102 protein-coding genes and 2 pseudogenes are annotated in these 115,343 nt (G+C 44.3%); 48 read left to right on the forward strand and 56 right to left on the reverse strand.

The annotated features are described in order from the left end of the window. Positions 1 to 97: 97 nt before the first annotated feature. Entirely contained in the window at positions 98 to 370 is a 273-nt protein-coding gene (locus QH73_RS05095) for a tetratricopeptide repeat protein (RefSeq protein ID WP_236146884.1), read from the forward strand. A gap of 44 nt (positions 371 to 414) precedes the next feature. On the opposite strand, the gene QH73_RS05100 is transcribed toward QH73_RS05095, so the two are convergent. Beyond that, a complete protein-coding gene (locus QH73_RS05100) occupies positions 415 to 1,239 on the reverse strand; it encodes a M90 family metallopeptidase (RefSeq protein WP_039715485.1) in 825 nt (274 codons plus the stop codon). Positions 1,240 to 1,455: 216 nt separating this feature from the next. Here QH73_RS05100 and QH73_RS05105 point away from each other — a divergent pair, with 216 nt between their 5' ends. From QH73_RS05105 to QH73_RS05115, 3 genes are all read left to right on the forward strand, one after another. Further along, on the forward strand, positions 1,456 to 4,350 hold the full coding sequence (locus QH73_RS05105; RefSeq protein WP_039715486.1) for a hybrid sensor histidine kinase/response regulator: 2,895 nt from the start codon (positions 1,456 to 1,458) through the stop codon (positions 4,348 to 4,350). Next, on the forward strand, positions 4,347 to 6,179 hold the full coding sequence (locus QH73_RS05110; protein WP_039715487.1) for a two-component system response regulator: 1,833 nt from the start codon (positions 4,347 to 4,349) through the stop codon (positions 6,177 to 6,179). Before QH73_RS05105 ends, QH73_RS05110 begins: the two co-directional genes overlap by 4 nt. A 157-nt stretch (positions 6,180 to 6,336) precedes the next feature. Then, positions 6,337 to 7,317, forward strand: a complete 981-nt coding sequence (locus QH73_RS05115) for an SLC5/6 family protein (RefSeq protein ID WP_052290026.1) — start codon at positions 6,337 to 6,339, stop codon at positions 7,315 to 7,317. Between the two features lie 26 nt (positions 7,318 to 7,343). Here the strand turns inward: QH73_RS05115 and QH73_RS28635 are convergent, their stop codons facing one another. Next, positions 7,344 to 7,478 carry a hypothetical protein gene (locus tag QH73_RS28635; RefSeq protein WP_286194070.1) on the reverse strand — a complete coding sequence of 45 codons (135 nt, stop codon included), beginning with the start codon at positions 7,476 to 7,478 and terminating at the stop codon, positions 7,344 to 7,346. On the opposite strand from QH73_RS28635, the gene ilvA reads away from it, so the two are divergent. Then, positions 7,436 to 8,908: a threonine ammonia-lyase, biosynthetic gene (ilvA, locus tag QH73_RS05120; protein WP_309476456.1), complete on the forward strand. Its 1,473-nt coding sequence runs from the start codon at positions 7,436 to 7,438 to the stop codon at positions 8,906 to 8,908. The two genes, QH73_RS28635 and ilvA, sit on opposite strands and share 43 nt — an antisense overlap. Before the next feature lie 5 nt (positions 8,909 to 8,913). Here the strand turns inward: ilvA and QH73_RS05125 are convergent, their stop codons facing one another. Both QH73_RS05125 and QH73_RS05130 read right to left on the reverse strand, forming a co-directional pair. After that, complete coding sequence (locus QH73_RS05125) at positions 8,914 to 14,685, reverse strand: alpha-2-macroglobulin family protein (protein WP_052290027.1); 5,772 nt, start codon at positions 14,683 to 14,685, stop codon at positions 8,914 to 8,916. A gap of 217 nt (positions 14,686 to 14,902) precedes the next feature. Continuing rightward, positions 14,903 to 15,451: a T4SS efffector SepA family protein gene (locus QH73_RS05130; protein ID WP_236146885.1), complete on the reverse strand. Its 549-nt coding sequence runs from the start codon at positions 15,449 to 15,451 to the stop codon at positions 14,903 to 14,905. A gap of 157 nt (positions 15,452 to 15,608) precedes the next feature. Between QH73_RS05130 and QH73_RS29380 the strand changes: the two genes are divergently transcribed. The 3 genes from QH73_RS29380 (at position 15,609) to QH73_RS05150 (ending at position 16,513) form a co-directional block, all read left to right on the forward strand. Continuing rightward, positions 15,609 to 16,043, forward strand: coding sequence for a DUF433 domain-containing protein (locus QH73_RS29380; protein ID WP_445263843.1), 435 nt, complete (start codon positions 15,609 to 15,611; stop codon positions 16,041 to 16,043). Between the two features lie 85 nt (positions 16,044 to 16,128). Further along, positions 16,129 to 16,329, forward strand: a complete 201-nt coding sequence (locus QH73_RS05145) for a hypothetical protein (protein ID WP_039715490.1) — start codon at positions 16,129 to 16,131, stop codon at positions 16,327 to 16,329. Next, on the forward strand, positions 16,301 to 16,513 hold the full coding sequence (locus tag QH73_RS05150) for a hypothetical protein (RefSeq protein ID WP_039715491.1): 213 nt from the start codon (positions 16,301 to 16,303) through the stop codon (positions 16,511 to 16,513). The genes QH73_RS05145 and QH73_RS05150 overlap by 29 nt, the downstream gene beginning before the upstream one ends. Positions 16,514 to 16,996: 483 nt before the next feature. Here QH73_RS05150 and QH73_RS05155 read toward each other — a convergent pair whose 3' ends face one another. Then, a complete protein-coding gene (locus QH73_RS05155; RefSeq protein ID WP_039715492.1) occupies positions 16,997 to 18,640 on the reverse strand; it encodes an acetolactate synthase large subunit in 1,644 nt (547 codons plus the stop codon). 115 nt (positions 18,641 to 18,755) lie between these two features. Next, complete coding sequence (locus QH73_RS05160; protein ID WP_039715493.1) at positions 18,756 to 20,123, reverse strand: NAD-dependent succinate-semialdehyde dehydrogenase; 1,368 nt, start codon at positions 20,121 to 20,123, stop codon at positions 18,756 to 18,758. A 57-nt stretch (positions 20,124 to 20,180) separates the two neighbouring features. Here QH73_RS05160 and QH73_RS05165 point away from each other — a divergent pair, with 57 nt between their 5' ends. Together QH73_RS05165 and QH73_RS05170 are read left to right on the forward strand one after the other, a co-directional pair. Next, positions 20,181 to 20,363 carry a hypothetical protein gene (locus QH73_RS05165; protein WP_132866657.1) on the forward strand — a complete coding sequence of 61 codons (183 nt, stop codon included), beginning with the start codon at positions 20,181 to 20,183 and terminating at the stop codon, positions 20,361 to 20,363. A 531-nt stretch (positions 20,364 to 20,894) separates the two neighbouring features. Then, entirely contained in the window at positions 20,895 to 21,287 is a 393-nt protein-coding gene (locus tag QH73_RS05170) for a response regulator (protein WP_236146886.1), read from the forward strand. Here the strand turns inward: QH73_RS05170 and QH73_RS05175 are convergent. Beyond that, positions 21,241 to 21,675 (reverse strand): Na-translocating system protein MpsC family protein, encoded by a 435-nt coding sequence (locus QH73_RS05175; RefSeq protein ID WP_132866659.1) that lies wholly within the window; start codon positions 21,673 to 21,675, stop codon positions 21,241 to 21,243. The genes QH73_RS05170 and QH73_RS05175 overlap by 47 nt on opposite strands. Before the next feature lie 79 nt (positions 21,676 to 21,754). On the opposite strand from QH73_RS05175, the gene QH73_RS05180 reads away from it, so the two are divergent. Then, positions 21,755 to 21,961 carry a hypothetical protein gene (locus tag QH73_RS05180; RefSeq protein ID WP_039715495.1) on the forward strand — a complete coding sequence of 69 codons (207 nt, stop codon included), beginning with the start codon at positions 21,755 to 21,757 and terminating at the stop codon, positions 21,959 to 21,961. A 452-nt stretch (positions 21,962 to 22,413) separates the two neighbouring features. Then, on the forward strand, positions 22,414 to 22,842 hold the full coding sequence (locus QH73_RS05185) for a response regulator (RefSeq protein ID WP_039715496.1): 429 nt from the start codon (positions 22,414 to 22,416) through the stop codon (positions 22,840 to 22,842). 88 nt (positions 22,843 to 22,930) lie between these two features. Here QH73_RS05185 and QH73_RS05190 read toward each other — a convergent pair whose 3' ends face one another. From QH73_RS05190 to QH73_RS05200, 3 genes are all read right to left on the reverse strand, one after another. After that, positions 22,931 to 23,302 (reverse strand): Na-translocating system protein MpsC family protein, encoded by a 372-nt coding sequence (locus QH73_RS05190; protein WP_039715497.1) that lies wholly within the window; start codon positions 23,300 to 23,302, stop codon positions 22,931 to 22,933. 155 nt (positions 23,303 to 23,457) lie between these two features. Further along, positions 23,458 to 24,507: a zinc-dependent dehydrogenase gene (locus QH73_RS05195; RefSeq protein ID WP_039715498.1), complete on the reverse strand. Its 1,050-nt coding sequence runs from the start codon at positions 24,505 to 24,507 to the stop codon at positions 23,458 to 23,460. A gap of 39 nt (positions 24,508 to 24,546) precedes the next feature. After that, the gene (locus tag QH73_RS05200; RefSeq protein ID WP_132866661.1) at positions 24,547 to 24,810 is read right to left on the reverse strand and encodes a hypothetical protein; all 264 of its coding nucleotides are present in this window, start codon (positions 24,808 to 24,810) and stop codon (positions 24,547 to 24,549) included. A gap of 80 nt (positions 24,811 to 24,890) precedes the next feature. Between QH73_RS05200 and QH73_RS05205 the strand changes: the two genes are divergently transcribed. Together QH73_RS05205 and QH73_RS05210 are read left to right on the forward strand one after the other, a co-directional pair. Further along, complete coding sequence (locus tag QH73_RS05205; protein ID WP_039715499.1) at positions 24,891 to 26,924, forward strand: serine/threonine-protein kinase; 2,034 nt, start codon at positions 24,891 to 24,893, stop codon at positions 26,922 to 26,924. Between the two features lie 78 nt (positions 26,925 to 27,002). Further along, entirely contained in the window at positions 27,003 to 28,835 is a 1,833-nt protein-coding gene (locus tag QH73_RS05210) for an FAD-dependent oxidoreductase (protein ID WP_039715500.1), read from the forward strand. 49 nt (positions 28,836 to 28,884) lie between these two features. On the opposite strand, the gene QH73_RS05215 is transcribed toward QH73_RS05210, so the two are convergent. Then, the gene (locus QH73_RS05215; protein WP_039717427.1) at positions 28,885 to 29,664 is read right to left on the reverse strand and encodes a TIGR00297 family protein; all 780 of its coding nucleotides are present in this window, start codon (positions 29,662 to 29,664) and stop codon (positions 28,885 to 28,887) included. 64 nt (positions 29,665 to 29,728) lie between these two features. Between QH73_RS05215 and QH73_RS05220 the strand changes: the two genes are divergently transcribed. Then, positions 29,729 to 30,160 (forward strand): VOC family protein, encoded by a 432-nt coding sequence (locus tag QH73_RS05220; protein ID WP_039715501.1) that lies wholly within the window; start codon positions 29,729 to 29,731, stop codon positions 30,158 to 30,160. 317 nt (positions 30,161 to 30,477) lie between these two features. On the opposite strand, the gene QH73_RS05225 is transcribed toward QH73_RS05220, so the two are convergent. Genes QH73_RS05225 through QH73_RS05235 form a run of 3 tightly spaced genes read right to left on the reverse strand, consistent with a single transcriptional unit; the run spans position 30,478 to position 31,170 of the window. Next, positions 30,478 to 30,771: a hypothetical protein gene (locus tag QH73_RS05225; RefSeq protein ID WP_039715502.1), complete on the reverse strand. Its 294-nt coding sequence runs from the start codon at positions 30,769 to 30,771 to the stop codon at positions 30,478 to 30,480. Continuing rightward, entirely contained in the window at positions 30,762 to 30,986 is a 225-nt protein-coding gene (locus tag QH73_RS05230; protein WP_132866662.1) for a hypothetical protein, read from the reverse strand. Before QH73_RS05230 ends, QH73_RS05225 begins: the two co-directional genes overlap by 10 nt. Next, a complete protein-coding gene (locus tag QH73_RS05235; RefSeq protein ID WP_132866664.1) occupies positions 30,979 to 31,170 on the reverse strand; it encodes an FAD-dependent oxidoreductase in 192 nt (63 codons plus the stop codon). Before QH73_RS05235 ends, QH73_RS05230 begins: the two co-directional genes overlap by 8 nt. Before the next feature lie 164 nt (positions 31,171 to 31,334). On the opposite strand from QH73_RS05235, the gene QH73_RS05240 reads away from it, so the two are divergent. Then, a complete protein-coding gene (locus QH73_RS05240) occupies positions 31,335 to 31,760 on the forward strand; it encodes a universal stress protein (protein WP_039717428.1) in 426 nt (141 codons plus the stop codon). A 6-nt stretch (positions 31,761 to 31,766) separates the two neighbouring features. Here the strand turns inward: QH73_RS05240 and QH73_RS05245 are convergent, their stop codons facing one another. The 3 genes from QH73_RS05245 to queA form a co-directional block, all read right to left on the reverse strand. Beyond that, on the reverse strand, positions 31,767 to 31,985 hold the full coding sequence (locus tag QH73_RS05245) for a hypothetical protein (RefSeq protein ID WP_132866665.1): 219 nt from the start codon (positions 31,983 to 31,985) through the stop codon (positions 31,767 to 31,769). Positions 31,986 to 32,031: 46 nt separating this feature from the next. Further along, a complete protein-coding gene (locus QH73_RS05250; RefSeq protein ID WP_052290028.1) occupies positions 32,032 to 35,115 on the reverse strand; it encodes a zinc-dependent metalloprotease in 3,084 nt (1,027 codons plus the stop codon). 269 nt (positions 35,116 to 35,384) lie between these two features. Then, positions 35,385 to 36,596: a tRNA preQ1(34) S-adenosylmethionine ribosyltransferase-isomerase QueA gene (gene queA / locus QH73_RS05255; RefSeq protein WP_201277948.1), complete on the reverse strand. Its 1,212-nt coding sequence runs from the start codon at positions 36,594 to 36,596 to the stop codon at positions 35,385 to 35,387. Positions 36,597 to 36,773: 177 nt separating this feature from the next. Between queA and QH73_RS05260 the strand changes: the two genes are divergently transcribed. Next, positions 36,774 to 37,163 carry a hypothetical protein gene (locus QH73_RS05260; RefSeq protein WP_015152735.1) on the forward strand — a complete coding sequence of 130 codons (390 nt, stop codon included), beginning with the start codon at positions 36,774 to 36,776 and terminating at the stop codon, positions 37,161 to 37,163. 61 nt (positions 37,164 to 37,224) lie between these two features. On the opposite strand, the gene QH73_RS05265 is transcribed toward QH73_RS05260, so the two are convergent. Next, positions 37,225 to 37,824 (reverse strand): YraN family protein, encoded by a 600-nt coding sequence (locus QH73_RS05265; RefSeq protein WP_039715504.1) that lies wholly within the window; start codon positions 37,822 to 37,824, stop codon positions 37,225 to 37,227. 13 nt (positions 37,825 to 37,837) lie between these two features. Between QH73_RS05265 and QH73_RS05270 the strand changes: the two genes are divergently transcribed. Continuing rightward, the gene (locus QH73_RS05270) at positions 37,838 to 38,347 is read left to right on the forward strand and encodes a pentapeptide repeat-containing protein (protein WP_039715505.1); all 510 of its coding nucleotides are present in this window, start codon (positions 37,838 to 37,840) and stop codon (positions 38,345 to 38,347) included. 67 nt (positions 38,348 to 38,414) lie between these two features. Beyond that, a complete protein-coding gene (gene ahr / locus QH73_RS05275) occupies positions 38,415 to 39,416 on the forward strand; it encodes an NADPH-dependent aldehyde reductase Ahr (protein WP_039715506.1) in 1,002 nt (333 codons plus the stop codon). Positions 39,417 to 39,488: 72 nt separating this feature from the next. On the opposite strand, the gene dnaG is transcribed toward ahr, so the two are convergent. The 5 genes from dnaG to sds all read right to left on the reverse strand — a co-directional run bounded on the left by dnaG (position 39,489) and on the right by sds (position 47,599). Further along, the gene (dnaG, locus tag QH73_RS05280; protein WP_039715507.1) at positions 39,489 to 41,414 is read right to left on the reverse strand and encodes a DNA primase; all 1,926 of its coding nucleotides are present in this window, start codon (positions 41,412 to 41,414) and stop codon (positions 39,489 to 39,491) included. Between the two features lie 51 nt (positions 41,415 to 41,465). Then, positions 41,466 to 42,083 (reverse strand): class I SAM-dependent methyltransferase, encoded by a 618-nt coding sequence (locus tag QH73_RS05285; protein ID WP_039715508.1) that lies wholly within the window; start codon positions 42,081 to 42,083, stop codon positions 41,466 to 41,468. 70 nt (positions 42,084 to 42,153) lie between these two features. After that, positions 42,154 to 43,506 carry an ATP-binding protein gene (locus tag QH73_RS05290; RefSeq protein ID WP_039715509.1) on the reverse strand — a complete coding sequence of 451 codons (1,353 nt, stop codon included), beginning with the start codon at positions 43,504 to 43,506 and terminating at the stop codon, positions 42,154 to 42,156. A gap of 9 nt (positions 43,507 to 43,515) precedes the next feature. Then, positions 43,516 to 46,101, reverse strand: a complete 2,586-nt coding sequence (locus QH73_RS05295; RefSeq protein WP_039715510.1) for a sigma 54-interacting transcriptional regulator — start codon at positions 46,099 to 46,101, stop codon at positions 43,516 to 43,518. A 526-nt stretch (positions 46,102 to 46,627) separates the two neighbouring features. Then, positions 46,628 to 47,599, reverse strand: coding sequence for a solanesyl diphosphate synthase (sds, locus tag QH73_RS05300; protein ID WP_039715512.1), 972 nt, complete (start codon positions 47,597 to 47,599; stop codon positions 46,628 to 46,630). A 123-nt stretch (positions 47,600 to 47,722) separates the two neighbouring features. On the opposite strand from sds, the gene QH73_RS05305 reads away from it, so the two are divergent. Together QH73_RS05305 and QH73_RS05310 are read left to right on the forward strand one after the other, a co-directional pair. After that, entirely contained in the window at positions 47,723 to 47,986 is a 264-nt protein-coding gene (locus QH73_RS05305; RefSeq protein WP_039715513.1) for a hypothetical protein, read from the forward strand. Between the two features lie 314 nt (positions 47,987 to 48,300). Beyond that, entirely contained in the window at positions 48,301 to 48,474 is a 174-nt protein-coding gene (locus tag QH73_RS05310; protein ID WP_165587586.1) for a hypothetical protein, read from the forward strand. A gap of 41 nt (positions 48,475 to 48,515) precedes the next feature. Here the strand turns inward: QH73_RS05310 and murI are convergent, their stop codons facing one another. The 5 genes from murI to QH73_RS05335 form a co-directional block, all read right to left on the reverse strand. Continuing rightward, positions 48,516 to 49,397, reverse strand: coding sequence for a glutamate racemase (murI, locus tag QH73_RS05315; protein WP_052290029.1), 882 nt, complete (start codon positions 49,395 to 49,397; stop codon positions 48,516 to 48,518). 136 nt (positions 49,398 to 49,533) lie between these two features. Further along, positions 49,534 to 51,606 (reverse strand): N-acetylmuramoyl-L-alanine amidase, encoded by a 2,073-nt coding sequence (locus QH73_RS05320; protein WP_039715514.1) that lies wholly within the window; start codon positions 51,604 to 51,606, stop codon positions 49,534 to 49,536. Positions 51,607 to 52,156: 550 nt separating this feature from the next. Beyond that, entirely contained in the window at positions 52,157 to 53,551 is a 1,395-nt protein-coding gene (locus tag QH73_RS05325; RefSeq protein WP_052290258.1) for a cation:proton antiporter, read from the reverse strand. A 240-nt stretch (positions 53,552 to 53,791) separates the two neighbouring features. Then, positions 53,792 to 54,352 (reverse strand): response regulator, encoded by a 561-nt coding sequence (locus tag QH73_RS05330; protein WP_039715515.1) that lies wholly within the window; start codon positions 54,350 to 54,352, stop codon positions 53,792 to 53,794. Between the two features lie 284 nt (positions 54,353 to 54,636). Then, positions 54,637 to 54,792: a hypothetical protein gene (locus tag QH73_RS05335; RefSeq protein ID WP_165587619.1), complete on the reverse strand. Its 156-nt coding sequence runs from the start codon at positions 54,790 to 54,792 to the stop codon at positions 54,637 to 54,639. A gap of 14 nt (positions 54,793 to 54,806) precedes the next feature. Here QH73_RS05335 and lipA point away from each other — a divergent pair, with 14 nt between their 5' ends. Beyond that, positions 54,807 to 55,706 carry a lipoyl synthase gene (gene lipA / locus QH73_RS05340; protein ID WP_039717432.1) on the forward strand — a complete coding sequence of 300 codons (900 nt, stop codon included), beginning with the start codon at positions 54,807 to 54,809 and terminating at the stop codon, positions 55,704 to 55,706. A gap of 211 nt (positions 55,707 to 55,917) precedes the next feature. Beyond that, positions 55,918 to 56,070 carry a photosystem I protein PsaX gene (locus QH73_RS05345; protein WP_015152751.1) on the forward strand — a complete coding sequence of 51 codons (153 nt, stop codon included), beginning with the start codon at positions 55,918 to 55,920 and terminating at the stop codon, positions 56,068 to 56,070. Positions 56,071 to 56,144: 74 nt separating this feature from the next. Here QH73_RS05345 and QH73_RS05350 read toward each other — a convergent pair whose 3' ends face one another. Next, a complete protein-coding gene (locus QH73_RS05350; protein ID WP_015152752.1) occupies positions 56,145 to 57,011 on the reverse strand; it encodes a branched-chain amino acid ABC transporter permease in 867 nt (288 codons plus the stop codon). Between the two features lie 192 nt (positions 57,012 to 57,203). Here QH73_RS05350 and QH73_RS05355 point away from each other — a divergent pair, with 192 nt between their 5' ends. From QH73_RS05355 to larE, 4 genes are all read left to right on the forward strand, one after another. Then, positions 57,204 to 59,108 (forward strand): HAMP domain-containing histidine kinase, encoded by a 1,905-nt coding sequence (locus QH73_RS05355; RefSeq protein ID WP_052290030.1) that lies wholly within the window; start codon positions 57,204 to 57,206, stop codon positions 59,106 to 59,108. A 199-nt stretch (positions 59,109 to 59,307) separates the two neighbouring features. Further along, positions 59,308 to 61,548, forward strand: coding sequence for a hybrid sensor histidine kinase/response regulator (locus tag QH73_RS05360; protein WP_039715516.1), 2,241 nt, complete (start codon positions 59,308 to 59,310; stop codon positions 61,546 to 61,548). 6 nt (positions 61,549 to 61,554) lie between these two features. Then, positions 61,555 to 61,728 (forward strand): glycosyl transferase, encoded by a 174-nt coding sequence (locus tag QH73_RS05365; RefSeq protein WP_132866668.1) that lies wholly within the window; start codon positions 61,555 to 61,557, stop codon positions 61,726 to 61,728. A 59-nt stretch (positions 61,729 to 61,787) separates the two neighbouring features. Next, positions 61,788 to 62,606: an ATP-dependent sacrificial sulfur transferase LarE gene (gene larE / locus QH73_RS05370; protein ID WP_201277949.1), complete on the forward strand. Its 819-nt coding sequence runs from the start codon at positions 61,788 to 61,790 to the stop codon at positions 62,604 to 62,606. On the opposite strand, the gene QH73_RS05375 is transcribed toward larE, so the two are convergent. The 6 genes from QH73_RS05375 to rsmI form a co-directional block, all read right to left on the reverse strand. Then, on the reverse strand, positions 62,573 to 63,808 hold the full coding sequence (locus tag QH73_RS05375) for a glycosyltransferase family 4 protein (RefSeq protein WP_201277950.1): 1,236 nt from the start codon (positions 63,806 to 63,808) through the stop codon (positions 62,573 to 62,575). The two genes, larE and QH73_RS05375, sit on opposite strands and share 34 nt — an antisense overlap. A gap of 180 nt (positions 63,809 to 63,988) precedes the next feature. Continuing rightward, on the reverse strand, positions 63,989 to 64,930 hold the full coding sequence (locus QH73_RS05380; RefSeq protein ID WP_052290031.1) for a calcium-binding protein: 942 nt from the start codon (positions 64,928 to 64,930) through the stop codon (positions 63,989 to 63,991). A 200-nt stretch (positions 64,931 to 65,130) separates the two neighbouring features. Then, on the reverse strand, positions 65,131 to 66,165 hold the full coding sequence (locus QH73_RS05385) for a cysteine hydrolase family protein (protein ID WP_039715519.1): 1,035 nt from the start codon (positions 66,163 to 66,165) through the stop codon (positions 65,131 to 65,133). 322 nt (positions 66,166 to 66,487) lie between these two features. After that, positions 66,488 to 67,096 carry a YqhA family protein gene (locus QH73_RS05390; protein ID WP_039715520.1) on the reverse strand — a complete coding sequence of 203 codons (609 nt, stop codon included), beginning with the start codon at positions 67,094 to 67,096 and terminating at the stop codon, positions 66,488 to 66,490. Positions 67,097 to 67,646: 550 nt separating this feature from the next. Then, the gene (locus tag QH73_RS05395; protein WP_039717435.1) at positions 67,647 to 68,936 is read right to left on the reverse strand and encodes a bifunctional sterol desaturase/short chain dehydrogenase; all 1,290 of its coding nucleotides are present in this window, start codon (positions 68,934 to 68,936) and stop codon (positions 67,647 to 67,649) included. Positions 68,937 to 69,049: 113 nt separating this feature from the next. Further along, positions 69,050 to 69,940 (reverse strand): 16S rRNA (cytidine(1402)-2'-O)-methyltransferase, encoded by an 891-nt coding sequence (gene rsmI, locus QH73_RS05400; protein WP_039715521.1) that lies wholly within the window; start codon positions 69,938 to 69,940, stop codon positions 69,050 to 69,052. 282 nt (positions 69,941 to 70,222) lie between these two features. On the opposite strand from rsmI, the gene psbA reads away from it, so the two are divergent. Continuing rightward, positions 70,223 to 71,308: a photosynthetic reaction center family protein gene (gene psbA, locus QH73_RS05405; RefSeq protein ID WP_039715522.1), complete on the forward strand. Its 1,086-nt coding sequence runs from the start codon at positions 70,223 to 70,225 to the stop codon at positions 71,306 to 71,308. Next, complete coding sequence (locus QH73_RS05410) at positions 71,305 to 71,598, forward strand: DUF3288 family protein (protein WP_039715523.1); 294 nt, start codon at positions 71,305 to 71,307, stop codon at positions 71,596 to 71,598. Before psbA ends, QH73_RS05410 begins: the two co-directional genes overlap by 4 nt. Before the next feature lie 12 nt (positions 71,599 to 71,610). Here the strand turns inward: QH73_RS05410 and QH73_RS05415 are convergent, their stop codons facing one another. From QH73_RS05415 to QH73_RS05430, 4 genes are all read right to left on the reverse strand, one after another. Continuing rightward, positions 71,611 to 73,008 (reverse strand): MlaD family protein, encoded by a 1,398-nt coding sequence (locus tag QH73_RS05415; RefSeq protein WP_132866669.1) that lies wholly within the window; start codon positions 73,006 to 73,008, stop codon positions 71,611 to 71,613. A 48-nt stretch (positions 73,009 to 73,056) separates the two neighbouring features. After that, a complete protein-coding gene (locus QH73_RS05420) occupies positions 73,057 to 73,839 on the reverse strand; it encodes an ABC transporter ATP-binding protein (RefSeq protein WP_039715525.1) in 783 nt (260 codons plus the stop codon). A 284-nt stretch (positions 73,840 to 74,123) separates the two neighbouring features. After that, on the reverse strand, positions 74,124 to 74,327 hold the full coding sequence (locus QH73_RS05425; protein WP_039715526.1) for a hypothetical protein: 204 nt from the start codon (positions 74,325 to 74,327) through the stop codon (positions 74,124 to 74,126). Beyond that, positions 74,317 to 74,589, reverse strand: coding sequence for a hypothetical protein (locus QH73_RS05430; RefSeq protein WP_132866670.1), 273 nt, complete (start codon positions 74,587 to 74,589; stop codon positions 74,317 to 74,319). Before QH73_RS05430 ends, QH73_RS05425 begins: the two co-directional genes overlap by 11 nt. A 772-nt stretch (positions 74,590 to 75,361) precedes the next feature. Between QH73_RS05430 and QH73_RS05435 the strand changes: the two genes are divergently transcribed. The 5 genes from QH73_RS05435 to QH73_RS05455 all read left to right on the forward strand — a co-directional run bounded on the left by QH73_RS05435 (position 75,362) and on the right by QH73_RS05455 (position 80,322). Beyond that, a complete protein-coding gene (locus tag QH73_RS05435; RefSeq protein WP_039715528.1) occupies positions 75,362 to 76,876 on the forward strand; it encodes a phytoene desaturase family protein in 1,515 nt (504 codons plus the stop codon). Positions 76,877 to 77,134: 258 nt separating this feature from the next. Further along, complete coding sequence (locus QH73_RS05440; protein WP_039715529.1) at positions 77,135 to 78,673, forward strand: flavin monoamine oxidase family protein; 1,539 nt, start codon at positions 77,135 to 77,137, stop codon at positions 78,671 to 78,673. Between the two features lie 7 nt (positions 78,674 to 78,680). Next, on the forward strand, positions 78,681 to 78,881 hold the full coding sequence (locus QH73_RS05445; RefSeq protein ID WP_132866672.1) for a hypothetical protein: 201 nt from the start codon (positions 78,681 to 78,683) through the stop codon (positions 78,879 to 78,881). 38 nt (positions 78,882 to 78,919) lie between these two features. Beyond that, positions 78,920 to 79,477, forward strand: coding sequence for a RidA family protein (locus tag QH73_RS05450; RefSeq protein WP_039715530.1), 558 nt, complete (start codon positions 78,920 to 78,922; stop codon positions 79,475 to 79,477). Between the two features lie 209 nt (positions 79,478 to 79,686). Next, on the forward strand, positions 79,687 to 80,322 hold the full coding sequence (locus QH73_RS05455) for a hypothetical protein (protein ID WP_039715531.1): 636 nt from the start codon (positions 79,687 to 79,689) through the stop codon (positions 80,320 to 80,322). Between the two features lie 58 nt (positions 80,323 to 80,380). Here the strand turns inward: QH73_RS05455 and QH73_RS05460 are convergent, their stop codons facing one another. Next, the gene (locus QH73_RS05460) at positions 80,381 to 82,306 is read right to left on the reverse strand and encodes a WD40 domain-containing protein (protein ID WP_052290032.1); all 1,926 of its coding nucleotides are present in this window, start codon (positions 82,304 to 82,306) and stop codon (positions 80,381 to 80,383) included. Positions 82,307 to 82,648: 342 nt separating this feature from the next. Then, positions 82,649 to 82,780 (reverse strand): hypothetical protein, encoded by a 132-nt coding sequence (locus QH73_RS28640; RefSeq protein ID WP_286194039.1) that lies wholly within the window; start codon positions 82,778 to 82,780, stop codon positions 82,649 to 82,651. A gap of 382 nt (positions 82,781 to 83,162) precedes the next feature. Between QH73_RS28640 and QH73_RS05465 the strand changes: the two genes are divergently transcribed. Further along, a complete protein-coding gene (locus QH73_RS05465; RefSeq protein WP_039715532.1) occupies positions 83,163 to 86,378 on the forward strand; it encodes a glycoside hydrolase family 15 protein in 3,216 nt (1,071 codons plus the stop codon). 25 nt (positions 86,379 to 86,403) lie between these two features. Here the strand turns inward: QH73_RS05465 and QH73_RS05470 are convergent, their stop codons facing one another. Next, positions 86,404 to 87,240 (reverse strand): DUF4351 domain-containing protein, encoded by an 837-nt coding sequence (locus tag QH73_RS05470; protein WP_039717437.1) that lies wholly within the window; start codon positions 87,238 to 87,240, stop codon positions 86,404 to 86,406. A 124-nt stretch (positions 87,241 to 87,364) separates the two neighbouring features. On the opposite strand from QH73_RS05470, the gene QH73_RS05475 reads away from it, so the two are divergent. The 10 genes from QH73_RS05475 to QH73_RS29110 all read left to right on the forward strand — a co-directional run bounded on the left by QH73_RS05475 (position 87,365) and on the right by QH73_RS29110 (position 95,898). Next, on the forward strand, positions 87,365 to 88,111 hold the full coding sequence (locus tag QH73_RS05475) for a sucrose-phosphate phosphatase (RefSeq protein ID WP_039715533.1): 747 nt from the start codon (positions 87,365 to 87,367) through the stop codon (positions 88,109 to 88,111). After that, positions 88,108 to 88,737 (forward strand): Holliday junction branch migration protein RuvA, encoded by a 630-nt coding sequence (gene ruvA, locus QH73_RS05480; protein WP_039715534.1) that lies wholly within the window; start codon positions 88,108 to 88,110, stop codon positions 88,735 to 88,737. Before QH73_RS05475 ends, ruvA begins: the two co-directional genes overlap by 4 nt. Positions 88,738 to 89,010: 273 nt before the next feature. After that, on the forward strand, positions 89,011 to 89,913 hold the full coding sequence (locus tag QH73_RS05485) for an ABC transporter permease (RefSeq protein ID WP_039715535.1): 903 nt from the start codon (positions 89,011 to 89,013) through the stop codon (positions 89,911 to 89,913). Positions 89,914 to 90,086: 173 nt separating this feature from the next. Further along, a complete protein-coding gene (locus QH73_RS05490) occupies positions 90,087 to 90,293 on the forward strand; it encodes a hypothetical protein (protein ID WP_039715536.1) in 207 nt (68 codons plus the stop codon). Between the two features lie 129 nt (positions 90,294 to 90,422). After that, positions 90,423 to 91,328: an ROK family protein gene (locus tag QH73_RS05495; RefSeq protein ID WP_039715537.1), complete on the forward strand. Its 906-nt coding sequence runs from the start codon at positions 90,423 to 90,425 to the stop codon at positions 91,326 to 91,328. An 82-nt stretch (positions 91,329 to 91,410) separates the two neighbouring features. Further along, complete coding sequence (locus QH73_RS05500) at positions 91,411 to 92,631, forward strand: mannosyltransferase family protein (protein ID WP_236146887.1); 1,221 nt, start codon at positions 91,411 to 91,413, stop codon at positions 92,629 to 92,631. 573 nt (positions 92,632 to 93,204) lie between these two features. Continuing rightward, positions 93,205 to 93,756 (forward strand): pentapeptide repeat-containing protein, encoded by a 552-nt coding sequence (locus tag QH73_RS05505; protein ID WP_052290033.1) that lies wholly within the window; start codon positions 93,205 to 93,207, stop codon positions 93,754 to 93,756. A 75-nt stretch (positions 93,757 to 93,831) separates the two neighbouring features. Then, positions 93,832 to 94,086 (forward strand): hypothetical protein, encoded by a 255-nt coding sequence (locus QH73_RS05510; RefSeq protein WP_052290034.1) that lies wholly within the window; start codon positions 93,832 to 93,834, stop codon positions 94,084 to 94,086. A gap of 44 nt (positions 94,087 to 94,130) precedes the next feature. After that, positions 94,131 to 95,324 carry an urease accessory protein UreH domain-containing protein gene (locus QH73_RS05515; protein WP_039715538.1) on the forward strand — a complete coding sequence of 398 codons (1,194 nt, stop codon included), beginning with the start codon at positions 94,131 to 94,133 and terminating at the stop codon, positions 95,322 to 95,324. 7 nt (positions 95,325 to 95,331) lie between these two features. Beyond that, positions 95,332 to 95,898 carry a hypothetical protein gene (locus QH73_RS29110; RefSeq protein WP_309476453.1) on the forward strand — a complete coding sequence of 189 codons (567 nt, stop codon included), beginning with the start codon at positions 95,332 to 95,334 and terminating at the stop codon, positions 95,896 to 95,898. A gap of 9 nt (positions 95,899 to 95,907) precedes the next feature. Here the strand turns inward: QH73_RS29110 and QH73_RS05525 are convergent, their stop codons facing one another. The 4 genes and pseudogenes from QH73_RS05525 to QH73_RS05540 all read right to left on the reverse strand — a co-directional run. Then, the gene (locus QH73_RS05525) at positions 95,908 to 97,419 is read right to left on the reverse strand and encodes a tyrosinase family protein (protein WP_039715539.1); all 1,512 of its coding nucleotides are present in this window, start codon (positions 97,417 to 97,419) and stop codon (positions 95,908 to 95,910) included. A gap of 244 nt (positions 97,420 to 97,663) precedes the next feature. Then, positions 97,664 to 98,707 carry an aldo/keto reductase gene (locus QH73_RS05530; protein ID WP_039715540.1) on the reverse strand — a complete coding sequence of 348 codons (1,044 nt, stop codon included), beginning with the start codon at positions 98,705 to 98,707 and terminating at the stop codon, positions 97,664 to 97,666. 309 nt (positions 98,708 to 99,016) lie between these two features. Beyond that, entirely contained in the window at positions 99,017 to 100,210 is a 1,194-nt protein-coding gene (locus QH73_RS05535; protein WP_309476458.1) for an RNA-guided endonuclease InsQ/TnpB family protein, read from the reverse strand. Beyond that, a pseudogene (locus tag QH73_RS05540) lies at positions 100,092 to 100,406 on the reverse strand (IS607 family transposase); the annotation flags it as partial. The pseudogene QH73_RS05540 and the gene QH73_RS05535, both read right to left, overlap by 119 nt. A gap of 57 nt (positions 100,407 to 100,463) precedes the next feature. Here QH73_RS05540 and QH73_RS05545 point away from each other — a divergent pair. Beyond that, positions 100,464 to 101,075, forward strand: coding sequence for a hypothetical protein (locus QH73_RS05545; RefSeq protein ID WP_052290036.1), 612 nt, complete (start codon positions 100,464 to 100,466; stop codon positions 101,073 to 101,075). Positions 101,076 to 101,088: 13 nt separating this feature from the next. Here QH73_RS05545 and QH73_RS05550 read toward each other — a convergent pair. The 3 genes and pseudogenes from QH73_RS05550 to acsF form a co-directional block, all read right to left on the reverse strand. Further along, positions 101,089 to 101,364, reverse strand: a pseudogene (locus QH73_RS05550) (IS607 family transposase); the annotation flags it as partial. Between the two features lie 283 nt (positions 101,365 to 101,647). Beyond that, positions 101,648 to 102,313: a hypothetical protein gene (locus QH73_RS05555; RefSeq protein WP_374189016.1), complete on the reverse strand. Its 666-nt coding sequence runs from the start codon at positions 102,311 to 102,313 to the stop codon at positions 101,648 to 101,650. A 312-nt stretch (positions 102,314 to 102,625) separates the two neighbouring features. After that, on the reverse strand, positions 102,626 to 103,702 hold the full coding sequence (acsF, locus tag QH73_RS05560) for a magnesium-protoporphyrin IX monomethyl ester (oxidative) cyclase (protein ID WP_039715542.1): 1,077 nt from the start codon (positions 103,700 to 103,702) through the stop codon (positions 102,626 to 102,628). Positions 103,703 to 104,171: 469 nt separating this feature from the next. On the opposite strand from acsF, the gene QH73_RS05565 reads away from it, so the two are divergent. Then, positions 104,172 to 104,651 carry an NINE protein gene (locus QH73_RS05565; protein WP_039715543.1) on the forward strand — a complete coding sequence of 160 codons (480 nt, stop codon included), beginning with the start codon at positions 104,172 to 104,174 and terminating at the stop codon, positions 104,649 to 104,651. 80 nt (positions 104,652 to 104,731) lie between these two features. On the opposite strand, the gene QH73_RS05570 is transcribed toward QH73_RS05565, so the two are convergent. From QH73_RS05570 to QH73_RS05585, 4 genes are all read right to left on the reverse strand, one after another. Further along, positions 104,732 to 105,478: a DUF2996 domain-containing protein gene (locus tag QH73_RS05570; RefSeq protein WP_039715544.1), complete on the reverse strand. Its 747-nt coding sequence runs from the start codon at positions 105,476 to 105,478 to the stop codon at positions 104,732 to 104,734. A 142-nt stretch (positions 105,479 to 105,620) separates the two neighbouring features. Then, positions 105,621 to 105,896, reverse strand: a complete 276-nt coding sequence (locus QH73_RS05575) for a MoaD/ThiS family protein (RefSeq protein ID WP_039715545.1) — start codon at positions 105,894 to 105,896, stop codon at positions 105,621 to 105,623. Positions 105,897 to 106,011: 115 nt separating this feature from the next. Beyond that, positions 106,012 to 107,313, reverse strand: coding sequence for a threonine synthase (gene thrC / locus QH73_RS05580; RefSeq protein WP_039715546.1), 1,302 nt, complete (start codon positions 107,311 to 107,313; stop codon positions 106,012 to 106,014). Positions 107,314 to 107,574: 261 nt separating this feature from the next. Further along, positions 107,575 to 109,182 carry an NAD(P)H-quinone oxidoreductase subunit 4 gene (locus QH73_RS05585; protein WP_039715547.1) on the reverse strand — a complete coding sequence of 536 codons (1,608 nt, stop codon included), beginning with the start codon at positions 109,180 to 109,182 and terminating at the stop codon, positions 107,575 to 107,577. Between the two features lie 675 nt (positions 109,183 to 109,857). Here QH73_RS05585 and QH73_RS05590 point away from each other — a divergent pair. After that, positions 109,858 to 110,550 (forward strand): methyltransferase domain-containing protein, encoded by a 693-nt coding sequence (locus QH73_RS05590; protein ID WP_052290038.1) that lies wholly within the window; start codon positions 109,858 to 109,860, stop codon positions 110,548 to 110,550. 134 nt (positions 110,551 to 110,684) lie between these two features. Here QH73_RS05590 and QH73_RS05595 read toward each other — a convergent pair whose 3' ends face one another. The 3 genes from QH73_RS05595 to QH73_RS05605 form a co-directional block, all read right to left on the reverse strand. Next, positions 110,685 to 111,143 carry a hypothetical protein gene (locus QH73_RS05595; RefSeq protein WP_039715548.1) on the reverse strand — a complete coding sequence of 153 codons (459 nt, stop codon included), beginning with the start codon at positions 111,141 to 111,143 and terminating at the stop codon, positions 110,685 to 110,687. Positions 111,144 to 111,194: 51 nt separating this feature from the next. Further along, a complete protein-coding gene (locus QH73_RS05600; protein WP_039715549.1) occupies positions 111,195 to 112,154 on the reverse strand; it encodes a diguanylate cyclase domain-containing protein in 960 nt (319 codons plus the stop codon). Between the two features lie 280 nt (positions 112,155 to 112,434). Beyond that, on the reverse strand, positions 112,435 to 115,173 hold the full coding sequence (locus QH73_RS05605; RefSeq protein ID WP_309476454.1) for a hybrid sensor histidine kinase/response regulator: 2,739 nt from the start codon (positions 115,171 to 115,173) through the stop codon (positions 112,435 to 112,437). Between the last annotated feature and the right edge of the window lie 170 nt (positions 115,174 to 115,343).

Below are 115,343 nucleotides of genomic sequence, written 5' to 3' on the forward strand. Positions count from 1 at the left end.
TCATGTCGCTCTCTCGGTGCTGTGTACTAGTTATTCGCAGCTTACACCGAGTGAGCTTTTTTACTACCCAACCCACTTTTCAAACACCCTCTTAGTGATGCGAGCAGTTGTATTGATTCATTTAGAACAACATGAAGCAGCGCTGACAGATTGCGATCGCGCTTTGACAATCAACCCTAAAGACAAACAGGCTTGGTTATTTAAAGGCGTAGCTTTAAATTATTTAGGGCGTTACGAGCAGTGTTATGCTAGCTACGATCGCGCCTTGGGAATCGAACGGCGATCGTTTGTTTACAGATTAGTACAAGTATGGAAGGGCATTTTTGGTGTTGGTCGTTCTGACACCGCAGCTATAACTTCTTCGACTTGAAAGTAGGGTGCGTTAAATAACGCACCCTACAAATTGTCATAGCCTTAAACCCACTGCACGGGATCGAGTTGATAATAACTTTGTAATAATTCGTAAAGTGCTGAATGCTGTTTCTGTAATTGGTGCGGTTTTTCAAAAAAAGTTTCTGTTGCGACGGCAAAAAACTCGGCTGGATTTGTCGTTCCATAGCTATCCATAACAGTTTTTTTACCTCGTTGTACGTCATGACAAAGTTGCTGATACGCTGCTGTCATCACCTGCATCCAAATCGGATAATCTAATTTTCGTAACAAAATGGGTACGCCTTCAGCTTCTCCATCTTCCTGGTCTAACTGATGGGCAAACTCATGCAGTACGATATTGCGACCATCTTGCCAGTTACGAGTATCGTATTGTACCTGTTCCCAAGATAAGACCAATTGGTCATTCGTCCAAGACTCTCCCAATCTTGCCACGCGCTTTTCTTCTACAATATAGCTTCCAGTTTTTGCGATTTCATTGACAAAATATGTCCTGGGATAGATGAAAATAGAGCGCAACTTTAAGAAATATTCGCCTCTTTCATTGAGTAAAAGTAAACAAGCAACAGCAGCGATCGTTATTTTCATTTCTTCTGTCACTAGCAAACCATTACAACCAATAAATTGCTTTTCTGCTAAGAATACTTGAATGTGTCCTTGCAAGCGCTGGCGATCGCCCTTGGAAAGACAATAATAAATTGGTAAATTATTTTCAATTACTGCATTCCACAGTATAGGAAAAGGACGCTGCTTATAGTGACGGCGACGTTTTTTTATTAGAATAGGATGAATGAAAATCCCAGCAATAATGAAGGCGATCGCGATTATAATAGTTAGTGTTTCTATCATAAAGTTACAACAGTAGCCTCAATTCTTGCATTTTCAATTCTCTCAAATAACCTAAGCAGACGTTAATTATTTTTAAAAGGAATAGTATTTAATTACACAAATAGATGTATATCGCATCTTACTTCGATTAATGTGATTTCAATAACATTTTTGGGTAATTTAAAGCTAGAAAGTTCATTTCAGCAATTTTGATGCTCGTACTCTCAGTGGATAACTATGAAATTGTTTAGCCCAATCGCATCACCACAAGAGCAAGATATTTCGAGAGCTAAAAGCTTTAGAGGACTGCCCCTACAATTAGTCTTAGTATTACCTTTTGTGCTACAAATTATTGGTGCGGTAGGGTTAGTAGGTTATCTTTCATTTAAAAACGGTCAGCAAGCGGTGAACGTTCTTGTGGATCGCTTAATGGATAAAAGTAGCAACCTCGTGTCCGAACATCTCGATAATTATTTAAAAACGCCTCAAAGACTCAATCAAATTAATTTTCATACGATTGAGTTAGGGTTATTGAATTTAAAAGACTTTAAAACGGCAGGACATTATTTTTGGAAGCAGCTACAAACTTATCCAAAAGTAACTTATAGTGGCTATGCGCTGACTACGGGAGAATTTGCTGCTGCTGGAAGATTTTTAGCAGGACAGGGAGTTACCATAGATGAACTTTCAGCTGCTACCAATTGGAAAAGCTACACTTACGCTACAGATAGTCAAGGTAATCGTAACAAATTAGCAGCAGTATACGATGACTACAAACCTCTGACAGAACCTTGGTATAAGGATGCAGTCAAAGCAGGAAAACCAACATGGAGTTCAGTAGCTAACTGGGACGGCGAAGATTTAGGTGGATACATATCCATTAACGCCACTAGACCCATTTATAACAAGCAAAAGCAACTTGTCGGTGTGATTGGAGTCGAGCTACTTTTAGCTAGTATTAATGATTTTTTACAGGAATTAAAAATTAGTCCATCAGCCAAAACTTTTATTATTGAGCGCGATGGCTTGCTGATTGCTTCCTCTAGTACGGAAAAACCTTTTACTTTAGTTAATGGTGTAGCCAAAAGACTTAGCGCTCTTGATATCAATGACGCTCAAATCCAAGCAACAGCAAAGTATTTAAAACAGAATTTTGGAAACTTTCAAAGAATTAAAGGCGAACAAAAGCTGAATTTTGAATTACAAAACGAACTTCAGTTCGTTCGCGTAGTCCCTTGGCAAGATGAATTTGGTTTGAATTGGTTAGTCGTAACTACCATACCCGAATCAGATTTCATGGCGCAAATTCATGTCAACAACCAAACAACATTTTTTCTCTGTCTTGTAGCATTATTAGTAGCGTTTTGGTTGGGGTTAGTTACGTCGCGTTGGATTACCCAACCAATTCTACGTTTAAGTAAAGCTTCTGCGGCGATCGCTCAAGGAGATTTGAACCAACACGTAGAAGTCAAAAGAATAGCTGAACTAGGAGTATTGTCGCGTTCTTTTAATGAGATGGCGCAACAATTACAAGCATCTTTTGCTAATTTAGGTCGCATCAATCAAGAACTCGATCGCAAAAATCAGGAATTTGTCCGAGTCAACGAACAATTGGATAACGCAAATCAAGAATTAGCCACAGCTAACGATGAACTTGAACTACGGGTTGAGAAAAGAACTTTAGAACTACAACATGCTAAAAACGCGGCAGAATTAGCTAATCGCGCTAAAAGTGAATTTTTAGCAAACATGAGTCACGAACTACGGACTCCTCTCAACGCCATCCTCGGTTTTTCTCAATTGATGAATCGCGAGGCTTCTTTAAGCAATCGGCAACAGGAAAGTCTCAGAATTATCAATCGGAGTGGCGAACATTTACTTTCACTGATCAATGATGTATTAGATTTAGCAAAAATTGAGTCAGGAAAAATGACTCTTTGTCCCACTGACTTCGATTTATACGCTTTATTAAGCTCGATCAAAGAGATGTTGACGCTACGAGCAGAATCTAAAGGGTTACATCTGACAATCGAGCGCAGTCACAATCTACCTCAATATATCAAAACTGATGACAAAAAACTGCGGCAAGTTTTAATTAATTTGTTGAGTAATGCAATTAAATTTACTTCGGTTGGCAGCGTCACTCTCCGAGTAGAATTAGCAGGCGATCGACAACCAACAACTAACAACCAACAACCGATAACTATTTATTTTGAAGTTGCCGATACTGGTGTAGGTATTGCTCAGACAGAAATTGATAAAATATTTGAAGCTTTTGTGCAAGCAGAAACAGGTAAACAATCTCAACAAGGAACTGGTTTAGGCTTATCTATTACTAAAAAGTTTGTCGAACTGATGGGAGGAAAGATTAGTGTTAGTTCCGCACTAGGGAAAGGTACAGTTTTTCAATTTGGTATCCAAGCTTTAGCAAGCGAAGTTAGTAAAACTATCGAGCAAAATAGAACTCAAAGGGTTATTGGGCTTCAACCCAATCGACAGGAATATCGCATCTTAGTAGTAGACGATCGTTGGGAGAATCGCCAGCTTTTACGAAGATTATTACAACCAGTTGGTTTTCAAGTTAAAGAAGCAGCAAACGGACGAGAAGCAATTGAAATGTGGCAACAATGGCAACCGCATTTGATTTGGATGGATATGCGAATGCCAGTCATGAATGGTTATGAGGCAACTCAAAAGATTAAATCTCATCTTCGAGGACAAGCTACTGCAATTATTGCTCTTACTGCCAGCACTCTTGAAGAAGAAAAAGCAATTGTTCTTTCGGCTGGTTGCGATGATTTTGTCCGCAAACCTTTTCATGAAGAAGACATTTTTGATAAGATGGCTCAATTTTTAGGTGTGCGATATATCTATGAAGAGATCGTCCCTAAAAATGTTTCCGAAGCTTCAAATGTGAAAAAATTAACACCGGAAGCTTTGACAGTTATGTCAAATGAATGGTTAATGAACCTCTCAGATGCTGCGGCTTTGATTGACGAAGAACAAATTGCTCAACTAGTGTCTCAAATTCCAGAAGCATATCAAGCATTAGCTCAATCTATTCAACAAGAAGTTAAAGAATTTAATTTTGACCGGATTATGAATTTTGCTCAAGCCGCAGCTAGTTTATGAAAAACGCTCAGTTAAATTATACTTATGCCAATATTTTAGTTGTTGACGATACTCCTGATAATTTAAGAGTTTTATCTACAGCTTTAACAGAACGAGGATATAAGGTTCGTTGTGCTAAAAATGGCACTATGGCACTAATTACAGCCAAAAAAGATCCGCCTCATCTCATCTTGTTAGATATTAAAATGCCAGAAATGGATGGCTATGAAGTTTGTAAAAAGCTGAAGTCAGACGGTTCAACTGATAATATTCCCGTAATTTTTTTAAGCGCATTAGATGATGTTTTTGATAAAGTTAAAGGCTTTGCAGTTGGTGGGGTAGACTATATCACCAAGCCATTTCAAATTGAAGAAGTCGTAGTTCGCATCCAACACCAATTAGCCTTGCAAGCAGCCAAAGCAGAAATTTATCAATTAAATCTTGAGTTAGAACAAAAAGTTCGACAAAGAACTATTCAATTAGAAGAAGTTATTAACCAACGAGATCGAGAAATTGCCGAGCATAAACGAACTCAAGAAAGACTATTTTATCAAGCTTTACATGATGCTCTGACAGGTTTACCCAATCGGACTTTATTTCTGGAGCATCTGCAAAAAGCTCTACATCGTATTATCAGGAATAAAGATTATTTGTGTGCCGTTTTATTTATCGATCTCGATCGCTTCAAAATTATTAATGATAGTTGGGGACATGCTGTCGGCGATCGCCTATTAATTGCGATCTCTCATATCCTGAAAGAATGCTCGCGCGAGGTTGATACTGTGGCGCGTTTAAGTGGAGATGAGTTTACTATTTTATTAGAAGATCTACAAGATATTCAAGACGCGATTGTAATTGCCGAACGATTGCTAGAGAAACTCACTGCTCCAATTTATTTAGGTGAATGTAAAGTCTATATTGGTGCTAGTATTGGTATTGTTTTTGGTTCGGTAGCTTATCAAACTGTCAATGAGTTGCTGCGGGATGCCGATATTGCGATGTATCGCGCCAAAGCTTTAGGAAAAGGGCGTTATGCAGTCTTCGATCGCGAAATGTACGATCGCACGTTGCATCTTTCACAGCTAGAAATAGATTTGCGTACAGCATTGGAACGGCAAGAATTTATATTACATTATCAACCAATTATCTCTGTCACAACTGGGGAATTGACAGGTTTTGAAGCCTTGCTACGCTGGCAACATCCACAAATGGGATCGATCGATCCAGCAGATTTTATTGAGATTGCCGAAGAAACTGGATTAATTATCCCGATCGGTGAATGGATTTTACAGGAAGCCTGCCAACAGTTATATGCTTGGCAACAAAAATTTTCTACTGCTACATCTTTATATATCAGCGTCAATCTTTCCAGCAAGCAAATTCAGCAATTCGATCTTGTCGAAAAATTAGCTAAAATTTTAGATTTTACTAGTTTAAATGGAAAAAATCTTAAGTTAGAGCTGACTGAAACTATGCTGATGGATCGAGGAGAAAAGACGATCGAACTTCTCTTCCAAATTAAAGAGCAAAACATTCAACTCAGTATTGATGATTTTGGCACGGGATATTCCTCTTTAAGTTATTTACACCGTTTTCCAATAGATGCACTGAAAATCGATCGCTCTTTTGTCAGTCTGATTGACGCGGAAGGAAAGAATTGTGAAATAGTGAGGACAATTATTACTCTAGCTCACACTTTAGGAATTAAAGCGATCGCCGAAGGAGTAGAAACATCTCATCAACTTGCTGTATTAAAAAAATTGGGATGTGATGAAGCGCAAGGATATTTCTTTGGCACACCTGTTAACTGTCAGTTGGTAGAAGCGATTTTAGCCAAAAACGATCGATAGTAATTTCTGCTAGCGAGCCAGCTACGAGCAATCCTTAGCTAGAAGTTAATAATTTAAAGGGAAATGCTATTAGCAATATCACCACCTTTCTATCTTTAGCACGTTATTAGTATAGAGGGGCGATCGCTACTCTACTATAACAATCGTTTTACTGCGATTGTACAACGAAGTTTGGTCTAATACTGCTGTAGTTGGCTTTTACTTCGGTCAACCAGAATCTTACAGCTTTATCCTCTCCGCGATCGCCTTTACACTATTAGTGTTGATTTACTCGCTTAAGGGTGGTTTGCGGGCAAGTTTGGTAACAGATTTAATTCAATTCGGGTTGCTGGTTTTCGCCGTACTCTTAACGCTTCTCTGGGTAGTTCCGCAAGCACCAGCTTTATCTATTGCTCCCCAGGAATCGGGTTTTTGGAATTCTGGCATTGACTTACTATTAGTAGCGTTAATTCAGTCTATTCCCTACACCTTTCACGATCCAGTACTTACCGATAGAGCATTTCTAGCTGGAGCCAAAACAACTTATCGCGCCTATCTGCTAGCGGGAATTATTGCCTCAAGTCTGATTATTCTCTTTAGCTTTGTCGGCATGGCAGCGCGGGTAATTGGCGGCGATGCGGCAGTTGATGCCCCCGTACAAGCAGCAGCGGCAGGAGGTACGGGTATATTAGCCTTGATGCTTTCGGTAATGATGCTCTCAGGTGGCTCGACTTTGGATTCAACTTTTAGCAGCACGAGCAAAGCTGTAGCAATCGATTTAAAAGTCGGTTCTCAGCCGATACTTCTAGGGAAAATCTCGATGGTTGCAATAGCAATTGTGGGAAACTTACCCATGCTGTTTGGTACGAATATTCTGAAAGCAACCACAGTTAGCGGCACTATGGTTTTGGGACTAGCGCCAATTTTCTTATTAATCTCGCGTCAAAAACTTCCTCCAGCAGCTTTTTTCGCCCCTGTAGGAATCTCAGTCATACTAGGTATAGTTTCAGCACTCAATCCCGCTCTTTTGCCTTGGCAGATTGGTTCTGGTGAAAATGCTTCTCTGCTAGCTTGGAATTTAGCCACGTTTATTTTAGTGTGGATTGTATTTGGTTATTTCTTTTGGCAGGGTAAGTTCAAAGTAGAATCATCTAAGTAACAGTGACCTCTGAGAATAGAACATGGTTACGCTAGTGCCGTAAAATTATTCTTCATAGGTATTTGTTCGCCTTCCCCCCATGTATTGCGATTATCTCGTCCAAATTCTGACTGCCCGCGTGTATGATGTCGCCCAGGAATCACCACTAGAATACGCTGCAAATCTCTCAACTCGAATAAACAACAAACTCTTGCTGAAACGAGAGGATATGCAGTCAGTCTTTTCCTTTAAGCTGCGGGGGGCTTATAACAAGATGGCGCAACTGCCACCGGAGTTGTTAGCGCAGGGTGTCATTGCTGCATCTGCTGGAAACCACGCCCAAGGAGTAGCACTTGCAGCCCGCCAATTGGAAACTCGCGCTATTATCGTCATGCCCGTGACGACTCCCCAGGTCAAGATAAATGCAGTCAGATCTCATGGAGGAGAGGTTATATTGCATGGGAATACATACGATGATGCCTATACTCATGCCCGTCAATTAGAAGCCGAAAAAGGCATGACGTTTATTCATCCCTTTGACGATCCGTATGTGATTGCCGGACAAGGTACGATTGGGATGGAAATTTTACGGCAGTGCCAACAACCAATTCACGCGATTTTTGTGGCAATTGGGGGTGGTGGTTTAATTTCGGGAATTGCAGCATACGTAAAAAGATTGCGCCCTGAAATTAAAATTATCGGCGTAGAACCCGTAGATGCCGATGCGATGTATCAGTCTCTCAAAGCTGGAAAGAGGGTGAGATTACCACAAGTCGGCTTATTTGCTGATGGGGTAGCAGTGCGGGAAGTGGGGGAAGAAACCTTTCGCTTGTGCCAGCAGTATGTCGATGACATCATTCTGGTAGATACAGATGATACTTGCGCGGCAATTAAAGACGTATTTGAAGATACGCGATCCATTTTAGAACCAGCTGGAGCATTAGCGATCGCAGCTGCTAAAACTTATGCAGAGCGAGAACAAATTCAGGGACAAACATTAGTTGCCGTCGCCTGCGGTGCTAATATGAATTTCGATCGCCTGCGGTTTGTAGCCGAACGTGCAGAATTAGGCGAACGTCGGGAAGCTATCTTTGCCGTGACAATTCCCGAACAACGGGGCAGTCTAAGGAAGTTTTGCGAATGTATTGGCAAGCGCAATTTAACTGAGTTTAACTATCGGATTGCCGACGAAAAAGAAGCGCATATTTTTGTCGGCGTACAAATTGAAAATCGCGCCGATGCAGCCAAGATGGTAGCTAACTTTGAAGCGGCGGGGTTGAAAACCATCGACTTAACCGATGACGAACTGACGAAACTACACTTACGGCACATGGTAGGCGGAAGATCTTCCCTAGCTAGCAACGAGTTACTCTATCGGTTTGAGTTTCCCGAACGTCCTGGGGCATTAATGCAATTTGTTGGTTCCATGAGTCCCAATTGGAATATTAGCTTGTTTCACTACCGCAATAATGGCGCAGACTACGGACGCGCCGTCGTGGGAATGCAAGTTCCACCCCAAAAGATGGAACAGTGGCAGGCGTTTCTCGATACGCTGGGATTGAATTATTGGGATGAAAGTCAAAATCCGGCGTATAAGTTGTTTTTGGGGTAGAAATTTCACGGCGAATTTTGAATCACCAGCCGCGAGGAACTACAACGCCCAAATTCTTCTGGGGCATATTGTAAATGTGCTTCTGCACCAGACCAAAGGAACGTACCAGGAGTGACCGATCGCACGAGATAATGGAGTTGATAGACTCCAGGTTCGAGCCTGTCACTATAAGCTACCACGCGATCGCGGTATATTGTTTGATAGCCAATTTCCCAGCTATCTTGTTGCGGTTGAAAGTAAGGCGTAGCAGTTTGGAAACTCGTATCGACAGCCTCAAATCCAGCAGGAAGAGGATCTGTAATGACAACTCGATCCACAGGGCGATCGCTAATTATTTCTAAACCTATATCAAACACTTGTCCGACGGTCACTGTCAAGGGTTCGGCAGGCGCATACAACCCAATTCGCTGCAATGCTGTTGTTTCATTAGCCGGACGAATTTCTCGCGTCACCCTGAGTCCGTTTAAGCGCCCTGGTTGTTCTCCCTGGAGGCGATAGCGATAGGCAAGTAGGTAGTGTAACATGCCGCGACCGGATTTTTTCAAAGTTAGATTTAAATTTTTTTGCCCCCGGGGTAGCTGAGTCATCGGTACGGAAATATCTACACTGGGTTTGCGATAGCCTTCAAATTGAGTCGGAGTTAAATTTTTATTTCCTAGTTGCACGTTGGCAGTAAAGTTAGGTGGTGTCGGTTGAAGGCGGCTATATTGCACCAAAGCAGTGAGTGCTTCAGCATTATCATAGGTTGTCTGCCAAGTTCCTTCTCTTCGCAACGCCAAGAGTCCTTGCAACAATCGCGCTAAAACTTCCGGCTTAGCCTTAAGATCGATAAATAATCGTAAGGCTTGGGCTTGACTTGTGGTAGGAGAATTCAACCACTGCCAACCGGAAGGCAAATTTACGACTGCACTACGTCCGGTTTCATATATAGTTTCCTGCAATTGATTCGTTAGAATTTTCGCCTCTTGCTGCCACTCTGGAAATAGATGCAGGTATCGTGCTAATTTAATTTTGGTAACGAGATCGAAGCGATCGCGTCCGTTATAAATATCGGCAAGAAAATCATTCTGCTTATTTCCTAATTCTGATAATGCGATCGCTGCTTCTAAGCGTAAGCGTTCTTTACAAGGCGACTCTTGACAAAAATCGTATTGACTGGGATTTGCTAAGAGTTTTTGCAGGTATATTTTCAGCTGACGCACCATTTTAGCATCAAGATCGAATCCTGCGGTTTGAGCTGTAGCAATTGCTTCTGCTGCGTAAGGAGAAACAAGAGGATCGGATGTCTTCTCTCCTGGTAAGCTAGCAAAGCCGCCATCTGGTAATTGGAGTTTTTGCAAGCGTTCTAAAGCTTTTGCTTGTTGGCTGGGGTTGAAATTAGTTACCGTTTGCCCGTACGCTTGGGAAAGAATTTGTAAATTTGCCGCGATCGCAAGTTGACTGGCGGCTGGTTCTAAAAATGGTAGTTGTTCTTCGTCTAGAACTTGTTTAACTGGAGCGGTAATATTAGCAATTGGCGTACTCGCTAGGAAAATCCCTAATCCGCCGACATCGGGGACAACATTGTTATCGATATTTAAAGGAATGGTAGCGCGATCGCTCGTTACTCCCGACTCTACCACTTGTTCTGTCACTTCTAACGGTTTGACTTCTAACGGTACGGCGAAAGCATCGGTTGTACCGTTTAATTGCGTGGTAAACTTAACTATTGCTTTACCCGAACGATTAGCCACAAAGGGGAAACGGTAAGCACTCGTACCCGATTTCGCTTGTAGGGGCAGGTTTTGTAAAATTTCTCTGGTTCTACTACCAATATTTTCGCTAAAACTGCCCTTACCAGAAGTATTATCTGCAAATTGTACGGAACCATCTACAGCGCCTTGGATTGCTAGCGTTCCCGATTGTCCGGTAGTATTGGTGACTGATAAACCTGCATCAAAGCGATCGCCTACACGGGCAAACTGCGGCAGAATCGGATTAGATAATAGGGGTTTGGTAGCAATAAACGTTTCTTCCCCATTTCCAAAACGTAAATCGCCATCGGTAGCAACCGCCATTACCCGCCAAGTTGTCAAATCATCGGGTAATGTAAACGTGACTTTTGCCCTGCCGCTGGCATCTGTCTGTACCGCACCATTGTAGTAAGCTAGAGGTTGAAAGTTTGTCCGCACGCGGGTACTTGCTAATCCCGCCGAATTTCCGCCACCGTAACCCCAACCTTTATCGAGGGGAGATGACAGGGCTGATAATACAACATTGGGGCGATTATCGGCAAAACGGGTAGAAATTGGTTGTTCGGCGTATACTGTTTGGACTAAATCTGGTAGTCTATAGCCGCTTAATTGCAACACGGCTTCATTTACCACCATCACAGCAAACTGTCCTTGAAGCAGATTTCCTGCCGCATCTTGCAATTGTAATTCAACTGTTTGCGCTTCACCAGGAGCAAGCGATCGCTTTTCGGGATTCAGTTGCACTTTTAAATACTTATCCGCCAAATTAATCTTGAAGGGTACAAACCCAATCCGTACCAAATTTTCCAAACTTCCTGGTTCGACTTGAGATATGGGCGTACCTTGACGCACGAGTACCGCTTCAACTGCGGCGTTTGGTAACATATCTGCGGTAACTTGAAATTGAACTTGCGGCGCACCACCTTTAACGGGAATAATTGTGCGATAGAGAGTATCGTGACGTACCACTGCCAAATACAACTCTGCTTCAGGATAGGGAGACTGAATTAATACTGTGGCTGTCTCCCCAGGCTGATAGCTATCCTTATCCAGTTTCAGTTCTAAGCGATTGTTAGTGTAGCGATCGCCCCAGTTTACCCCATTATCGCCCGTCGCCCAAATTTGCGTATCGGTAGCAGTGCTTTCATCCTTAGCATTGATAAAATTAGCGCGGATGCGGTAAGAACCAGATGTTGGCGGAGTCAGGTAAACAGTTTGAGGCGTATCGCTAGAGAATGTGTGCGTTTGCGCTACCGTTTTGTATTCCACTTGATTGTGAGGGGTTTGGCTACCTTCAACCACTTGGGTAACACTGCTGTATTTCATTTCCTGCAATTCAACGCTGACTCGTTGCCCCGTCACGGCTTTGCCTGTAGGATCGGTAACGATGACTTGAATCGGGAAAGATCTACCAGCATCGGCGACAAAATCACTTTGCAAACCGATAAGGCGATCGCTCGGTAGTGCCGTAAACGTGCGAGAATCAGCTACAGATAGATTGGAAACATCCGATATCTGCACATCTACGCGATAAGTCATAGGATACGGTAAATCCTTAGCTACAGGGACAACTTGACTGCTTTTCCCTGATATATCTAAAACTTGACGCGATCGCAATACATCACTAGTAATATTAGGACTTTCTTCGGGCCAAAACCACTGTCGCCCAAACGAAAATTGTTCCCAGCCTTGAGGATTAAAATTAGTTTGACTGCGGGTGACGTAATATTGTGCTTTTCCTCCTTCTACAGGCGCACCAAATAAATAGTTACTTTGGGCTGTAGCTGCAATCTTATCGTCAGATAGGACGAATTCTTTATCTAAATGCAGTTCTACTTTAAAATTCGGTGGTTTAAATTCAGCTACGCGAAATTCACCTGAAATTTCTGCACCACTTTCACCTATGGCACGAATTGAATAGTATCCTAAAGGTTGACTGGAACTGAGAGGTAATTCTAGAGAAAATGTCCCGAATTCATTTGTAGTTTGAGTTCCTAAATCTGTCTTTTCTCCGTTCGGATTTTCTAGCGTGACTTGATAAGAGACATTTTTATCTTGTTTAATCACCCCATTTTGCAAATAATAAGCTGTGCCAGTCAACTCAGCCTTTTCCCCTGGCTGATATAATTGACGATCTGAGAAAATCGTACCTCGCGATTCAATTTTATTACTGTTCCATCCCGCATCAATACCGTAGCCATAAGAACCGCTATACTCTTCATTACGAGCAAAAGCCCAATCTTGATTTTCACGGGCAATTACAAGTAACTTAGGTGGTGTATTAAACTCTGCACCCCTCATACAATTCTGCAAATTTTGACGATTTAGCAGTAAAGTTCCAGTTGAATCTGTTTTCCCAATTGCACAAGCTACGGTTTCAATTCTAGATTTTGCCTCTAATTTAGATTCGTAAATCTCAATATTTGCATTCGCTACAGCCGCACCATCCGCAAGGTGATGAACTCGAATCAAACCTGAATCGGGAAACCACTGACTAAATATGCCTAAATTAGTTAACTGCACTAATCCGTAAAATGTCGGTTCGCGCCACTGCTGCTTACCATTTTCCTTATAACTATTAGTCCGTGCCTGCACGCCATAAGCTAACATTCCTGTAGACTTGCCCAGTTTTTCTCGAATAGGAACAGTAGTATCAATGGATTGATTTTTGCGTCCTTTGACAGGAAATTTTTGCCAAGAACTCGGCGAGGGAAGTAAATTGTTACCATCCCCTTGAGGATAGGCGGAATCAATATAAACTAAATCTTCTGGCTGTACGACTTTATAGGCTGCTTTATACCTCGATTCAGGCAAATTAACCGTACTAATATTTAATTGTAAATCTTTGCCGTCGGGAAAGATATTCAAATCTGAAGGAACCCAAATATCGGGGGAAACATCTCCAGTAGTAAATTTTTGATTAATAGATTTACCGAGAGTTTGCCCGAACTTATCTTTGAGATTTGCACCTAAAGTTACAGTATAAGTCGTTGCTGGTTCTAAAGCATAAGGATTGAGGTTGACAATATTATTACCTTCATCAGCTTGCACCAAACGCGGCAATTTTTTAGGTGCTGGCTGAATTGTAATATTTGCGATCGCCGATTCTGCAACCAAACCATTATTAAATTGTAATTGAGGACTACCTTGAACAAATCTACCGTAAGCTCCACCAGCATCAGCTTGTCCGATATACTGAATTTTATCGAACGCTAAAGGTGCGTAAGTTTGTACCTGAGTTGCAAAAGTAGATGTACTTGGTAAATTTCCATGCAAAGGTAGCAAACCACGGGCAAATTCTAAGCGGTAACGAGTTGCTTTGTCTAGATTTTGTTGCGGCGTTATGATATAATTCCAATCGCGATTAGCAGGATCGAATTTCTCCTGAGATGAGTTATCTTCCTCAGTCGCTTCCTGTTTCTCCAACTGAATTTTCAGCGGTACGCTTTGTTTCTCCTCTGCTACAAGTTGGGCTTGTTTTGATAATGAATCTAAATTCAATTCGACATTGGAAGCAAATTTCAGCGTTGGTTGTAAACCTAAAGGTTCAGATGAAGATTCTGAATTAGGCTCGATTCCTGGTAAGTTGAATAACTTAATTGCTTCAGTGCTGAAAGTCCAAGCAAGATCCTTATCTAAACGATGATTTTTTAAGTCTGCCAATCCAGCTTTAAGGGTAATTCTAACCCGCGTAGCTTTCGGTAAAGCGCGATCGCCTTGAAACCCTACCATGCGAGGCGTAAGAAAGCGAAATTGTCCTGTTATAGGTGGATATAGTTCAAATTTCTTTAAAATATCTTGACTGCTATCAAGACTCTCAACTGGAATTAGCGCCTCTTTAAACCGAATCCGAATTTGGGCTTTTGTTTCAGCTTCCCCAATCGGACTAATTTGTTCAATCCAACTCGGTAATGGTGGCGGTGGAATTGGTGCAACAATTGGTAATGTTTCATCCGATAACCGTGCCGTACCGCACCCTGCTAAGCCTAGTATAAGTGTTAGCACCAGCAGGAAATGCCACCCAATTCTCACGCCCCTAGCCACAGTTCTTCTCGCTTTACTCGCACAGTATTTCTGTGATAGCTCACGCGGCTACATGGTTCCGAAATCCCTACAATTCTTTAGAAGTTGTTTGTGGGAAACCAGCGTTGCTTTATCTATGCGTCGTATCCCACCACAATTACATCTGAAGAATTTATATATATGTTACATTTACATGTGGCGAACTCTGGCGAGCTTATGCAGTTTGACTGCTCAATCTTTAATTTGGTAGCCAGGTGAGCTTAGCCTTCTCTCCGCGATACGCTGCACCTTCCTTATCTCTCCACTCAAAGTATATTTCGATTGGTACTTCCAAATTCTTGGCAAGGTGTAAAGTATTGCGCCATGCTAGATTAGCATCTACACCTTGTACTGAAATATTTGTTTCTGGTAGATAGTTAAATCCAGAAGTGTTATTTTCACCTTTGACGACATTGGATAATGTCAAATCAATGAGGCGATCTACAGACATCCCCTGACGCACAGCAAACTCATGTATTGTGTGAACAATCTTGTTCCAGTTTGGTTGACGAATTTCTCGTCCATCAATGGTGGCTCTGATAACTCTTGTATGACGTAGATCGTTGCGTGTAAAAGAGCCTAAATCCATATAATCATTTTCGATTTCGGAAACCTGTCGAGTTTGGTTATGTGCTTCGTATTCATTCAATAACCGCTCGATAACAGTGATAGGCGTGTCTTCAAAGGGAATGGCGATGGCTTGTAGCCTCTTGTAGAGAGGCTCTGGGATTCTAACGACTGGCATCATACAGTTTATATAAAGGTGTTTTCTATAAAAATGTAACATATATATTTATAAATAATGAAGAACTCTCTGACTCTTGGAAAGACATAACTACAGTCATGGGACAAACATGAGCTAGACAAACGTTTGCTACGATCGCAGCAGAGATTCTCACGTTTTTATGACACTAGCAATTGAGGCAGAACTTGCACCGCTAGAAACCAATGCTGATAGTGTAGTTTTGGTAGGCAAAACTCGTGTAACGCTCGATACTGTAGTTGCCGTTTTCAAGCAAGGAGCGACAGCAGAGGAAATTGTCTATCGCTATCCATCGCTGAAGCGAGCTGATGTAAATGCCACAATTGCTTTTTATCTCAATCATCAACAAGAAGTTGAAGTTATGAGTCTCAAGTGCGCCCCCAAGTTGAAGAAAGCGATCGTGGCAAGATTGTGGCGATCGATATCGAAATCGGAGATTTTGAAGTCGATAAGAGCGAAATCGCTGCTTGCGATCGCCTTGAAGCGCGTCATCCAGATGCTCAAATTTGGATTGTTCGCATTGGCTCTCGATACGTTCGTCGATTCGGCGGACGTACTCAGAGAACTGCATGATTAGAGGCGTGGTCAAGGGTTCCTACTCAGATCCAGAGTCGAACTCGATCGCGATACTATAGAGTCAATCTGAAGTGCGGGTTTTTCCTATGACTACCTTGCCAGAAATCGAAGCAGCTATTAAACAATTGCCTGAAGGCGATGTTCGCCAACTCTCAGCTTGGTTACAAGAGTATTTGGAACAGATGTGGGATCGGCAAATTGAAGCCGATTTAGGATCGGGCAAACTGGACAAGTTAATTGCTAAAGCAGAGGCGGATATTGCAGCTAACCGAGTCAGAAGTCTTTGATGCGATTAAAAGTTTATCTACTGACGAAAAGCAAGCAATTCAACTGCTACTGAAACAGGATCTCCGTGAAGAACGACGACAACAGATATATGAAAACTTTCAATCGGCGCAGGTTGAACAGCAAAAAAGCAAGCTAAACTTTTCTGCCAATATTAATAAATTGAGACAACTGATGGAGGAGTAATAATCGACGTATGAATGGTATATCCTAGCAATTATTAGCTTCTTTTGACCGATTACCAGAAGATGAAAAGCAACAAGTTGCCATTGAGATTCTACGTCGTATCAGCTTACAAGTTCCTCCGCTTTCTGACCTCAAGCAACGGTTTCATGGTTGGCTGCATCGAACTTTTGATGCTCAAAGTCTTGGACATCCCCTTAATCCCCCTTGGAAAGGGGGAAAAAAGCTATTCTTAGCCCACGCCACTTTACTCAACGGGGGCGACGAAGTCCGCGATAGCGCCACCCCCGCACGTAAGTGGCTCCCCTTTTTAAGGGGGTTGGGGGGATCGAACCAAAATCTACGAAGTATTGCGGACAAATGCCCGTCCCACAAAAACAGCTAATTCATTCACCAGTTATCAATTGCTAGTTATCAGTGAACAAAGGGAGCGCGCGAGTAGGAAAAATGACTTTTAACTTCTGACTTACGACTTACGACTTAAAATTACTCCCACAGCTTGCAGCTAAGATCCCCAGATTTTTGTGTCAAGCGCAGGTTTTCGCGGTAGTCAACAGGGCAATCGATGACGGATGGGACATCATCAGCTAAAGCAGCCTTAAGCATGGGAATCAAATCGGTTGCCGATTCTACACGGTAGCCTTTTAGTCCCATACTTTCAGCTAATTTGACAAAATCTGGATTGCCGAATCGAACGTAGGTTGATTCGCCGAATTGATTGTGCTGCTTCCATTCAATTAAGCCATAGCCGCCATCATTAAAAATTAGGGTGACAAATGGGTGTCCGACGCGCAAGGCTGTTTCCAACTCCTGACAATTCATCATGAAACCGCCATCACCAGTAGCGGCAATCACTTTGCGATCGGGATAGACTAGCTTAGCCGCGATCGCCCCTGGAATCGCAATTCCCATCGCCGCGAAACCATTAGAGATTAAACAAGTATTGGGGCGATCGCAGTGATAATTGCGGGCAATCCACATCTTATGCGCCCCGACATCTGAAATTAAAATATCTTCTGGTCCCAAAACCTGCCGCAGGTCGTAAATTAATTTTTGCGGCTTGATCGGATAGCCGGGATCGTTAGCATAGTGTTCGTAATCAGCGCGAATATCTGCTTGCAGTTCCAAAGCGTAAGGATTCGGCTTGCCACTGCGATCGGCGCGTTGCAAAATTTCATTCAAGGAATCAGAAATATCTCCTACGACTTCCGCCAATGGAATGTAGCTACTATCAATTTCGGCTGGATTTGCTCCGACATGGACGATGGGAATTTCACCTGCTGGATTCCAGCGTTTGGGCGAATACTCAATCAAGTCATAGCCAATAGAAATAACTAAATCTGTATTGTCAAAGGCGCAATTAATAAAATCTCGCAGTTGCAATCCTACTGCCCATAAAGCTAAAGGATGGGTGTAGGGAATGACACCTTTACCCATAAAAGTGTTGATAACAGGGATATTCAAGCGCGTCGCAAATTCCGTCACCGCTTCGCTAGCATTTGCCCGAATTGCCCCATTACCAACTAAAAGCAAGGGATTGTGAGCTTTAGAAATTGCCGTCGCTGCCTCAGTAATACTGTGAAACGAAGCATAAGTTTTTTCTAAGCCTGTTTTACTTAGAGGCATACCTGCCGCTGGCATCGCCGCGATGTTCTCTGGTACGTCAATATGCACCGCACCAGGTTTTTCACTTTGCGATCGCTTGAATGCCCTGCGAACTAGCTCTGGTGTAATGCTGGGGCGCACGATCTGAGCGCTCCACTTCGTTACGGGGGCAAACATTGCCACCAAATCTAAGTATTGGTGAGACTCGATATGCATCCGATCCGTCCCCACCTGTCCGGTAATCGCCACTAAGGGCGCACCATCTAGATTCGCATCCGCTACCCCTGTCATCAAATTCGTTGCCCCTGGACCCAAGGTAGAGAGGCATACGCCAGCTTTTCCTGTCAAGCGTCCGTAAACATCCGCCATGAACGCCGCACCCTGTTCGTGACGAGTCGTAATGAACTGAATGGAAGATTTCTTCAACGCCTCCAAAACGTGCAGGTTCTCTTCCCCTGGTAAACCAAACACGTATTCCACGCCTTCATTTTCCAAACATTGCACTAACAGTTCTGCCGTATTCATCTACCTTTCTCCTTGATTGGGTAATGGGTAATAGCTGACGGTTGACAGTTGACGGTTGACGGTTAACAGTTAACTGTCAACCACTGCCTACCAACTACCAATTACCAATTACCTCTTACTTTATCCACACAGTTTTAACATTCACGAACTCATGTATACCCTGAATGCTCAGTTCCCTGCCATATCCAGAGTGCTTAATGCCACCAAAAGGTAGCCTGGGGTCTGATTTGACCATACCGTTAACAAACACCGATCCTGCTTCAATTTCCGCGATCGCTCTGTCTCTTTCTGTTGCGTCTTGCGTCCAAATACTCGCTCCCAAGCCGAACGGGGTAGCATTGGCGAGTTGGATCGCTGCGCCTAGATCTGCCACTCGAAATAGAAGAGCTACCGGACCAAAAAATTCTTCTTGGGCGATCGCTGCATCCAGCGGAATTTGACTCACAATCGTTGGTAGGTAGAAGTTTCCCGCTCGTTCTGCTGGCGGCTGACCTCCAATTAAAACTTTTGCCCCCACCTTGACGCACTCCTGCACTTGGCGGTCTATATCTTCTAGCATACTTGGCGTAGCTAGGGGACCGACATCTGTATCGGGTAACATTGGATCGCCGACTTTGAGCGCCGCAAATTTTGCTACCAAAAGTTTTTCAAATCGCTCGGCGATCGCCTCGGTAATGATAAATCTTTTTGCGGCAATACACGATTGACCGTTACACAACATTCTGGCAGTGACAGCCGTGCTAGCAGCTGCTTCGATGTCGGCACTCGGCATGACAATAAATGGATCGCTTCCCCCCAATTCCAGCACTGTTTTCTTAATTTGTTTGCCCGCCGCTGCTGCTAAACTCGCTCCTGCTGGTTCGCTACCTGTTAGCGTGGCAGCTTTGACTCGTGGGTCGGCGATTATTGCCGCTACCTGTTGCGACCCTACTAGTAAAGTTTGGAAGACTCCTGTAGGAAATCCTGCCTCTTTAAAGATTTCTTCAATTGCTAGAGCGCATTGCGGTACGTTAGAAGCGTGTTTGAGCAGACCGACATTACCTGCCATCAAAGCTGGTGCGGCGAAGCGAAAGACTTGCCAAAAGGGAAAATTCCACGGCATCACCGCGAGGATAATTCCTAATGGTTGATAGCGGACGAAACTGTGGCTGGCATCTGTTCCTACCGATACGTCAGCTAAAAATTCAGCTGCGCGTTCGGCATAGTAACGACACACCAAAGCGCACTTTTCGACTTCGGCGATCGCGCTTTTTACAGTTTTACCCATTTCCAGGGTCATCAATTTGCCAAATTTTTCTTTGTCGCGTTCCAAAATCTGGGCTGCGGCATTCATCCACTGAGATTTTTGCTGCATCGGCACTCGTCGATATTGCTCGAAAGCCTGTTGTGCCAACTCTAATTTCGTGGCTATTTCTGCCTCGCTTAACGCTGTAAAAGTTTCAATTGTTTCCCCAGTTGCCGGATTAATCGTTGCGATCGCCATAACTCAAACCTCCAAAATGAGGGGTAAGGGTAAATAGTTATCAGTTATCAGTGACCAGTGACCAGTGAAGAATGGCGTGTAGGGTGTGGGGTGACAGTGACTCCTGACCAGTTAGTTATTTTATCTCTCCCATCCTCCTCAGCTCCCGATCGCTCTCTTCACCCCTTGTCCCCCTTATCCTCCTTGTCTCCCTCAGCTCTCTTATCTCCCTTGTCCCCTCCACATTCCTATTTTTGCTAGAAAATTACCTCTTCACCGCCGCGATCGCTCAAATAAATGTATAAATAACTACAATTTTTAAAAGATAAAATAGTATGTATGGGTTATTAGTGGCTGCAAACCTTGCCATATCTTGAATAATTGTCTATTCTAAAAAAAAGCTTAAATTTGAGTATTTTTGTGTGGAGGATCGTACTAATTTAGCTTAGATACTGTATTTCGATAAAGATTTACTGTTGTGGCAAATGCTACAACATTGTTCACCTAAGTTCATGAAAAATTCATCTTTCAGATTGAAGTGAGCTAGAATTGCATCAGTCATACTAACTTCAGTTGACTCAATTCTGCCCTTTTTGCTTAAAAGATTTAAGCCTTAAATTCAAAACAACATCTAGCAAAAATGTAGTTGAGAGCCAGTCCATTGCAAGCGCCGGATCGCCGCTTGGGGAGTGCCTTTTATCCTCTAAAGATAAATTTTGTTTGTAACTTGGCAACTTTCCACACCGGAGGATGGTTTTGGAACTCCTAGCTCAGAATAATTACCTGTCAAAAATGCATCAACCCCTGATTTTGGCTGTAGATGATGATGAAGATAATTTAGAGCTGCTGACTGAAGTTCTTTACCCTCTAAATTGTCATATCATCACGGCAAAAGATGGGCGCTCCACTATTAGCATTGCCCAACAGCAACGCCCCGACCTCATCTTGCTGGACATCTTATTACCGGACATCTGCGGTACGGAAATTGCCCAGATGCTCAAGCAAAACCCGCAGACGCAAAATATTACCGTCATTGCAGTAACAGCATTAGCGCGAGCCGAAGACCGAGAAAGTTTACTCGCAGCAGGCTGTAGTGCTTATATTAGTAAGCCTTATATGCTAGACGATCTAGAAGCTGTTATCTGTCGCTATCTGGGTTTGAATCCGACTTTAGCCGTTGTTTGACTCGCCTTTCAGTGTCTAAACCTGAGACGTTAGGAGCGCTATCCAAAAGAGCAACAATGCTAGTACGACCAGTTTCAAATGTACTGTTACAAATTACGTCCACTACAGGTACGCCAATCGCCCGTTCGATTAAAGATTGCAAGTGCGGTTCTAAGAATTTGAGCAAGTTAGATCTAACTTGTAAAGCAAGATCTGTCTGTTGATTTTCCCCTAAAAACTGTTCTAATCGGGTGATAGAGTCTTCCGCCAATATTGTGACTGTTTTATCAACAATATGACAAGAAATCTGTTGCAGCTGGTATCCGAGATAAGTACGGTAAAGTTCTATAACTTGCTGTACTAACTCTTGTTGTAGCTGCTCTAACGTGGGAGATAACGATCTTTCCATATCGTGCTAGCAGCAAAAATGAATAAGTAAATTTTCCTAAAATTTATCAGTATAAGCGATCGCATTAATCAGCCCTGAGATGTATATCTTTTATAAGGAAGCAGGGAGCAGGGAGCAGGGAGCAGGGAGCAGGGAGCAGGGAGCTGAGAGAGCAACTCAAAATTCAAAATTCAAAATTCTCTACACCCCACAACGCCAGTTGCTCATGGGGGGCGACGAAGTCCGCGATAGCGCCACCCCCAAGACCGCACTGGCTCCCCTACACCCTTTCTTCACTGATAACTGACAACTGTTAACTGTTAAAAGACAGCCAAAACGCGAAATTTGAGGCGGTATATGGCTACACTTTAACCTTAGTTAGCTATGATACGCGATTGCCGTCCAAATCTTGCTATTTCTTGCCAAAATCGAGAAAATTAATGATATATTTTCCTTTGTGACAATCCTTAGCTTTAATTAAGATCGGTATTGTCATCTGGCGTAATTTTTGCTACGCATAGCAAAAATTACAAATACCAGTAAAATTTAATGTTGTTGCTTGCTGTTGCTAGCTTGCTACTCGCATTTGTAATTAGCTAAGAAGACGAGCAACCTACAGCAGCTAGTACGAGCCAATTCATCACCAGCGCCGATTGTCATCGCCGCTTGGGGGAATGCCTCGTCGTAGAAGCAACCATCTTTGTTGTCATGTCGTGCAACAAAAATTTTCTTACTTCTACGACTAGCCCCAAACGTATTATGGACATGCAAACTCGTTTTAGTTTCTCTCTAGAGACAGATTCTTTTCAGCCGCTTGTTTTAGCTGTGGATGATGACGATGATAACTTGCAGTTACTCGCCCAAATTTTAGCGATCGCCGATTGCGACTATATTACTGCGGTTGATGGAAAGAGTGCAATTCTTAAGGCAAAAAGCTATCGTCCCAGCTTAATTTTGTTAGACATGATGTTGCCAGATATTAGCGGTATAGATGTGACGCGAACTCTCAAACAAGACCCGCAAACTCAAGCAATTCCAATTATTGCGGTAACGGCAATGGCAAGAACTGAAGATAAAGAAAGTTTCATTACCGCAGGCTGCGTAGAATGCGCGATCAAACCTTATGATATTGTCCAATTAGAAACAGTAATTCGAAAGTATGCTTTTGGTGAAATTGGAAAGAGTTGATAGTTAATGGTTGATAGTTGATAGTTGATAGTTAATGGTTGACGATCGCAGCCAAGAACGCGCGACCATCAATCTATCAACAACTAAACTAAGAATTGCGTACAGACGGCGGGCTAGCTAGGATAGCAACTGTTGCAGTCCGACCCGTCTCTATTTTGGTATTACTGAGAATATCTAATACTTCTACACCCACAATTTCCTCAATTAGGTCTTTTAGTTGGGGTTGAAGTGCTTGATCTAACTCCGCTCTAACTTTTTCGCCTAATTCTTCTTTACCACTTTCTACTAGCAGTTGTTCCGGCTGAGTTACTGCATCTTCCAGAATAATCGCAATTTTTTCATCAAACATTTGACAAAAAACTTGGCTTGGTCGATGCTCTAACTGAGCGCGATACAGCGCCTGAATGCGTTGCGATAGAGTGCGTTCTAATTGTCCCCGGGTCGGAAAAGATGAGTCCATGTTAAAAATTTAGCTGAATCAAACTTAGCGCCAAACATCTGCTAATAGATAGATGATAAGGATAAAAGGCGCAAAATAGAAGTCGTAAGTCGTAAGTCGTAAGTCGTAAGTCGTAAGTATTATTTACTTATGACTGCTTCGTCCCCCAAGTCCTTCTACTGGGGATAGATGAGAATCTTATAGGTATCAGGCGTAGGGTTGACAGCTTGTTCTACGGCTGCTGAAAGTTGTTGTAGGGGATAGCGATCGCTGATTAAGGCATCAACGTCAATGCAGCGATTGAAAACAAGATCGACAGCAAGACTTTGCAGACGATAAGAAGAACTATAACTGCCAATTAAATCGATTTCGCGGCGATAGATAATATTGGGATTGAGGGAAATTTCAACCTCATCGGGAAATTCGGCAAAAAACAGAATCTTACCCCCCTTGCGCGTGCAATCGAGGGCTTGAGCAAACGCCTTTTCGCTAGGGACAGCAAGTAGAGTTGTATCGACTCCCAAACCGTCTGTTAAAGCTTGAATTTTAGTGCTTAAGTCGCGATCGCGCGCATCCAAAGCAGCATCGGCTCCTAATTGTAAAGCTTTTTCGATCCGCGATGGTAATAAATCGGTAGCGATCGCCCTTGCACCGAAGTATTTAACTAACATCACGAACATCAGTCCGATGGGACCCGCACCAGTCACTAATACCGTTTGTCCTGGGGCAATTTGTGCCTTTTTGACTGCTTTAAGACAGCAATTCGTTGGCTCGACAAAACTCGCTTGCTCAAAGCTAACGCGATCGGGAATCGGAATCAAGCCACCGTTGCGAACAATGTGACCGGGTACTCTCACATATTCAGCAAATCCACCCCCACTAGGTACAAAACCAGCCGTTGTAGAGATATTTTTATAAATCTCACACATGGAGAAATTATCATTCAGGCAATAGCGACAACGCATACAGGGAATGTGGTGCATCACCACCACTCGCTGTCCTACTTGCCAATCGCTAACTTGGCTTCCGATTGCGGCGACAACTCCAGCCGTTTCATGCCCAAAAATGCGCGGTGGTTCGTAGAGGGGATAGCGAATTTTTTTGATATCTGACTGACATAAGCCAACAACCCGCACTTGCACCAAGACTTCATCCGCTTCAATAGCTGGTACGGGTAATTCCTCATAACTCAATCGATCCACGCCGCGAAATACCTGGGCTTTCATAGCTTGTAGTCATTAATCCAGTACTTTAGAATGTAGCAGTTAATAGGGAGCAGGGAGCAGTGAAGAAAGGGTGTGGGGTGTGGGGTGTAGAGAATTTTGAATTTTGAATTTTGAATTTTGAGTTGCTCCCTCAGCTCCCCCAGCTCTCTTCTCTCCCTCAGCTCCCGAGCGCCTCCTCAGCTCTCTTCTCCTTGTCCCCCAACGACTCCCGACTCCCGACTCCCGGTTTCTTTTGCAAGCTAGAATCATTTTGGAACTGTGATGAGAGTTGGTTATGTTACGGCGATCGACAGAGAGATTCATCGCCAGAACCGCCAGCTATCGCTATGATTAACTAACACTAAAAACGCCCAATCATTGCCACTGCTTTTGCAACTGCCACAATGCTAGGTGAAATTATCAAAGGGCAATACCAGATCGTCCAAATCCTTAGTAGTAGCGATTACTGTCAGACCTATCTGGCACAAGATCTCGTTACCCCCTCACCGCAAGCATGTATTGTCAAACATCTCTTGCCTGGACCATCCGGTCGCACTAGCTCACTGTCTTCTCTACGGCGTGTATTTACTCGTGAAGTCGCAGCGCTAGAAAAATTGAGTACTTATTCCCAAGTACCGCAATTGTTAAACTATTTCGAGTTAGATCAACAATTTTATCTGGTATTAGAATACATTCACGGACAACCACTGAATCGAGTTTTGGCTCCAGGAGTACGCTGGAGTGAAACCCAAGTCATCGATTTTTTACAGGAAGTCCTTACTATTCTCGAAGTGATTCACGCCCACGGGCTAATTCACCGCGATATTAAACCCAGTAACTTAATTCAGCGCGATAGCGACGGCAAGTTGGTACTGATCGATTTTGGGTCGGTCAAGCAGGCATGGACGCAAGTTGTCACTGCCGCAGGACAAACCAATGCCAACTTTGCTATGGGAATTCCAGCAACAATGGCGATCGGCACACCGGGCTATATGCCCAGCGAACAAAGCCGAGGTCGTCCTCGTCCGAATAGCGACATTTATGCCTTGGGGATGATTGCAATCCAAGCGTTGACTGGAATGCAACCAACAATGCTCCTAGAAGATGCCGACAGTGGGGAAGTCATTTGGCAACATCTCACAAATGTCACTCTAGCTTTGGGATCGATTTTGAATCAAATGGTACGCTACCATTTCACCGAGCGCTACCAATCAGCAACTGAAGTCCTAGCCGATCTCCAACCACTCCTACCAACAGCAGCACTGTCACAGCCAACACCTACCCCAAGAAGTTCTGCCCCCAATTCCGCCTCAACTGCTCCAAATTCTAGTAGTCACCATGCATCGGCGGTGAATGGATCGGGAACGAAGTCGAGAAGAACATCAACTGGAGGACAGCAACAGATAGCTTTATGGTTGGGGATGGCAATTGGCATTACTTCAGCACTGGGATTAATTCTAGGCTTATATTATGCTCTCCGACCAAACTCGAAGGCTGTGTCGCCGATCGCCCCGCCTAAAGCAGAATTTGCCGCGATCGCCTCGAATCGGCTTTCCGATCGCTATACGTTGACTCAAACTTTAACCGGACACACAGATTCAGTATGGGCGATCGCTGTCAGCCAAGATGGACGTACGTTGGTCAGTGGTAGTGCAGATAAAACGATTAAGGTATGGGATTTACAAACTAGAGAGTTACAGCGCACGCTTACCGGACATACAGATACAGTACGGGCGATCGCTCTGAGTCAAGATGGACAAATTTTGGTGAGCGGTGGCGGCGAAAAAACGGTACGGCTGTGGAATATCACGACAGGCAGACCCTTGGGAAGGCTACTCGGACATGGGGGACCTGTATGGACTGTTGCCATCAGTCAAGACGGACAGACGCTTTTTAGTGCGGGAGAAGATGGAACCGTTAAGCTGTGGAACGCCCAGAACGGACAACTGCATCGCACGCTCCCAGCACACGATCGCCGGGTGTTTTCCTTGGCTGTAAGTCCTAACGGGCAAACTTTTGCTACTGGCAGCATCGATCGCACGATTAAGTTATGGGATTTAGCTACAGGAAGACTACTACGCACGCTGATAGGGCATACTGATGCAGTCAGGGCAATTACCTTTAGCCCCGACGGACAACATCTGGCTAGCACGAGTTGGGATAAAACCGTGAAGATTTGGAACTGGCAAACTGGAGAGCAACTACAAACGCTGGCAGAACACGAGCATAGAACTGTTGCGATTGCTTACGGTAATGATGGTAATACTCTAATGAGTGCAAGCCTCGATCGCACGATCAAAATTTGGCAGCCGCAATCGGGACAACTCCTACACGATCTCCTAGCTCACACCGACTGGGTATTAGCGATCGCGCCTAGCCCCAGAGGTCAAACCTTAGTTAGCAGCAGCAAAGATCGGACAATCAAAATTTGGGAATAGCGAGTTGTCATTGGTCATTGGCAAATTATAAGTTCTTCCCTACTCCCTACTCCCTGCTCCCTACTCCCTAATGACTGAATGAATTCTCAATTCTCTACCGATGTCCTAGTCGTTGGCGGTGGTACTGGTGGTACGGCTGCGGCAATCCAAGCAGCGCGATCTGGTGCAAAAACAATGCTGGTCAGCGAATTTCCTTGGTTAGGAGGTATGCTGACATCAGCTGGGGTGTCGGTTCCTGATGGTAACGAATTGGTAGCATGGCAAACAGGCTTGTGGGGAGCATTTTTGCGGGAATTGCAGCAATGCCAGCCAGAAGGATTAGATCATAGCTGGGTGAGCTTTTTTAGCTTCGACCCGCGTATAGGAGCGCAGATTTTTGCTCGATGGGTACAAGAATTGCCTAACTTGACTTGGCTGGTGGGACAAGTACCGCAAGCCGTTTTACGCCAAGGCGATCGCATTTTTGGGGTAGAATTTGCTGAATATACGGTTACTGCCCAAATTACCATTGATGCTACAGAATTGGGTGATTTATTGGCTTTAGCCGAGATTCCGTACCGTTGGGGTTGGGAATGGCGATCGCAATGGGGAGAACCCAGCGCCCCAATTGCTCCAAACGAGCTAACGACAAAATACCCAGTCCAAGCGCCCACTTGGGTAGGACTCATGCAAGATTTTGGGGACGCGATCGCACCAGTTATTCCCGCACCACCGTCATACAATCCAGACAAATTTGCTGGAGCCTGGGAAAGCTACGGAGCCGAACAATTTCTTAACTACGGGCGTTTACCAGGCAATTTATTCATGCTCAACTGGCCCATTTGCGGTAACGACTACGGTGAAGGTTTAGACCGACTAGTGACCTCCACCACGGCTAGATCTGAGTTTCTGCAAGAAAGTTTGTGGCATACGCAAGGCTTCTTACACTACATTCAAACTCAACTCGGACGGCGTTATGGATTGGCTGAAGGGGTTTTTTCTGCTGATTCCAATCGTGTAGGGGCGCACGGCTGTGCGCCTCTACACGACGTTGGCGGCGCATACGCGCTTCACCCCTACTACCGCGAGAGTCGGCGCGTTGTGGGCATGACTACGGTGCGAGAACAGGATATTTTGCCCTTAGCTGAAGGTCGAGTCACTGCCTTACCAGTCGATCGTACAGGTATCAACGCGATCGCGATCGGTAACTATGCCAACGACCACCACTATCCAGGTTTCGATTTTCCCCTACAAGCGAAATCCATTCGCTGGGGAGGGCGCTGGACGGGAACGCCCTTTACCATACCCTATCATTGTCTAATTCCGGCGGCGATCGATGGCTTCTTAGCGTGTGAAAAGAATATTTCGGTATCTCACATTGCCAACGGTGCGACGCGCTTGCAGCCAGTGGTAATGAATCTCGGACAGGCTACTGGAATGGCAGCAGCAATGTGTATTTCTAGAGGTTGTCAGCCGCGAGAATTACCTGTCAGGGATTTACAAGAAGCTCTATTACAAGAGCGGCACTGTCCGGCGGCGATCGTGCCTTTATTCAACTCATCACCCGCATCTCCCGATTGGTTAGAGTGGCAACGCTATTACCTCGATCGCCCAGAGGAGTATCCGGCTAGTGGAGATTATCCTCTTAATTTGAGGAGCAGGGGAGCAGAGGGGCAGGGGATGATTCAAGACCCGCGCACTACTTCCTGCTCAGGCATTTTCCATCGTCGGGACGTGCAAGATTATACGTTGACTATATCTCTGCCTGAAGAATTGCAGGGACAAGATTGGACGCTGGTAACTTTGCGATCGCCCATTGACGAAAAACTACAAATCTATCCAGATAACCAACCGATCTCGGTTTACGGGCGGTTAAACCATGCAGGGAGATGGTTGTTAGTCGAAGAACTTGAGTCAACCGTCAACCGTTAACTGTCAACCGTTAACTGTCAACACGTGCGTGTAGCGAGCGCGTTTACCGTCAACCGTTAAAAATTGCCCAAATTAAAGCGAGCAATATAGCAGCGATCGCCCCAATTAACGTATTCAAAAAATTGACAACATCATGAGTCAGCCAACGGCTTTTACCTTCTACTGTTGCGCCAATTAAGCTTTCAATATTAGTAGCAATAAAGGCAGCGATGACACACCAGACTACGCCCAGTAAATCGATTAAACCGAGTCCCCAAGCCAGCAGCGCGATCGCTACCGAACCCGCTACACCAGCCAGCGTTCCCTCTAAGCTTACAGCCCCTTCCGTTCCTCTTGCCACGGGTTGTAAAGTCGTAATTAAAAATGTCCGCTGACCGTAAGCTTTGCCAACTTCGCTAGCACAGGTATCGGAAAGTTTGGTACTGAAACTCGCGACAAAACCCAGTAAAAGTAGAGATACGATCGTCATAGGCTCAGCTACAAAGGTCGTTGCAATCGCGATTCCCACTGCACACAGCGCCCCCGTCAGTGCCGAACTCCAGACATTTTCTGGTCCCCTTGCACCAGACCGTTTTTCTGCAATTCCTTCTGCTTCCTTTTGTGCCATACCAATGTATGTCACGGCAGAACCGACGAGAAAGTAGAAGACGACAACTAATTCTCCCTGCCAGCCTACACTCAAGTACAAGAGAACACCCAAGAACAAAGCGTGCAATAGCCCAGCTGGAGTTAGCAACTTTTTGGGAGCAATCCAGGCTACACCCAACAAAATTGTATGCACTCCAACAGCAACTAGTACGGAATTGAGGAACGATGGGTTTGAAAACATCAAGGATAAATTAGTAGTCATCTGAATTTTGCCAAATTTTGACGAATCCTACGTGGGTTACTATATGAATCAAACTATTTTTCACCTTGCCTTTCCCATTACCGACATTGCCCAGACAAAAGCCTTCTATATCGATAGTTTGGGCTGCATTCCCGGTCGTGAAACTCACCATGCTTTGATTTTAAATCTTTACGGGCATCAGCTAGTAGCTCATATGACTAAAGAGCCTCTGGCTCCACAGCGTGGTGTCTATCCCAGACACTTTGGTTTAATTTTTTCTTCTAAATTGGAATGGGACAATTTATTAGAGCGATCGCAACGACAGCACCTCAAATTTAGAGAAACACCCAAACAGCGCTTTGTTGATTCTCCCCTAGAACACTATACGTTCTTCTTAGAAGATCCATTTTATAACCTAATGGAATTTAAATACTACCGGAATTTAGAAGCAGTCTTTGGTAGTTACAACAGCGCTCCTATCGGAGATTTAATGTAGAGATTCTACTCGTTTAAGAAATAAGTTATTTCAATTTGAACTTAACTGAATTTTGCAGTATCAATTGCTGTTTCACACAACTTTAACTTGAGTTCGGCGGGTTTGGAAAGCGCACAAAAAAAGACTGATTTCAAAACCAGCACCTCTTGATATATCACGAACGCTAGCTTTAGTAAGTCCTGATTGCGATCGGTTTCAAGAAAATTACATAGAACCAGACACTGCTAACTTCAATAAATTACAACAGAAATTGAACGATTTTTTAGATGCAACAAATTTAGGATTACAAGGAGATGATTTTGCCAACGAATGTTAAATTACACGCGATCGCCTAAATGCTCGGCGATTTTTAACGTCAGACTGTGGGAACCACCGACGAGACGATAATCTTCGGCTGTTTCGCGTAAGTCAAAAAATCCCGCATTCGCCATGAAATAGAGAACGAACAGCATTGAGACTTGATGCGAATCGCCTGCGATACCTTGGCGAATACTAGCAGCCATCCAAGCTCTTGCTTCTATTGTCTCCGTATTGCGATCGATCCACTCTCCCGCAGAGATAGAATCTAAAGTCGCAGCATTAGGTGTGTTCCAAGGTGCGTCTAGCAGCACAGTCTGGCTGAGTTGCTCGAATTTTGCTCGGGTGGGGCAAAATCTTTTTGAGCTGGCGTGGCGCTTTCGCTAGGGTTCTCTGCGTGCGTCATCCTGCTCCCCTGGTAGCCGTAAATCGTGACTCCATCAACTTTACCTTTTTTGGTGGCAACTCCTAACTGTCGTGCCAAATCGAGGACAGCCGTTTGGGTGCGTCCTACCCAAGTCTCACCCATTTCTAGATAGACAATCTTTAGGATGGAATTGGTTAAACGTGCGTCCGCCAACGCGATTGTTTGCTTCCAAAACAACGAGTGAATCAATCCCTGCTTGGTAAAGTTCCCAAGCTGCACTCATACCGGAGAGTCCGCCACCGACGATAGCAATAGATACTTGAATGCCTTGGCGATCGCCTATCATATTTCTACATCTTTCGATTGAAATTTTGCCTCAGACTGTACCACTCTCGGTAGATTTTTGCGGGATCGAACCTGTTTTATTCGTCGATCTGTGTGATTCTTGCATAGGATCGAGACTGAATCTACTGTATCGTCATTAACAGGATAGTTAATGTGGGGGCGATCGTGAGTTTCAAGAAAGTTTTTGTTGCCGTTGATGGTTCAGCTCAAGGAGCTGTGGTATTCGAGCAGGCTGTAGAATTAGCTACTAAGGATTTAGCAAATTTGATGGTATTTCATGCTGTTGAGTTGGGAGCAAGAATGACTTATCCATCTCAGATTGAAGCTAAAACTGAGGAAGGACAAGATGTTTTGCAAGGTTATCGCGAGAAAACGAAGGATTTAGGTATTTCCGTTGAGTTTGATTGTCGGGTGGGAAATCCAGGTTCGGCAATTTGCGATGCAGCAAAAGAGTGGGGAGCTGATTTAATTGTGTTGGGACGTAGGGGATACAAAGGGATTACTGAAGTTTTATTAGGTAGTGTCAGCAATCACGTTGTCCGTAATGCTCATTGTTCGGTGTTGATAATTCAAGGAGATCTTGGTAGTTAAGGATATCTAAATTTTGCTAGAAAGCAAGAGAGCTGATTTAATGTCGCGCAAAGACAAGCCAGTGCGTTGCGGAGCCAGCGCCGTGCGCGGGTTTCCCCCGTTGAGGCGACTGGCGTGAGGTTCCCTCCGTTGTAGCAACTGGCGTGCAAAGACGCGAAGCAGCTTCTCGTAAGAGTAGGCGCAAAGTTTAAGAGCGCCAAGATTATAATTAACTTGCCATCTCATCAGCAACCAATTCCGACTTACAACTTACGACTTACGACTTACGACTTCACCTCGATTCCACCCTCGCATCTAAAGTTTTGGCAATGCGATCGCGGGTTTCTGCTAAATGTGCTTTAGTATATTCATCCAGCTTGCCAGAACGAGCAACTGCTTTATTTAACTGCTCTCGCAATTGTCGCAGATTGTACCATGCTAGCGTCCGTGCATCTTCAGGAACGTTAGATTTGCGTAACATCATATCTGTCATAATTTTCAAATGTTCCCGTTGGACGGCTCGCCGCAGACTGGAAATATTGGTTGGTGTTTTGTCTGGATTTAATACCTCTATCCAGATATCATTTTGTAAGGTGGTAAATAATTCTGGTAATGTGAGGGCTTGTTTTGGCTGGCTCTTGAGTTCGATGTCGCGTAAACGAGAAAGGCGATCGCCTGATAGTAAATCTCGTAATACTAAACTTTGTAGAGCGTAAATACTGTCGTGGATTGGGTAATCGAGGCGACTCATCACCGCTTGTTCTCCCCAATGCACCCAACGGGAAGGTGCGAGTTTATTCAAGAGTTCCGGCGGGAAATTAAATGCATCTGGGGCAAATACGTATTTCTCCAGTACTGCTAAAGCCTGTCGCTGTTTTGCCACAGGGACGGGGACGAATGGCAATCTGCCGTTATCGGCGCTAGCATGGTCGCGGTAGAATGACTGTCCGCCAATATATTTGGTGGCGTAGTAGGTATGACGCAGGTAGTGTAAGAAAATGCGATCGAATAGTTCGCTTAAATTGCTGTAACTCTCGCCTGAAGTTGGATAGCGCCGATTCAACTTTTTCCACATTGCCCGCGCTATATCTAATTGTCCTTGGGAATAACCTAAAACATCGCTACTGTAGTCCCAAGCATTTACATCTGGGTCGAGATCGAACCGATCTTCATCTGTAGCATAAGCTAAATCTGGACGCGAGGAGCGATCGCCAATTTGGTCTAAAAATCGTCTTTCTGCTAAGGGATGGGGTGCTGTTGTAGGTGTATAGCCGTATTCAATCGCCCACTCATCGTAAGAACCAATACTATCGGGAAAAAAGTCACCCTGTTCGCGATCGGGTGGAGCCAAATTCGGGGGAAGATAGTCCATAACCGAAGTTGTCAAATTGCGATCGCGAGTTATTTTGGTAGCATTTAACTCATTGGGTGGAAGTTGGGTACTACCGCGAAAATTGTGCCGCAAACCGAGTGTATGCCCGACTTCGTGAGCGATAATCAGCCGCAAATATTGATGAATATATTGCTGCATTTTGTCGCTGTTAGGCGTAATGTTTTGAAACAGCGTGAGTGCCAAAGAACCAAAATCAAATTGGCTAGCAGCTTCCATACCGTAACAGAGGTCGTATTCTGTTGCGAGTTTTGATAATGGGTAGTTGGTAGTTGGTAGTTGGTAGTTGGTAGTTGGTAGTTGTCCCCCTTGTCTTCCTTGTCCCCCTTGTCCTCCTTGTCCTCCTTGTCCTCCTTGTCCGCCGAAGCCTCGTCCGAAACCGGAGTTACACACGCTGCGATCGTTTATCATTTGGGATAATACCGATGTCGGTTGCGCTCGGCTATCTTGAACCATGCGCCGATATTCTTGCTTGAGGACGCGCACGAAACTAGCATCTACTAAGATATCTGCATCCAAGATTTCCCCAGTTAAGGGGTTAACCCGTGAAGGACCAAGGGCAAAAAAGCCATCAACTGTGTTAATCCAGCGAATGACATTGTAACGCACGTCCGCAGGGTCCCATTTAGCATCATCGGGCATTTGTCGCACTTCGATCGCATTGATAAATCCTGCTTTTTCAAAGGCTTTGTTCCACATTAATACCCCTTCTTTGACTGCATCCCGATATTCCAGTGGAACGGCATTTTCAATCCAAAATACAATTGGTTTTTTGGGTGGTGATAGTTTGGCGTTAGGATTTTGCTTTTCTAAATGCCAGCGGTTAATGTAGCGAACAAACGGTTCTTTACGGTCTTCAATCGCAAAATCTTGATAGGCAGTGATAAAATAACCGATGCGATCGTCAGCTAGACGAGGCTTGTAGGTAGAATTAGCCGATAATTCAGATAGACTGTAGCGAATGCGTAAAGTGAGGGCGCGGCTATCTGGTAGCGTCATTAGATTTGGCGTAGCAGTATTCTTAGCACCCCCATAGGAAAAGCCGTAGACTGACTCAATTTCCATGTTGAGGGGAAAAGCTTTAGTCGAGCCAAAATAAGATTTATTTTCATCTAATTGATAGGTAGTACCTAGCTGAGTAGAGAGCGATGCTGCTAGTCCTGGTAAATCTTTTAATAGTAGATCGCCAAGGTCAATTAAAATAGATTTACGTTGAGGATGAATACTTTTAATGGGAATTGAATAGAGAACGGAATCGCTAAACGATCGCGTCAGAGAGCGCGTTTGCGGTGAACCAGGAGTCACGCGAAAATTAACGTTACGTACGACAAAATGAATATTATTGTTGACTCGCTGAAAATAAAATAAGAAATCCTGTAAAGGCATTCCACTATAAATACCTCGCTCTCCAATTCCTGCTTCCATCGTCATCGTACTGAGGAAGTTTTTATTGAATTGCTGCGGTTGAATTTCTAAATAAATTTTGCCTGTATCCTTTTGGCGATAAAGAGTAAATAATCCTTTAATGGCACTACTATTTTTAATAACTTCGTTAAATGCTTTTAGCTCTGACGGTTTGGGATTTTTTGCTATTACCTGCTGATTAGACTCTTGAGCTAGCAACAGCGTTGATTGTCGAGAATCTTGCCGCTGATTATTAACCAGCCACAGATAAGATTGTAATTCCGGCTGTTGGCTGTTATTTTTAATCACCCATACTTTAGATTCTGGTAGCGATATTGGGGGAGTCGGGAGTCGGGAAGCGGGTGGAGGCGGAGGTGTCCTCCGCATCGGAACCGCGTAGTCGGGAGTAGTGTGTGGTAACTGCTCCCAGCTCGTCCCTGCTCCCTGCTCCCTTTCTTCTGACAACTGATAACTGTTAACTGATAACTGATTAGACGCTGACGCAGGAAGCCGCGCACCAACAAAAAAGATTGTAAATAATGCGCTGTGCAAGAGAAAAACACGAGCAGACAGACTTTTCATTTCTCATATCCCTAGCAACGATGCCTAGTTATTGCTCATTCAAGCAGCTGAATGAGTTAAAGCTGATTACCAAGCACTCAGTTACGTCATGCATCCGATTGCTTGCTAAAACGATTTACAGCCACCCACTGTTAATAGAGTTCCCAGAAATACCCTTCAATGCGCGACTCTATCTATTTTTGTAGCGAAACTAGGAAGAAAACTAGGCAGTTATTTATACAATTCAACACATTAGAAGAATTATCGTAAGGGCGCACGGCTGTGCGCCCCTACGATTCCTTACCTTGAGGCAAAATCAGCATCGCATCACCAAAGGAATAGAAACGATACTGTTGAGCGATCGCTTCTTGGTACAATGCTAGCAATCGTTCTCTGCCAATTGCCGCACTGACAAGCATCATTAGACTAGAACGGGGCAGGTGGAAATTAGTAATTAACCCGTCTACTACCCGCCATTGATAACCAGGGTAGATAAACAAATTTGTCTTGCCGCAAAATGGCTGTAGTTCTCCCGATGCAGCAGCACCTTCTAAAGCCCTTACCGTCGTCGTTCCGACAGCAATAATTTTGCCTCCCCGCGATCGCGTAGCGCGAATTTGTTCTACAGTAGCAGCTGGAACTTCAATCCACTCTCCATGCATTTGATGCGTCTTTACGTCTGCCACTTCTACCGGACGAAACGTTCCTACGCCAACGTGTAGAGTCACAAATGCTTGCTCTATACCATTTTCTTGCAAGCGTTTGAGTAATTCCGGCGTAAAGTGCAGCCCTGCTGTCGGTGCTGCTGCCGAGCCTGGTTTTTCAGCGTAAACAGTTTGATACTGCTCTGATTCCGCCTGAGAATCGGTAATATAGGGCGGCAAAGGGACGTGACCGAATCTATCTAATAATTGAATCACAGATAAACCTTCTGGAAGGTCAAACTGTATCACCCGTCCGCCTGTCTCTTCGTCTGTTTCTAGGACTGTAGCGGTGAGGGAGCAGGGAGCAGGGAGCAGGGAGCGGGGAATAGAGGAGTTTTGACTTTTGACTTTTGACTTTTGACTTTTGACTTCCCGCTCAAAAAATACAATCTTCGCCCCAGGTGCTAAGCGTCTCCCTGGTTTGACTAAAGCTAACCAGACATTCGGCTGGCGTTCCTCTAACAGTAAAACTTCCACTGCCGCACCGCTGGGTTTTTGTCCGTAGAGACGGGCGGGAATTACCTGCGTATCGTTCATCACCAGCAAATCGCCTTTTTGAAGAAATTCTGGTAAATCGCGAAAAATTTGATGGGCGTGACTATCAAGATTTACTACTAACAGGCGAGAACTATCTCTGGGAGAAACTGGATTTTGAGCGATCCGTTCTGCTGGTAATTCGTAATCATAACTCGATAAAGAGTCATCTAATTCAGATCTAGCAGAAGATGTCAAGTCAAAATTAGGTGTTTTTACGGAATTCAATGCAGACACTGCATCTTTAAATTGATTGATATGCATTTTTTGTGAGAGTGACGTTCGGTATTCTAACGGATTTTAAGTAAGATTTTGAGTTGATGCGATCGCATGGGTATTTGGGTGAATCTACCCAGGTGGAGTGGGTGTTTGACGCTAGTATCATCGCGGTCAATTCGCAAAAATATAAATGTAGGAATAGCTTGTTTCCCCAGCAAGGATATGGAATACCTTTACTATCTTGCCAACGCCAGCCTCACATTGAGGATCGTTGAACATTTGCACGGCAGACCCCAGATGCCCTTGAGTTTCATTACCGTAATTCATCAAATTGATGGCTGGGTTGTGAAGGTGAAAATGAAATCTCCTCTCAACTCTCAACAAGATGGTGATTTCCGCGCTTTTTTAAATGAACTGGGAATTCCCTACGAAGCACCGATCCGCGTCAGAATGGCGTTATGGAGTTTGGAAGCCGGACAATCTCCGGTAGATGTGATGCGTCGCTATCAAGTCGCAATTGTCTCTCACGGTAACCCAGAACGGGAAGAAATCGAAACATTTCGGCAACAATTTGTCAAGGGATTGGGTTATTGTCCCGAAACTTTGGCTTAAATCGGCAGCCACAAAATTGCAGGCTGAAATTGAAGACTGAAATTGAGATAGAGCGATCGCATCAATCAAAAGCAAAAGCAGCGGATAAGTATTCTTTTAGCACGAGTTGATAACCACCGACTATGACTGCTTGTCCCAACTGCACTGACAAAGACGATAAGTCAGGGGAAATGTCAAGTGTAGGTGATGCCTGTCTCAATTGAGCCAACGATAATTTACGATGTTGGACTAGCGCCACATCAAAACGGCATTGGTAAGTAGCTAAATTTGGAGAGACACTCAAAAAGTACTCCGCAGCTTGCCAAAGCCGTGTTTGTTTTTGTGGTGTAATTGCCAATAAACCACCAGCATCCCAGTTGTTTTGCTTGCGGGTTTTGACTTCAACGAATGCGAGGAGCGAGGGGCGAGGAGTGAGGGGCGAGGGAGGAGTGGCTGGTGGCTGGTGGCTAGTGGTTAGAATTTCTCCCTTGTCTCCCTTGTCCCCCTTGTCCCCCTTGTCTCCCTCACGTACATCCAACTTCGCTACCAGATCTAATTCTCCCCAAGGACAGCGCCAACGACGGTGTAGAATTGTCCAGCCAGAAGATTGCAGCCACCGAGCGACTAGATCTTCTCCAAGTACGCCAATGTCGGGATAATGAAAGGCAGGATGGTTTGCCATGAGCTGAAAGATTATGAATTCTGGGCTAGGAAATCGAATTTGGAAATCTATATTCGCTGTTGTACTGTGGGGTGCGATCGCATTTTCAGTACTTTTTGCTATTGTTCCCCCTGCTGTAGCGCTGGACTACAACAAAGAAAGTTTGATTGAGACAGATTTCTCTGGGCGCGACTTGACGGACTCTAGCTTCAGCCACGCCAATTTGCGTAGTAGCAACTTCAGTCACTCTAATTTGGAAGGAGTTAGCTTGTTTGCTGCTAATTTAGATTCGGCAAATTTTGAGGGGGCGAATTTGGCAAGTGCCACTCTAGACTCGGCACGCTTGACCAGAGCCAATTTAAAGGATGCTATTTTAGAAGGCGCATTTGCGGCAAATACCAAATTTGATGGTGCTGTAATTGATGGAGCCGATTTCACGGATGTTTTAATGCGCCGCGACGTGCAAGATAAATTGTGTCAAGTTGCTAAAGGTGTTAACCCAACTACAGGACGTGCCACCCGCGATACTTTATTCTGTCCATAAGCGATCGCAATCTTTATCGCAATCTTTTACGATGAAGTTTGCCGTGTCATTTCACGAGGACTGATAGATGATTCGTGCCTTCGCAGCTTTAGAAAAAGGTGGAGAACTCAAGCCTTTCGAGTACGATCCAAAACCGCTCGGTAGCGAAGATGTAGAGATCGATGTAGAATACTGCGGAATTTGCCATAGCGACTTGAGTATGCTCCATAATGACTGGGGCATAACGCAATATCCATTTGTCCCAGGACACGAAGTTGTAGGCAAGATTGCGGATGTTGGTAGTGCCGTCAAAAAACTCCAAGTCGGGCAGCGTGTCGGATTGGGATGGTATTCGCGATCGTGCATGACTTGCGAATGGTGTATGTCTGGCAATCACAACCTTTGTGCCACCGCAGAAGGTACAATTGTCGGTCGCTATGGTGGCTTTGCCGACAAGGTACGCGCCCATGAAGCTTGGGTTGCTCCCTTACCCGATGCCATGCAGCCAGTGTCAGCGGGACCCTTATTTTGTGGCGGGATTACGGTTTTTAACCCGATCGTCCAATTTGATGTTAAGCCTACCGATCGCGTTGGAGTCATTGGTATTGGCGGCTTGGGACACATGGCATTGAGATTTCTTCATGCTTGGGGCTGCGATGTCAGCGCCTTTTCCAGCAGCGCTGATAAGGAACCAGAAGCAAGGGAAATGGGTGCGAACCACTTCATCAACTCCCGCGATTCAAATGCACTTAAATCGGTGGAAGGCTCTTTTGACTTAATTCTTTCTACTGTCAATGTCGATCTAGACTGGAGTACCTACATTGCCTGTTTGCGTCCTAAAGGACGATTGCATTTTGTGGGTGTGGTTCCTAACCCTATTTCTACGGAAATTTTTCCCTTAATTATGGCTCAGCGATCGATCTCTGGCAGTCCCTTGGGTAGTCCGGCTACTGTCACCCAAATGCTCGACTTTGCCACCCGCCATCAGATCGAACCCATAATTGAAACCTTCAGTTTTGACCAAGTAAATGAGGCATTAGAACACCTACGTAGTGGCAAAGCACGGTATCGGATCGTGTTGAAACACTAATTGTCATTTGTCATCGGTCATTTGCTACCAACTACCAACTACCAACTACCAACTACCAACTACCAACTACCATCAAATCAAATCTGCAAGCGCAAACTGCCGTTGCTTGTCCAATTCCAACAGCCGTTGCTGGGCTTGCCGTAACGACTCAAAATATGACTGAGATTGTTCTGGTGCAGTTACTTCGTCGGTTTGTTCCCACAATTGGAGAAATTGACGGTAGCGTTTTTCGCACTGCACCCGTTCCATGCAAGCTGTCGCCGCTTGAATCACCTGGGCAAATCGCGAGAGTTCGATTTGCGTCTTTTCATCTAGGTGAAATAAACGGGCGATCGCTTTTGTCTCACCTTCATACTCCATACACTGCACTTGGAGCCGCGAAATTAAATCTGACGATTGGGGAGACGATACACTTAACGTCTCTAGATTTTCCAAAATCTGCTGCCAGAGAAAACTGTGGTGAGGTAGATCGAATTGTAAATCTCGTTCCTGTAGGGCTTCCGTGACGATCTGACGGTATTCTGGATGGTGTAGGTAAATTCGTAACAAAATTGCCTCTGCTTGTTCCAGTAAGGCGCGATCGCCCGCTACAGGTAAGTGAGAATTGCTAGCTTGTTGTTTTCTCGGTGGTGCTGGCTTGCGATAACTATTCGGTGCAACTCGATCTAATAAATTTTCAATCCACAAAGGTACGAGTCTGGCATCGCCTAAACTTAAAATTTCAGCACAGCGATGAATGTAGTGCTGGCGTTGATTGCTGTCGCTTATTTGTTGTAGCAATTTCACCATACTTGCCATGACTTGTTGTGCTTCTGGCGCTTGCTTCAAATCTCGATTAGCTACTAGCTGTAGGATCTGCCAATCTAACCATAGCGGGGCATTATGTAAAAGTTCGCGGTAATGTTCTGGACTATGAGTGTGGAGATATTCGTCTGCATCTTTGCCATCTGGTAAGTTGAGAATGCGTAAATTGACTTCGCCTTGATAGGCAAGATTAGCGATCGCTCCTATGGCTCTCTCTGTAGCTTGCGTTCCTGCCGCATCTGCATCAAAATTAAGAATAAGTTGTTTTGATTCGCTATAACGCAAACAAGCTCGGACTTGTTCGATACTCAAAGCCGTTCCCAACGAGGCGACAGAATGAGTAATTCCGGCAGCGTGAAGGGCGATCGCATCGAAATATCCTTCTACTACTACTACCCGATCTTGTTTGGCAATCTCGTTTTTAGCCTTATCTAAACAAAATAAAGTTCTACCCTTATTAAAAATATCCGTCTCAGGAGAATTAAGATATTTCGGTTGTTCGTCACCTAAACTTCTACCCCCAAACCCGATAAATCGCCCTTGCGGATCGCAAATTGGGATGATGATGCGATCGCGAAAATAATCGTAATATCCATCTTTTGACTGTCGTTGTCGAATTAATCCTGCTTGTTCTACGATTTGTACGGGATATCGTTTTTGTTCCACCAAATAACGATAAAGAGTTTCCCACCCCGCAGGCGCGTATCCTAACTTAAATTGCTGAATTGTTTCTGAGTTAAATTGCCGTTTTTGTTGCAAATAATCTAAAGCTAGCTGCCCTTGATGTTGCTGCAAAGCATGATGATAAAATTGCGTCGCAACAGCCATCACCTCATATAATTGCTCTCGCAGCGATATCTGACGCTGTAATTCTTGTCTCTGTTCTGGTTCTAAAGTTTGTACGGGTACGGAATAGCGCCGTGCTAAATCTAGTACTACCTCGCTGAAAGAAGTCTTGCCCAATTCCATCAAAAATGTAATTGCATTCCCTCCAGCCCCACAACCGAAGCAATAATACATTTGCTTGCCAGGGCTGACACTAAAACTAGGGGTTTTCTCATCATGAAACGGGCATAAACCGACAAAATCTTTCCCACGCTTGCGCAGAACAACGTGTTCCGAGACGATATCAACAACATCAGCTCTTTGTTTGACTTGTTCGACTGTATCGGGGTGCAGGCGAGGAATTTGCATATCGGTCAGTTATCAGTTATCAGTTATCAGTTATCAGTTATCAGTACTTCTTTAACCAGCTTTAGTAGCAACACCTTGATATAAATAACCAACAAATTTGGGTGTTTTCTCTGCGTAAAACTCTTCGACAGTTACCAGGTCGAATTGTTTTTCTACTAGTTGTTTAATATTACGATTAAAGTGACAGCCATCGGCAATAACTTTTTGGAGTGGAGTCAAGCGGTTTTGCCAAACTTGAACTTGAGGTTCATGACTCAGTCCGTGTTCTACAAAAAAGAATTTTCCTCCTGGTTTTAATACCCGATAGATTTCTTGCAGTGCTTGTTCGACTTTGGCAATACTACACAACGTCCAAGTACTGACAACGCTATCAAACGTATTATCTGCCATTGGCAAGTTTTCGCCATTCAACACGCGATTGTCTACAGTAATATGAGATTTTTGGATGCGCTTTTGAGCCAAAGCATGAACGCCAGGGTTAGCATCAATTGCTACCAATTTATCAATGTTTTCTGGATAGTAAGAGAGATTTAAACCCGTACCAAAACCAATTTCTAAAACTTCTCCCGTCACATTTGCCAAAACTTCTTTTCGATATTGAGCCATAGTCGGATCGGACAACGACCAGTCAAGCAAGTAAGGTAGGATTCTTTGTGAATAAAATCCCATTGATTCCTCCTAGACAGACTTATAACAGCTTTAGTTCTTGTATTTTAGCGAAAATAAACTTATTAAAAATTTATTCCCGAGACTGACTGCCCAAATTCAAATCAGCTTGTAAAAAGTCTACAAATTGCCTCGCCGTACGTCCAGAACGTCCGTTATGTCTAGTTGCCCATTGTAAAGCGCGGTAATCTAAGTCTGTGTCGGAAATACTAATACCAGCTAGACTTGCCAAATGTCGCACAATATGTAAGTAAGTATCTTGATTTGCTGGTTCAAAAGTTAAAGTTAACCCAAAGCGATCGCTAAATGAAAGCTTCTCTTGTACAGTATCCCACACGCCTACCTCTTCATTTTGACTCGGACGGGGGCGATCGCCAAACATTTCTCTGACCAAATGGCGACGGTTAGAAGTCGCATAAACAACCACATTCTGAGGACGGGCGGTTAAATTTCCTTCTAAAACAACTTTCAAGGCTTTAAAAGCATCGTCATCTTCTTCAAATGAGAGGTCGTCAACAAATATAATAAACTTTTGCGGCACGCCCCGCAGTTGCTCGACAATTGCAGGTAAAGCAGCTAAATCAGATTTAGCAACTTCAATTAAACGTAAGTTTTTGTCGCCATATTCATGTAATAATCCCTTTACCAAAGACGACTTTCCCGAACCCCGACTACCGTATAGTAAAACGTGGAGGGCAGGATAACCTGCAAGTAAGAATTCTGTATTTTTTTTCAATGTATCTCGTTGATACTCGTATCCTACCAACTGTTGTAACTGCACTGGATCGGCATGGGGAATACCAATAAGTTGTCCCGACTGCCAGCGTAATGCCCGATATTTAGCAAAGATACCCGTACCATGTTGGCAATAGTATGCGGCTAAATCCGATAGGATATCCGCCCAGTTTTCGAGTTGTGATAATTTGTGGTAAATGGTGCGATCGCTGATTATTTCCGTAGTTTTTTTTGTATGTATTTCAGTCCAAGCTACTGGAGGAACATTGAGTTTAGCTGCGGCTTGTACCCATTGGCTTAATTGAATTCCACTACATTGATAGAGGCTTTGTAAAGCTTGTAAATCTTGCTGAACGGCGGCGATGAGAGATGGTGGTAAATCTACTAAATCAGTATTTTGAATTTGTCTTGAAAACGGATTATTATCTACCAGAATTTGGCTAATTAAATAATCTTGCCAGGATTGGTTACAAGATGCGATCGCCTTAAAATAATTTCCATAAGCGCGAACGCATCCTAATTCATCTACCTCGTTGTGTCGCAACGACTGTAACAAATCGATTTGGCGTAAAGAACGTAGTAAATTAAGAAAAGCCTGTCCTACCTCATCTGTTAAGACAGATTGGTATATTAGTAAAGAAGCTGCTTGCAGTTGTAAAAATTCAAAAGATGAATTCGTTTGAGTATCCATGTTTCGGCGCTATCTCCCCACAACAATCGCCCAAATACTAGCAGCAATAATTACAGCCCCTAGATGCTGTGTTAACATCATTCGCAACGGTTGACGCGCAATTTTCTGAGTCAATACCACTGTCAATAATACAGAAAAAATCAGCGTCGTTCCTTGTAAAAATGCAATCACAGCCGGATGCGCCACCACCACAGGTAATCCCGTTCCACTCAAACCAAAAGTTGCAAAAGTCACGGGTAAAATGCGTCCTGCTTCTCCCAATCCTAATCGCAGATAGTGCGCCAAACTTCCACCCAAAACCAACGGTAAATACCCATATACCAACTCCCCAAAAGGCTTTACCATAAAACGTGAAATATCTTTTGTATCCTTTGCGCCTCTGCGCCTTTGCGTGACATAATTCTTCACCCAAAAAAGCGATCGCATCAACCCATAAACCACAAAAACAAACCCAGCCGGAACCAACAAAACAAACAAAGACAAACCCAAATGAGGCAAAAACTGCGTCAGATCGATCTCCAAACCCAAACTAGTTTGAATTTCCGGTAAACGGTGTAGAAAAATTCCGCCTAACAACAACAACAATAGCGCCACCTCATAAGTATGAGGGACGTGAGTTGTCCACAACTCAATTCCTGGCGGACGTAAATTCAACTCAACCGAACGATGCGGACAAGCTTTTAAACAAGTCATGCACAACACGCAATCGCGGTTATCCTCCAACTGCGCCGGATGGGAATATAACGGACAACCATTAGTCTCCATTCCCTCACCTTTTTGAGGACCACCCTTGTAACACTGGTAAGTCGTACATTCTGCCGAACAAGTTCCTTGCTGCGCCCTTAACTCTGTCATCGACAACTTAGCAAATAGCCCGTTCATTCCGCCAATCGGACACAAATAGCGACACCAAAATCGCCGTTCAAAAATTGCCGAAAAAATCATGGCTCCCGCTGTAATTAATAGTAATAAACAGCTAGAAAGATAAGCCGTATTTTCTAAATTCCAAAGTTCTTCCCAGAGAAAAATTAGCGTAAATAAACCGAATAAAAACCAGCCACCCCACTTTTCTGCTTGTTCTCGATGCCACTGTTTCAATTTACGTTGGGGAAACAACCATTGAGATAGCTTTTGCGTGACTTCGCCGTAAATCATAAACGGACACACCGCACACCATAATCTACCCACAAACGGAAAACCCAATAATACGAGGGGCCACCACCAAGCCCAAAACATATTTAAGGCGAAATTTCGATCTCGCTGTTGGGGACCAACAAATAAGATAATGACAATGAAGGCAAAAAACCACAAGGTAAAGCCATAGTTAATCCGGTCTGGATACCAAGAACTGCGGAGAAATCGGCGTAAACCAGGATAGATATTTAATAAGTTGACGCGAAATTGTTTTTTCTTCGTTTGTGCCGACCAAAAAATTTCTTCCGTTAACTCAGTTTCTTCTCCCGACTGCACGATCGCCCGATCGACTAAACTTTGTAACTCTTTTAAGTTGCCGGGAAAATCATAAGACTGTAAGCGACGTAAAGCTTCGGGGGCAATTTTCGATTTGGCTAATCCCTCGCTGCGAGTGTACAAACTGATGTAATATTCTACTAGAGCTTTAAGGTCGGTTTTTCGTACCCGTAATGGGGGTACTTTGATTGTTTGTCCGATGCAACGTGCGATCGCAGGTTGAGTTCGTTCGGCGATCGCTAAAATCCGTGCTTGAGTCGTGCGAGTAACATCTGGCGTATCTTCAGAACGGCTGACAGGATTATAAGTCCCAGTTTGCAGCAATTGCGCGATTTTCGGCACTAACTCTTCGGGCAGTTCTTGAGTATTATTCAAAACTAGCGTTCCTTCACCTAGCCATTCCAGCAACCCTGGCTTCCCGCCGACACGACCAAAAAGATCTGCGCCACTGGTTTGTAGTAAATTGCAGTTAACTTTAATAATCGGCTGGCGGCGTTGAGGAGAACCAAAATGAATTAAGGTGGCAATATTGTCTTTTTCTAATCCTGGTTCGCCAAAAATGAGAACTGATTTTTTGTTACTAGCTGCTTCTCTAATTTCTTGACGCAGCCGCACCGCATAACGACTCGTACCGATGATACCGCGCTTGACTTTAGTGACTAAATATGGGCGCAGGGCGATCGCTCGTTCTTGTTCGTATGATAGTGCTGAAGTTAATTGGCTTAATTCTTGCGCTAGCTGGCGCGAAATCGTTTGAAAGATTTCGGGGTATTGTCCGACAATCTGCTGAAATTCTGCCGTTGGCACTGCCCATAAGTGACATTCTGTCAAGGCAGTCACCGTTCTTTGCACTGGCTGTTCTAAGATTAACTCTTGGAGATTAATGACTGACCCAGGAAGCAAACTAGTCGCCCATACGGAACTAGTCGAATTAGTGTATTTACTCTCCAAGCGACCTTGTTGCAGAATATAAAGCGCTTCTGGGTCAGTCTCTTCTACAACTAAACGCTCGTTAGCAGGGATGACTCGTTCTACAGCAACTTGGGCGATCGCATTTAATACCTCTGACGATAGCACCGATAGCGCCGTTCGCTCTTGCAGCCAGATGAGTAAATCTGGAGACATCGTATCCCCCTTGCCAATACTTCTATTTATTGTGACTCTCAATTATGAATTCGAGGCGCATGTAGCGCGTTTCGACAAAAACTATTACATTGTGGGGTATTTTGATGCCAAGTTATATTCAGAGGTAAGATTTTGGTTCGCGCAAAGACGAGGGCACTTCTGTGCGGGGGTTCCCCCCGTTAAAGAAAGTGTCCGTAGCAAAGGCGCAAAAAAGAACGCCAATAGTTTGACTTTTAACTTTTGACTTTTGACTTACTTATGAGCAGCTCAGATCTCCCTAATCTCTGGGTTCCTTTGACACTTTTAGGCTTCATCATTATGGCTGCCATTTTCTTCAGCCGTTGCGATCGCTCGTAAAGGGACTGGAAACTAGGAAAGGAGAAGGGAGACAAGGAGAGAAGAGAGCTGCTCTCGAGCTGAGGAGGCTCTCGGTGGCTGAGGGAGAAATTTCAATCCACAATCCAAAATTTTCCGACTCCCGACTCCCGTACGGGCGCTTTCTCTGTGCGCCCCTACGACTCCCCATTTAATACAGCCGATTCAACACATAATCACTCATAGCAATCAAGGCTTGTCGAGATTCCGAAACTGGAAGATAACCGATGCATTCTACGGCTTGGTTAGCGTGGTAAGAGGCTAACTCTCTAGCTTTTTGAATGCCTTGACTATCCTTAATCAACGCCAGCGCTTCTTCCAGATCCCCTTCCTGCTCGAAGCGTCGTTCGACTAAGACTTCAAGATAGGGCTTTTCTGCCAAAGCATATAAAGCTGGTGCGGTTAAATTACCGCTTTTGAGATCCGATCCGGCTGGTTTACCCAAAACCTCTGTCGAACCCGTAAAGTCCAAAATATCGTCCACGACTTGGAATGCTAAACCTAAGTGGCGACCGTAGCCGTACATGCGATCGACAATTTCTTTTGAGCCGCCACTGAGTAAACCCGCAGCCTTAGAGCTATTGGCAATCAAAGAAGCTGTTTTGTAATAGCTTTTATCTAAGTAAGCCTCAATCGTCATTGCGGTATCGAACCGAGTCATCCCCTGCTGAATCTCGCCTGTGGCGAAGTTCATAATCACTTCTGAAAGGAGTTTGACCACTTCCAGATTGTCTAAATTGGCTAAATGCCACGAAGCCTGAGCGAATAAAAAGTCACCTGCTAAGATAGCAATTCGGTTGTCAAACAAGCTATGGACGGTAGGAACGCCGCGCCGCATCGGAGCTTCATCCACTACATCGTCGTGTACCAAACTTGCTGTATGGATCATCTCCGTAATTTCCGCTAGTCGGCGGTGACGGAGAGTGATTTCCTCATCTAGCATCGTCGCCCGCGACATCAGCAAAACAATTGCTGGTCGCACCCGTTTTCCTCCAGCTCCAAACAAGTACTCTGCTGCGGCGGAGAGGATGGGATGACGAGTTCCTACTAGTTCTATTAGGTTCTCTGACAGTATACGCAGGTCTGCTTCAACTGGAGAAAATAGGGAAGTCGCTGATGTCATGAAGGAGCTGACTCTAATAGTTTTTTACGAAATTTTACATATTCTGTACTCATTTTAAGCTAAGCCTCGGCAAGGGGGAAGTTTTGGTAAACGTAATTTTTCGCAATCGTCGCGATCGCCCTAATGCATTTCCTGAGAAAAATTGTCGTAGCCTTAGCTACAATTAAGCAAAAGCACTTAGAAAAACTTCGCTTTGTCAAAGTCATCCTTCTCAAGTTCAGTAAATTTACCCAAGATTTATCTATCCGACCGTTGATTTTAAATTTAAAGGCAACATTAGTGACTAAAAGTCTAGATTCATGTGTTAGCCTAGATACTGAAGCATTTAAACCAATTCACAAATTCAACACAGTCGAGCAAGTTGCCAAGAGTAACGATATCGGCTGAGTTGATTAGGTGCGCATACCCAAACGCAATCCAGAACCTCGGCATCGTTCCGAAATCTTTAAGTGCCAGTCAGTTAATTTTGTTTGGTAGACCTGCTAGCGCTTAAAGGTTTTGAATAGAGAGATAATCTCGGAAATTAAGTTAGTGGTGTGCGGAAAACAGTGAGGGAACCAGCAGCTGGCGAGGCATTCGTTTGACTGACTGGTAGGAACTTATTGCGACGTGGAAACTGCCAAAAGCTGCTTTTGGTCGATGCTTTGCGCTGTCTTATTTTTCTAAACATTATTTCTCTTTCTTGACTCGCTGGCGGCACAATGACTTACGGCAACGTACCCATGATTATTCCTTGTTTGGCAACTGGTTATTTATTGACTGTTTACCTTTTACTACTGTTAGCGCAAAGGCACGTAAAAAATCCCGAGACTCGGGACATCTCGACTCCTCAAGAGGAAGGGTTGGGTCAACTATCAGCGACTAGCGATCGGTGATTGGTGTAGAGACGTTACATATAACGTCTCTACAAACGGCTCTAGTCCAAAAGTTCTAGGGGATAACTGGGAGTAAGGACTGTTTCTAAATTAACTTTTTCCACCACAGGAGCATAACCCAGCCATCGGACGGAGGACTGGATAAACTGCTGGGGGCAACCACTGACACAAAAGCGAGTTGGCATCGGTGGTAAATTATTTCGCAGTCCTAGTAAATCGAGTTCGCAAGCTACGGCTTTGACAACGTGAATTGCCGGATCGACCAGCTTGATGCTAGTAGGTAAAAGCGATCGCAGCACGGGTGATAAATGAGGATAGTGGGTACAGCCGTAGATCAGAGTATCGATTTGCTGCTGAATTAAGGGAGCCAGATAGCGCCGTGCTACCTCTTTAGTGTATGGCTCGTTGATCCGATTATCTTCGATCAGAGGCACGAATTCGGGACAACCGACTTGCCAGACTTTAGCAGTACTATCAATCTCTTGAATTGCCTGTGGAAAAGCGTTGCTAGCAGCAGTTGCTGGGGTTGCAATTACACCGATGCGTTTACCTTGTTTTACCGCCGCCTTTGCTCCAGGTAAAATCACACCCAAAATGGGAAACGGAAATTCCCACCGCACCGTCTCTAAAGCTAGAGCGGAACCTGTGTGACAAGCCATCACGACCATTTTTACCTGCTGCTGTTGCATCCAGCAGAGAATTTCGCGAGTAAATTGTACGATCTCGGCTGGCGATCGCGTGCCGTAAGGTAGGCGAGCCGTATCGCCAAAGTATAAAATAGATTCGTTTGGTAGCTGCCGATACAGCTGAGTTAAAACAGTAAGACCACCCACACCACTATCAAATACGCCAATTGGCGATTGTTGGGGTTCTCGACTGGGAAAATCGGAAGGATTATTGATAGAAAGATAGGAATAAAACACAGTTCGAGCTTAACCCGTTAATTATGCTTAGCACAGAACCTATGGGCAAGTTTGTTAACTGGTATTAGCAAAAGCGGCAACCAGTAACGCAAACCCATCCGTCAAGTTGATAATTAACACTGACATTACCGTAGTGTCAACGTTGTTGTTTAATGTACTGAAGAACACCCTGAGCGATCGCTTCTGCCAGTTGATTTTGATAAGCAGCCGTTTTCAAACGCGGGGCATCATGTTGCCCGGTCATGAACCCAGTTTCTACTAAAACAGCTGGCATAGAACTCTTGCGTAGGACGTAAAATCTAGCCTTTCTCACGCGGCGATCGCGAAGATTTGGAACATTTCGCAACATAGCATTGTGAATTGTTACGGCTAGATTGTAGCCGCTATCAAAATAATAAGTCTCCAAACCACTGATATCTGGGCGCGTCGGTAGGGAATTGGCGTGGATGCTGACGAATAGATCCGCATTCACTCGCTCGGCGATATCTACCCGTCCTTGTAGCCCTACAAAATAGTCGCTATCCCGCGTCAGCACGACATGAACGCCGTTTTGTTCCAATATCTGAGCAACTCGATTGCTTATTGGCAGAATAATATCTTTTTCATGCACTCCTCCTGCAACAGCTCCTGGGTCTTTGCCACCGTGTCCTGGGTCGATGACCACAATTGTTTTCCCATTGCGATCGCGGGCTCGAGGTGGTGCTGCGGGTACTGGCGGCGGAACGGAAATTGAAGGATTAGTCGTTGGAGACGATGGCGGGACTAGAACCATCGACGAGCGCTTCAAATCTAGCGAGAGAAACTCCGGGCTAGGTTGCTCGACCTCTCCAACTCGTATTCCTGCCGCTGGCTGGACTAAAATTGTGACCGTGCGCGGATCGGTCTGCCGCAAGCGCACCCTCAGCACTGGGCTACTAGTATCTAAAGTCGGTCCCTGTACCGTTCTAGCTAATTGAGCGTTAGTAATAGTAATGCTGTAGGCAGCAGACGACCGATCCCAACCACTAGCGTAGACTAAAGTTCGATCGCCTTTGATGTAGAGGCGATCGCCACGCAAGTCCACCGATTCAATTGTGGCTAATTCTGTCGTTCTGTTGCGCCGCTCTCTAACAGCGCGATCCGTATACCGATTTCGACTCGGAAGTAAAACGACTCCACCGAATTGATTGCCCAACTGACCTCCAAATCGACTGACCATCGCCCGCCAGTTAGGGCTATCGCGATCGACTTCCATCGTGAGGCGGACGATTGGTCGCTCGGACTGAGCTTGACTGAGGAAAATCTTTTTGACCCCAAAACGGCTAAATGCCTTTGGGGGCAAGAAATTAGGTGCTAAACTCGCGCCCTTAAGATCGACAATAATTTTGTCTTCGTCCCCGTCAGAGTTGCGATCGATACTAACATCGAGCTTGCCAGTGCCAACAGTACGGATAAAAAAGCCATCACCCGTAGCACGAACGCCTTGCACTTGCAGGCTATTGGCAGCTGGGATAGGCGTGACTGGTGTAGTAGTGCGGTTGGTGCGCCGTAAATACTGCCTGGGTGGAGAGACAGCAGGACTAGGATTGGATAAAGGTGCTGCTTCTAATTGTCTTGGCGCTGCGATCGTCAAAGGTGCAGTAGTCGCTGCTGGTAGCTCCGTTGGTGGTGATGAAGGGGCAGCCGTCAAAGGTGCAGTAGTCGCTGCTGGCGGCTCCATAGATGGCTGCGGAGATTCTGGAGGCGTAGTCGCAGCTGGTGGCTCTACAGATGGCTGCGGAGATTCTGAGGACGCAGGCTCGTCTGACGACTGCGGTGCAGGAGCGGGAGACGAGCTAGCAATCTTTTCTGGCTGCGGCAATTGCACCAACCAATGACTGGGAGAAGCACCGCGAACCTTTACCTGGTTAGGGTCGAGACTGTACTCTGGACTGAGTTCGAGCGCAATCCGCGTCGTTTTCTTGTCAACCTGTCCAATTCGGAGAGCGCGAAACGCTCCACCTGCTTTCTGTTTGACTGTCGTTCGCTTCAGAGCTGTCCCCGGCAAGTCAATCACTAGGCGCGTGGGGTTAAATACCAGCTTTGCTCTGGGTTGAACTTTGCCTTCTGTTTTGATTTCCAGTCGATTTTGTTTGGCATTAAAATGCCACGATTTCAGACTCGCCGCCTCAGTAGGAGACGAGATTAGAAAAATGCCTAAAGTACTGGGTAAAAGCCAGTATAATTTCACGGTGCTTTCTCCTTATGCGCATGCATCCCAGCTGTCAACGTCTCCTCTGTTGGCGCTGTTTCACTCCATCCGATCCCGCAGTGTCGAGCCAATGCCGACCATGAGTATACCTGAGTCCTCCAATAATGGTTGAAACTAGATTTAAACATAATGTGAAATGCTTCTCATCAATTTTGACGATTCGCGCTTCATCTAAGTATTCCCATTGCAGTCCGCTCACACCAACAAGCGATCGATTAATTTATTTCAATTGAGCCATTCATTTTAAGAAATATTGAACTGAGTAGCAGAAGATTTCAGTAGTGTAATGCATAATTTTTCAAATGCTAATAGTTTTTTGACCCTCCTTAGTAGTGACGCGATCGCGTTTTTTAATTTAGTACCGTATCTTGCGGCAGCGATCGCAGTCTGCCCGTAACAGAACGATAAAAGTACATCAAAATTTACAATTTTGCGGGGTGAGGAGTGAGGAGCGAGGAGTGAGGGAAATTTAGGGTTTTGGCTTGTGGAATTGAATTTCTTCCTTGTCCTCCTTGTCCTCCTTGTCTCTCTACACGGGAGTTTCTGGTTCACCTCCTACAGCAGTGGTGGGTGGAAAGACGAAACGCAAGAGGGGGGGTGCTAAAAACGTGGTAAGAATCACCATCATGATAATCGCAGCTTCTAGCGGTTTAGAAAGAACGCCGCTTGCAGAACCAACGCCAGCAAATACTAGTCCTACCTCGCCTCTAGGAATCATGCCTACCCCGATCGCTAAACGATTGATGCCAGGTTGTCCGAAGACGGCAGCACCCGTGACGACTTTACCGACGATCGCCACAGCAATCAGGAAGATAGCAATAATCAACCCCTCACGGTTACTGGGAACGGCGGGATTGAGGACTCCCAAGTCAGTTTTTGCCCCTACTGTGACAAAAAAGATGGGAACGAGCATATCCGCGATCGGTACGACTTGTTTCTGAAGTTCTTTGCGCTTATCAGTTTCGTCTAGCACTAAACCAGCGGCAAATGCTCCCAAAATCGCCTCTAGATGGATTGCCGCAGCTAAGTATGACATGACAAAAGCAAAGATAAAAGCTGGGATGACTAATTCACCTCGCGTCTTGATGCGATCGACGATGGTAACGAAGGTTTTATTGAAAACATTGCCAAGTAGAATTGCCCCTAATAAAAAACCGCTGGCACTAATAATCAGATAAACAACATTACCCACGTCCACTTCGCCAGTTTTTGCCAAGCTTGCCACCACTGCCAGTACGATGATGCCCAGGACATCATCAATTACGGCGGCTCCTAAGATAATTTGACCTTCTCTTGAGTTGAGAGTTCCCAGTTCCGACAAGACTTTGGAAGTAATACCAATACTCGTTGCAGTCAAGGCAGCACCAGCAAAAATCGCAGGCACGGCAGGTACACCAAACCAAATCATCAACCCTGCCGTGCCTGCACCAAACGGCACGGCTACCCCTACACAAGCCACCACAGCCGCTTGGATACCGACTGCCATTAATTCTTTTAAATTTGATTCCAGCCCAATTTCAAATAGCAGGATCACCACACCTAGCTCAGCTAAAACTGAAATAACTTCACTTTGAGCGGCAAAAGTGGGAGCGACTTCCTCCGGTGCTAGTCCTGCGGTGGTTTGAAGGAAATTCATAATCAGAGAACTCGTGGCATCAGCCCCACCTTCTGGAAATACCAATAGATGTAAGGCAGAAACTCCAACAATGACACCACCCACCAGTTCACCTAAAACTGGAGGTAAGCCAAAGCGGTTAGAGATTTCTCCACCCACTTTGCTAGCAAAGTAAATGACGACCAAACTTAGCAGCACTCCTGCTAGCACCAAAGCACTATTTGCCTCTGCTTCTGGTACGGTTAGCAGTAAAGGCGTAGATCCCCACAGGGTAAAATTACTTACCCAGCTAAAACCATCTAACTCCATTAGCTGTCCAAAAATCATCCTTTTCAATTTACTAGTTTTGGGGAGTCAGTTATCAGTTGTCAGTTGATAGTTATCAGTGACTAGTGACTAGTAGCTGGTGACAAGAGTTGAGTCTAACCACTAAATACTGGTTCCACCAGCCACTTACCAATGACCAAAAAATATACCTGGCAGCGATCGCTACCAGGTATGTTGTCTTCAGCAGCCGTCAAGGCTAAATCCTCAAAGCTAACTTCTAGGTTATTTTCTAGCCAGCACAGCCATCACTTGTGCCATCTGCTGTTTCAATCGTTCTATATCTGCCTGCATAGCAGCAATTTTTCCATTCAAAGCTTGCAGATCGGATGATGTTGTGCTAGCTCCGGTTGCCATTGCAGCCGCCTGTGGTGTTACTGGTGCTGTTGTTGCTCCTCCTTGGCGCGGCAGTTTTGACTTAACCATTGCCGCTTTAATTGCACCAATTAAATCTTTTTGCTCGAATGGTTTGGGGATAAATTCAAAATACTCGAATGGCTCTGGAATTTTCTCGACAACTTCTTCTTTGCGTCCCGACATCACAACTAAAGGAATTTTTTGCAGTTCAGCATTTTGTTGTATTTGCTGATATACCTCCCAGCCGCTGAGCTTAGGTAACAAAAAATCAAGCATAATCAGATTCGGTCGTTCTTGACGAATTAAGTTTAGTCCTTCCAAACCATCTTTTGCTTCTAAAACATCAAAGTTGCCAGGTGGCAACATTTCTTTGACGCGCATCCGAATTACGCGACTGTCATCGATAACTACGATTTTGTTACTTGCCACAACTGACTCCTCGGCAATGAATTTTAAGGGAAATAAGATGGAAAAATACGATTTAAAGGCGAGAATATCTGGTTGTGCAGTCTAGACAGTGAGTGCGGCAGATATTAGTTAACTGTAAATTTAAATTCTCGATCGCCAATATCTCGAACTCGCTCAATTGATATACGTAAGTAAGAGTAACAGTCATCTGGAATACACCAGTAACTTGCTTTTCTAGCTAACCTTGCACAACATAACTACGAACTAAACCTAACGCTGTTCGCGTTTTGTCTCCAAGGGAATTTTTACTGATTGCGCGATCGCCAAATTTTTCTTAAATAGATATAGTTCGGTAAATTTTCGGTCGGCAAATTGTCAATCGAAAGGGTAATTGGTAATTGGTAGTTGGTAATGGGTAAATGGTGGTTGGTGGTTAATAATGGAAGTTGGTCACTGGTCACTTGTCACTGAATATATGACTTTATCTTCTCGTTCTGAGTTCAAGTCGGAAATTGAGGCTTTACCGTCATGGCTGCGCCGACCGATTGGTAAGGCAAGCGAATTATCTACAGTTCAAAAAATTGTGAAGCAGCGACAGATTCACACAATTTGCGAAGAGGGACGCTGCCCGAACCGAGGCGAATGCTACGCCCAAAAAACAGCCACTTTTTTACTGATGGGTCCAACTTGTACTAGGTCTTGTGCTTTTTGTCAAGTGGATAAAGGTCACGCACCCATGCCACTCGACCCAGAAGAACCGCAGAAAGTCGCAGAGGCTGTGCAGTCACTAGGATTGCACTATGTCGTCTTGACTTCTGTAGCGCGGGACGATTTAGCTGACCAAGGAGCGAGTTGGTTTGTTGCTACCATGACAGCAATTCGCGATCGCAATCCTCAAACGCAAATTGAAGTATTGACTGCTGATTTTTGGGGTGGTGCGGGCGCGGGAGACGTAGGACAAAGGGAAAGAATTGCTACAGTTGTAGGGGCAAAACCAGCTTGTTACAACCACAACATTGAGACTGTCAAAAGGCTACAAGGACGAGTCAGAAGAGGAGCTAAGTACGATCGCTCGTTGCAAGTCCTGCAAACAGTCAAAGAAATCGATCCGATTATTCCGACAAAATCCGGGTTAATGTTGGGGCATGGAGAGACAGCAGAAGAAGTTATTGAAACAATGGCAGACCTTAGAGCAATAGGCTGCGATCGTTTGACAGTTGGGCAGTACATGCGCCCCTCCTTAGAACACCTACCCGTCCAAAAATACTGGACTCCCGAAGAATTCGAGCAACTAGGCGCGATCGCTCGCGATTTAGGGTTTAGCCACGTCCGTTCCGCGCCCTTGGTGCGTAGCTCCTATCATGCCGGACAGTGAACAGTTATCAGTTATCAGTTGTCAGTTATCAGTTGTCAGTTGTCAGTCAAAAGTACTTAGTGGCTAATGGCTAGTGGGTTAATGCTTTTGTCTAGTCACGAGTCACTAGCCACGAGTCACTCTTTTCACAAAAATATTTTTAACGGAAGTAGGCAAGGGGTACCGCTGTTTGGTATTTCTGTAGATGCCCTTATTTTGAGGAGAAAAGCTTATGGCTGCTCAAGCAACTAAACCAACTGTCGGTCAAGATGTTGCTAAATCTAATGCTAACGCTCCGTTTCCCTTTCGGACGATAGTTAGCTTGATCCTGCTAGCAGGTAACATTCTGGTAGCTGCTATTTACTTCCACATTATCAATCCATAGTTGTCTGGCGGCTAGTAAGTTGGTGGCTAGTGACTAGCGATCGCCAGTCGCTGGTCACTGACTTCCTAGCCGAATCAAATCGTACCTTTGAATAATCCTTTCGGGCGTACTAACAACACCAGAATCATAATGAACAGACCTACACCTTGTTTGTATTGAGAACCGAGGAAAGGTGTACTGAGTTCTTGGGTAACGCCAATGACTAAAGCAGCAGCGATCGCGCCGTAGGGGTTGCCGATTCCACCTAAAATTGTGGCAGCAAACATCGGCAAAATTAAAAACCAGCCCATATTCGGTCTGACGGCTGTAATTAAGCCGTACATGCTTCCACCCAAAGCCGTGAGGCTTCCAGCGATCGCCCACGTCCAAAGTACGACGCGATCGACATCAATCCCAGATACGCGCGCTAAGTCGAGGTTGTCAGCAACAGCACGCATCGCCTTGCCAATCTTCGTATTTTGTAACAAGTAGTGCAGCGCCAAAATAACGATAACTGCTAAAAGCATTACTACGATTTGATTCTGGGGAATTCTGATTCCTAAAATTTCTCTCGCTGGACTGGTAGGAATATCGTAACTTTTGTTACTACCACCCCAGATAAAAATAATTCCATTACGGAGAAACAAAGCGAGTCCAATCGAAATAATAATGAGCGTGGTGGAAGTGGCACGCCGCGATCGCATATTTGACCAGATCAGCTTTTCGGATATCAGCATTGCTGCTACAGTGCCAATTGCTCCGAGTAACATGGAGAGCCAAATATTAATGCCGCTCGTATTGGCTAGCAAAGTTAAATAAGCGCCCAAAGTCATAAAATCGCCGTGGGCAAAGTTAGCTAACCGTAGAATGCCATAAGTCAGCGTCAGCCCAACCGCAGCTAAAGCAATAATGCTACCTACAGCTACCCCATTAACAAATAATTGAGCCAGTTGTGCGTCCATACAGGTATCACTTATCAGTTATCAGTTATCAGTGTAGAGATGTTATGCGTAAAATCTGTACAAAAGCAACGAAGTGGCTAGTAGCTAGTAGGGTGTGGGGTGTGGGGTGTGGGGTTGACTTGTGACTTGCGAGTTGCGTCTTGCGTCTTGTAAAGTGCATTCATTTCATGTTTTTAAATTCAACTTTTGTGAATGCTCGGATCTAAATCTTTCAATACTCTCCATGCACACCTAGTATTTCTGGTTGCCCTTGCTGTTTTACCCCTGTACCTGTTCTTTTTCATTCACAATACCGATCGCGTTCCTCAGTTTGAGTGTACGGTACTGATGCTAGCCGCAACGGGTGCAATGGCGCTCGTCTGGGTGGGAATTGAAGTTTTGCTGGGGCGTTGGTTGCGCCTCCTGAATCAAGCAAGCCGTCAATTGGCTGAGCAAGGTAATTTTCGAGTTTGCATTTCAAAATTACGTTATGCTCCATTAGAAATCAAACAATTAGCACAATCTTTTAACGAACTAGCAGATTCTCTAGAACGACAATTTACCCAATTACGCCATGTAGAAGCAGAGTTGCGCAGGGCAAACGATCGCTTCCAAATGGGAGCGGCAGCAATTAATGCCACGATTTATGAGTGGGATTTGCAAACTCAAGCAGTCGAAAGAACTCCAGGATTGCTCAAGGTCTTAGGTTACAAACCGGAGGAAGCTCCAACTGATGCCGCATGGTGGCACGAGCGCATTCATCCCGATGATTTTCCGCCAGCCTATGCTGTTTTGTCCTCGGCGTTGGCTGGCAATAGTAATGATTTTGAGGTAGAATATCGCCTGCGCGATCGCTACGGTCAGTATATTCATGTTTGGGAACGGGGTTTGATCGTCAGGGACGAGCGAGGGCATCCGGTGCGCATTTTTGGTGGTAGCCTGGATCTCACCGAACGCCAACGGGTAGAAGAACAACTGCGACAGAGCGAAGCACAGTTTCGTCAAATTGCGGAAAATTTACGCGAAGTTTTATGGATGTCTACCCCTGGACTCACGCAGATTCTTTATGTCAATCCTGCTTACGAACAAATGTGGGGGCGGACTTGTGAAAGTTTGTACGCTCAGCCATCGTCTTTCCTGGCGGGAATCCATCCTGAAGATAGTGCCGAGTTAATTGCCGTTTTAGAGCAAAAACCCCTGGGGACGAAGCTGTTAGAGGAGTTTAATCATGAATTTCGGCTCGTCCGCCCTGATGGTTCGGTGCGTTGGGTACTCTCTCGCGCCTTTCCAATTCACGATCGCGCCGGGGAAGTTTATCGAATTGTGGGACTAGTAGAAGATATTACTCAGCGCAAGCAAGCCGAAGTCAAAATCAAGCAGTGGAATGAAACTCTCGAAAAACGAGTGCGCGATCGCACGGCTCAATTGGAATTAGCAAATGCGGAATTGGATGCTTTTGCATATTCCGTGTCTCATGACTTACGCGCGCCACTCCGCCACATTCACGGATTTGCCAATGCTTTGGCGCAGCGCTTGGAGTCTACTGAGGCGATCGCCGATCCCAAAATTGCTAGTTACATCCAAACTATTCAAGATAGCAGCATCAGGATGACACAGTTGATTGATGGTTTATTGGCTTTGTCTAGAGCCGGACGGCAACCTTTAACGCAGATTTCTGTAAGCGTGCGAGAATTAGTTGAGGCGGCGATCGCCTTAATTAAAAGTCAAACTCCCACAGACCGTCAGATCGAATTTATCGTTGGGGATTTGCCTACAATCGACGGCGATCCAGTCTTATTACGACAAGTGTTTGCCAACTTAATTGACAATGCCGTGAAATTTAGTAGCGATCGCCAACCAGCCAGAATAGAAATTGGCACGCTGCCAGGAGATAACACCACAATTTTTGTTAGAGACAATGGGGTAGGCTTCCAGATGGAATATGCCGAGCAAATGTTTGGAGCCTTTCAGCGGCTGCACTCCCAAAAAGAATTTAAAGGTACGGGTATTGGATTAGCGATCGTCCAGCGCATCGTTCACCGTCACGGTGGCAAAATTTGGGCTGAGAGCATACCCCAACAAGGCGCTACTTTTTTAATCCAATTTAGACTTTCTTGAGAGTCGCTCCCGTATCTTGAGTAATCTTGACTACCGCAACAGCAGACAATAACTAAAATGCATGTTACGCTCTGGAAATCAGCAGCCACGTAGTGAAATCATTAGATTTTGAAACCTGAATCGGTATTATGTGCCGTCTTGGTTCGTACTTGGATGCTATTGCCATGTAAACCCGTCCTCGCCCTCTGCTCAACCAACTATGCAGACTCTAGAGCATTCTCAGGTTATGCAGCGGCAAGAATTGTCAATTGCCGCGCAACTTCACCTGTTAATCGTAGAAGACGTAAAGGCAGATGTCGATTTGATGATACTTGCCCTTGAATCCGCCCAGATCGCATTTACCTTCGATATTGCCAAAAGTCACGGTGAGTGCCAGCACCTGCTGCAAACTCAAACTTACGATGCCATCTTGGCAGATTATCGGCTACCTCAGTTTACGGCATATCAGGTGTTGCAACTTTTACAGGCATCTGGGCATGAGATTCCACTGATTCTAGTGACTGGCAGTCTGGGAGAAGAGGCAGCAGTTGATTGCATTAAAGCAGGCATGACAGATTATGTCATGAAAGAGCGGTTGTTTCGCCTACCCGTAGTGTTGAAGCGATCGCTGCAAGAATTTGAACTGCGTCGCCAACAGCAGCAAGCCGCAGCCCGCACTCAACTCCAAGCGCAGCAACAGGCAATTATCAATCACATCGTCCATGCCATGCGCGAAACTTTGGTACTGGATGAGGTGCTGCAAATTACAGCAGATATGCTACACCAAGCTTTGGGTTTGAGTCGTTGCCTCATTTCTCAGCCCAATTCTCAAGCCCAAATGGGAGTTTATCACATTAGCGCTGCGACCAGAGAACGGGAACATTTACTAGGACATGAATGCTCTCTTTACCCCTTCTATAAAGATAAACTGTTGCGGGGAGAGATGCTTATCGTTCGCGATATGGATGAGAATGTCCCTATAGCAGTCCGAGATATTGCCGGAGAATGTAACATTCGCGCTGTGATTATTGCCCCTTTGTTGTATCGTCAGTCGTTTCTAGGTGGAATTATCCTGCACCAGTGCGATCGCGAACGAGATTGGACGGAGCAAGAGATTTCTCTAGTCAGAGCAATTAGCGATCAGTGCGCGATCGCCATTCATCAAGTCCAATTATTTTCTCAAGTACAGCAGCAATTACACCGTCAGCAAACTCTCAATCAGATCAGTCAGGCACTCAATTCTATCCTCGATCCAGATGTGATTTTACAAGAAATTGTCAGACTGACTGGCGAATGTTTTGATGTCGATCGACTGTTAATTTTTTCTGTCGATACAGACACAGTGCAAATTTTGAAAGAGTGGCGAGCTAGCGATCGCATTTACTCAATGCTCAACCTCCAATTTCCCAAATCAGAATGGTCCGATCTAATCGAACCTGACTCTGATTTTTACTGTCGGCGCTATTTTCACGCTCCCAACTACTCTCAATTGCCTCCTACGAGAATTAGACAGTTGCAAATCGAACAAGCAAGTACTCGTTCTGTTTTGTGCGTCCCAATTTTTATTCGCGATCGCCTCTTCGGTGGTCTATCTTTGCATACCACTAATGCTTATCGTACCTTTACTCACGAAGAAATTTACTTACTGCAACAAATTGCCGATCAAGCTGCGATCGCCCTCTATAACGCACAAAGTTACGAGCGTTTAGAAGAATTAGTCCAACAACGTACCCAAGAATTAGAAGCAGAAAAATTAGTTTCAGAAACAGCCAATCGAGCTAAGAGCGAATTTTTAAGTAATATCAGTCACGAACTGCGGACACCCCTAACGGGAATTTTAGGCTTTTCTGGCGTATTAATGGAACAAATTTTTGGTTCGTTAAATGCCAAACAAAAACAATATGTTGAATGCATTCATACCTCTGGCAAGCATTTATTAGACCTGATCAATGACTTACTCGATCTCACTAAAATTGAAGCAGGAAAAGAAGAATTAACCCCAGAAACCTTATCCATCGAAGATATAGCACAAGCTTGTCTATCTCTTTTTCAAGAACGTTGTCGGCAGCGGGGATTAGAATTTCATTTGGCGATCGCTGCTGAGACAATAACCTGTACTGCCGATCGACGGCGTTTGAACCAAATTCTAGTCAATCTATTATCTAACGCGCTCAAATTTACAGACACGGGTTCGATTACACTGCGCATCGAACAAACATCTCAAGAAATTTTATTCTCAGTCATAGATACTGGAATTGGTATTGCGCTAGAAGATTGTGAAGCAATTTTTCACCCATTTCACCAAGTTGATAGTGGTTTGAACCGGAAATATGAAGGTACGGGACTGGGTTTAGCCTTATCGCGTCGCCTCGCTCAACTACACGGCGGTGATATCACCGTTCGCTCAGAATTAGGGCATGGTAGTTCTTTTACTTTGTATTTACCAGGGAGCAGGGAGTAGTGGTTGGTGACTAGTGGCTGGTGGCTAGCGATCGGGGAGCAGGGAGTAGGGGAGCAGAGGGGCAACAACTGTCAACCGTCAACTGTCAACCGTCAACCGTCAACTGTCAACCGTCAACCGTCAACTGTCAACCGTCAACCGTCAACTGTCAACCATCAACCAATGACAAATGACCAATGACAAACAACCAACAACCAGACTTCTTACAATAGAAACAGAACGATCGCAGATTCAGACTGATGTTACAAAAACTAGAGCAGTTAAAGGCTTTGTTTGCTCAGATGGAACGGGCGTTGATTGCCTATTCTGGGGGTGTGGATAGCACTTTAGTCGCTAAGATTGCTACTGATGTTTTGGGCGATCGCGCGATCGCGGTTACGGCTGTTTCTCCTTCCTTGTTGCCAGAAGAATTGGAAGATGCCCAAGTTCAAGCAGCACAAATCGGAATTGTCCATAAAATTATTCAAACGCATGAAATGGACAATCCAAATTACACTTCCAATCCCGTAAATCGCTGCTATTTCTGTAAAAGCGAGTTACACGATACGCTCAAACCCTTGGCAAAGGAATGGGGATACCCTTATATCGTCGATGGGGTGAACGCTGACGATTTGCGCGATTATCGCCCAGGTATTCAGGCGGCGAAAGAACGCGGCGTGCGATCGCCTCTGGCAGAAATGGGAGTGACAAAAGCTGAAGTCCGGCAATTATCGCAACAATTGGGTTTGTCTTGGTGGGATAAACCAGCCCAACCCTGTCTCAGTTCCCGCTTTCCCTATGGCGAAGAAATTACTGTATCTAAGCTACAGCGGGTAGGCAGGGCAGAAATTTATTTACGCAAGTTGGGATGGCAAAATTTAAGGGTGCGATCGGAGGGAGATACGGCAAGAATTGAGTTAATGCCAGATCTAATTAAAGATTTTGTCGCTCAGACAGATTTAGTGGCGCTAACTGCGGCATTTCAAAGTTATGGTTTTGTCTATGTCACGCTCGATCTAGAAGGTTATCGGAGTGGCAAGCTCAATCAAGTTTTGTCTGCTCCAATGGCTTCAAGGTAAATATTTCTCAGCTTTGCCGCGTAGCGATCGATGGAATGATGTTCGATAATTCTAGAGATTGAATTTTGAGATTTCTCTAGGATTATCGCGCGATTGGCAAATATCTCATGTACTACTTGTTCGATTCTCTCACAAATTAATTTGCTAATGACGTATCTATCTTCTTTTGTCGTGTAAATTGCTTCTCCTAAACTATTTTTAGGAACCGCGATCGTCCACCCTACACGATCGTTATTAATTTCTGGTAAAGCTCTGACGTTAGTTGTAATAACAGGACACCCTGCTGCTTGAAATTCCAAAACAGAGTAGCCATACGTATCAGCATAGGTTGGTAATAAACCAATATGCGACTTTTTCATCAACTCAATAACTTCGTGATTGGGTAATTGGGGAAAATAGTTAATCCAGTCAGAGTGTTCAATTAAATGCTTGACTTTTTCAAGATCAGATGGTGTTTCTTTAGTAGCATAATTGTCAATATTAAGAGAGCTAACAACTGTTAACTCAAGATTGTAATTATACTTATCCTTCAAATTTTTTAATGTCTGAATAATTTCTTGTCCTCCTTTACGAAAGAAAGATGAACCGACAAACATAAAGGTTATCTTGTCATCCAGGCTCAAATCTTTATCTGCATATTTAGAGACAAATACTCTTTGCGGCGGATGCATAACTATCAATTTGCTTTCTATGTTTTCTTGATATTCAGAAAATTCTTTTAGCAGCTTTTTTTGCATGTTAGCATTGCAATCAGACATGGCAATAATCCGCCGACAAGCATCGCGAGAAAGTGCTTGAAACGCCTTGTGCATTTTGGTTTCACTTTTCAGAGCCGAAAAATCGAGTTCTAAGTTGCGATCGCTCGGACATGAAAGCAAGCAAGACAATCTTGGTAGAAACGTTTCAAATGTCGTAATCCAGGGAGTAGAACCATAACTGATAGTATTGAAAAAATGTAAAAGACTAACTCGATTCAGATCGAAATCATAGAACTGATTATAGGAGTCAATTAGAGAAAATATCTGGCGGTTGGCAAGCCGATTGAATAGACTGGCAAGCCTCTGTTTCAAGATAAAAATATCGCGAACTTTCTTATATTCAACATCGGGAACTATGTTAATAATATTTCTTTTCTCTGGATAGGCATCGAATTTATAGCCGATCGGCACAATCGTCTGCTCCTCTTGACTGGGGTGACGCAATTACGACAATATAATATAGTCTTACAGCAAGACTCGGCGATTAAAATCGCAGCTACACAAACTAAGTTCGCCTGCGCGGACTAGTCAAGATCTTGGTTTTTGACTCGCACAGGCGGGTTGTGTCTGTATGGTTGCAATTTGTAGTTGTCAGATGTCGATCTGCTTTAGCGGCTTTAGATGCTAGGCAATAAATTGAAAGTAGGAATCAGAAAGACTGAGAGAGTCTGGAGAAACATTTTGCACGATCGCAATTAGCTCTGGCTTTGCACCGATATTGTTGGCAAATATTGCCGTTCCAGAGGGCAAACCGCTAGGAGATGCAGCCAAACTATATTCAACTGTGACTTCTTCTATACCAAAACCCCGCTGCTCTCTGACGAGCGAGATTTTATCTTGGCTTTTGTCGAAGTCAGCGATCGCACCATAATCGCCATTACCAGCCACCGTATAGAAAGAGCCGAATGCGCGTCCTGCCAGCGTGCCACCAAAAACGAAGTTATCTGCACCGTCGCCACCTCTAAGTATATCGATTGACGATGTGAAGCGATCGGAACCAGCCGAACCAGAGGACGGTACATCATTCAATCCAATCCCAAGCAGGGTATCGTTGCCATCTTCGCCGAATAATCGATCGTTGCCAGATCCTCCATTCAAGTTATCATTGCCATCCGCGCCATATAAAATGTCGTCTTGCGTGCCTCCATATAAGCTGTCGTTACCATCTTCCCCGTACAATTGGTCGTTGCCTTCTCCGCTCCACAAACTATCGTTATCGTCTCCGCCGAAAAGCTTGGTTCCGCCAAATAAAGCATCGTTACCATCTCCACCGTAACTTTCAAAGCTGCCAAATATTCTGTCAGCACCTTCTCCACCAAATATCCTGTCTTGCCCAGTGCCGCTAAATATGATGTCATCACCTTCTCCGCCGTAGATCTCGTCATCACCACCATTACCTTGAATGAAGTCAATTCCACCTAAACCATAGATGATGTCGTTTTCATCTGTACCGTTTAAGCCGTCGTCAGCGTTTGTACCTGTAATGACTGCCATGTCTCGCTCCTTGAAAGAATATGTTTTGTGGTAGACGATCGCCCCGTACAGCACTTGAGCAGCCAGACGCACGCTAATGTTGCAGATGTTCAGCTACAACATCAGCAAAAACTTACCAGCAGTCAAGTGGATTGCTGGTGGATATACATTGAACTACTAAGTACTTGCGCGTTTCGATATGTGAGTGTATCGTTTCAATAATATGAACTTATACATCCCTGAAAGAAGTTTATTAAATCTGATGTAATTGCGGCTTTAAATTATACATAAGTTTAAATTGACCAATTAGCGATCGCCAAAGGTTGTGTTGATTTCACGATCTGCATTCCAGCATCAGCAAACCTTTGAAAAGCCGCGTTTGCTGGTTCGGTATAGTCAACTACACCAGGCACGACAACAGCAGAAGTACAATCTTCTAATAAATAAACTTTCTTAGCCAGACTCGGATCGACTTGCTGAATTTCAGTTAATAAATCATCTACTGTCCAAGCAACACAATGGCTTTTAGCCTGTCCTGCAATAATGACAGCATCAAATTCTAATAGTTGTTGAATTAATCGAGAATTCTTTTGAGCAATTGGTTTGCCGTCTGCGCCGTCAAGAACTTCAGGACGCAAAACGGAATAGTTTTCTGTTAATGGATTATTACCTTTAATTTCAAATTGAGTTTGACTATCGCGGGCAATACAATGGAAAAATACTGCTTCTTCTACCGCAGAAACTAAAGCATGACCGATGCCACCTAACATAGAATGATAAGACCAAACTGTGAGGGGATATTTGCCATGCTGACTCAGTTGTTTGACGTAGTGGAAGGCATGTCTTTGGAGCGTATTATAGTCTAATTTCAAACTATAAGCCACAGCAGGATTAACTTGCCAAACCCCTTGTTCGATATCTGTAGGCGTAATATTTGTTGCAGATGGCGTTGGATGTTCTCCATCTTGGTTAACCCAAAAGATTGGATGAAAAATCTGCATTGCTGTGTGAGTATCTAGTGTTGGTGCGATCGCGCTAATCGTCCCTAAATTACGATAAATAAATTCACAAAGTCTCCGATTATCTTCGACTGCCCCAGTACCGGATTGTCCGCCCACAAATAATTCAAAATCGGGAATGCAAAAAGTATTCTGTACGTCAATTAGTAGCAAACAAACTTGAGTTTTGTCTACTGAAGCTGGTTTGATTTGATATTTTTTTGCCCACTCTCGCGCCGCTGCTGCCTGTTGTTGGTAAGGGACGCGCCAGACTTCGCCAACTTTCTCTGGTGCAAAATGAGGGGGAATTGGTAATTGGGTGGTAATCATGGGATTTTGTTCTTTGGGCGAATAGAAGCTAGATCTGCGGGCGAATAGAATTCGCGCCTACACAGGCAAAACCCGCCTGCGCAGGTTCAAACCGTTAGCCTCATGCGCTGTTTCTATTATGGTATTATTTACCATTATTATCATAAATTACATCTTTGAGTACCACAAAATTATCATCCGCGTACCCCACGAAGAGATTGAACCCAGATCCAAATTTATTTGCGGATCTGGGTTCAAAGTTTTTTCACTTGTAAATTATCCTCTACAAGTTTGCAATTGTAGGAGCTATACGGTTACTAAGAGCGATCGTTGGAACACAACACTAACTAGCACGGCGATCGGATTGTGGATTAATTGATGTAATATTTTGTAGATGCTCTGCTGAATCTTGATGTCTATGTAAAACATGTTTGATAACTTTTTCGGTTTTATAAACCTCATCTTCAGCTTGAAGCTTTTTCTTCGCACTATGCGATAAATTAGTAAAAACTGCCAAGGCAACAGTTACCATAGATATTGCTGCACCATAGGATAGCAAATTGCTATCATTATGCACCACCGCCACAAGAAACTGAACGGCTATCACAGCTATGACTGACTTAATGAGTTTTTCTTTGAGGTCATCCAGATTGCGAATTGACAACCAACTTGGAAGTTTTAAACCACCAATAAATAGCTCGTACAAACCCAGACCACAAATCAAAATTACAGTAGCTAAGAGCATGATATCAACTATCTCAATAAAGCTAATAGCAGTTTTGAAAAGGGTGGCTTTGGGGACTTTTCCAAGCGTGAGGGTTTTACTCAAAAGCTCAAGAATAACAAACAAAGTTTGTTTCGCACTATAGATCATCAATACCAATGCTGCTAAGACATTAGATAATGCAGGCAGAAACATGATATATCTTGCAGAAGCTAGTAGCTGACGCATGAAGAAATCTCCTCGATCGTTTTATGAAAAATACAAAATTCTTGATTTTTCTCAGTCAAATGCAATTTGAAGTTCTACAGGTGTAATCAGTCCTAACTTTTCAAAGGGAGTAGGGAGTAGGGAGCAGGGAACCTATGCTTAAAAGCATAGGATTGAAGTAAGGAATAATTATGTTGAGATACGTAGTACGAAACATAATTATTTGTTTTTTAGTGAGTTTTAAACACACACAGGAAGTTTGTCCACGTACACCCTGCTCCCTACTCCCTTATCTCTGCTCCCTGTTTGGTAAACAATCAAAGGTTCTTTGCACTAATTCAAGATTAAATCTAAGTAGGTGACAAACTTGGGGTAAAAAAGTATTGGATGAGATACAAGATCTGTAGGGGCGCTTTCTCTGTGCGCCCCTACGAATGTATTCCATCATAATGAGAATCGCTACAAACAGAGTCATCTACCTGTAGAGGCGAGAACCAGCATTAGAAAGATTACAGGTTCCCTACTCCAGCTACAGGATTGACAAAGAATTCACGGATTAAAATTTTTCGATCTATCGTTCGATCCCTGCTTTAATTTTTGCTGACTCAGAGCGATCGCCCGACTGTAATAAACTACTAGAACGGCTAAACAACCGGAAATAGAGCGAAACAAAAAATTCTTTTAACGGAAATAGGATGTAAGTCAAAGGATTGATTGTCACGATAATATTGCGAACATCGCGCTGAGCTAGGGCAATAATTTGTTTCGCAACGCGATCGCCATTCATAATTCCAATTGGATTTAAGTTACTTTTGAATGGACCTAAAATCAACTTGCGGATGACACAAGGAGCATCTAACCGCCGTAAAGTCATTAAATCGCCTAAAGTTCGTTTGGAAAGCTCGTATAAGGGACTAACAGCAGGGCTAACTTCAGCTTCCGATGTATTGATCCAGACTTCCTTTGTGGCAATATCTTCGTTAGTACGAACTGTGGCGAGAAACATTTCCATCAGTCGCCAAGCGGAGAAAGTGTTAACCTCATAAGATTTAGCGATCGCATCTGGCGTTCTTTCCCCATGTACGTTGATGCCATGATTGAGGATTAAAATATCAACTTTTTCTAACAACTGGGATAATTCGGCTTCTTGCCCTACCTGCCACGATACAGTTTTAACTGCTAGGGTTTTACCGTCAAAGCTTAGCGTCACGGGTTCGGGTTTAGAACTCAGGGCAATAACTTTTGCCCCTGCTTGGTGGAGGTGTAATAATAGCGATCGCCCCAGCGTTCCCGATGCCCCTGTCACCGCGATCGTTTTTCCTTTCAGTGCTAATGCTGTACCCATAAGCTTATCTACCAAAGTAAAAGTACCGCAGAAGTAGGCATCGTCATCATCAAAGTGATGTCGCCAGTGATAGGTGCGATTCACAAACCAGCGTGCCGGAGGGGAAGTAAACGCACCAGGCATATGAGTTAAATCTGTCGCTTCCCTTGCCCATTCGCTACCGCTACCACGGGCGATACAACTGACTAAAAACATCATTGTATAGGCAGTTCCCGCCAAGGCTGCCCACTGATATGCGGGTGTTTGCCAGTAGCAGAGATACCACGCACCGAAGGAAAGTAGCAGCATCACCAAGCATTCCGGCAAGTCATTATGCCACTGGGCTTTGCAATAAATGTCGGCACTCGCAAAAGTCAAGTCTCGGCGAAAGACGCGATGATGCCAGACGTGCTGCCGATATAAAAATGGCACTCGATGCGATAAGACGTGATACGCATCCCGCACGAGTTCTACCCAGAGGATAGATCCGACTATCCATGCCGTGCATGTCACGGTGGCAGCGAAAACGGACATCATAAATCTTTCAAACCCCTCACACTTGAGACTACAGCGCTTGAAGGCGCTCATAGGATTAGTTTAGACCAATAGCTCCAGCTAGCTACAGGTAGGTGCGATATTTAGATGCGGCTTTATTCGTTCTGGATGTCTGGTGTCGGTGATGCAGACAGGGGTAAATTCGGAATAGCTAAAGCCAACTGATAAATTTCCTGGCGCGATAAAGACGTAGCTTTTGCTAACTGACGGCTAGCCTGCGATCGCGATACTCCTGCTAAAAGCAATTTTTGCAATTCTGCCTGAATTTCTGTTTCCGATAGCTGGGGTTTCACCAATTCCATTCCCGCTACGACTAAAGTGTATTCTCCTTGGGGTTCTTTTTGTTGATAATGGACGATCGCCCCTTCAATTTGCCCCCGCCAGAATTCTTCGTGTAACTTCGTCAGTTCTCGCGCCAAAACGATTTGTCTTTCTGCCCCAAATACCGTAGCTAAATCTTGTAAAGTTTGACGCAAGCGATGCGGAGCTTCGTATAAAATTATCGTGCGGGATTCTGTTTGTAAAAACTCTAGGCGATCGCGTCTGGGTTTGCCCTTAGCTGGCAAAAACCCCTCAAACACAAACCGATCTGTAGGTAAACCCGCCGCACTCAAAGCTGTAACTACAGCACTCGCACCAGGAATTGGGACAACGGTGATCTCTGCCTCGACGCAAGCTTGGACTAACTCATACCCAGGATCGGAGATCCCCGGCATTCCGGCATCTGTCACTAAAGCGATCGCTTTACCTGTTTGTAACTGAGCGATAATTTCGGGAATGCGGCTGTTACGGTTGTGTTCGTGATAACTCAGTTGTGGTGTTTTAATTTGAAAATGATGCAATAACTTCCCCGTGTGGCGAGTATCCTCCGCCGCGATCGCATCTACCGACTGCAAGATCCGCACTGCCCGAAAGCTAATATCTTCTAAATTACCAATTGGCGTTCCAACTACGTATAGCGTCCCTGGTTTTGGTTCAGTCACGATCTGCGTCTATTTACAGCTCTATTTATTTTTTGCCTTTCTGACAGCCGTTTTAAAGATATTTAACTAAAATTCTAACAGCCAGCAAATTTTTTCTAAAATTGACTCAGAAAGTTGTACGGTCTTAAAAATCAATTTGCTCGGATGCTAAAACAGCGATCGCGTGTAGAAGGTCGTTTGCCCTACAGCATCAGTTTTTTTTCAACGCGCAAGGAATCTAAATCAGTCAACAGTGGCAGAGGATAGCATCTATCTCTTCAGATAGATTTTCGCCAGGAGGACGTTATGAACACTATTGTTCAACGGCGACCGGAATTAGAAATTGCCAAAGTATGGAATCGATTTTGCGAGTGGGTAACAAGTACTGACAATCGAATTTATATTGGTTGGTTTGGCGTACTGATGATTCCCACCCTATTAGCAGCCAGCATTTGTTTTATGCTTGCCTTTGCGATCGCCCCATCTGTCGATTTAGATGGCATTAGAGAGCCTGTCGTCGGTTCGCTGATGGGTGGAAATAACTTAATTACAGCCGCAGTCATACCAACTTCAGCGGCGATCGCGTTGCACTTTTACCCGATTTGGGAAGCCGCATCTGTGGATGAATGGCTTTACAACGGCGGTCCCTACCAACTGATCGTGCTTCACTTTCTCATCGGCGTGTGGTGTTACTTGGGACGACTGTGGGAAGTGAGCTATCGCTTGGGTATGCGTCCTTGGACTGCTGTAGCTTTCTCTGCGCCAGCCGCCGCAGCCACAGCAGTATTGCTGGTCTATCCCATCGGTCAGGGTAGCTTTGCCGATGGACTTCCTTTGGGAATTGCTGGCACGTTCAATTTTATGTTGGCAGTCCAAGCAGACCACAACATTCTCATGCATCCTTTCCACATGTTAGGGGTAGCGGGAGTTTTTGGTGGCGCGCTTTTGAGTTCTTTGCACGGTTCTCTGGTAGCTTCTACCCTCATCCGCCAAACTCAGGAGCATGAATCTGTCAATGCGGGATATAAATTAGGTCAGTCGCAGATGACATATCACTACTTGGCAGGACACTATGGTTTTCTAGGACGGCTTTTAGTTCCTTGGTTTGCTAGTAGAAATCATCGCGCTTTTCACTTTCTCCTAGCTGCCTTGCCTACAGTAGGAATCTGGTTTGCTACTGCGGGAATTTGTAGTGTAGCGTTCAATTTAAATGGCTTTAACTTCAACCACTCGATTCTCGACAGTAGCGGTCGAGTTGTCAGAACAGAAGCAGATCTGTTGAACCGTGCCAACTTGGGAATTCAAGCGATGCACGCAGTTAATACCCACCATTTCCCGAATATCATAGCTGGAGGTGGAATACAGCCCATAAACATTGCGTCTATTCTATGAGTGCCAATTCAGAAACCAAAGACCAACAACATCCTTTGTACAGACGCGATCGCGCGATCGTCGATCGCCTGCAAACCGATCCCGTCAGCGATTACAATTTGGCAGAACTAGCACGACTGCGAATTCGTTATCGCGGCTTCCCTGGAGCTAGAGACATCCAATCGGACTTAGACGCAATAATGCAGAGATGGAATTTAACGGAAGATAGTTTATACGAAAAAACCCGCCAAATTCACGCCACTAGCTCCATCTACCAAAATGCAGTCAGAGACGCAGAAGATTGGAGCTGATTAGCCTTGACTTTACTTGTCCTGTTTTACACTTTCCTTGAGTTTCAGCAACCATTGGGGAGTCTCTGAACGAGGGGTGAGGAGTGAGTGGCTAGTGGCTAGTGGCTGGTGACTAGAATTGCTGCCTTGTCTCTCTTGTCCCCAACTCCCGACTCCTGACTCCCGTACGGGCGGGTTGACAAACCCGCCCCTACCGACTCCCGCAATTCCCCCTTGTCCCCCAAAGACTGCTGACTCCCTCACGCTATCGAGCGTATTAGCGACTTGCACTTGCTGTTCTACCTGCTGTGTAGAAGAGACTAAACCACTCAAGCCTTCGATCAGTTCACGAATGCTGTCCCGAAATGAAGGATCTCCCGTGAGTTCGTCCAAGTCGGAGGTAATTTTCTGGGCGTTTTGAAATGTCACCCGCGCCGAATCTAAAGTTTGTTGTAGTGCCAAAACGTTACTAGGACTATTTAGCGCTTTTGAAGCATCGCGTAAATTAGTTGAAGCTTCAGCAGCATTGGCTGTGAGAGTTTCTAAATTTTCTATCAGTTGTCCTTGGGTAACGCGGTTAACTGTGGGTGTGAGAGTTTCGACGCTAGAACGGAGTTGTTTGCTTGTTTGGGTGAGATTGTCTAAAGTAGCGACGAGGGAAGTACGATTTTCAGTGACGAGACGATTGAGATTAGCAATTAAATTGTTTGCTTGTTCTGCTGTCAATCGCACTTGGTTGGCTGTGGCTCCAAATTGACTGGCGGTTTTATTTGTCGTGGCTGTAATTCGATCGGCTGTAACTGCAAGGTTGTCTAGCTGCTGTCGTGTCGATTTGGTTAATGTCGTAAGTTCGCGAGTCAGTCGAGACACATCGGCGGCGACAATTGAAGTGTTTTCGATCGCCGCATTAATATTTTCATAGAGTTCTTGATTGCTGTAGACGCTAGCAAAGCGGGTAGTAAAGCGAATTAATTCGTCGGTGCTAACGCCAATTTCACCAGTGAGACGGGAACCATTGCAGACAATTAAAGCGCGATCGCATTTCGGATCGAGCGCTCTAGCAGTCACTTGTTCTGCTGGGACTTCTCTTTGAGGTGTAATATCGACGCTCACTTCACCCAAAAACCCCGATTGGTTAGCTTCGATGATTGCATCGCGGGCAATTACAACGTTGGCTGGAGAAACTTCAACAGTCACTTCTACGCCGTTGACTCGCGGACGAATACTGGCAATTCTACCGACTGTTACCCCCCGATATCTTACCGCTGCTCCTTCTAGTAAACCGTTGACTCTAGGAAACTCAACTGTAAAACTGTAGCTTCTCTCACCCACAGTTAAGCCTCTAATCCATAGGAAGACGGCAATAAATATTCCCATTCCTAGCAATAACAATAAACCCACCGAACCTTCTCTTACTGCACGCGATCGCATCGTTTTCTCCTCGATTCACTGACTCAGATGCACTGTATTGCACCCCTGCTAACCAATTACCTGAATTGGTCCTTCTACTTTGCCACTGAAAAACTGCCGCACCATTGGATGATCTGTCTTGTTGATATCATCCACCGTTCCCTCCCACTGTAATTTACCTTGATAGAGAAAAATAATGCGATCGGCTGTACGGCGGATGGTACTGTCTTGATGGGTGACGATCGCGTAGGTGTTACAAACTCCTGCCAAGCATTGCAACTGACGAATCAAGTCTTCAATCACAGTAGAAGCAATTGGATCGAGTCCCGCCGTCGGTTCGTCATAAAGTAAAACTTCCGATCGATCTTTGGGGTTGTCGGGGTTAGAAATAATCGCGCGGGCAAAACTCACCCGCTTGCGCATCCCTCCCGATAACTCTGCCGGATAGCGATCGCCAATTCCTGGTAAACCCACCATTTCTAAGCTGCGGTTGACTAATTCTCGAATCCGCTTACGCGATAGTCGGCTGTGTTGGTATAAGAAAAAGCCGACATTTTCTTCTACCGTCAGCGAGTCAAACAAAGCCGCTTGCTGAAACACCATCCCAATCCCGATTGGGTCTGCTTTATCTTCAATTAAGCCTTCTCGCATCTGTCCTTTGACGTAAATTTCTCCCTCGTCAGGAGTCAATAATCCTGCTAACAACCGGAGAATTGTCGATTTTCCCGTACCGGAAGGACCGATAATCGCTAAAGCCTCTCCCTTATAGATCGTCAGGTCGACTCGATCTAAAACCAGGTTGCTACCAAATGATTTACTTACACCTTTGAGTTCGATTATTGGCTCAGCCATCAGCAGATTGTGAAGTTATAGCGGCTAGTTTCACTGTTCGGTTGTATTTCCACAGTTTAGTCCATTACCTCACTCGCAGCAGTTTTAGAGTTTTGGTCTTTTCCGATCTATTGTGGCTTATTTTTATTCAAACTTTTATTGCAGTCCAAGTGTACCCGACTATTTGTCTAGGTTAGCGCGATCTTTGTTATACCATTTTGCAACTGAAGCAGCAGGAGAGCTTTACCACACCTCTCTTTGTAAACTTTTGTTAATAAGATTCTCAGCATACTAAGCAAATTTATTTATTCTTTAATATTTTCTAGAATACTCTTCGCTTGTTCTAATAAAAATGCACTACGCTTGAGGGCAAAAATAATTCCACGTTGTATTCTCCATTTTGTAGTAAATATATTTACTTGATTAACGAAAAGTATAAATCCTGGAACTCCTACAACTGCACGAAAAAATAGAATATTACCAAAAACCTGTGTGAAGTCACCTACCATTAAAAGTGCTGAAAGAACGGAAACCAGAGATTAATATTGGCAAAAATGAAATATAAACTTCGCCTTCTGCTTGTCTTTCATCTATTAAATTTTTTATTTCTGCCAAAACGAAATCTAAAGTTGAACTATGAGCGATCGAGCATAATTCATTAATAACCACTAAATCATTTTTAGCTCTTTGCTTATTTGTTTCTAGAAATCTGTGAGCTAGTTCTAGTTTTTCTTCTTTGGATGTTTCCCGTTTTATAAAGTCTTTACACAACCTGAACAGCCAAAGGAGAAGTCACATTATTACTAAAATAATCATGGGGATTCTACGGCTGATTAAAATTGCTACCAAAATTCCAAAAAAAATAAATGGAACTGTTTTTTTTAGGCAGGTTTCACCTATTATTCGTCTCAAAATATCACAAATTAACGTTTTTAAAAAAACGTAATTGTTTAGAGAACTTTGTAATCCTTTGAATGGACTTTGAGTTGGTATCTATTTGAATGCGTCTTGAGGGCAAGATATCGAATAAAATCTCGTAGCGACTGATTAATAGATCGTATACGAACAATGATTCTTGTTTTATTGTATCAATTTCAAATTCTAAGTTTTTTCTATCAATTTCAAATTCTAATTTTCGATTTTTCATAAACTCACTCCGAATAAAGTTCACATTCACAAAACTAGTTTTTGCTAGAATATGGTGTTCTGTAGAGCGCTTATACGACCAAAGCTGAAATCTTGCATCTGCTGCAATACCCGCCCGCGAATACAATTCACAGGCTGATAGCAAAAAACCAATGAAATGGGTTAAAGTCTGTCTGCTAGTCTACTTTAGTGGACTTCAGCTATCAGCCATAAACTTAAGTTTATGGCGAGTTTCACCTATAATGCTGCAAGATATATGTCAAGAATACATATGGTTAAAATGCTTCGTCCTTTTAGTTAGGAAAAATTAGAATTAACTCTTATTTGCTCCATAAGTAGTAGAACCATTTGAAAATAGCCGACCGCTATAGTATATCGAAGTAATACAGGTTAACAAATGAGCGATCGCAATATAGATGTCATTGTCATTGGTAGCGGTATAGGTGGCTTGACTGCTGCTGCTTTATTATCTCGATATGGCAAAAGAGTCACTGTCTGTGAAAGTCATACCATAGCTGGGGGTGCAGCCCATAGTTTCTCTCGCCAGGGATTCCATTTCGATTCCGGTCCCTCCTTCTACTGCGGTTTAAACGACTCCCACAGCCGCAATCCCCTGCGTCAAGTCTTGAATATTTTAGAAGAAGCTCTCCCAGCTATACCCTACGATCCTTTAGGACACTACCATTTTCCCGAAGGGACTTTACCCGTATACAGCCAACAGGAACGCTACCTAGAAGCAGTAGGGCAATTTACCACCCAAGGAGCAAAAGAATTAGAACGATTTATTCACCGCTTGCTACCCCTGTACGACACTTTACAGGGCATTCCCACAATATTATTACGGGCTGATTGGCAACTGATCCCCACTTTAATCGGTCGTTGCTTGCCCTCATTAATTAAAATGCTACCCCACTTGGGTTTAGTCCAAAGCTCGGTGGGACAACTGATGGATCGAGAAGTGAGCGATCGCTGGGTGAGGCGACTCATTGACTTAGAATGTTTTCTACTATCGGGTTTAAAAGCACATGGAACGATCGCCCCAGAAGTTGCTTTTATGTTAGGCGAACGTTCTCGCGCTGGGGTAGAGTATCCAATTGGGGGTAGTGGGGCGATCGTCGAAGCTTTAGTACGCGGGTTGAAACGCTGGGGTGGTGAGTTAAGTTTGGGCTGTCATGTCGAGCAAATTTTGGTGGAATCTGGCAGAGTTACGGGCGTGCGCTTGCGGCGGGGAGAAATCCTTCATGCACCAATTGTGATTTCCAACGCTTCAATTTGGGATACCTACAGCAAATTATTACAACCGCAAGATTTACCCGCATCCTATCGACAGACAGCTTTAGCCACCCCAGCCGTAGATAGTTTCATGCACCTGCATTTGGGGATTAAAGCCGAGGGTTTGGACAATTTAACCGGACATCACGTCGTCGTACACAATGCAGAACAAGATATTACGACTCCTGGTAACACCTGCATGATTTCCATTCCTTCAGTATGGGATGCTTCTCTTGCACCCCCAGGACATCATGTGGTTCACGCCTATACTTTAGAACCGCACGAAAATTGGCAAAGGGATAATAACTATCAAGAACGGAAAAAAGAGCGATCTCAATCTTTGTATCGTGCTTTAGAAAGAGTCATTCCAGATATTAGACAAAGGGTAGTATTAGAACTGATCGGTACGCCACTAACTCACGCGCATTATTTACGAAGATATCAGGGAACTTATGGAGCGGCGATCGCTGCTAACCAAGGTATGTTTCCCAGTACCCATACCCCGATTTCTGGATTATATCGTGTTGGCGACAGTACTATGCCTGGAATTGGCGTGCCTGCTGTAGCGGCTTCAGGAATTTTATGTGCTAATACTTTAGTTCAACCGCAGCAGACAACAGAATTGCTGAATAATCAGTAGCTAAAAATACCGCGATCGCGGACGGTTACAAAACTCATTTTTCTGCAAAGTAGTAGTTACAAAACTCATTATTATTACAAATCGAACTGTTATCGTAAATACACTCTTCGGCTGTTATTCGCCATATTTTGAGTCATGTCGCAAAAATTACGCTGCAACCAGTATTTACTCGCTCTCATACAGTTTTGCAGCGCAAATGATGTATAAATAACATCTTTTTGCCCATTTTCCGTGCAGCCAAATAATTGAGGATTGGACGTGAGAAGAAGAGACTTTATCACGAGGCTTGCTGCGTCTGCTGGGACGACCTATGCAGTTATGCAAGCTTTGGATTTGATTGAAAAACCAGCCACAGCACAAAAATCACCGTTTCAACTTCAACGTCGAGGAGGTAGTAAAAGTATTATCATTCTCGGTGCTGGTTTGGGTGGCATGACGTGTGCTTATGAATTGAGCAAAGTCGGCTACCAATGCAAAATTTTAGAAGCTAGAGAACGTTCAGGGGGGCGTTGCTGGACAGTTCGCACTGGAGATAAATTCACCGATACTTTAGGTCAGACCCAGACGATCAGATTCGATCGCGGACTGTATTTCAACCCTGGTCCCGCTCGGATTCCCTACCATCACGTCACGATCGACTACTGCAAAGAACTGGGAGTTCCGTTAGAAGTCATAGTCAATCTCAGCCGCCAGCAATATATTTATCGTGAAAACGCAGGTTCGTTATCCGGTCGCAAGGTTCACGCTCGCGAAGCGATCGCCGATATACGGGGATACATTTCCGAACTCTTAGCAAAGGCGATTAGTAAAGATGCCATAGATGCACCTCTGACCGTAGAAGATAAGGAGAAAATGATTGAATTTCTCCGAACCTACGGTGGTTTAAACCCAGACTTGTTTTACAAAGGTTCCAGCCGACGCGGTTACTCCACGTATCAAGGAGCGGGTGATGCGCCTGGAGTCGTTGACGATCCTTACGACTTGAGTGCGTTATTGGAATTGGGCTTTGCTGGGAACGAATCTTTTGAATTTGGTTTCAACCAGCAAATGACAATGTTTGAGCCTGTAGGAGGAATGGACGCGATCGCCAAAGCTTTTGAAAAGCAGGTAGGACGATTCATTACTTACGGCGCAGTGGTGACAGAAATTCGCAAGACTCCCGATGGCGTGCAAATTTTGTACAAAGATAAATCGGGTAATGTCAAGCAAGAAACAGCCGACTACTGTATCTGTAATATTCCTCTATCAGTACTGAAAGATATTCCCTCTGATTTCGCTCCCGACATGAAAGAAGCGATCGCCAGCGTGGAATATGCCGTCACGGGCAAAAGTGCGTTACAGTTCAACCGCCGTTTCTGGGAAGATGACGAAGACATCTTCGGTGGTATCACTCAAACTGACCAGGACATCACTCAGATCTGGTATCCCTCAACGGGTTATCTATCCCAAAAAGGCGTGGTCTTGGGCTACTACAACTTTGGTTCAACGGCAGAAAAAGTAGGAACCCTCGCCCCCGCAGACCGCGTAGCTTTGTCATTAGAACAAGGGAGTAAGATTCACCCGCAATACAACAATCACTTTGAGAAAGGCTTCTCGCTGTTTTGGTCAACAGTACCTTACAGCATAGGTGGATGGGCAGAATACACCACTGATGTCAGAACAACATACTATCCGCGACTGAATCAACCAGATGGCAACATCTATTTGTGCGGCGAACATCTCAGCTATCTCACAGGTTGGATGGCTGGTGCTTTTGAATCCGCCCGTCTCGTCTCTACACAGATTGCGACTCTATGAGTGGTGCGTGGTGCGCGATCGCGATTTTATTGACATTTTCCTATCTCCCGTACGGGCAGGTTTTGAACCTAGATTGATTGTCTTGGGCATGAATTTTTCGCTAAACCCCTCCTCAGAAACTCCCGTACGGGCGGGTTTTGAACCTAGATTGATTGTCTTTGGCATGAATTTTTCGCTAAACCCGCCCCTACGAATGCTTGACTTTTGATTTTCGATCGTTACCCAAAAATTACCCAAAAATTATCTATGAAACGTTTCATCAATCGGTTTGGTAAAATTGGTGCTTTGTTGCTGCTAGGAATTTGTATTTGCTTTATCAGCTTGTATGCTTTTGGTATCGATCTTCAAGCTGTAGCCAAACCAACTTCACCAGAAAAAGTCGTTTTTTACGGTACGCCAACATCTTCAATTGCTTCAGCCGTCGCCGTACCGGAAGACCAAGCTTACTATTGGACGAGTGGCACAGTCCCACCAGTGATTAATCCCGATGCTCCACTGCGGACGCGCGATCGCTATGGCGATACGAAAACTCAGGCGATCGGTATTCTAGAACGAATTCAAGCTTTGTTGGCAGATGTGAACCTGAAATTATCTGATGTGGTCTATCTGCGCGTTTATCTGGTGGCAGATCCCGCAATGGATAATCAAGTCGATTACCAGGGTTGGTTTGACGCTTACGCTCAATTTTTCAACAATCCAGAAAATCCAGTCAAAACAGCTCGTTCTACCCTGGCTGTGGCTGGTTTGGTCGATCCTGGTTGGTTAATTGAAATTGAAGCCGTCGCTGTTTATCCCAAACATTAAGAATTCGGAATTCGGAATTCGGAATTAAATTCAGGAGTTACGCACTTGAATGTTATGTTGTCATTCTGAGCGCAGCGAAGAATCTCTCAGATGCTTCACTGGCGTTTGGCACGACATCAACTGCGTAAGTCCACACAATTGGGTAGCAATTTAGCGGTAGAGTAACTCAAGTAGCGTTAAAGCGAATTTGTATACATCAGGCTGTAGCTATGAGTCATAGCAAAATTTTGGGTACGGTATTTATTTTAGGTAGTTGGGCGATCGCAATCTCTCCTGTAACAGCTAATCCAGTACAGGTTGTAGACTTTACACGCAATTCCCAGACCCTACAAAGTAGTCAGTCCAAGCAAGTTGATTTTACCGTCAACATCACTCGTCCCCAATCTTTTGCCGAGCTAATACAACAAGCGGAGATCGTAGCCGCAAACTTGACCCGACTAGGATTTCAAGAAAACTCCAAGTTGCGCGAAATGTCCGTCCGTATTTTTGGCGAACGTAACGGACAAGAAGCACCTCTATTGTTTGCCAAAGTTTCTCGCTTCGACTGGCAAAAGCAACCGCAAATTCAAAACTGGAGCCAATATTTTACGAGTTCTGGTGTACTACTCGGTCTAATAGAAGTCGAACAGCAGCCCTCGTCACCTACGTCTACCGCACCGACTTTCCGTCCCTCCACTCCCCCAACCTCCTCGACTCCTTCAATCTCCACTCCCCCAGTTCCCATTCCTACGCCGCCTACGGTAAGACCATCAAGCAATACATCTCCACCTGCTAATAGTTTGCCCCCAGTTAATTCGCCCCCAGGTGGAGCCAGCCTAGAAGAAGAAGATCCCGGTTATAGGTAGATTAGTTATCAGTGGCTAGTGGCTAGTGGCTGGTGGCTAGTGGCTAGTTGTAATAACCTCACTGTCCTAACTTAATTTCCCCTGCTTTATCTGCACTAGCGAGGGTTTTACCATCGGGACTTATAGCTACTGCATAAACATCTTCATCGTGCTTACTTAAAGTATTGAGCAGATCGCCCGATCGCGGATTCCATAATTTGATGGAATGGTCTTCTGCACCGCTAATTAGTACTTGTCCGTCCGCTCGAAAAGCCAGAGAATTAATATGGTCTGAATGCCCTTTCAAAGTATGTAATAAATCTCCAGTCTGTAAATTCCACAACCGAATTGTGTTATCGTTTCCACCACTGGCAACTATATTTCCATCGGGACTCATGGCGATCGCAATGACTCGACTAGTATGCCCTTGTAGCGTGCTGAGTAATTGTCCCGTGTTTAAATTCCAAACTCTGACTAGATTGTCTGCACCACCACTGACGATCGTGTAACCATTGGGACTAATTGCTACGGCACGAACTGCACTTGTATGTCTGCTCAAAGTTCGCAGTAAAACTCCCGTACTTAAATCCCAAACTTTAATCGTGCGATCGCTACTACCGCTGACAATATGTTTATCATCGGGACTCACAGCCACAGCACGAACTGCATCTGTATGTCCCCGCAAGGTACGGATCGGTTCCCCGGTTTGCAAATTCCAAACTTTAATCGTGCGATCGCTACTACCACTAATTAATTTATCTCCACCAGGATCGATCGCTACCGACCAAATTGCGCCTGCATGAGCATCAGAAATTGTCCGAATTAATTCTCCAGTTTTTAAACTCCACAACTTAATTGCGCGATCGTTACCACAGCTAGCTAAAATTTGACTGTCAGGACTAAAAGCCAGCGACCAAACAGTATTGACATGTTCGAGTACCGTCGGCACTTGATGATTATATGTCGTGTCTGCGGCAATAGTTTCGCTCATGGATAGCTGGCGCAAATCTTGCCAGCGAGTTGCACCATAAGCTATTCCTAATATTGCCAAAACTGTGAGTGTAACTGCCCCCAACCAAGATTTTGGTTGGAGTTGAACGCGATCGTCTTCTACCGTTTTTTCCTGCATTTCGCTAGTTAAAACTGCTACCGTACTCTGACGGTCTGCCTCCCAATCTGTACCTCCATCGTCTGTACCTCTACTCTGAGCTGCGATCGCTGTATTAAGCATTGCATTTTCCAACCACCAAAGCGCCGTTCTTCTAATGGTCGCTTTAGCTAAAAAAATCTGCTGCGGATCGTCAAATGCGTGTATATTTGGTGCTAAATTTGTCGAAGTTTCTCCTAGTCTTCTCCTAATATACTGATGCATTTCTGCTACAGAAATTGTGCGATCGCGATCTAAATCTGCTGCGCCAGTTTCAATTCCTTCTACTAAATAATGAGTATATGTTGAGAGTTCAAATCCCTTATGAGAACATTCTGTTGCTGTATTTCCAGCCGTCAATATTACCCTACCTATTCCTCCTAACTGCTGTTGGAGATTGCCCATCATGGGATTTTGCGTCCATCCGTCTACAAAAGTAGAATTGTCGGCGCAGCAATCGAGAATGAGAATCTGTTGTTCTGCCGGACTTTCATTCATGATGTTTTTGACTAGATTGGCTGGAATTGCAGTCGGGGCAACCAGTTCTCCGTTTGGATTTTTACAAGTTAAGCGAGTGGGAAAATAAAATCTATCATAGCGATCGCTGACGTAATGACCGGAGAAATATAACAATACTAAGTCATCTGGTTGGCGTGTCTGGGCGTTAAATAAAGTCGCGATCGCGACTTGCATTGTCAGCGGATCGGGATTTTTGAGAACTTTTACCTCTGTAAAACCACCCATTTCTGGATCTTGTAAGACCCGTTGCATTGCTACCAAGTCCTTTCCGACCCCAGGTAGCCAGTTAAAACCAGGTCCGTAATCGCTTACGCCGATCAGCAATGCCACTCTAGCCATTGGTGACTTCCTCCCTGATGTCCTGTAGATGCGTCGCCACCAGTCCCTACACGAATTTCCAGTGTTTTTTCATACAAGCCCATGAAAGCTTGATGCTACCTCTATAATTTTAAAGATAAAGTAAAGTAATTTTTATTCAACAGCAAAAATATAGTTTGTTATGTCATTCTCGAAGTCAGGCTTTTTAGTATTTTTTAATACACAAGTAGATAGTCAGCTACTAGATTCAGACTGTTCGTACCTACTTCTAGAGGAAGATTTATGTTTGTATAATTAATTCCTGAATATTAGAAAGCCGATGCTCGCCTTCTTTGAATTCACTTACAACATTGAGATGATTTTCTATTGACTGCGACGCAAGGAACCATCTGCATATAGTTGCAGCGGGACTAGTTCAACTTTGCCATCAATCGTAACTTTGCTGTAGACAATTTTTACCAGAGGAGATTGTTGTTGATTGTATAAAAGTGCCATATCGATTACCTGCCTGTCGATCCGGTAAAACCAACGGTATAATAAAAGACAATACTAAGTTACGTATCCAGTAAAAATACTGGTAGTGCTGTAGCTTAGAGTCGTTAAAGATTTTGCAAAGAGCCGCGATCGCAGAATAGGGATTTGAAGAAGATTACAATAAACTTTCGTTTGATAGTGGCGATAACTTCGTTCAGCTTCGCTAACGCGATTCAGTGGTACGGTGAGATTTCCAGTAGAATACGAACAAAATCATAAATTAGCTTATCGTTCTTCTACTCAAGCTCATCTATACCTAAAGAATGAAATGTAGCTATCTTTGCTTCTCTATTGATAGCTTCAAGACGCAACCGCCCGATTCCCGAAACAGTCAAACTTCAGTATGTATAAAACTGCCGCTCAGTTACCAGCGCGACTGGATTATTATTACCATCAGATTAAAACAATTATTTTATCTCGGCAAAATCCGATTTCTGGCTTGTTGCCTGCCAGTACTGCCATCACCGCCCACGGAGATTATACCGATGCCTGGGTACGAGATAACGTCTACAGTATTTTAGCGGTTTGGGGTCTGGCGCTAGCATATCGTAAAGTCGATCCCGACAAGGGACGCACCTACGAACTAGAACACAGCGTTGTGAAGCTGATGCGAGGCTTGTTATTTGCGATGATGCGCCAAGCCACCAAAGTAGAAAGCTTTAAACACAGCCAAGCTGCCCTAGATGCCTTGCACGCCAAGTACAATACTCAAACGGGTGATATTGTCGTCGGCGATGGTGAATGGGGACATCTACAACTCGATGCCACTTCTCTATTTTTATTGATGCTGGCACAAATGACGGCTTCGGGGTTGCACATCGTCTACACCATCGACGAAGTCAACTTCGTGCAAAATTTGGTTTATTACATCGGACGCACCTACCGTACCCCAGACTTTGGGATTTGGGAACGGGGAAACAAAATCAATCACGGAAATGCTGAACTGAATGCTAGTTCTGTGGGAATGGCAAAAGCCGCCTTAGAAGCCATGAACGGACTAGATTTATTTGGAGTTGGCGGAAGTCAAGCATCGGTGATTCACGTTTTACCCGATGAAATTGCCCGCGCCCGCATTACGTTAGAAAATTTGTTACCGAGGGAATCTGCGTCTAAAGAGGTTGATGCAGCTGTATTAAGCGTTATCGGTTATCCTGCCTTTGCCGTAGAGGATCGACGCTTGCTAGAACGCACCCGCAATGACATTATTACTAAACTCCAAGGCAAATACGGTTGCAAGCGATTTTTACGTGACGGACATCAAACGGTGTTGGAAGACCCCAACCGCCTGCATTACGAACCGCGGGAACTGAAGCAATTTGAACATATTGAATGCGAGTGGCCCTTATTTTTCACCTATTTGTTACTAGATGGAATATTTCGAGGCGATCGCACCCAAATTCAAGCATACCAGGAACGCTTGGAAAAGATTGTCGTAGAACGAGACGGCGTGAAACTATTGCCAGAGTTGTACTACGTCCCACAAGAAAACATTGCCGCAGAAAGGGCAAATCCTCAGACTCAAACTCGCCTACCAAATGAGAATGTCCCCTTAGTTTGGGCGCAAAGCCTGTATTTTCTCGGTCAAATGTTGAGTGAAGGGCTGATATCAATCGGTGATATCGATCCTTTAGGGAAACATTTAAACATCGGTCGTCGCCAAGAAGCAATGGTACAAATTGCCTTACTTGCAGAAGATGAAGATTTACAAGCAAAACTAGCAGTTTACGGCATTGAAACCCAAACGCCGTCACAAGTAGAACCAATTCAAGTCCGCCAAACCGGAGAACTATCGACTGTCTACACCCAAATTGGACGTAACGACAAATTAGGCTTGACAGGAAGACCAATTAGGCGCTTGCGGAGTTTAACGACTGCGAGAATCTTTCGGATTCGGGATGAAACCGTGGTGTTTCTACCTTCTTTTCTCGATCCCCAGCAATTTTATCTCACCCTCGATTACCACTTTTTAGTCGCACGATTTAAGAGCGAACTTGCATACATTAAACATCATTGGAGCGATTTAGGGCGACCGACGGTAACGCTGATGTTAACCCATACCATGCTAGAAACGGAGAAAGAGGCGTTATTACCGTTGATGGAGGAACTCAGAAGCGGTATTTGCAACAGCGTTCACGTTAAGCTGGGACGGTTGCAACAGTTGATGCTAACGGCAAAAACAGAACGGATTGATTTCTTGCATGAGTTAGATTTTACTCCCCTAGCAGTTAACAAGACCGCACAACGCAACTATTACTTGACGTTTCATCCCGAAAAAAACCTACCTTTAGGGATTACCCAAGAATTTCAGCTAGAATGCGAAACCAATCTCAGTCTCCTATTAGGACAATTACGGGCTTCGGAAAATCTCTACGAGCAAATTGAGTTATTGCAGACATTGTATCGCTTGCGCGGCTTAGATTTTGATAGTGGTTTTGGCGGACATGGAAAACGGGTAACAGTTGCCGATTTATTGGATGAAGTCTATACCAAGGCGGGAAATTCGTGCTTGTGGACAATTGTACGCCGCGCCGCCGGACTGCGACGGATGATAGATGTGTCGCTTTCAGATGAAGTGACATCAATTCTAGTCAGACAAAAACAAATTGCCGTAGGTAAGTCGTACAGCGAGGCTTCCTTGATTAACCAACCAATGTCCAATCAAGAAATTGGGGAAAAAATCGACCAGTTTTGTGGCGAAGATATTCGCGATCGCGTTTTAACCCAAGAAATGCTTAACTATTTAGGGGTATTGATTCGTACAGAACCCCACTTATTTAAGGGATTGCTGACATTGCGGGTTGGTTATTTAATTTTATTAATTACCAGCGAGTTAGGACAAGAATTAGGGCTAACTCAAGATGAAGCCTACGAACATTTGATGCAACTATCCCCATTTGAAGTGAAAATGCGCCTGCGCCAAGTTTTAATTGGTTATGAGGGGATGAATCAAGTCTTGCGTCAACGAGAATCGTTACACGTCAAACAGCCAGAAAGCGATATTGAATGGGTAGTATTGCCTGAAGCTACAGACGAAGGTTTCGTTCCCTTAAGTGGTTGGCAACAGCAGCGACACTGGGATGGGGCAATGAACCGCGTTCCTCAAGACTTTTTCCAACGAGTTTGGCGGTTAATGAAACACTCTAAAGGCGTGATTATTGGCGATAAATTAGAACGCCGCAATCGTTTGGATAGCGAATTGATTTTAGCAGAAATGACATCAGGAGAGAAAAACTTTGCCCTGCGAGTCGAGCATTTACTGAATAAAATTGAAGCTCCAGAATATCGACAAGTTAATATTGAAACACTCATGGAATTAGCAGCAATTTGCGATCGCAATCCGAATTTACAAATCGAAGAATATATTGTACTAGATGTATTAATCGGTCATGCCGTGCGTTTGGCTTGGTTAGAACGTTTCCCCGAAAAAGCAGACCGTTACGATGAATTTAAAGCATCTGCATGGCGGGCTTTTTACAATTCCTCACCCAGAGAATGCGCTAGTGCTGTCGTGAAGGCATTCCGATTCTTATCCGAATTTGGGCAATCTCAAGCAGCATAGCGACAGAGGGCAGAGGGCAGATTTGTTAGCCTCCTTGACTCTGCAACCAGTTAGTCAAATCATCAGAATTAGAAAAATCTAATAGTGCTTCTGCTAAATTTTCTAACTGAGTAGTAGTTAAGCTTCGCAAGCGTTCTTGGACTTCAGATTCTATCGTCCCAAGGCGACGGGTAAGCAGGCGCAATACAACTGCTAACTCGCCTTCCTGCTTGCCTTGTTGTATGCCCTTTTGAATAATGTCTTGATAAATTACGGATTCCCGCATAATTTCCTCTCGAAATAGTTGTTGAATTAAATCCTGCTCAAATCGCAATCCTGCTAGTAGCTGTACGCAAGCCGAGACATTTTGCTTTCGCTCTGATAATTCAATATTATCTACTTGGGTTGCAACTTGCTCTAATAAAGCTCTGGGTGAGTTCGCCTGTGCTAAAACCGCTAGTGGTAGTAGGGCATTGTCTGCTAATAATAGAGTAGGGTCTTGCTCCCACATTCTGATAACTCGGTAGCGATGGCGGGTGTTAGGCGCAGAGAACTGTTCGATGAATGCTGATTCTGAAGTTGTGGACTTTAGAAAAATGACAACTTGCTCTACTGGACAGCGATATTGCCGATACAGTCTTACCCAATAATCTAGCATTCTCAGAGGAATTGGTGGCTCGGAGTCAGGTAGAGTTTGAAATTCTATATGTAAGATTTGATTGGTTGTTTGCAAGAGAGTGACAGCATCAGCGCGAATCGGTTCAAGACTCAATTCGGTTTTGAGGACTTGGATTTCTGTAGATACTGGTTCTGAAAATAACCAACGGACAAAACTAGCTGGATATTGCTCGGCTAAATATTTACAAATATTGTCGTAATTCAAAGCCATTTACACTTTTATTGCCCTTTCTATTGTGTCAGAACTCGGATCGATACTTGTAGCGGATAGGATCGATCGCCACTTAGTCCTAAACTATTTGATGGAGTAGCTGGTATAAGAGGTAGTCGTGGAATTTCTGTTCGTAACCGACTTAGATAACACCCTCGTAGGTGACGATCGCGCCCTATCAGAACTGAACCAAAAACTCAGTTACCATCGCCACGTACACGGCACGAAGATTGTCTATGCTACAGGGCGATCGCCCATACTATATCAAGAATTGCAACAGGAAAAAAATTTGATCTCCCCCGATGCGTTGGTTGCGTCAGTGGGGACGGAAATCTATCTTAACGGGATCGATAACCCTTATACTGCTTGGTCGGAACAACTCGATCTAGGCTGGGATCGCGATAAAATTTTAGCGATCGCCGCTCATTTTGCCGATTTGACGCTACAAGCAGATTCAGAACAGCGTCCCTATAAAGTTAGCTTTCACTTGGCTCGAACTGTAGCAGCAGAACTATTACCTCAACTAGAATCTACCTTGAAACAGCAAGGCTTAGAAGTCAAATTAATCTACAGCACCGGAACCGATTTAGATATTCTGCCCTTACGCGGCGACAAAGGCTTAGCCGTCAAGTTTTTACGTTCAACTTGGAAAGTTTCCCCAGAAAAAACAGTCGTGTGCGGCGACTCTGGTAACGATATTTCCATGTTCGCCACCAGGGAAACCAAAGGAATTATCGTCGGTAATGCCAGTTCTGAATTACTAGAATGGCACGAAGCCAATCCAGGTGGCGATCGCTACTTAGCCCAAGCCCCCTGTGCAGGTGGTATCCTAGAGGGCTTAGGTCATTTCGGTTTTTTGGGATGATTAGCTATCTCAAGGGTACAGTTGCCAGCATTGTCAAAAGTAGCAGCAATCGCGTCATCCTGATTCTAGAGGTGAACGCTTGCGGCTATGAAATGCAAATTCCCACCCGACTATCGCAGGAATTAACTGCTGGCGAACAGACGCAAATCTTTACCCATCTCCAAGTGCGGGAAGAACAGCCATCACTGTATGGTTTTGGTTCTAGCGTACAACGAGACTTATTTCGCTTGTTGATCGGCGTTAGCGGCATTGGTGCAGCACTGGCGATCGCTTTGTTAGATACTTTTGATATCAACGATTTAGTACAGGCGATCGTCAGCAACAATACCCAACTTCTGCTACAAACCCCTGGTGTGGGTGGCAAAACTGCCGAACGCATTTGTTTAGAACTGAAAAGCAAATTAGTCAGTTGGAGTCAAACAGTTGGACTTGCCACAACGACAGCCGCCATACCCTTAGCCCCAAATATTTTAGAAGAAGTGCAAGCCGCACTCCTCGCCGTCGGCTACAGCCCCAGCGAAATTTCTCAAGCATTAACAGCCGTCAGTCAAAACGCCCTCGTACCAAAAAACGCCAGCCCTGAAGAATGGATGAAACAGGCAATGACTTGGTTGAGTAGCCAATAAAGTAAGTCAAAAGTCAAAAGGCAAAAGTCAAAAGAATGGAACCCTGTTGGCGATCTCTTTATGGCTAATATTCAGGAAGTAGCGAGCTTTCGAGCAAATGAAGAACTCATGGTACAAGCGCGAACTTGTCGTAAATTGAATTGTCCTAGTTCATCCGCTGTTTGCTATAAATGCGTAACAGCACAAGTTTCAAAATTTTGACTTTTGACTTTTAACTTTTGACTTATTTTTAGGTAACAATAGTCTGCGTATCGCTCCTGGTAGGGTAATTGCATGAGTGTGGCAAAACGTCAACTTCCCAGATTGATTCGATTTTCTGGTCGTCCTAGTCTATCTTTACAACTAACAGCGATTGGCTTGGCGATTACCCTAATTTTCTTAGGCATAGCAATACTCGCTCCTGTATTTCAAGCTTGGGGGTGGATTCAAAACCCTACAGAGTCGCTGATTAACCCAATTCACGATCCACCTTCGCTCAAATATTTATTTGGTACGACGCGCCAAGGTTATGACGTATTTTCACGCACGCTATACGGCACTCAAGCGGCGTTGCAAGTGGTGGTATTAGCCACAGCCTTTGGTTTAATTATTGGCGTACCTTTAGGTTTAGTCAGTGGCTATCTCGGTGGCAGACTCGATCGCATATTGTTATTTTTCATGGATACGATCTACACGCTACCAGGACTGTTACTTTCGGTAACGCTAGCCTTTGTCGTGGGTAGAGGAATATTAAACGCCGCGATCGCCATCAGTATCGCCTATATTCCCCAATATTACCGCGTCGTCCGCAACCACACCGTTAGCGTCAAAACCGAATTATTTGTCGAAGCTGCCCAAGCTATGGGAGCCTCCACCGGAAGAATTCTGACTCGATACCTCTTTCTCAACGTCGTGCAGAGCGTACCAGTATTATTCACTCTCAATGCTGCCGATGCCATTTTAACGCTGGGTGGCTTAGGATTCTTAGGTTTAGGACTACCAGAAGAAACACCAGAATGGGGTCACGATCTGCGTCTTGCCCTCGAAGCACTGCCAACCGGAGTATGGTGGACGGCGCTTTTTCCTGGCTTAGGCATGACACTAATGGTTGTAGGATTGTCTTTACTGGGTGAAGGTTTAAACGAATTTATCAACCCCCGCCTGCGAAAAGATAGCTGGAGTCAAACACCACCATGATGAAGTCGTAAGTCGTAAGTCGTAAGTCGTAAGTCGTAAGTCAGAAGTATTTCAAGCGCCACTCACTACACCCCACACCCCACACCCCACACCCTTTCTTCACCTTCCACTCACTACACCCCACACCCCGTTCATCGGTTATCTTTGATATGCCTTATTTGTAAAAAAAGACGATGAAAGACCCGATATCTTTAGTTGCTGCTGCTGCTGGTGGTTTGATGCTTTCGCTTGCCGCTGCGAGTATTATTCATGCCGCACCCGTAACGGCTTTGAAATCGCAGCCAAATATAGAAGTGTCTCATGGCACAACTCTACAGCGATCGCTCGGTCAAAATAAACAAAATAGATATTGCGATCGCAACTGGCAGAAAAATCAGTGAACAGTGACTAGTGGCTAGTGGCTAGTGACTAGTGGCTAGTGACCAGCGATCGGTGAACAGTGACCCGTCAACTGTCAACCGTTAACCTCAACTGTCAACCGTTAACCAACTACCAACTACTAACAACAAATGACCAATGACAATCGACAAGTCATCGGCATCGATTTGGGTGGATCGGCAATTAAGTTAGGGCGATTTTTGCCGGATGGGACTTGCTTGCAGTCTCTAACCGTGCCTACGCCTCAACCAGCTACGCCAGCAGCGGTATTATTGGTAATGGTAAAGGCAATCGCTCAAGTCGATCCGCAACGGCAAGCGGTGGCGATTGGTGTCGGAACTCCTGGTCCCGCTGATGCGGCGGGGCGAATTGCCAAAGTTGCGATTAATCTTCCTGACTGGTTCAACGTTCCTTTAGCCGATTGGTTAGAAGCAAAAACAGGTTTACCGACAGTCGTTGCTAACGATGCTAACTGTGCGGGTGTAGGGGAAGCGTGGTTAGGAGTAGGACGTAGGTTTAAACACTTCATTTTACTGACTATCGGTACGGGTGTCGGTGGGGCAATTATCCTTGACGGCGAGTTATTTATCGGACATCGCGGCGCGGCTGGGGAACTGGGGTTAATTACTTTGAAACCCGATGGTTCACCCTGTAAAAGTGGCAATCAAGGCTCTTTAGAACAATACGTTTCGGTGACAGCGATCCGGCGGCGCACGGGCAAGGAACCAGCCGAGTTAGGTGCTTTGGCTGAAGCTGGAGATCCCGCAGCCTTGCAATTTTGGTCGGAATATGGTAAGGATTTAGGTGCAGGGTTGGCGAGTTTAGTCTACGTGCTATCGCCAGAAGCAGTGGCGATCGGCGGTGGTGCGTGTGCGTGTGCAGAGTTTTTCTTTCCGGCAACATGGGCTGAAATTGAGCGTCGAGTTGAACCCTGTTCCCGCGAGGGCTTGCAATTAGTCTGCGCCGAGTTAGGCAATCAAGCCGGAATCGTGGGAGCTGCTAAATTGGCTTTGACAAAGGTAGTTGGTAACTGGTGAGTGGCTAGTGACTAGTGACTGGTGACTAGATAAACAGCCACTAGCCACCAGCCACTAGTCACTCTCTACTGATAACTGAATAATGAGAAATGAATTAAGATTTGCTACTTATATGTGGCTGCTGAGCCGCTTTGTGGTAGCAGTAGCGATGTTATTCATTGCACCTGCACTACCAAAACCGCCGGGAGGCGTTATTCCTAATTTTGGTTGGGGCGTATTTTCTCACTGGGATAGCGTCTTTTATCAACAAATTGCAACTTCTGGTTATGCGGGGGATAATGTTGCTTTTTTTCCGTTGTTTCCTCTGTGTATCCGTGCTTTGATGCTGCTGGGGTTATCAGCAGAAATGGCGGGGGTATTAGTAAATAATTTGGCATTTTTAGGAGCGCTATTATTACTAGCTAGTTGGATGGCTCGGCAGTATGGAACAAATGCAGCCCGGTGGAGTGCAGCCGTGTTAGCTTGGTGTCCGCTGTCGTTGTTTGGTACGGTAGTCTACACGGAAGGGCTATATTTACTCTGTAGTACGGCAACTTTACGCGCTTTTGAATTCAAGCAGTATCCTGGGGTGGCGCTGTGGGGAATGTTGGCAACGGCGACTCGCCCAACCGGAATTGCGATCGTGCCTGCCTTAATTATCGCTGCATGGAAAGAACGCCGCCAATCGATCGCCTATCTTGCTAGCTTGGCAGCTGGCAGCGGTCTATTACTCTACAGTCTCTACTGTAGGATTTATTTAGGTGACTGGTTGGCTTTCGGTCATGCCCAACAGGAATGGAAGCGATCGCTAGGGTTTGACGTACAAGGTTGGTGGAAAATGCTGATGCAAGTTGTTGTCGGCACTGCTAACTGGAAGTCTGGAAGACTCGAAGATCCGCTGCATCCGCTTTTGTTTGTCGCACTAATTGCGTTGGCTTATTGTCTTTGGCGCTGGCGTAGCCGATTCAATCCAGTTAAGGTAGGCTATGGTTTTTGCGTACTCGTTTTAGCTTTGTGGCTGCTAGCAGGCGATCCGTTGCTGAATGCGGTTGCTGTTTTAGGTGGGATTTACTTGTTATGGCATATGCGCCAGCAACTCACACCTGTTGCGATCGCCTATGGTTTTTGTGGTTTAGGATTGTTACTTGTTTCTGGTAGTACTTGGTCTTTAACTCGGTTAGTTTACGGAATTGTCTCGTTACCAATTGCACTTAGTTTATTACTGTCCCGCCATCCGCGTTGGGGATATATAACATTAGTTTTTTTCACCATTTTACTAATCTTATTCTCAGTCAGATTTGCCCAAGAACTTTGGGTAGGGTGAAATCAGTTATCAGTGACTAGTGACTGGTGGCTAGTGACTAGAAAGGAGTCCAGCCATCAGTTTGATGATTGAAAAAATCTCAGTTACGCGCCTTGCGTCACGCACCAAAAACTGAGAGTGATGCGTGACGCGATCGTGCTAACGCATCCTACATAGATTTCTGTCAACTGTTAACTGTCAACCAATAACAAATGACAAATGACAATCGTAACGAGTGGTTCACAACTCAAGCATTCACACTATATGCAAATTGTCAATTGATTTTAGCAACTGATAAATCCTCAAAGCGTAAAGAAGTATAAAGAATTTTAATTTTTCTATTAAATCTCACATATTTGTTCTCAGTTTGTTCAAAATCATAGTATGGCATTAACTCAAATTCGTTACGAGTTTGAGATAAGCCGATTGAAAGAGATTGCCTATTTATCTTTAACAAAAGACTTTTAATGTTTATCCCCGCAGCGTTTCTCCATCTGACTTGACAGCACTAGAGCGAGACTTGCAACCTATACGCTGTTATCCGAGTCACGCGATTGGGGATGAGATTTTTGTAGGTATAGAAGGAGACTCCCCATGAATTTTGGATCGATGCGATCGCCTTTTGACTGGGAAACGAACCACGATAATATGGATGCCGCAGCACTCGTGAGTCGCTACAATCAGGGAGAGCGAGATTTTCGCGAAGTGCATTTGAGCGGCTTGAACTTGTGGAAAGTGAATTTGAGCGAAGCAGATTTTAGTGGCGCAGATCTAGTAGGAGTTGACTTCAGTGAGGCAAATCTATCTGGAGTTAACCTGAGTGGAGCAAATCTCACTGGCACAAATTTGCGTCGCGCCAACTTGATTGATGCCAAGTTGATTTTAGCAACGCTGCGGGGAGCCAACCTAGAACGGGTGGAGTTAATTAAGGCAAACTTATCCCAGGCAGATTTGAGTTGGGCAAACTTAAGTCAAGCTAATCTGAGCGGCGCGAATTTAACAGGAGCTAATTTAGTCGATGCCAAAATGGAGGGGATAATTTTGCGAGGAGCTAACCTCAAGCGAGCAAAACTAAAATCTCAACTGCCACAAGAGAGTATTGATTTATCTTGGGCGATCGTGCCGAATGGATTAATTCACGGTTGAATTAAGAAAGAGCGATCGCAGATGTACGACAGCTTGTCTTTTGACTGAAGCAAAAGTTTTACCTAGAGTAATGAGTTGCAGTTAAAAAACATTTTTGCGCCAGAAAATGTTAACAAAGCAGCAAAATCAGGAGAAGGTCACGCCCATTTGTACGTTAACGGCAAAAAAATCACTCGTTTGTATAGCTCTTGGTATTATCTAGACAATCTCAAACCTGGTAAAAACGAAATTAGAGTGAGCTTGAATGCTAACAATCATCAGGTTTTAGCTCACAAAGGTAAGATGATAGAAGCTACGCAAATCGTAGAAGTACCCGCAACCAAAAAGTAGAAATTTTTGACATTTAACTTTTGACTTTTGACCTTCTACTGATAATGTCCCTCGGTTTCTTGGGAAGTTTCGGACACTGCGTCGGGATGTGTGGACCCCTAACAGTGGCGTTCTCTCTGTCAGGTCAACCAGAAAAACCAAAATGGCAGCAGCAAGTCTATTTTCATACTCTATTAAATTTAGGGCGGATAATTAGTTACGTTCTCGTCGGTGCGGCAATTGGCGCGATTGGTTCGATCGCGATCGCCAGCGGACAAATGGCAGGCATCGGTAGTGAAGTACGGCGCTGGCTGGCAACTCTGACGGGAATCATGCTCATTTTATTTGGTCTAGCGCAAATTAACCCCCAATTTCTCCACCTTCCCCTGCTACACCCTCTGACTCATGGCAAATGGCACGATCGCCTGAGTCGGGGTATGGTCAACTTATCTTTTAAAACACAATGGTGGACACCCGCAGGCTTGGGTTTAGTGTGGGGCTTAATGCCCTGTGGCTTTTTGTATGCGGCTCAAATTAAAGCGGCGGAAACGGGGCAGTTATGGCAAGGTGCAGCCACGATGCTCGCTTTTGGAATCGGTACTCTACCAATGATGCTAGGGGTAGGTGTTTCTACATCTTTTTTAAGTCGCGATCGCCGTAGTCAATTATTTCGCTTAGGTGGCTGGATTACTGTGGCAATTGGGGCGATTACCCTATTACGCACTGGGGACACGATGACTGATTATACAGGTCACGCATCCCTATTTTGCTTGATGCTAGCTCTAATTGCCCGTCCTATCAGCCGTTTGTGGGCTGCACCCTTACAATATCGTCGTGTCTTAGGCGTGGGAGCCTTCGTACTCGCTTTAGCGCATACAATCCACATGATGGCGCATACGTTGGACTGGAATTTAGAAGCATTTGCTTTCCTATTACCCACCCATCAAATCAGTTTAATCCTGGGATGTGTTGCCATTGTCTTAATGACTCCGGCAGCAATTACGAGTTGCGATCGCGCTCAAAAATTCTTAGGTACGCGCTGGCGACAAATTCATTTATTAGGAATTCCCGCCACAATTTTAAGCACAGTTCATGCGGTGCTGATTGGTTCCCACTATTTAGGTAGCGTGAGTCAAAGCAGTCAGCTATATGCAATTCTTTTAGGAGTTGCAACTGTAGGGGTCTTGCTGGTGCGATCGCGCTGGTTTTGGTCAATTTTCCATATAGAAAAATACTATGTTTCAGCTAAAAAATCTTAGTATGACTATGTTACTAAAACAGCGCCTTGGAAGATCCCCCCTTGCCCCCCTTTGTAAGGGGGGGTTTCTCCTTGCCCCCCTTAACAAGGGGGGTTGGGGGAATGGGATCTCTGGTAAAGAGCGAGAGAATTGGTATAAACACGCTCGATGTTTATTACTCGGCGTACTAGCAACGGTCGCGATCGCGACTGAGGCGATCGCCCATAAAGTAGAAATCTCCGGCGATGTTGGTGGTACAATTCACCTCGAACCTAACGACAATCCCCAAGCAGGAAAAGCAACACTCGCTTGGATCGCACTCACACGTAAAGGTGGACAAACAATTCCCCTCCAGCAGTGTAATTGCCAGCTAGCAGTCTATGCCGAACCGCGCCAGAAAAATGCTGCACCACTTTTACAACCGTCACTCAAAGCCGTGACAGCCGAGAAATATCAAGGCATTCCTGGCGTGGAAATTATTTTTCCCAAACCTGGTGCTTATCAGGTGGAATTGAAAGGGACTCCTAAAGCCGGAGCTAATTTCAAACCGTTTCAGCTCAATTTTGATGTCACCGTTGCTGCTAGAGCGCGATAGCGACCCCGATTACTCTCTAGTCAAAGTCACTCCACTAAAGCGGACTGCCCCTTGTAATTGAGCTTGGCGATCTTGGGTAGAGCGATCCTGCTGTATCTGTCTATAAGGTGGTACAAAAGTCACAGAGATAAAATCTCCCGTCATGAGACTACGCCTTTGTAGTTGCCTAACCGTAGAAGTAATATCAAGGCGGAAAGTGCCTCTTTGGGGCAGAGAAAATAGTGACAGAATCCCGGCATAGTAGGGTCCGTAAGGGTCTGGAGCGACTCCTTCAGGTAAATTGATGTAAATGTCGTAGGGAATGGGATTATCTGGGTTGTACTCGACTCCTGTAATGTTGAGAGTTAGTGCAGATTCTGCCGTTAATGCTCTCGTCCTCACCAGATCTTGAGCTGGAGCAGACAGAGTGAGGGGAGCATCACTGAGGACAATCGTTAATTGCCGATCGTTAGCCGACATAGTTATTTGTTGCTGAGTGCTTGTATCTGTTTGTTGAGTACTTGTATCCGTACTCTGCGACGATGGCGCTACAGATCTGTTTCTCCTTGATAAAGGATCGTCATACAAATAGTTTAGTTGTGTCGCAGTATCGAGAACATCCCTGCCGCGCAGCTGTATCTGAGCGCCGTTTTCATCAAAGAAAATAAAGGTATCGTTCATCCAATCGCTGTTCGTTGTCGGATTTGCTCGTCCACCTCCCAGTCGCAACCAGCGTTCCCACAGGCGATCGATGTTCGCATGATGCAACCAAAAAATCGGATCGCGGGCAGCAGTAGGTACGCTACCCATTAAGCCGCCTATACGTGAATGGATGCCGTTATGCGGTCTTCGTTCTAAGTCTCCATAACCATTAGCACGGTGAGTATTCGCATTTGCCTCAGTTACCCTGCGTCCACCAAAGCTGCGCCCGCCATCTGTTGTATGGAAAAAGTTTGTCCGTTGAAAAGCATCCGCATATCTGACATCGGCTTCTGGTAATGGATCGCCCTGGTTGACATTAATGCTACTGCCGCGATCGCTATAGAGGGGGTTCGTCGAATCGGCGGGGATGCGGAACGGTGCGGGCAAAACGCGCTGTTCGACGGAATCTGAATAGTTCCAGTACGGGAGTGCCAATGTAGGATCGCCGGATGCTTGCCGGAGAATACGCTCGAAATAATACAAGTACATGCGATGCCAGGGAAAGAAATAGAAGGTTCCATGCTGGCATGTCCTCCATGCTGTTAATCTGCGTGTCTCACCGCTGGGAATGCCATGCATATTAGCTTGGTAAATCCAACTAGTCGGGTTCGTATCAGGGCGAGATTTCATCACCTGAATACCTCTCCTGAGAGCCGCGACTTTCTGTGGCGACTGGATAAATGTATATATATTCTCGCGAACGTAGATCGTACCAGTCTGCGCGTTAGCTCGGTCGGCAAAAAACCGACTCACGATGGGAACGCTTCCGACAGCAGCAGTTCCAGCAGATAAGAATCCAGCTAGTTTTAAAACTTGACGACGGGAAAGCTCATAACTCATAAATTTCCCTCATGCGTAAAACTTAATAATTAATAGTTGGGCTACAAAACTCAGTTGAGTTCGCAGCAGTTAAACGATTTTTAATACAAGTTTCAATCGGGTATTTCAAGAAACAGTTCATATTTATTAACTCAATCTTTAGTAACAATTACACATAAAAAAGTCCGTAATTTACGGACTTTTAAAGTATATTTAATTGCTCAGTATTCCTGTTAACAGTCTAATTTCTCAGTCAGCCAAAAAACTAGACACAGCGATCGCGATCGATTTTAGCCAATGCTCCACCAAAGGCAAAATCTTGAACCATCGAACTTTGAAGAAAATCGTGAGGAAAACCGAGTTCAATTGCACTCACATCATTTAAGCGCTGCATTTGTTCGGTAGTTAGTTGAAATTCCAAACAAGCCAAATTTTCTTCAAGCTGTTGCAGTTTACGAGAGCCAATAATGGGAATAATTCCGCCTGGTTGCTGCCGTATCCAGTTGAGTGCAACTTGTGAAGGTACTCGATCAATTTCTGTGGCTATTTTAGTCACTTCTGCTGCAATTTCTAGATCGCGATCGCTAATTTGGGCTGCATTTGGATTGCTTAATCTTCCTGGTTCGTCCGTCTCCTCTGCTGGACGATTGTATTTACCCGTCAATAAACCAGCACCGAGGGGACTCCAAGCTGTCACGCCAATCCCCAGCGCCCGTGCCATTGGTAATAAGTCTCGTTCGGGTGTCCTTTCTTTCAAAGAATATTCGATTTGCAAGCCAATAAAAGGTGTCCAGCCGCGCAGATTTGCCAGGGTATTGGCTTGCGAGATAATCCAAGCTGGAGTATCGGAAATACCGATATACAGCACCTTACCCATGCGTACCAGATCGTCAAACGATCGCATCACCTCTTCTACAGGCGTAGTGAAGTCCCAAGCGTGCAACCATAGTAGATCGATATATTCCACATTTAATCGCTGCAAACTGGCTTCTACTGCTTGCACCATATTCTTGCGATGATTGCCACCAGCATTGATTTCGCCATTACCAGTGTTTAAACTATATTTTGTCGCAATGACCCATTTATGGCGATCGCCTGCCACAAATTCACCAACATACTTTTCACTCGTACCGTTGGTATATAGATTTGCTGTATCGAGAAAATTACCACCCGCAGCGGCGAAAGCATCGAACATTTTACGGCTTTCATCGTAAGAACCTCCCCACCCCCAGTCTTCGCCAAAAGTCATCGTCCCCAGGCAGAGTTCGGAAACGCGCAATCCACTGTTACCTAATAGTTTGTAGCGCATAGATACTCTCCATCAATGCAAGTACGATCTCAGTGCAAGTACGATCTGCTATTGCCTCGTTCTTTCCAATAGCATACATTTCAATCGCACAGCTCGATAGCATAAAGTGCGCTACGCAGAGGTAACGCACTAAGTTTTGGTTAGTCAGTGCTTTTTCAGTTTTTGGACGCTAGTAACTGCATTTATACCAGCATAATTACTGCGATCGAGACATGAATTTGAATCCATCAATCCAGACGCTAATATTATTTTCATGCTCGACCACTTCTAGGTTGTCCATCTTGGCTAGTGCTGTCGCGGCTGATACATTTATGCGACACAACTCGATATATTATCGGGCAGTGCAACAATAGCTACGCCATCATCGCTGATAGTGTAGGAGGTATCCCTCAAAGCTTTCAGCAAAATGCCGAAAGCACCATTAAAATCCCGTCCAATGGTATGATTACAGACAGGACATTTAAATACTTTAGATCCACCTAGTTTTTGGTGAACGTGTCCGCAAGATATGCAGGTTTTGCTGGTGAATTCTTCCGTTACATCGATGACGTTGCAGCCATTCAACTCAGCTTTTTGCTTAAGGTGTAATTTGAATCGATAATGCGCCCAATTCAACATCTGTCTCGCGGTTTTAGATCTGATCTTACGTCGCTTTTTATTAGTCATCTCTGATGTTTCAAAAGTCGGCAGCAAGATGTATTGGTAATTGTTAACCAACCAATTAGAAACTTGCTTGTGACACTCATCCACCAAGTTTCTAATTTTGCTTCTCAGTCGTGCTGCTGCCTGCCTCATTTTTTGTCTTTGACGGCGAGACTCAGATTTAGCAATCCGACTCATTAAAGCGTCAAGATGTTGGCACAATCTTGCGATTCTACCCATGTCTCCTTTCCCGAATTCGACAAACTGATTACCGTCGAATCCAGTTAGGAAGGCACGTACACCTGGATCTAGAGAAATAACTTGACCAGATGTTTTTCTACTTTGTACAGTACGCTCCTCTAAAAATACCGCAAACCATCCATTCTTGGTTTTAATTAATTGAGTGGCGGAGCTGCTGCTGGTTGGCAATGGCTCGCTTGCAATAAATGTTAGCCCTTTAGTCAAGTTAGGATACCATCTACCCGACTTGTAATTAGAGTGATTAAACTTGATTGTTTGTCTGGGTGCTTTACAGCTCCTAAACTTACAATCCTTTGAGGCTGCATATGCTTGATGGGCATCGAATATCGCATTTTGTCTAATGTGGCAGGGGGTAGATTTTACCCATTCCGGTAGAGTGGAACTCATGATAATATTGCGGAGCTTAAGTTTAGAGATTCTGCCGTTTTTCTTTTGATACGCAATTGCTTGATTGAAACAATAACGACAAGCCGCCAGCCACTTATTCCACTCTTTCTTCAGACTTGAATCTGGGTAAATCTGGATCTTCTTTGACCTGAGACTTGTATTTTCTAAGTCCGTAGAGTCGGCTGCTAAAACAGTGGAGGATAGCGAGGATATCTTCAACCATTTCTGCCTCTGGAGATAAACTTGTTTCATTGAGAACCACGATTTCACATCCATGTTGTTCGCAGATCCATCGATACAGGTCAAATCCAAATCTAGCAAGTCGGTCTTTGTGGGCGATAATAATGCGTCCGACAGTTCCTTGCATGACTCGTTCCAGTAAGGCAAGAAGCTTTTTTCTTTTAAAGTTTTTTCGCCTGAAATTAAGGGTAAAATAATAGAACTACCTCGATTTTTGGTTAATTGTGTGAGCATTAAAATCTGTAAGGGATGTGATAAAAGCCTGCCTGTAGAACGTTTTTACATTGGTGGAAGATACAAAGGCAAAACCTACCACCGCAGCGTTTGCAAAGACTGCGTTGCACAAACTTTTAAAAAGTATTATGCAAGAAATCAAGAAAAGATAATTCAACAGGTTTCTACTCGATATAAAGATAAATCTGAAAATATCTTGGCTTACTCTAGAAATTATTATGAGGAAAATAGAGACTACATTCTTGTTCAGCAAAGCTTTTACAGAACTACTCCTGAAGCCAGAGCCAAAAGAAACCATTTAAACTCAAAGCGTAAAAAAGCTGTCAAGCAAAGTATTTTAATTTGCAATGACTGGGAAATGAAAGAAATTGAATCTTTATATTTATTAGCTGTTCAACTAACCGACAAAAAGAAGGAGCTTTACACCGTAGACCATATTCACCCAATTCAAGGGTATATCTACGGTATTTGTGGTTTGCATTGTTTAAACAACCTTCAAGTTGTAAGAGCAGTTGAAAACAGTACAAAACAGAACTTTTTTATTCCTTTTGTTTCTGAAAGTTATCCTTGTTGCGAACTAACACAAAATGGCATTCAGCGATAATCTCATCATTTTCACCGATTTCGCTAATGATTTCTGCGCCTGGGTAAAGATTTGCAATAGCCGCGATTTGTCGGTTGAGGTCTGGTTGTTGGGCGCGACTGGATACTCTTGCGTAGATAACGGTAGAGCGAGATCCAGACTTAGCTGTATAGGACTGGACATCGTATCTTCGTTGACCAGAAGGGGTTTTGATCGCTTGGATCTTTCCTTCTTTTTCCCACCGGACGAGAGTGCGGAAGTGTACGCCGAGTTGTTCGGCGGCTTCTTTTGGCGTGACATACTTAACGATATACTTCCTCCTAACTCTTGGAAAAAATATATCATGATTTATCACGTTGTATCACGTTTTAAATATTAAGTTTGTTCTCTTATTGCCATTACATGCTTGCAATTGCTCGTCTTGAATTTGCTGCGATAAACATGAAAAAACCCGCTTAACGCGGGCTGTTAGAACGATTTAGTCTTGTTAAGACATGAACTAGCGGAATAGCTAGATATATCTTAAGCTAGGTGTTCTTTATAGCTATCTATCTAAGGATAGATATAGCGCTCGGCAAGGGATAGCCAAAATCTCACAACATCCACTCCAACACAATTCCCAGCCGACTATCTTTTTCTTGACGCGAATTTTGCCTTTGTAAATCTGTAGACAACCGCAAATTGTGGGTAACAGCATAGCCAAAAGAGAGTGTTGTCAATCCCACTTCATCATCCGTACCAGGAGACACCCAACTTTGAGATAGAGCAATATCTGCCGCACCACCACGCGATAATACCAAGAGCAGCCTTGCCCCTACATTTACACCATCAGTGGAATAATCGCCTGTTTCTATCTGTCGATAGCCGATTATCGGCGCAAAATTAATGTAATTTCCCAAAGGACGGACGTAATAACGTAAGTCTACACCGTAAGCCTCGCGCTGGCGATCGAAAGCTGCGTGATAATCTCCACTAATCGTAAAACCACTTTCACTAATAAATAAATCCTCTACACCAAAACTCCAGCCACTAGCATTATTTGTTGAAGGAAATAAAGAATATCCTAGCCGCAGACGGGTACGAAAACTCGGATCGCGATCGATCTCTTCTAGCACGTTCGGTACTTTACGCATCCAGCGCTGTAGAACTGGGCTGCTTTCAATAATTTCTGGTTTTAAATCTAAATCTGCTGCACTGGGTGTCTTGTGTGGCTGTGGTTGACTCCAAGCAGGTGTAGCGATGAGAAGGAACAGAACAATGAGATCCCCCCTAGCCCCCCTTAAAAAGGGGGGAATATGTCTTGCCAGATCCCCCCTAACCCCTTTTAAAAAGGGAGATCTGATTGCCCCGCCTGCTAAGGGGGGTTGGGGGGATCTGATTGCCTTCCTTTCTAAAGGGAGATGGCAGGATCTGATTGCCCCCCGATCTTCGGGGGGTTGGGGGGATCTTCCGCGACGTAGTTTCAACAAACCGAGATTCAAGCCGAACTTTTGAGATTTTGGCGATTCTTTCACAAAAAAAGTGGTTCTGCATAGTACAGAACCACTTTAGCGGAGCAAAACTTAAAGTTGCTATCGTACCATTCCGTGAGACGGAGCAACGTCAATTGGCTTCATCAGGTACAACCGCAATAATTGCCAACCATTGGAAACATAGAACGGTAATTTCTGGAAGAATTGTAGAAACTTCGGCGTATTAGAGCTAGCGATCGCCGTTAATTTTTCATTATTCTTCACACAAACATCTAAGCGTTGGTAAAACTCTGGATTCTCTACATCCAGCATCACCGGAAATACCCGTCCAGCGGTTTCGTTCGTCTTCTCAATCACGTAGACATCGTAATCTCTTGCATTCAAGCCGATAGAAGCATAAAACTTAGACCGCTGAATGTCGTTAAGATACATGGTAGCAAACACCGACAGCAGGAAGAAGCGACACCATAACCGCGCTTTCCAGTCATTTAACATTTGCGGTTGCGCCCGCATAACGGCATCAAAGAAATCTCCGTGGCGGTTTTCGTCCTGACACCAGTTTTCAAAGAAGCGGAAAATTGGATAAATCCGATCTTCAGGATGCGCCTGGAGATGACGGTAAATCGTGATGTAGCGCCAGTAACCGATTTTTTCCGATAGATAAGTGGCGTAGAAGATAAACTTCGGTTTGAAGAAAGTATATGTGTGGTTCTTGGTTAAGAATCCTAAATCAAGCGACAAGTCAAAATCGGACATCGCCTTATTGAGAAAACCTGCGTGACGGGCTTCATCCCGCGACATGAGGGCGAAACACTCTGCCAATACGGGGTTTTTCCCCTTCAAGCGGCGGCTGAGTTCTTTGTACAGCAAGAAACCAGAAAACTCTGCCGTACAAGAACGCTCTAAAAACTCAACAAATAATTGGCGAGTTTCCCCATCAATGCGATCCCAAGACTGGTCAAATTCTTCATCTCGGACAAAGTGATGGCGATTGTAATCAGTACGAAACTCTTCGAGTATTGCTTTCAACTCATCTTCGTTGACGGAAATGTCCATCCGCGCCATTTCATCGAAGTCTGTTGTATAAAACCGAGGCGTAAGTATAGTTTCCTTGGCTGGAGCTTTTACCCCAGGACGTATTTCTTCAAAGCTCGGTTTTTTCAGGGAATCTACCATGTCGTTTTGCTCTTGTGGGGTTCTTATCTCTGTAACAAAAGATAGAGCGCAATTTATTATCTAAAATTCAGTCTACCAAGGGTTCAGGGCGATCGCGTGGCTTTACCACATTAAGAGTTACTACACCCCATCAATTTTTTTTACAAATTTGTCATTCTTTGGGCAAATTCAATCGATTTATGCATCAAAAATCGGGAGCAGGGGAAAGAGAGCTGAGGGAGAGTCGCGAAGCTGAGGGAGCGATTGGGAGCTGAGGGAGCAACTCAAAATTCACGCATTCACGCATTCACGCATTCAAAATTTCCCTACACCCCACACCCCACACCCTACACCCCACACCACTCACTACTCACCACACCCCCTTCTTCGCTGATAACTGACAGCTGACAACTGACAACTGATTCTACCTGTCAAATCCAATCCCAATCTCTAACATAGAAAATACGCTCCCTGGTTATCCACACAACTTATGAATAAAACTAGTAGTTCTTATATTCTGTGGTTGGGTTGTTTGCTTCAAGTTTACGGGTTGCATCGCTTCTATAACGGCAAAATAGCCACGGGTTTGCTGTGGTTATTTACCTTCGGCTTATTTGGTGTCGGGCAATTGATCGATTTATTTCTCATTCCCGATATGGTAGACGATTACAATGCTAAGCTAAGAGCCAAAATGGGCTTATCTGCTGCTGGTATACCGCTATCAGACCCGGTAGTTGCTACCCAGACAATCCAAGTAAATCCTAAAGAGCAATTGATGGTTAAATTGCTCAAAGCTGCGGCGGTGCATGGGGGTAAGCTTTCCGTCACTCAAGGCGTGATGGATACTGGTGCTAGTTTTGCTCAGGTAGAAGCAGCTTTAAAAGAAATGGTCAAGTCTGGTTATGTGGGAGTTGATAATCATCCTGCAACTGGAGTGGTTGTTTACAAATTTCTGGAATTGCCATCGTAGCGATTTGCAATTGAAATAGTAGGGGCGTACATCTGTACGCCCCTACAAATGTCATATCTAGAATGAGAATATAGTTGAACTTAATTCAGTGACAGCCACTTTTGACCGTTCAACCGCTGGATGATTCCCCACATGAGAAGGTCGAGTGTCATCTTGCGTTCATCACCCAGAAAATGCTCGATTGTACTGGGTCGAGAGCCTTCATTGCAAGAGAAATATTTCTTGCCTTGAATATCTTCGTCAGGGAAATAAAGGTTGAATTGTCTAGGGTCGTTTTGCCACTTACCAACAATTTGCCAGCATTCTTGTTGCTCCAAGCCAACCACAGGAAATTTTTGCTTGGTCAAAGTTAAATCTACATCCACGACTCCTTCAGTTTTCAAAGCTTTCTGGATTGCTGGGATGTAGTCTTGCTGAATGAATTCAGTAAACGGCTTATCTTCAACTGTCGGACCCTTTTCTTTCTTAGCTTTAGCGGCGGGTTTATCACCTGCTGCTTTAGCTGCGGCTGGCTTATCGGCTTTGGGTGATGCGTCGGGTTTTTTGGAACCTGGCTTGTCAGCTGCTTTTGCTTGCTGGTCAGTTTCATTTGGAGCTTCTGCTGTCGCCGTGCCTTTTTCCTTTGCCTCGTCCGTATTCGCCACTAGATTCTCTTCTGGAACTGGTGCGTTGGCAGTAGGAATCTGTGAAGCTTCTGGGTCAGAAGTCGTTTTAAGATTTTCTGCAACGACATCAGGAGCTTGTTTATCTACAGTGCTGGGTGGCGCATTTTCGCCTGCCGTTTCTCCTGCTGGAGCCTGTTCTGGATTCTGATTTTCTTCTGCCATTGCTCAACTCATTCCTCGATCTATAGGTATAAGAGCGATCGCTGTTATAAGTTTTTCCTTAAGAACATTGTGACACGATAGTAGAGACGTTACATGTAACGTCTCTACACTGATAACTGATAACTGTTAACTGATAACTGAATTAACCGCCAGCTACCGCAGGGACGATACTCACTTCATCACCTTCTTTCAAAGGTGTATCTATACCATCCAAAAAACGTATATCTTCGCTATTGACGTATAGATTCAAGAAACGACGCGGTTGTCCCTGTTCGTCACACAAACGGGACTTAATCCCAGGAAAACCCTGTTCCAGAGATTCAATCAGCTCGGCTACGCTATGACCGCTACCCTCATAAGTAGCTTGATTGTTGGTGAACTTTTGCAATGCAGTCGGAATTAGTACTTTGATAGCCATATCTAGGGAGTCGGGAGTCGGGAGTCGGGAGTCGGAAGTGGATAATGGGTGTATATCGGTCATCAACAACCAATTACCCATTATCAATTCAAAATCTAAAATCCAAAATTTAAAATTAGACCAAAACTTGTTGCCAATCGAGGCGTTCGAGGGTGCGAGAACGCTCTAATGCTCTTTCAAAGCTATCGAGTTTTGGCTCAATTGTGAGGGGTTCGCCTGCATATCCTTGAACGGCTTCTTGTGTCTTCAAGCCATTTCCAGTGATGTAAGCAACTGTGGTTTCTTCGGGGTCGATCTTACCTGCTTCTACCAGTTTTTTCAACACGGCAATCGTGGTTCCACCTGCGGTTTCGGTAAAGATGCCTTCGGTTTCTGCTAGTAATTTGATGCCTTCGATAATTTCAGGATCGCTAACTGATTCAATGTTACCATTGGTCTTGCGCGCAATATCTAAAGCATAGACACCATCAGCGGGATTACCGATCGCAATTGATTTAGCGATCGTACTCGGTTTCACTGGTTTGATAAAGTCTCTGTTTTCCCGATAAGCTTGGGCAATCGGCGAACATCCGTCGGCTTGCGCGCCGCTGAATCTGACGTGCTTGCCTTCTACTAAGCCAACTTCGGTAAATTCTTGGAAGCCTTTGTAGATTTTGGTGAATAGGGAGCCAGAGGCTAGAGGTGCAACTACATGATCCGGCAGTTCCCAACCGAGTTGTTCTGCAACTTCATAACCTAAAGTTTTAGAACCTTCGGAGTAATAGGGGCGCAAATTGATGTTGACAAAACCCCAACCATATGTATTTGCCACTTCAGAACAGAGGCGGTTTACTTGGTCGTAGTTACCTTGTACTGCCATAACGGTAGGGCTGTAAATCAAAGTCCCTAAAACCTTACCTGCTTCTAAATCGGCGGGGATGAAGACGCAGCAATCTAAACCTGCGTGAGCGGCGATCGCAGCGGTAGAATTAGCTAAATTCCCCGTACTCGCACAAGATACTGTCGTAAAACCTAACTCCCGAGCGCGAGTCAAGGCAACCGATACCACCCGATCCTTAAAGCTCAGGGTAGGCATGTTGACAGCATCGTTTTTGATGTAAAGCTTTTTCAGTCCGAGACGACGCGCTAAACGATTGGCACGGACTAAAGGTGTTAAGCCAGTACCGACATCAATCGGGTTATCGGTAGCAACAGGTAAAAAAGGACGATAGCGCCAAATTGAGTGAGGTCCTTTTTGAATGCTTTCGCGAGTGACGGTTTCGCGCAAAGCGGTGTAATCGTAGGCAACTTCCAATGGACCAAAGCAATATTCGCAAACGTGCATTGCTTGTAGTTCGTACTCAGCACCACATTCCTTACATTTCAAGGCTCTAAACGTGGCGTTTGTTTTGGTTTGGTTTGCGATCGCCTGAGTCATTAGTCATTCCCTCGATTGTCCGTCAACTTCGGTTGATACTAACACGGTGTATATAGCGAGTCAAACATACCCGACTTTTTTTGTCGGGATTTGTTTTATCACAACACAATTAGGGGCGCACAACTGTGCGCCCCTACACGAAATATGCTTTATCTGCTCTTGCTAATGTACGGGCGGGTTAACCAATCATTTCGACTGGTGAGTGAAAATCTCGGTGAACCCGCCTCTACAAACAAATGACCAATGACTCATGACAAATGACTATTCAGCCAAATTCGATGTTTGAGTTACGGCTAACTGAGGTGCAGCCAGCAGGCGAGAATATAGAGGAGTCTTGGGCTGCTGTGCGACCACGGTAGAAAGTGCGGTACGTACTTGGCTTGCGACTGCTACCGTCTTGACATCAAAAGTTTGCGTGGCAATTTTAGGATACAAACCAATGCCAACGATGGGAACTAGCAGACACATTGCGATCGCAACTTCCCTCGGTCTAGCATCGCCTAAATATGACTCGAATGCCAGTTCGCGATCTGCTTTCCCATAGAAGACTTGCCGCAACATGGACAGCAAGTAAATTGGAGTCAGAATTAAACCAACAGCCGCGAGGAACACGACGACGGTTTTGAACGCAGAACTGTAAGCGTCACTGGTGGTGATGCCGAGGAAAATTGTCAACTCACCCACAAATCCGCTCATTCCGGGTAAAGCTAGAGAAGCCATTGAAGCAGCGGTAAATAAAGCAAAGACTTTGGGCATTGCTTTCGCCATCCCCCCCATCTTTTCCATCATTAAAGTATGGGTGCGATCGTAAGCTACTCCTGATAGGAAGAATAAGCAAGCGGCGATCGCACCGTGGGAAACCATTTGCAATACCGCGCCGCCAATGCCTAAATCCGTGTAGGAAGCAATCCCAATCAGGACAAAACCCATGTGAGCTATGGAAGAATAAGCGAGTCGCCGCTTGAGATTCCCTTGACCAAAGGCAGCAAAAGCACCGTAAATAATGTTAACTACCCCCAATATTGCCAAGACTGGTGCAAAGTAAACGTGGGCATCGGGTAGCAACTCAATATTAAAGCGAATAAGCGCATAACCTCCCATCTTTAGCAATACCCCAGCCAAAATCATTGAGATTGGGGCAGATGCTTCGCTGTGCGCATCTGGCAGCCAAGTGTGCAGGGGGAATACTGGCAATTTCACAGCGAAGGCGATAAAAAATCCAGCATAGGCTAGCATCGCTAGGACTTTAGGATAGTGTTTCAGCCCCAGGGCAGTCAAATCGAATGTGACTGTATCCCCGTAGAAAGCCATTGCTAAACCGGATATCAAAATAAATATAGAAGCAGCAGCAGTATAAAGAATAAACTTAGTGGCAGCGTAGCGCCGCTTTTGTCCTCCCCAAATGGAGATCAGCAAGTATACAGGGACTAGCTCGATTTCCCACATTAAGAAGAACATCAATATATCTTGGGCAACAAACACGCCAATTTGGGCGCTGTACATGACCAAGATTAGGAAGTAGAACAAGCGTGGCTTGTTTGTCACGTTCCACGCTGCCAAAGTTGCCATCGTGGTGATAAAACCTGCTAGCAACACTAGAGGCATGGATAAACCGTCAACGGCAACCGACCAGTTTAAACCAATCTGGGGAATCCAAGCGTAGCTTTCGACGAGCTGATATGTTGAGTTTTGTAAATTAAAATTTTGCCAAAAGGCATAGAGTATGATACAGAAATCTGTGATTCCGACTCCGAGAGCGTACCAGCGAACAACTCTGCCTTGAGAGTCTGGAATCAACGGAATGGCTAGGCTGGCTACTAACGGTAGTAGGGTGATGATGCTTAGCCAAGGAACTTGTTCGGGAAACATGGCTGGGAATAAATACTTACTATCTATGCCTTCTATTCTATTAAGTTAAGTAAAGATTTGCAAAGGGAATTTCACCTACTTTACTAAAATCTTTAACTTACATAGTAAAAATACTTATAAAGTAATTTAGTATAAAAACATACGTAAAATATTTATTAGTACTGACAAATACTGGTAATGAACAATTTGCCTGCTAGAAGAAGCGACAAAGAAAAATCACCATGATACTCACCGCTACATTTACACTGAGTAATCTTAAGTATGAACCACGAATAAATAGCTACAAATAGGCTATTCAACAGAAATAAAATGATATTTTTTATACTTTATTTTTTTATTGATGAATGAAATTTTAGGTAATGACAAAAACTATTTATAGTAGCTTCTAGCACAGCTTGTACATAGAGCAAATAAGCCATTGATTTGCCAAAACAAAACGATTTTAGTCAGTGAATTAGATCGCTTGTTTCTAATCGTCAAGTTTAGAGCCTTCCTATTTTTTTAAAATTTTTTTATACTACTCTTTAAAATCAGAAAAAATTTGACGGCTAAGTTGAGTCATGAAGGGATATCTCAACTCGATCGCACATTTGCTACTTTTGGCATAGATGAGACGGTCAAGTAGGCTACAAAATTTTCTGGCAAAAATTTATTTTAATTAAGGTTATTGTATCTATGAGTATTCTCAGGCAGGCTAAGGAACTTGCTAAACTAGCTCTTCCCAAACCCTTAGTGAATCAAATTCAAAGCTGGTTAGCTCTAATATCTGTCACCAGAAGGAAGGGTTTCAGCTTCTATCTAAATTCTCCCGATCGCTTCGTATTAGAAGATACAATTATTCCTTACATCGTCAAGTGTAATGAATTTCACAAAATCCTATTTGTTGGTAGCGACTGGTACACTAAACCGTACAATCGCTATTTCCAAAACAAAGAGTACTGGACGATTGAAATTAATCCGAACAGAAAAAAGTTCGGTTCTAAACGACACGTTGTTGACTCGCTATTAAACTTAAGCCAGCATTTTGCTCCTGGGTACTTTGACTTAATAGTTTATAACGGTGTCTTCGGACATGGTATTGATAGTAGAGAAGCAACTGAGATCTCGTTTCAACAATGTTTTCAATGCTTGCGTCCAGGTGGAATGTTAGTGTTTGGCTGGAATGATGTCACCAGACACAAACCTTTCCCTGTCATTGAAGAATGTCAAAACTTGCGACAGTTTAAACCCGTTGTTTTCAGTCCCCTCGCTACTAGTCAGTATCTCGTCACCGAGAGTAGCGATCGCCATGTATTCAACTTTTATCAGAAGCCTGTACCTATGGTTGTAGAGATGCATTACGATACACCCCTACAATCTATCATCTAAACCACCTATAGCAAGTCTAAACAATTTGTGAATAATGCACGGTCGATGGTTGAGAGTTAACCGTTAGCCGTTAACCGTCAACCGTCAACCGTCAAAACGAGTTTGTTCATAACTCACATCAACTCGCTATGTATCTAAACCACGCGATTCACAATCGTCCACACGTCTCCATCAGAACGGACATGAGGGACTGAAATCGTTTGAAAGCCAGTGATGAACGGTTTGTAGTAGACTTGCCAATAACTCGGACTAATTCGATCTGCGATCGCTTTGAGCGCGCGGATTTCTTCGGCTAACTCTCCTGCAAGTTCGTTGATTCGATCGGCGTGAACTTTAGCTTGCGTTCTCCCTTCCTCAACGTGTTGCTCGATCGATTGATATTGCGATCGCACTTGCAAGGCGGTGAATTCGGCGCGTTTTTGTCGCAGTTGTGCTGTCAAAGCTGCAAGGCTTTCTAGTAGCTGTGCTAAGTCGTCATTTGTTTTCTGCGGGGGAGTACTTTCTGGTGACTCAGCGCTGAGGGAGGCGCATTCTTGCTGTAGAGCTGCAATTTGAGCGCGAATTGCCTCAATCTCTGCTTGGTTTGGTTGCATTGTATTGGTATACCAAATTCTTTGGATCTCTTTATCTAGCTTGCCAGTCTTCTAGAGGCGATCGCAAATACAATAAGTATTACGTCCTTGCTGTTTGGCACAATAGAGAGCGCGATCGGCAGCAGCGATCGATTTTTCAGTAGATATTTCCCGATGCGGAATTTGACTGCTAATTCCTAAAGACACAGTGACGTATGCACTCACCTCAGACTGAGAATGAAGAATCTGAAGCTGTTGTATCTCTGCTTGAATGCGTTCGGCGACTCGAATTGCACCTTCAGTATTGGTATTTGGCAAAATAATTCCGAATTCTTCACCACCATATCTTGCGACTAAATCTGCCGGACGTGACACAGCACGCATCAACGCCTTGGCAATGTTTTGTAAACAAATATCTCCAGCGATATGACCGTAGCAATCGTTGTATTTTTTAAAGTAATCAACATCACACAAAATTAAAGCTAGCGGTGCTTGCTCCCGTGCTAGCCGTCGCCACTCTCTCTCGATACAAGTATCAAATTGGCGACGATTAGCAATTTGGGTCAAACTATCTATATGGATGAGGTTTTGTAATTCCTGATTTGCTTTTTGCAGCGCGATCGCTTGTTCCGTTACCTGGCGTGTCAAAAAGCTCAATTGTAAATGTACTGACGCTCTAGCGATAACTTCTGCTGCGTAAAATGGTTTTGTAATATAGTCTACTGCTCCGATAGCAAAGCCTTTAATTTTAGCCTGCGGATCGGCTAAGGCAGTGATAAAAATAATGGGGATTTTTTGCGTGTCTGGATTTGCTTTGAGTCTACTACAGGTTTCAAATCCATCCAGTGCTTCCATCTGAACATCTAATAATATGAGATCGGGTGGTTCGCACTTTACTAGCTCGATCGCGCTTTCGCCATCCATCGCAACTCTAATGTTAAATCCAGCGCTTTTTAGCGTATGCGATAGAACTGACAAGTTTGTGGGGTTGTCATCCACAATTAATATCAGTCCAGTAGTTAGAGCTTTCATCACAGTACTATAAGATTAAATTTAACAATAGAACTACTGTTGAAAAAATAAACTTAAACGCAGATTTAAGCCGGGGTGATGCAAATGAACATTGATTGTTTATTTGTGGTTTATTCATTAAACGCTCGTATTAATATTTAATATAGCAGTCATAAATATTTTACGAACAATAATTATCTATTGTTCGTATCTATCATTTCTAGGATAAAATAGAAGCCTATTATACGTTCATAAATCAAACAAGAGTGCTATAATAGAAAGCCCAATACTCGTCATGGCTTCAATTTTCTATATATTTTTGCAGTATTTGTCGTAGTTTCTTAACTTGAAAGCTTTCGGTTAGCTGAATGATTTCTTGAGCAAAATATAGATATTTACCATTTAACCTTTCTAATTGATAGGCTACAGTTAAAATTTTATCGAGATCGCCTTTCTTAACGAGTTCGTATAGTTGAGTCAAAATTTCTTCTGGAGGCAGCCCGATTTGATGATGTTGGATAGCATAGTTTTGAATTGATGAGACTATTTGATTTTCTTGTTGTTCGTAAATCCAGGTTAAATTTAAATGCGAGCGTAACATTTCTAATAAAATTTCTGCTTGTACTGGTTTGGGTAAAAATTCATCAGCTCCAGCAGTTAAACTACGATATTGATTGGTTTCAAATACACTAGCAGAAGAGGCGATCGCGATAATTCCAGAAAGTTGCTCTGAGGCGCGAATTCTCTGTAACATTTCAAAGCCATTCATCAATGGCATTAGTAAGTCAGTAATAATGAGATCGGGATAAAATTTGTCCGCTTTCTCTAAACCTTCTCGACCGTTTTCAGCTTCTACTATTTCAAATCCAAGTGGCTCTAAAAGACTAACTATAACAGAACGATTTTCCCAGCGATCGTCAACTACCAAAATTCTCTGTTTGTTACCATGAAAACCAACAATCTTACCTTGAGACCTCAGCCTAGCTATGTCCAACCATCTTGTAGTTTCAGTCAATTCTAGATCGAACCAAAAAATACTACCTTTTCCTATTTGACTAGATACCTGAATATTACTCTTCATTAACGAAACAATTTTCTGAGTAATTGCCAGTCCTAAACCACTTCCCTGCGCTTGATATTTATTATCTCCCACTTGCTCGAAGGGTAAAAAAATCTTGGTTAATTGTTCGGTTGTCATGCCTACACCAGTATCCTCGATTTGAAACCTTACCTGATAATTTATATTTTCGAGTTTTCGGCTTTTAACGATAAATTTAACCTCACCGTACTCTGTAAATTTAATTGCATTACCGAGCAAGTTAATTAATACCTGTCGCAAACGCTTCTCATCAGCACAAATTCCAGTAGGTATTTCCCCTTCCAAACTATAAATAAAAGCAATTTTCTTTTGCTCAGCACGAACGCTAAAAATTTCGACTACTCCTTGCAGAAAAGCAGGAAAATGAAATTCTATAGGATAAAGTTCCATTTTCCGCGCTTCAATTTTTGAAAGATCGAGAATATCATTAATCAGGGTGAGGAGATGATTGCCACACTGAGCAATAATGTTAAGTCCTTTATGTTCTTGCTCTGCCATTCTTGAAGAACGTTGGAGAATTTGAGCGTAACCCAAAATACCATTTAACGGAGTCCGCAGTTCATGGCTCATATTAGCGAGAAATTCGCTTTTAGCTTGATTCGCAGTATCAGCAGCTTCTTTTGCTAATTGCAGTTGTAGAGTACGTTCGCTCACGCGCTGTTCTAATGCTTGATTTGTCTTTTCTAAAGCTGCAAAAGATTCTCGCAATTGTCCTGCCATTTGGTGGAAGGACTTAGTTAAAATATCGAGTTCTTGAATACCTTTAACTGTGACTGTTTGCTCTAAATTTCCAGCAGCAATTTCCTGACTGGCTCGACTCAATTTTAAAATTGGTTGAGTAATCCAACGAGAAGTATAAATACCAATTGCTGTAGCGATCGCTAATGCTCCTAAACAGAGCAATATTGTAGTACGAGTATTGGCGTTAATTTGTGCCATGAAATCAGCTTCAGGCACAACGACAACCACTAACCAATCCAAACCATATCTATCTCGCCACGGTGTTACTTGGACGAACTGGCGATTTCCTCCTAGCGTATACTCTAGCTGTTGGCTGTGTTGAATCTGTTTTAGGCTGTCAAACTTAGTTTGTAAATATCGTGCTGTAGATTGAATTAAGCGATCGCGACTGTTGAGAAAATTTAGCCGCTGCGCTTTGCCATGCATAATTTTATATGGCGGTTCAGAACTCGAACTTCCTACGACTAATCCATTCCGTTCGACAATCAAAATTTTTCCCGACTGGCTCACATGTATGCGGCGCAAGAAATCACCAATCTGTGTCAGTCGCAGATCGACGCTAATAACTCCCAGCAGTGCTTTATTCTTGTTATAAATTGGATAGCCAGCTGCAACTGATAAAATGTCTGGATCTTCATCCCAAGCGTAAACCTGGCTCCAAGTCGGTTTACCTGTTCGCGCTGTATCTTGAAAAACAGACTCCGATCGCGGATCGTAACCTGGCAAGATCTTAATTAACTTAGTACGATTGCCACGACTATCTGTAGCGTATATATAATCTTTTCCTTTGGTAGCTGAAGAGACTTCATCAATTACAGCCTCTTTGGGATTTTTGTAATAGCCAGCTGCGGCAAATTCACCTTTTACTGTTGCGTAAGAAATATAGCCAACATTAAATACCTGCAACTGCTTCCAGAAGTAATGTCCTAGTTTAGGATAGTTTTGCAAGTTCAAATGTCCTAATTCCACCGCATCGGCATTGATTTGATTAATTTGATGTGGAGTAGCTAGATAAGTATCGAGGTGTCGATTGACTAAATGACTCGCTTTAGTCATTAATTGGTAAGCTAGGTCATTTATCGCCTGCTGACTATTTCGGAAGGAAAAATACCCTACTAGTCCCACTGCGGCGAAGATTTGTAGCACGAACGGCACGACTAGAATCAGGCGCAGTGGTAGCTTTTTAGAATTGGTAGTCACGGAAGTTCGCATACTCTACAACTTTTACAGATGGAAGAATGGAAGATTCTTCTAGTAACAGTAAAACTTTTCTACAAAAACAATTAAATCGATCTCAGAGAGCGATCTATATAAAGTCTTATTCATAAACCTATTTGGCTACATTACTAAGCAATTTTCATTTGCTCTTA

Origin of the sequence: Scytonema millei VB511283 (assembly GCF_000817735.3) — a bacterium.
Taxonomy (GTDB): domain Bacteria; phylum Cyanobacteriota; class Cyanobacteriia; order Cyanobacteriales; family Chroococcidiopsidaceae; genus Chroococcidiopsis; species Chroococcidiopsis millei_B.

Coding starts and splice junctions, on each gene's coding strand:
- QH73_RS05110 (WP_039715487.1), top strand. CDS start 4,347: ATGAAAAACGCTCAGTTAAATTATACTTATGCCAATATTTTAGTTGTT.
- QH73_RS05170 (WP_236146886.1), top strand. CDS start 20,895: ATGCATCAACCCCTGATTTTGGCTGTAGATGATGATGAAGATAATTTA.
- QH73_RS05360 (WP_039715516.1), top strand. CDS start 59,308: ATGCAGACTCTAGAGCATTCTCAGGTTATGCAGCGGCAAGAATTGTCA.
- QH73_RS05465 (WP_039715532.1), top strand. CDS start 83,163: ATGTATAAAACTGCCGCTCAGTTACCAGCGCGACTGGATTATTATTAC.
- QH73_RS05570 (WP_039715544.1), bottom strand. CDS start 105,478: ATGGCAGAAGAAAATCAGAATCCAGAACAGGCTCCAGCAGGAGAAACG.
- QH73_RS05105 (WP_039715486.1), top strand. CDS start 1,456: ATGAAATTGTTTAGCCCAATCGCATCACCACAAGAGCAAGATATTTCG.
- acsF (WP_039715542.1), bottom strand. CDS start 103,702: ATGGTAGATTCCCTGAAAAAACCGAGCTTTGAAGAAATACGTCCTGGG.
- QH73_RS29380 (WP_445263843.1), top strand. CDS start 15,609: ATGACACTAGCAATTGAGGCAGAACTTGCACCGCTAGAAACCAATGCT.
- QH73_RS05425 (WP_039715526.1), bottom strand. CDS start 74,327: ATGGTAGGTGACTTCACACAGGTTTTTGGTAATATTCTATTTTTTCGT.
- QH73_RS05265 (WP_039715504.1), bottom strand. CDS start 37,824: ATGGCAAACCATCCTGCCTTTCATTATCCCGACATTGGCGTACTTGGA.
- sds (WP_039715512.1), bottom strand. CDS start 47,599: ATGACATCAGCGACTTCCCTATTTTCTCCAGTTGAAGCAGACCTGCGT.
- QH73_RS05385 (WP_039715519.1), bottom strand. CDS start 66,165: ATGATTACCACCCAATTACCAATTCCCCCTCATTTTGCACCAGAGAAA.
- QH73_RS05395 (WP_039717435.1), bottom strand. CDS start 68,936: ATGATGTCCGTTTTCGCTGCCACCGTGACATGCACGGCATGGATAGTC.
- QH73_RS05495 (WP_039715537.1), top strand. CDS start 90,423: ATGACCAATGACAATCGACAAGTCATCGGCATCGATTTGGGTGGATCG.
- lipA (WP_039717432.1), top strand. CDS start 54,807: ATGACTTTATCTTCTCGTTCTGAGTTCAAGTCGGAAATTGAGGCTTTA.
- QH73_RS05485 (WP_039715535.1), top strand. CDS start 89,011: ATGAGTGTGGCAAAACGTCAACTTCCCAGATTGATTCGATTTTCTGGT.
- thrC (WP_039715546.1), bottom strand. CDS start 107,313: ATGACTCAGGCGATCGCAAACCAAACCAAAACAAACGCCACGTTTAGA.
- psbA (WP_039715522.1), top strand. CDS start 70,223: ATGAACACTATTGTTCAACGGCGACCGGAATTAGAAATTGCCAAAGTA.
- QH73_RS05260 (WP_015152735.1), top strand. CDS start 36,774: ATGGAATACCTTTACTATCTTGCCAACGCCAGCCTCACATTGAGGATC.
- QH73_RS05270 (WP_039715505.1), top strand. CDS start 37,838: ATGAATTCTGGGCTAGGAAATCGAATTTGGAAATCTATATTCGCTGTT.
- QH73_RS05350 (WP_015152752.1), bottom strand. CDS start 57,011: ATGGACGCACAACTGGCTCAATTATTTGTTAATGGGGTAGCTGTAGGT.
- QH73_RS05095 (WP_236146884.1), top strand. CDS start 98: ATGCGAGCAGTTGTATTGATTCATTTAGAACAACATGAAGCAGCGCTG.
- QH73_RS05390 (WP_039715520.1), bottom strand. CDS start 67,096: ATGCGTCAGCTACTAGCTTCTGCAAGATATATCATGTTTCTGCCTGCA.
- QH73_RS05295 (WP_039715510.1), bottom strand. CDS start 46,101: ATGTCTCCAGATTTACTCATCTGGCTGCAAGAGCGAACGGCGCTATCG.
- QH73_RS05305 (WP_039715513.1), top strand. CDS start 47,723: ATGCATTTCCTGAGAAAAATTGTCGTAGCCTTAGCTACAATTAAGCAA.
- QH73_RS05215 (WP_039717427.1), bottom strand. CDS start 29,664: ATGTTTTCAAACCCATCGTTCCTCAATTCCGTACTAGTTGCTGTTGGA.
- QH73_RS05590 (WP_052290038.1), top strand. CDS start 109,858: ATGAGTATTCTCAGGCAGGCTAAGGAACTTGCTAAACTAGCTCTTCCC.
- QH73_RS28640 (WP_286194039.1), bottom strand. CDS start 82,780: ATGGCACTTTTATACAATCAACAACAATCTCCTCTGGTAAAAATTGTC.
- QH73_RS05435 (WP_039715528.1), top strand. CDS start 75,362: ATGAGCGATCGCAATATAGATGTCATTGTCATTGGTAGCGGTATAGGT.
- QH73_RS05285 (WP_039715508.1), bottom strand. CDS start 42,083: ATGGGATTTTATTCACAAAGAATCCTACCTTACTTGCTTGACTGGTCG.
- QH73_RS05575 (WP_039715545.1), bottom strand. CDS start 105,896: ATGGCTATCAAAGTACTAATTCCGACTGCATTGCAAAAGTTCACCAAC.
- QH73_RS05145 (WP_039715490.1), top strand. CDS start 16,129: ATGACTACCTTGCCAGAAATCGAAGCAGCTATTAAACAATTGCCTGAA.
- QH73_RS05490 (WP_039715536.1), top strand. CDS start 90,087: ATGAAAGACCCGATATCTTTAGTTGCTGCTGCTGCTGGTGGTTTGATG.
- QH73_RS05155 (WP_039715492.1), bottom strand. CDS start 18,640: ATGAATACGGCAGAACTGTTAGTGCAATGTTTGGAAAATGAAGGCGTG.
- QH73_RS05565 (WP_039715543.1), top strand. CDS start 104,172: ATGAATAAAACTAGTAGTTCTTATATTCTGTGGTTGGGTTGTTTGCTT.
- QH73_RS05235 (WP_132866664.1), bottom strand. CDS start 31,170: ATGATAGGCGATCGCCAAGGCATTCAAGTATCTATTGCTATCGTCGGT.
- QH73_RS05420 (WP_039715525.1), bottom strand. CDS start 73,839: ATGGCTGAGCCAATAATCGAACTCAAAGGTGTAAGTAAATCATTTGGT.
- QH73_RS05450 (WP_039715530.1), top strand. CDS start 78,920: ATGAAACGTTTCATCAATCGGTTTGGTAAAATTGGTGCTTTGTTGCTG.
- QH73_RS05410 (WP_039715523.1), top strand. CDS start 71,305: ATGAGTGCCAATTCAGAAACCAAAGACCAACAACATCCTTTGTACAGA.
- QH73_RS29110 (WP_309476453.1), top strand. CDS start 95,332: ATGTTACTAAAACAGCGCCTTGGAAGATCCCCCCTTGCCCCCCTTTGT.
- QH73_RS05325 (WP_052290258.1), bottom strand. CDS start 53,551: ATGGAGTTAGATGGTTTTAGCTGGGTAAGTAATTTTACCCTGTGGGGA.
- QH73_RS05415 (WP_132866669.1), bottom strand. CDS start 73,008: ATGCGATCGCGTGCAGTAAGAGAAGGTTCGGTGGGTTTATTGTTATTG.
- QH73_RS05595 (WP_039715548.1), bottom strand. CDS start 111,143: ATGCAACCAAACCAAGCAGAGATTGAGGCAATTCGCGCTCAAATTGCA.
- QH73_RS05600 (WP_039715549.1), bottom strand. CDS start 112,154: ATGAAAGCTCTAACTACTGGACTGATATTAATTGTGGATGACAACCCC.
- QH73_RS05220 (WP_039715501.1), top strand. CDS start 29,729: ATGAATCAAACTATTTTTCACCTTGCCTTTCCCATTACCGACATTGCC.
- QH73_RS05185 (WP_039715496.1), top strand. CDS start 22,414: ATGGACATGCAAACTCGTTTTAGTTTCTCTCTAGAGACAGATTCTTTT.
- QH73_RS05290 (WP_039715509.1), bottom strand. CDS start 43,506: ATGGATACTCAAACGAATTCATCTTTTGAATTTTTACAACTGCAAGCA.
- QH73_RS05530 (WP_039715540.1), bottom strand. CDS start 98,707: ATGCGCTACAAACTATTAGGTAACAGTGGATTGCGCGTTTCCGAACTC.
- QH73_RS05195 (WP_039715498.1), bottom strand. CDS start 24,507: ATGAAAGCCCAGGTATTTCGCGGCGTGGATCGATTGAGTTATGAGGAA.
- QH73_RS05210 (WP_039715500.1), top strand. CDS start 27,003: ATGAATTCTCAATTCTCTACCGATGTCCTAGTCGTTGGCGGTGGTACT.
- QH73_RS05500 (WP_236146887.1), top strand. CDS start 91,411: ATGAGAAATGAATTAAGATTTGCTACTTATATGTGGCTGCTGAGCCGC.
- QH73_RS05200 (WP_132866661.1), bottom strand. CDS start 24,810: ATGAATCTCTCTGTCGATCGCCGTAACATAACCAACTCTCATCACAGT.
- QH73_RS05100 (WP_039715485.1), bottom strand. CDS start 1,239: ATGATAGAAACACTAACTATTATAATCGCGATCGCCTTCATTATTGCT.
- QH73_RS05455 (WP_039715531.1), top strand. CDS start 79,687: ATGAGTCATAGCAAAATTTTGGGTACGGTATTTATTTTAGGTAGTTGG.
- larE (WP_201277949.1), top strand. CDS start 61,788: ATGTTACAAAAACTAGAGCAGTTAAAGGCTTTGTTTGCTCAGATGGAA.
- QH73_RS05205 (WP_039715499.1), top strand. CDS start 24,891: ATGCTAGGTGAAATTATCAAAGGGCAATACCAGATCGTCCAAATCCTT.
- QH73_RS05525 (WP_039715539.1), bottom strand. CDS start 97,419: ATGAGTTATGAGCTTTCCCGTCGTCAAGTTTTAAAACTAGCTGGATTC.
- QH73_RS05245 (WP_132866665.1), bottom strand. CDS start 31,985: ATGAGATGGCAAGTTAATTATAATCTTGGCGCTCTTAAACTTTGCGCC.
- QH73_RS05585 (WP_039715547.1), bottom strand. CDS start 109,182: ATGTTTCCCGAACAAGTTCCTTGGCTAAGCATCATCACCCTACTACCG.
- QH73_RS05460 (WP_052290032.1), bottom strand. CDS start 82,306: ATGGCTAGAGTGGCATTGCTGATCGGCGTAAGCGATTACGGACCTGGT.
- QH73_RS05230 (WP_132866662.1), bottom strand. CDS start 30,986: ATGGGTGAGACTTGGGTAGGACGCACCCAAACGGCTGTCCTCGATTTG.
- ruvA (WP_039715534.1), top strand. CDS start 88,108: ATGATTAGCTATCTCAAGGGTACAGTTGCCAGCATTGTCAAAAGTAGC.
- QH73_RS05355 (WP_052290030.1), top strand. CDS start 57,204: ATGCTCGGATCTAAATCTTTCAATACTCTCCATGCACACCTAGTATTT.
- QH73_RS05130 (WP_236146885.1), bottom strand. CDS start 15,451: ATGATGCCAGTCGTTAGAATCCCAGAGCCTCTCTACAAGAGGCTACAA.
- QH73_RS05180 (WP_039715495.1), top strand. CDS start 21,755: ATGTATATCTTTTATAAGGAAGCAGGGAGCAGGGAGCAGGGAGCAGGG.
- QH73_RS05345 (WP_015152751.1), top strand. CDS start 55,918: ATGGCTGCTCAAGCAACTAAACCAACTGTCGGTCAAGATGTTGCTAAA.
- QH73_RS05160 (WP_039715493.1), bottom strand. CDS start 20,123: ATGGCGATCGCAACGATTAATCCGGCAACTGGGGAAACAATTGAAACT.
- dnaG (WP_039715507.1), bottom strand. CDS start 41,414: ATGCAAATTCCTCGCCTGCACCCCGATACAGTCGAACAAGTCAAACAA.
- QH73_RS05515 (WP_039715538.1), top strand. CDS start 94,131: ATGTCCCTCGGTTTCTTGGGAAGTTTCGGACACTGCGTCGGGATGTGT.
- QH73_RS05175 (WP_132866659.1), bottom strand. CDS start 21,675: ATGGAAAGATCGTTATCTCCCACGTTAGAGCAGCTACAACAAGAGTTA.
- QH73_RS05190 (WP_039715497.1), bottom strand. CDS start 23,302: ATGGACTCATCTTTTCCGACCCGGGGACAATTAGAACGCACTCTATCG.
- QH73_RS05250 (WP_052290028.1), bottom strand. CDS start 35,115: ATGAAAAGTCTGTCTGCTCGTGTTTTTCTCTTGCACAGCGCATTATTT.
- queA (WP_201277948.1), bottom strand. CDS start 36,596: ATGCATATCAATCAATTTAAAGATGCAGTGTCTGCATTGAATTCCGTA.
- QH73_RS05310 (WP_165587586.1), top strand. CDS start 48,301: ATGACTTACGGCAACGTACCCATGATTATTCCTTGTTTGGCAACTGGT.
- QH73_RS05505 (WP_052290033.1), top strand. CDS start 93,205: ATGAATTTTGGATCGATGCGATCGCCTTTTGACTGGGAAACGAACCAC.
- ahr (WP_039715506.1), top strand. CDS start 38,415: ATGATTCGTGCCTTCGCAGCTTTAGAAAAAGGTGGAGAACTCAAGCCT.